This is a genomic window from Sphingomonas mollis, assembly GCF_016427505.1.
Taxonomy (GTDB): Bacteria; Pseudomonadota; Alphaproteobacteria; order Sphingomonadales; family Sphingomonadaceae; genus Sphingomonas; species Sphingomonas mollis.
Genome location: NZ_JAELXS010000001.1, coordinates 516,116 through 626,893 on the forward strand (window position 1 = coordinate 516,116; position 110,778 = coordinate 626,893).

The window sequence follows — 110,778 nt, forward strand, 5'->3', positions numbered from 1 at the left end:
CGCCCACGCAACGACGGCTGCAACTGCTGCTCGACACTGGCGAAATAGGAATTCAGGTCGAGGAACAGCCAGCGTAACGGTCGTGGTGGCAAGTTCATGATGTCGCGATCATCATCCCATGCCGACTGCTTGTCGGGAGGGGAGGCGAGGACAGCAGAAGAGTGAGTCGGTGCAACCACGATTGCAGAACAATACAGGAACAAATTGGTCGCGCCAGCGCATTTCCGCCGGCTCAGCGGATAGCGGCGATCACATCGGTATGCGCAAAATCGTCACCCTTGAAGAGTAGGGGCTCTCCGGTTTCTTTCGCCAGCGCATAGGCAAAGCAATCGCCAAAATTCAGGTCGGCCCGATGGCCGATGCCCCGGCCAAAACGGCGATAGGCTTCGCGCCCTATCCGCGCCTGTTCGCGGGAAACGGCCTCTATGGCGATATCAAATGTCTGAAATAGCATTTCAATTTCATAGGCTATGGCGGGCGTGCCGCGACTGATCGCCACGATCTCCAACTCGATCCATGAACCCGCCGACATCCTCGGATGCTCCGCCACGGCCAGTCGTGACAGGAAAAGGTCCTTCTCCGGCTCGCCAAAGACGATCGCGATGATGGCGGATGTGTCGACGATCATCGCGGCAAGCCATCCTCATCGTAAAGTTCGTCCATGATCTCCTTCGACGTCTTGCCGCGCCATCCTTCGGGAAGCTGTGCCTGAATGCGATCCACAATTTCGTTCGCCCGTCGAATTTTGTCAGCGACCAGATCCTCGCGCTCGCGCCATTCGCGATCGATCGCGGCGCGGATCACCTCGGTCATCGACCGGCCACTGCCGCTCGCCAGTTCCCGCGTCTTGCGAACGGTTTCCGCGTCCTTGATGTTGAACTGAACACCCATCTTCTACCTCTTGGCGCACCTGTTATACCGTCAGTCGGAGTTGCCCGCAACGAAGCCACTATCGCTTGCCGGGGGCGGGGGCGCGGGCCATCTAGCGGCGATGCATACAGCTCCCGACACGCTTTCCCTTATCGGCCATACGCCGCTCGTCCGTCTGAAAGGACCAAGCGAAGAGACGGGCTGCGACATCTTCGGCAAGTGCGAATTCGCCAACCCCGGCGCCTCGATCAAGGACCGCGCGGCGCTGTTCATCGTCGAGGATGCCGAGGCGCGGGGCACGTTGCAGGCCGGCGGCACCATCGTCGAGGGGACGGCGGGCAACACGGGCATCGGGCTGGCGCTGGTCGCCAATGCCAAGGGGTACAGGACGATCATCGTCATGCCCGAAACGCAAAGTCGGGAAAAGATGGACACGCTGCGCGCGCTAGGTGCCGAACTGGTCCTGGTGCCCGCTGCGCCCTATGCCAGCCCGTGCCATTTCGTGCACACCTCGCGCCGGATCGCCGAGGAGACCCCCGGCGCGATCTGGGCAAACCAGTTCGACAACATCGCCAACCGCCGCGCACATATCGTCGGCACTGCCGAGGAGATCTGGGCGCAGATGGACGGTCGCATCGACGGCTTCACCTGTGCGGCCGGCACCGGCGGCACCATCGCCGGCGTCGGCATGGGGCTGAAGGCGAAGGATGAAGGGGTCACGATCGCCCTGACCGACCCGCACGGCGCGGCGCTGTACGAATATTATGCCCATGGCGAGTTGAAGTCGGAGGGGTCGTCCGTCGCCGAGGGCATCGGTCAGGGCCGGATCACCGCCAATCTGGAAGGGGCGCCGATCGACACGCAATTCCGGGTCGGCGATCAGGAAGGATATGACTGGGTCCGCCGTCTGCTCGACGAAGAGGGACTGTGTCTCGGCCTGTCATCGGGCATCAACGTCGCTGGCGCGATACGGCTGGCGCGGTCGCTGGGGCCGGGCAAGCGGATCGCGACGATCCTGTGCGACACGGGTTTTCGCTATCTGTCGACGCTGCACGATCCGGCGTGGCGCGCGCAAAAGGGGCTGGCCTGAGGATCGGCTTGAGCAGCGCACGCTATGTTGTTACATTCCGACGACGAGATGAAAGGCAAGCCCGACCCCTCGCAATCGCTCCAGCGCATCAAGGTCGGTATGATCGGCCTCGCCGTGGTGGTAATGCTGATCGCCCTGGCGAGCACCGTGCTGCGTCTGGCGACGCATGAGCAGCCGGTGGGTGGCTCCGCTCAGGCCAATGTCGTGGCCGAAATGGCCGCCGGCAACGATATGTCGATGATGGGCTCCGGCGAACCGCTCGCGGAAATGGGGGCGGCGCCCAGCAGCGCCAACCCGGTGTCCGCGCCTGCCCCCGCGCCCACGGCCGAAGTGACCACCGCGCCCTGACGGGCTTCTCCTGAAGACATCCCGCGATATTTGAACGTCGGCACGGGTCGGCGATCTCTCCTCCATCGCTGCCTGTGTATCGATGCAGGCGTTTGGGGCTGTCGATGCATCCCCGCAGCGGTCGAATACATGACCGCCGCGTATCGGGGTTCCCGCAACGAATTGTATAAGCCCGGCTATCCCGTCCAGACCGTCAAATGAGGGGGATTATCCCCACAAATCCCCAAAAATCCCGTTGCTAGCCACGGGGGTCGCTGGTACACCCAGGTTACTTCAGGGGCAGACTCTCCGAATGCGTTGGGCATCCGGATCGTGGCGATGGTCGCGGTCCGAGGCCGGAGAGTCGTGTGTGCCGGGGTGGAGTTTGGCGTGTTGAACAGGGGGCGGTATCAGGGAGACGGCATTGGCCTTGTCGACGACAAGGGCCGGGTTGCTATCCCCTCCGCACTTCGCGCCACGCTCGCCGCCAATGCGCCCAAGGCGGATGGCAAGACCGGCGGCACGATCATCATCGGCGCCCACCAGAAGAACCGCTGCCTCGTCGCCTATGATTCGGGCTATCTCGACATCCTGGCCGAGCGGCTGGATCGTCGCGAGGCGGAAAATACCAGCGCGGACGGTGAGTACGACTACAATATCAAGCGTCGCGCCGCGGCGGGCGAAGCGGTGCCGTTCGACGGTTCCGGTCGCTTCATCATGCCGGCGTTCCCCCGTTTCTATGCCGGCATCGGCGAGCATGCGTTCTTCTATGGCGTGCTCGACTATATCGAAATCTGGGATCCCCAGACCCTGATCGCGACCGAGGATATGCCTGTCGTCGTCAAGGAAATGGCACGCTTCTATATGCAGTCGAAGGGAATCGCGCTGTGAGCGCCCCGCATGTCCCCGTGCTGATGACCGAAGTCGTCGCCGCGCTCGCTCCCGCTTCGGGTGAGGTGATGGTCGATGCGACCTTCGGTGCCGGCGGTTATACCCGTGCCATCCTGACCAGCGGCGCGCGGGTGATCGCGTTCGATCGCGATCCCGATGCGATCGCCGCCGGTGAAGCTGCCGCGATCGACGGGCTGACGCTGATCCATGCCGATTTCTCGGCGATGGAGTCGGCGCTGGACGGAATCGGCGCCGGGCCGGTCGATGGCGTAACGATGGATATCGGCGTGTCGTCGATGCAGCTGGATCAGGCGGATCGCGGCTTTTCGTTCCAGTCCGATGGACCACTCGACATGCGCATGGCGCAGGCCGGCATGAGCGCGGCCGAGTTCTGCAACGAGGCCGATGAAGCGCTGATCGCCGACGTCATCTATCGGTATGGCGACGAGCCCAAATCGCGGCGGATCGCCCGCGCCATCGTCGCGGCGCGACCGTTGACCCGGACCGGCGAACTGGCCTCGATCGTCCGTCGCGCGCTGGGCTACAAGCCGCACGACAAGAAGGACCCGGCGACGCGGACCTTCCAGGCGATCCGCATCCATGTGAACCGCGAACTGGGCGAACTGGCCGATGGTCTCGCCGCGGCGGAACGCGTGTTGAAACCGGGTGGCCGGCTGGCGGTGGTGACGTTCCACAGCCTGGAGGATCGCATGGTGAAGCGGTTTCTGCGCGATCGGTCGGGCGGTGCGCCTTCAGCATCGCGTCATCTGCCGCAGGCCATTCAGGGTCCGGCACCGAGTTTCGAACTGGTCGGCCGCGGTGTCCGCGCCGGCGAGGCGGAGGTGGCCGCGAACCCGCGCGCCCGCTCCGCGACATTGCGGACGGCACGGCGGACGGCGGCGCCGGCGTGGCAGGACGACCTTGGGCATGTGGAGGTGAGCGTATGACGGCGGCGTACAGACTAAGGGGGATCGGCTGGTTCGGCGGGTGCGTCGCGATCGTGCTCGGCTTCTACCTCGTCTCGCTGCAGGTCGCGGGCGAGCGCAAGAAGCTCGAACAGGTCAACCGCCGCATCACGGTCGCCGAGCGTGATATCCGCGCGCTGGAGACCGAGTTCGACACGCGCGCGAATCTGGCCCAGCTGGAAAAGTGGAACGGTGACACGCTGGCCCTGTCGGCGCCCACCGCCGGCCAGTTCGTCAGCGACGAGGCGCAGCTCGCCTCGCTCGACGTGACCGCGCCGATGGGCGGGGCCACGGTTCGGACCGCCGCGCTGGTCGTGCCCGCCGGTGCTGCCCCGGCACAGCCCGCCGCGATGACGCTCGTCGCCGCCAATACCCCGCCGCCCGTTGCCGCCCCCGCCGTCCAGCGGGCGATCGCCACGGTCGCGATCGCACCCACGCGCAGCACGGAGATGTCGGTCGCCCGCCGCGCCGCCGTCGCCGCGGTGGCGAAGGTGCGGCCGGAAGCGGTCGCGCTGCTCGATCGCAAGCTGCTGTCCGACACCACGCTCGGCGACATCCTGTCGGGCGCACGCGCCGAGGCGGGTCGCAAGCGTTGACCGCCCTCGTCGCCCGGCCGATCGCGCAACGCGGTAACGCCAAGCAGCGCCATCAACTGGTGGCGACCGCCCACACGCGGCTGATGATGCTGATGCTGCTGTTCGCCATGGCGGTGGTGCTGGTACTCGGGCGGCTGGCGGTGCTGGCGATGTTTTCGGGTGCGGAGGCGCAGGCCCGTGTCGCGACGCTGGCGGGGCGGGGCGACATCGTCGATCGCAATGGCGCGCCGCTCGCCCGGACGATCGATGCCTGGACGATCGCGGTGCATCCGCGCGACCTGATGGGCGACAAGATGGAGCTGGCATCGAAGCTGGCCGCGCTGATGCCCGATCGCGGCGATCAGGCCTGGTTCTATGGCCAGCTGACCAAGGACGTCTCGTTCACCTATCTGCAACGCCGCGCCTCGCCCGCCCTGGTCGAGCAGGTCAATGCGCTGGGCGAGCCGGCGATCGTCTTCGCGCGCGAAACGCAGCGCCTGTATCCGCAATCGTCGATGGCCGCGCATGCGCTCGGCTTCCTGTCGACCGATGGCCACGGCATGAGCGGTATGGAGCGCGTGCTCGACGAACGCCTGACCAACCCCGCCACCGCCGGCCAGCCGGTCGCCCTGTCGATCGATACTCGCGTGCAGGCGGCGATGGAGAGCGAACTCGGCCGCGCGATGACCACCTTCTCGGCGCGTGGCGCGGGTGGCATCGTCCTGGATGTCGCGACGGGCGAGGTGATCGCCATGGTGTCGCTGCCGACGTTCAATCCCAACCGCGTCGGCATGGCCGGCAGCGAGGAACTGCGCAACATCACCACCCAGAGCGTGTTCGAACTTGGCTCCACCTTCAAGCCGATCACGATGGCGACGGCGATGGATACCGGCGTCGTCACCTCCTTCGCACGCCGCTTCGACGCGACCCACCCGCTAAAGGTCGGCGGCTATACGATCCATGACGAGCGCGGCGACCCGAAGCGCTGGCTGAACATGGCGGAAACGCTGATCTATTCGTCCAACATCGCCACCGCCCGCGTCGCCGACGAGGTCGGGCCGCAGCGGATGCAGGCGATGTTCAGGAAGCTCGGTTTCGATACCAAGCCCGATATCGAACTGCGCGAAAAGGGCGGCCCGCTGTGGCCGAAATACTGGGCGCGTACCACGACGATGACCACCGCCTACGGCCACGGCATCGCGGTGACGCCGCTGCATCTCGCCAACGCCTATGCCACGCTCGTCAATGGCGGGATCTGGCGGCCGGCGACGTTGCTGAAGGTCGAACCGGGTCATGCCGCCGCCGGCCGCCGCGTCATCAGCGAACAGACGAGTGCTCGGATGCGGCAGATGCTGCGCCTGATCGTCCAGCGCGGCACCGGTCGCAAGGGCGAGGCGCCGGGATACCGCGTCGGCGGCAAGACCGGCACGGCCGAGGCGGCGGTGGCGGGTGGCTATGACCGTTCGCGCAACGTCGCGACCTTCGCGGCGGCATTCCCGATGGATGCGCCCCGTTACGTCGTGCTCGCCATGCTCGATTCGCCGCTGGGCACGAAGGAGACTTCCGGGTGGAAGACCGCCGCGTGGAACGCCGCCCCCGTCGTCGGGCGCACGATTTCGCGGGTCGGGGCGATCCTGGGCGTGGTTCCCGACGAGGCGCGCGATATCGACGTGTCGGATATCACGCCGACCCTGTGGGACGATCCCAGCCGCCGACCGGCGACCGGCCAATGAGCGGCGCGCGATGAGGCTCGGCCAGCTGACCGGTGGCAACGAGGACGCGGCTGTCACCGGCTTCGCGATCGATCATCGCAAGGTTGCGCCGGGCACCATCTTCGGCGCCTTTCGCGGGGCACGCGTGAACGGCGAGGACTTCATCGCCGATGCCATCCGCGCCGGGGCGATCGCGGTGGTCGCCCGGCCCGAAGCGGTGGTCAAGGGCGCTGTCCACATCGTGGATGACGAACCCCGCGCCGCCTTCGCCCGCGCCGCCGCCCGCTTCTTCGGTCCGTTTCCCGATACCGTGGTGGCGGTGACCGGCACCAACGGCAAGACATCGACGGTCGAGATGGTCCGCCAGCTATGGCGGATGACCGGTCATCACGCGGCGTCGATCGGTACGCTCGGCGTCACCACGGCCGACGAACGGGTGACGACCGGGCTGACGACGCCCGATGTCGTGACGTTCCTGTCCAACGTCGCCGGGCTGGCCCGCGAGGGCGTGACGCATCTGGCCTTCGAGGCATCCAGCCACGGTCTGACGCAATACCGGACCGAGGGGCTGACGGTCGGTGCGGCGGCGTTCACCAACCTCAGTCGCGATCACCTGGACTATCACGGCGACATGGCGGCGTATCTGACCGCCAAGATGCGCTTGTTCTCCGAAGTGCTGTCGCCGGACGGCACCGCCGTCGTCTGGGCCGACGATCCGGAATCGGCTCGCGTCGTCGATCTGGCGCGCGAACGCGGCAACCGCCTCATCACCGTCGGCACGCGCGGCAGCACGCTGCGCCTCGTCGGTCGGGAACCGAGCCTGTTGGGACAAGGGCTGACGATCGAGGCGGAAGGCGCCACGCACCGCATCGAACTGCCGCTGATCGGCGCGTATCAGGCCGCCAACGCGCTCGTCGCGGCCGGCCTGGTGATCGCGACCGGCGGACCGGTCGTACCGACCTTGCAGGCGCTGGCCCGGTTGCAACCGGTACGCGGGCGGCTGGAACGCGCCGCCATCGCGAAATCCGGGGCGCCGATCTATGTCGATTACGCCCATACCCCCGATGCGCTGGAAGCGGCCATCGCGGCGCTGAAGCCCCATGCCGCCGGGCAGTTGATCGTGGTATTCGGCGCCGGTGGCGACCGCGATACCGGCAAGCGCGAACCGATGGGGCAGGTGGCGGCGGCGCAGGCCGACCGGGTGATCGTCACCGACGATAATCCGCGTGGCGAGGACGCGTCGGTCATCCGGCGGGCGGTGCTGAAGGGCGCACCCGACGCGATCGAGATCGGCGACCGCCGCACCGCCATCGCCGCCGCGATCCGCGATGCGGGGCCGGCGGACATCGTTCTGATTGCCGGCAAGGGGCATGAACAGGGACAGATCGTCGGCGACATGGTGCTGCCGTTCGATGATGTCGCCGTAGCACGGGAGTGCGTTGGATGAGGGCAGGGTTGAATTGGTCCGCGATCGAGGCGGCCGATGAGTTTGAAGGTCTGTCGGTCACCGCCGACTGGTTCCGATCCCCCAAAGACCGCAAGCTGGTGATGCCGGCCAAGACAGTCTCACCGAAAACGCGCAACGTCCCCGCCCCCGAACGCCCCAAACTCGGCCTGCGGTACGGGGCGGACGGATGAGCTTGTGGACGTCGGCCGCGATCGCCGCTGCTACCGGCGGTCGCGCCTCCGTTGATTTCACGGCAACGGGTGTCGCGTTCGACAGTCGCGAAGTCGGACCGGGCGACCTGTTCATCGCGCTGACCGGCGAAGCGACAGACGGCCACCGGTTCCTGACGCAGGCCTTCGCGCAAGGGGCCACCGGCGCGATCGTATCGGATGTATGTGACGGACCGCATGTCCGCGTCGCCGATACCTTCGCCGCGCTGGAAGACCTGGCGCGCGCATCGCGCGCCCGCACGGCAGCCAGGGTGATCGGCGTCACCGGCTCGGTCGGCAAAACGAGCGCGAAGGAAGCGCTGTACGCCTGCCTCGATCGCATCTGGCGCGGGCAGGCGCATCGATCGGTCAAAAGCTACAACAACCACACCGGTGTACCGCTCAGTCTCGCCCGGATGCCGGCCGATACCCATGCGGCGGTGTTCGAGATGGGCATGAACCACCCGGGCGAACTGGCCCATCTGACGACGCTGGTCCGACCGCACGTCGCCGTCGTCACCGCCATCGCACCGGCGCATACCGCCTTCTTCCCCGACGAAAGCGCGATCGCGGATGCCAAGGGCGAGATTTTCCGTGGCCTCGAACCGGGCGGGGTGGCGATCATCCCGTACGACAGCCCGCATCGCGACCGGCTGATCGCCGCGGCGCGACCCCATGCGGAGCGGATCGTGACGTTCGGCAGCGATCCGGCCGCCGACGTCCGCGCGATCGAGGCAGTGCGTGTGAAAAGCGGCGGCAGCTTCGTGACCGCGCGGATCGGCGACCGCGAACTGAGCTTCACCCTGTCGCAGCCCGGCGCCCATTGGGTATCGAATGCGCTCGCCGTGCTGGCGGCGGTCGATGCGGTCGGCGGCGATCTGGCGATGGCGGGACTGGCGCTGGCGGAGCTGGGTGGCTTGCCCGGTCGGGGCGCCCGCTTCGTGACGGCCGGCGACGCGCTGGTGATCGACGAAAGCTACAACGCCAATCCCGCATCGATGCGAGCGACGCTGGCGGTGTTGGCGCATGAACCCGGTCGCCATGTCGCGGTGCTGGGCGAAATGCGCGAACTGGGCGAGGCGTCGGCCGACTATCACGCCGATCTCGCCGGCCCGGTCGAGGACGCCCGCGTCGAAACGGCCATCCTGGTCGGTGAAGCGATGCGGCCTCTCGCGGAAAGGCTTGAGGGCCGGGTCGCAATCGTCCATGTGCCCGACGCTTCGATGGCGCTCGATCGGTTGCGCGCCCTGATCGCCCCCGGTGACGCGGTGCTGGTCAAGGGTTCCAACGGGGTCGGGCTGGCGCGCGTGATCGCGGGTCTGAAGGGCGGATAATGTTGTACTGGATCGCCGAGCATCTGGGTTTCCAGGGGCTGCTCAACCTCATCCGCTATCAGTCGTTCCGCACCGGTGCGGCGGTGGCGACGGCGCTGTTCATCGGCCTCATCATCGGTCCGAAATTCATCGGCTGGCTGCGCGTACGCCAGGGCAAGGGTCAGCCGATCCGTGCCGACGGGCCGCAGACGCATCTGGCCAAGCGCGGCACACCGACCATGGGCGGGCTGATGATCCTGACCGCGATGTCGCTGGCGATCCTGTTGTGGATGGATATATCCAACCCCTATGTCTGGGCGTGCCTGTTCGTGACGCTGGGGTTCGGCGCGATCGGCTTCCTCGACGATTACGACAAGGTGCGCAAAGCCACCACCGCCGGCGTGCCGGGGCGGGTGCGCCTGTTACTGGAATTCATCATCGCCGGCATCGCGGCCTGGATCATCATGCGCCAGAACGGCACGGGCCTGTACCTGCCCTTCACCAACCGCATGTATATCGAACTCTGGTATTTCTACCCGCTGTTCGCCGCCTTCACCATCGTCGCGTTCGGCAATGCGGTGAACCTGACCGATGGACTGGACGGCCTCGCCACCATGCCGGTGATCATCGCCAGCGTCGCGTTCATGGTGATCGTGTATCTGGCCGGTAACGTGAAATTCGCCGAGTATCTGGGTATCCAGCATGTGCCGGGTGCCGGCGAACTCGCGATCTTCTGCGGCGCCGTCGTTGGCGCGGGCCTTGCCTTCCTGTGGTTCAACGCCCCGCCGGCTGCCGTCTTCATGGGCGACACCGGCAGCCTCGCGCTGGGCGGCGCGCTCGGCACCATCGCGGTGGTCGCGCATCACGAGATCGTGCTGGGCATCATCGGCGGCCTGTTCGTAGTCGAGGCGATGAGCGTCATCATCCAGGTCTTCTTCTACAAGCGCACCGGCCGCCGCGTGTTCAAGATGGCGCCGATCCACCATCATTTCGAACAGCTCGGCTGGAGCGAGCCGACCGTCGTCATCCGCTTCTGGATCATCGCGTTCGTGCTGGCGCTCGCCGGCCTTTCGACGTTGAAGCTGCGGTGATCGTCGCCTCCGCCTGGAGCGGCAAGCGCTATGCCGTGCTGGGGCTGGCACGTTCGGGGCTGGCGACGGTCGCGGCGCTGGCATCGGCCGGCGCGCATGTCGTGGCATGGGATACGGACCCCGCCGCGCGTGAGCGGGCAGCGGCGATCGACGGGGTCATCATTCACGATCTCGCCGACCTGCGTCTGGACGGTGCCGCCGGTCTGGTCGTCTCGCCCGGCGTCCCCCTCAACACCCACCCGCTCGTCGCCGCCGCCCGCGCCGCGGGCGTACCCGTCATCGGCGACATCGAACTGTTCGCCGAAGCGCGTGCCGACCTGCCGCCGCACAAGGTCGTCGGCATCACGGGCACCAACGGCAAGTCGACCACGACCGCGCTCATCAAGCATCTCTGCGACACCGCCGGCCTGCCGACGCTGATGGGCGGCAATATCGGCCTGCCGATCCTGGGTGCGGAGCCGCTGCCGGATGGTGGCGTCTATGTGCTGGAACTGTCGAGCTATCAGATCGACCTGACGCAAAGTCTCGATTGCGACGTTGCGGTGTTGTTGAACATCACGCCCGATCATCTCGATCGCTATGACGGGTTCGACGGCTATGCCGCCTCGAAGGCCCGGCTGTTCGCGATGCAGTCGGCGACGCACGACGCGGTGATCGGCATCGGCGACGCCCCCTCGGCAGCGATCGCGCGGTCGTTATCCGCTCGCGGCGAACATCTGACGAAGATTGCGCCGGGCGTCTGCATGGACCAGCGCGGCTGGCCGTCGCTGCAAGGGCCGCACAACGCCCAGAACGCGCTCGCCGCTATCGCCGTCGCACAGGCGCTGGGGATCGCGGAGGTCGATATCGACCGGGGTCTCGCCAGCTTCCGCGGCCTGCCGCACCGGATGGAACAGATCGGCAGCGTCGGCGGGGTCGCCTATGTCGATGATTCCAAGGCGACCAACCCCGAAAGCGCCGCCCCGGCGCTCGCCGCCTACCCCCGAGTCCACTGGATCGTCGGCGGACGCGCCAAGGGCGACGATCTCGACGCCTGCGCGCCCTCGTTCGGCCATGTCGTGAAGGTGTACACCATCGGCGAGGCGGGACCGCGTTTCGCCACCGTCCTCGCTCCCCACATGCCGGTCGAACAAGCTGGCACGCTCGCCGCCGCCGTCGCCAGCGCCGCGTCGCAGGCGAAACCGGGCGAGGTGGTTCTCCTGTCGCCAGCCTGTGCTAGCTTCGATCAGTTCCGCGATTATGAGGAGCGGGGGGCCGCGTTCCGCGCGGCGGTGGAGGCGCTGACATGACGGATATGCGGGCCGGCGACGGCAAGGGCGCGCGCTTGATGGCGCAGGTGAAGCGGCGCGGCGGGCGTGGCGATCGATCGCCGCTCGGCACGTGGTTCTGGGACATCGACCGGATGCTCCTGCTGCTGACGCTGTTCCTGATCGCGATCGGCCTGATCGCGGTGGCGGCCGCCAGCCCCGCCTCGGCGGTTCGCTATTCGGGCGACAAGCACAAGATCGCGCCGCTCTATTACTTCTGGCGTCAGCTGATGTGGGTCGGCGTGTCGCTGCCCGTGCTGTTCGGCGTGTCGATGCTGCCCGTCACGGTGGCGCGGCGGTTCGCGGTCATGGGGGCGGGGCTATTCACGCTCCTGCTCGCGCTCACACCGCTGATCGGGGTCGAGGTGAACGGGGCGAAACGCTGGATCGGCTATGGCTTCGCCCAGTTCCAGCCATCGGAATTTCTGAAGCCGCTGTTCATCGTCACGATCGCGTGGCTGCTGTCGCTGAAGGCCAAGGATCAGGAACTGCCGACCGTGCTGATGACCGGCACCATCACCGCCGGCATCGCCTTCGTCCTGATGATGCAGCCCGATTTCGGCCAGACGGTGGTCTTCTGTTCGGTCTGGATGGCGTTGTTGATGATCGCCGGCACGCCGACGAAGGTGCTGGTCGGTCTGGCCGCGATGGTCCCGGCCGGACTGGTGGCGGCGTATCTGTTCTATGGCACCGCTCGCCAGCGGATCGACGCGTTCCTGTTTCCGGGCATCGAAGGCGAAGGCGCGGCGGACCATTTTCAGGTCGACGCCGCGCATCGCACGCTGACGGCGGGCGGCTGGACCGGCACCGGGCCGGGCGGCGGCTCTGTGAAGTTCGGCCTGCCCGAGGCGCATACCGATTACATCTTCTCGGTGATCGGTGAGGAATTCGGCCTGATCGCCTGCGCCGTGATAGCGGTCATCTTCTTGGCGATCGTCGTTCGTGTATTCGTCAAGCTGCTGGACGAACAGGACGAATTCAAGCTGCTCGCCGCCTCCGGCCTCGCCACCCAGTTCGGGATGCAGGCGCTGGTGTCGATGGCGGTCAATACCGGCATGGCCCCGTCAAAGGGCATGACGTTGCCCTTCATCAGCTATGGCGGGTCGTCGATGATCGCGCTGTCGGTGGGCATGGGCTTGCTGCTGGCGTTCACCCGGCGCAATCCGTTCCTGACGCGGTCGCCTTATGTGGTCCGCTGGAGCGGCGAATGACGAAGCATTACGTATTGGCGGCCGGCGGCACCGGCGGTCACATGGTCCCGGCGGCGGCGCTGGCGGCCGAACTGATGAAGCGCGGGCATCACGTCGCGCTGGTATCCGACGCGCGCGGCGTGCGCTTTCCGGAACTGTTCGACGGTGTTCAGACCCATGTCCTGCCGGCCGGCCGGTTCGCCGGCGGTCCGCTCGGCTATGCCAGGGCGTTGCGCGAGATGTGGCGCGGCCGGGCGATGGCGCGCGAACTGTACAAGACGTTCCGGCCGGCCGCGGTGATCGGCTTCGGCGGCTATCCGGCGATGCCCGCATTGCTCGCGGCCTTTGCGCACAAGATTCCGACCGCAGTGCATGAGCAGAATGCGGTGCTGGGCCGCGTCAACCGCCTCGTCGCCCGCCGCGTCGATGCGATCGCGACGTCGTACGAACGCACCGAGCGCCTGCCCGAAAAGCTGATCGCCAAGACCCACCTCGTCGGTAATCCGGTGCGTGAGGCGGTACTGGCGCTGCGCACGCGCCCCTATCCGCTGCTGGAGGAGGACGGCATCTTCCGCGTGCTGGTGACCGGCGGCAGCCAGGGCGCCAGCGTCCTCAGCCAGGTGGTGCCCGATGGCCTCGCGATGCTGCCGCCGACCTTCCGCCGCCGCTTGCAGGTGACGCATCAGGCACGGATCGAGGATATCGACGCCGCCCGCGCGCAATATGCCGAACACCAGATCGCGGCCGAACTGGCGACATACCTGCCCGACATGCCCGAACAACTGGCCTGGGCGCATCTGGTCATCGGTCGCGCCGGCGCCTCGACCATCGCCGAACTGACCGCCGCGGGGCGGCCCGCGATCCTTGTGCCGCTGCCGTCCGCGACCGACGATCATCAAACTGTCAATGCGCGCGAGATGACCGATGTCGGCGGCGCCCGCACGATCCCGCAACAGAAATTCACCGCCGTGGAACTCGCCAAGCAGATGCAGAAACTGGGTCTCGACCCCGCCGCCCTCGAAAACGCCGCCGGCCGCGCGCGCAGCATCGGTCGCCCCTATGCGGTCAGCGACCTCGCCGATCTGGTCGAAAGCCTGGACGCCCCGCGCGCCCGTCTGCCGGTAACGACCCGCCAGCCAAAGGCCGCTTACGCATGAGGGGTGTCGCAACCGACATCGGCACGATCCACTTCGTCGGCATCGGCGGCATCGGCATGTCCGGCATCGCCGAGGTGATGAAGAATCTCGGTTATGCCGTGCAGGGTTCCGACGTGGCGGAGGGCTATGTCGTGCAGGGCCTGCGCGACAAGGGCATCCCCGTCGCGATCGGACACAATGCGGCCAATATCGGCGATGCCGCCGTCGTCGTCGTCTCGACCGCGATCGTGCGTTCGAATCCAGAGGTCGAGGCGGCGCTGGAACGCCGCGTGCCCGTCGTCCGCCGGGCAGAGATGCTGGCCGAACTGATGCGCCTGAAATCCACCGTCGCGGTAGCCGGCACGCATGGCAAGACCACGACGACGTCGATGGTCGCCGCGCTGCTCGATGCCGGTGGCGTCGATCCCACCGTCATCAACGGCGGCATCATCAACAGCTATGGCTCCAACGCCCGGCTCGGGGCCAGCGACTGGATGGTCGTGGAGGCGGACGAGAGCGACGGCAGCTTCCTGCGCCTCGACGGCACGATCGCGGTCGTGACCAACATCGATCCCGAACATCTCGATCATTACGGATCGTTCGATGCGGTGAAGGATGCGTTCGTCGAATTCGTCGAGAACGTGCCCTTCTATGGCGCCGCACTGTTGTGCCTCGACCATCCCGAGGTGCAGAACATCCTGCCACGTGTCCGCGATCGCCGGGTCGTGACCTATGGTTTCTCCGCGCAGGCGGACGTGCGCGGCGTCAACGTGACGCCGATACCGGGCGGCAACCGCTTCGAATGCATCGTGCGGGGCCGCGATGGCGCGACGCGTTCGATCGAGGGGATCGAGATGCCGATGCCCGGCCGTCACAATGTCCAGAACGCGCTGGCCGCGATCGGCGTCGCACTGGAAATGGGCATCGACGACGCGACCATCCAGAACGGTTTCGCCAAATTCGGCGGCGTGAAGCGGCGCTTCACCAAGGTGGGTGAGGTGGCCGGTGCCACCATCATCGACGATTATGGCCATCACCCCGTCGAAATCCGCGCCGTGCTCGCCGCCGCCCGCGAAGGCGCGCAGGGCCGCGTGATCGCGGTCGTGCAGCCGCATCGTTTCACGCGGCTCGGCAATCTGATGGAGGACTTTCAGACCGCGTTCAACGACGCCGATCGCGTGCTGGTGACGCCGGTCTACGCCGCGGGTGAGGAGCCGATCGACGGCGTCGATGCCGAGGCACTCGTCGCGGGCCTGAAACGACGCGGCCACCGCCATGCTGGCGTGGTGGCGGATGCCGATGCGCTGGCCGACGAACTCGCGACGACGATCGAGGCCCATGATATGATCGTCTGTCTGGGGGCCGGCGACATCACCAAATGGGCGGCGTCGCTCGCGCCGGCGATCGAGGCGAAAAGAGGATCGGGCCGATGAACGACTGGCTGAAAGCATCGATGGACCTGCAAAAGCAGATGCTCGACGCGCAGAAACAGGCGCTGAACATGGGCCAGCAGGCGGTCGACAATGGCGACGCGCTGGTGAAGGCGCAGGAGGCATCGCGCAAGGCGGCCGAAGCCAATCTGGCCGCGTGGCAGGCATGGACGCGACTATGGGGCGTCGGCCCATGGTGACGGCCGCCGCCGATCTGTCCCCGACGATGCCCCAGGTGCGCGGCCGGCTGACCCGGTCCGCGCCGCTGGCGCCGCTCGTCTGGTTCAAGACCGGCGGCCCGGCCGACTGGCTGTTCGAGCCGGCGGATGTCGATGACCTCTCCGCTTTCCTCGCCGCGCTCGATCCGGCGCTGCCGGTCTGGCCGCTGGGGCTGGGATCGAACCTGATCGTTCGCGATGGCGGGATGCCCGGCGTCACCGTACGGCTCGGCAAGCCCTTCGCCTTCGCCCGCACGGCGGATGACGGCGTCACCATGACCTGTGGCGGCGGCACGTCCGGCATCCTCGTCGCCTCCACCGCGCGTGACGCCGGCATCGCCGGGGTGGAGTTCCTGCGCTCGATCCCCGGCACCGTCGGCGGCTTCGTGCGGATGAACGGTGGCGCCTATGGTCGTGAGGTCGCCGACGTGCTGATCGCCTGCGTCGTGGTGCTGCGCGACGGCACCGTGAAGCCGATGACGGTGGATCAACTGGGCTACACCTACCGTCATTCCGACCTGCCCGATGGCGCGATCGTGATCGAGGCGACCTTCCGTGGCACCCCCGGCGATCCCGCCGCGATCGGTGCCGAGATGGATCGCATCGCCGCCGAGCGCGAGGCATCGCAGCCGCTGCGCAGCCGCACAGGCGGGTCGACCTTCAAGAACCCGCCCGGCCACAAGGCATGGGCGCTGATCGACGCCGCCGGCTGTCGCGGTCTGACCCGCGGCGATGCGCAGGTGTCGGAAAAACACTGTAATTTCCTGCTGAACCTCGGCAGTGCCTCTTCCGCCGAGATCGAGGCGCTGGGCGAGGAAGTCCGCGAACGCGTGAAGGCGCAATCGGGCGTGACACTGGAATGGGAAATCCAGCGGGTGGGATTGAAGTGATGAGCGATATTCAGACCCTTCACATCGCCGTCCTGATGGGCGGCTGGTCGGCCGAACGGTCCGTCTCGCTGCAATCGGGCGCGGGCGTCGCCGACGCGCTGGAATCGCTCGGCCACCGCGTCACCCGCATCGACATGGACCGCGACGTCGCCGCGCGCCTCGCCGACACGAAGCCCGATCTCGTCTTCAACGCGCTGCACGGCACCCCAGGCGAGGATGGCAGCGTGCAGGGCCTGATGGACCTGATGGGCGTCACCTATACGCATTCCGGCCTCGCCACCTCGGTCATCGCGATCGACAAGGTGCTGACGAAGCAGGCGCTGGTGCCGAACGGCGTGCCGATGCCCGGCGGCCGTATCGTGCAGTCCGCCGACCTGTTCGAACGCGACCCGCTGCCACGTCCCTATGTGCTGAAACCCGTCAACGAAGGTTCGTCGGTCGGCGTCGCGATCGTGACGGCGGACGGCAATTACGGCGATCCGATCGCTCCCGACGCGACGGGTCCGTGGCAGGAATTCGAGGAATTGCTCGCCGAGCCATACATTCGCGGTCGCGAACTGACGACGGCGGTGCTGGGCAACCGCGCGCTGGGCGTCACCGAACTGATCCCGAAGAACGGCTGGTATGATTTCGACGCGAAATACACCGACGGCCTGACCGAGCATGTCTGTCCGGCACACATCCCCGATGACATCGCCGATGCCTGCAAGGCACTGGCGCTGGAGGCGCACCGGCTGCTCGGTTGCAAGGGCGCCAGCCGCTCCGATTTCCGCTGGGACGACGAACGCGGCGTCGATGGCCTGTTCCTGCTCGAAGTGAATACCCAGCCCGGCATGACCCCGCTCAGCCTCGTCCCCGAACAGGCGCGGCACATCGGCATGAGCTATCCGCAACTGGTGCAGGCGATCGTCGACGAGGCGATGGCCGACCGGAAGGTCATATCGGGATGAGCCGGACGATCAAGCGCGGCACCCCGCCCAAGCGGCCCGCTCCCCGGCGCAAGCAGCCGGTGAAAAAGGTATCGATGATCGACCGGATCGTCGCGCGTCTGCCCGTCAGCGAGGAGACGCTTCGTCGCGCCGTGACATGGACGATCACCGGTATCGCGGGCGTGTCGGTCGTCGTGGCGGCGACGTGGATCGGCATCCCCGGCATGATCGGCGCGGCGCTGGCGGAGACTGCCGGGCAGGCGGGGTTCCGGGTCCAGCAGATCGAGATCACCGGGCTGAAACGGATGGACCGCATGTCCGTCTATGCCGTCGCGCTCGATCAGCAGAGCCGGGCGATGCCGCTCGTCGATCTGGAATCGGTGCGGCAGAATTTGTTGCGCTATGGCTGGATCGCCGATGCGCACGTGTCACGACGGCTGCCCGATACGTTGCTGATCGATATCGTCGAACGCACGCCGGCGGCGGTGTGGCAGGATCGCGGCGAACTGACGCTGATCGATGCGCAGGGCGTGCTGCTCGAACCGGTGCGGCCCGATGCGATCCCGGCGTTGCCGCTGGTGATCGGCCCCGGCGCCGATCGACAGGAAGCGAATTATCAGGCGCTGCTCGCCGCCGCACCCGCGCTCAAACCGCGGATCAAGGCGGCAACGTGGATCGGCAATCGCCGCTGGGACCTGACGTTCGAAAGCGGCGAAGTGCTCGCGCTCCCCGAAGAGGGCGCACCGCGGGCGCTGGTTCGGTTTGCGGAACTGGACGGTGCGCGGCCGCTGCTGGGGCGCGGCTGGCTGCGCTTCGATATGCGCGATCCGGCGAAGCTGGTTGCACGCAAGCCCGGTATCGACCAGAATCACGCATTGGCCGATCCGTCGGATGCGGGTGGTGTAGCGGAACCGGTGGGGGTGGACGCCGGGTGATGCACGTTGGGGGGACAGAGACATGGCCAAGGTAGCACCCGAGGGACTGATTACCGCGCTCGACATCGGCTCGTCCAAGGTGTCCGCGATGATCGCGACGCGCGGTGACGGCGGCGAATTGATCGTGCTCGGCACCGGCCAGCGCGAAAGCCGCGGCGTCAAGCGCGGCTACATCGCCGACATGGCCGCGACCGAGGCGGCGGTCCGCGAAGCGGTGGAGCAGGCCGAACGCATCGCTGGCCTCAATATCGAGAATGTCTGGGTCGGCTTCTCCGCCGGCGGGCTGGTGTCCGACGTCGCCGAGGTCGAATTCGAACTGGGCGGCCACCGCGTGGAGCAGGGCGATATCGACGCGCTGCTGGCCGCGGGTCGCCAGTCGATCGATCCGCAGGGCCGCATGGTGCTGCACGCACAGCCCGCGCTCTACACGCTCGATGGGCTGACCGGCGTGAAGAAGCCGCTGGGTCTCCACGCCGACCGGCTGGGCGTCCACATCCATGTCGTCGCGGCGGATGGATCGCCCGTGCGCAACCTCGACCTGTGCGTCCGTTCCGCGCATCTGGAAGTGAAGTCGATCATCGCCTCGCCCGTCGCCACCGGCCTTGCCTGCCTGAGCGAGGAGGAGCGCGAACTGGGCGTCGCCCTGGTCGAGATGGGGGCAGGGATCACCAACGTCTCGCTGTTCGCCGGCGGCATGCTGGTCGGCCTGTGCTCGCTGCCGATGGGCGCGGCGGATATCACCGACGATATCGCCTCCGCCTTCGGCACGCGCCGGCAGCAGGCGGAGCGGATGAAGTGCTTCCACGGTTCGGCCAACGCCTCGCCGCGCGACAATCACGACATGATCCCGGTCATGCCGATCGCCGCCGAGGATGACGAGCACGCCGGCATGCAGATCACCAAGGCGCAGCTGATCGGCGTGATCCGGCAGCGGCTGGAACACCAGATGGGCGAGGTGCGAAAGGCGCTGACCCAGTTGAAGTTCGAAGGGCCGGTGGGTCGTCAGGTGGTGCTGACCGGCGGCGGTGCCGAATTGAAGGGTGTGGCCGATTACGCGCAACAGGCGCTCGGCCGCTCGGTACGGCTCGGCCGGCCGCGTGGATTGACCGGCCTGCCGGAGGCCCATGGCGGTCCCGCCTTTGCAACACTGGCCGGCCTGGCCTTTTACGCGGCAACCGATCCGATCGATCTGCGGGCGGTGGCGCCGGCCGGGCAGACCGTGCATCGACCCAGCAAGGGCATGGGTCTGTTCCGCAAGTTGATCCAGGCGGCGCGCGCGAACTATTGACGACGCGCTTTTCGGCTGGCGGCGCGCGCCATGTCGGGTAAAAGAGTTCTTAAGGTCCCGGACAGGCGCATCATGATTTCGGGTACGGCGGAGACATATTGGCGATGAGCATCGAATTCCTGGCACCCGAGGTGGATGAGCTGACCCCGCGTATCGCGGTGATCGGCGTGGGCGGCGCCGGCGGCAACGCGATCGCCAACATGATGCGTGCCGATGTGCAGGGCGTCGACTTCCTGGTCACCAACACCGACGCGCAGGCGCTGAAGTCGTCCACCGCACCGCACCGCATTCAGTTGGGCGCCAAGATCACGCAGGGGCTGGGTGCGGGCAGCCGCCCCGAAATCGGCCGCGCCGCCGCCGAGGAGACGATCGACCAGCTCGCCAAGCTGCTCGAAGGCGCGCACATGTGCTTCATCGCCGCCGGCATGGGCGGCGGCACGGGCACCGGTGCCGCGCCGGTGATCGCCAAGGCGGCCCGCGACATGGGTATCCTGACCGTCGGCGTCGTCACCAAGCCGTTCGCGTTCGAGGGCAATCGCCGCGCCAAGTCCGCCGAGGGCGGGATCGAGGAGCTGCAGAAGTACGTCGATACGCTGATCGTCATCCCCAACCAGAACCTGTTCCTGATCGCCAACGCCAACACGACGTTCAAGGAAGCGTTCGAGATGGCCGACGAGGTCCTGCAACAGGGCGTTCGCGGCATCACCGACCTGATGGTCATGCCCGGCCTCATCAACCTCGACTTCGCCGACGTCCGCTCGGTGATGCAGGAGATGGGCAAGGCGATGATGGGCACCGGCGAGGCGTCCGGCGACAACCGCGCGCTGGAAGCCGCGCAGAAGGCGATCGCCAATCCGCTGCTCGACGGCGTGTCGATGCAGGGGGCCAAGGGTGTCATCATCTCGATCACCGGCGGCGACGACATGCGCCTGCTCGAAGTCGACGAAGCCGCCAACCACATTCGCGATCTGGTCGATCCCGATGCCAACATCATCTGGGGTTCGGCGTTCAATCCCGATCTGGAAGGCAAGATTCGCGTGTCCGTGGTCGCCACCGGTATAGAGGCGATCGAGCGGCCGATGGCCCCCGCCGCCCCGGCCGGCACGTCGACCAGCTTCAGCTTCGGTGGCCCGCGCCGTTCGGACGAAACGCCGTCCTTCCGTCCCAGCACCGAACCTGCCGCCGCTCTGCCGACGCCCGCACCCGCGCCGACGCCGGCCGCACCGCCCGCCGCCGCTGCCGCACCAGCCGACTCGGCGAGTGATGGCGACGAACTGGTCCTGGGTGCCGACACGATCGTGACGCCGCCGGCGCCGCCGCCCGCCGCACCCGTGGTTCCCCGCTATGCCGACGCCGTGCCGGTTCCAGCGCCGACCCCCGCGCCGGCGACGGCCGCCGCGCCGACGCTGGGCGTGCCGATGCCGGCCGCCGACGAGGGCGGCACACGCCGCCGCTGGATCGCACCGGGCAACGATGTGCCGGCTGCCGCCGAACCGGCCGCTGTCCCGCGCGTGAAGCTGGGCGGTACGCTGTTCGAGCGGATGTCCAACGCGGCGCGCGGTGCGGCACGTGAGGATGACGACAAGCCGGCCGAGCCGCTCGATATCCCACGTTTCCTGCACCGCCAGAACAATCAGTAACGGTTCCATCGCCGGAATCGACAAGCCCCACGCCGAACACCGATCGGCGTGGGGCTTGTCGATGGCGATCGATCCGTCCGTCGTCGCGTAACGTCATTCGCCGCCCGCACCCCCCGCTTCGTCGCGGGGCCGGATGCCGGACATTGCCGGTTCAGCTCCGTTCGGCTGTAGCGATCGAGGTCTCATGAAACTGCCGATCTCCTCCGCCCTTGCCGTCATCCTGGCGATGGCCGCCGCCGCCCCGCCGCTACTTGCGCAGGAAGTGGTCCAGCCGCTCGGCCTGACCGACGCTGACCTGCTCGCCACCCAGATGCGTCAGATCGCCGCCAATCCGCGCGATGTAGATGCGCTGGCGCAGGCGGGCGAACTGTCGATCAAGCTGGGCGATCTCAGCGCCGCCGCGTCGTTGTTCGCCCGTGCCGACAAGATCGATCCCCGCAACGCGCGGGTGAAGGCCGGCATGGGGTCTATTCTTGTCCGGTCGGAACGGCCGGGCGAAGCGCTGCGCTTCTTCGATCAGGCGGAGAAAGCTGGCCTGTCGCCCAGCCGCTTCGCCGCTGATCGTGGCCTAGCCTATGATCTGATCGGCCAGCAGGACCGGGCGCAGCGCGATTATCGCATCGCGCTGGCCAATGGCAGCGATGACGAGACGGTCCGCCGCTATGCGCTGTCGCTGGGCATTTCCGGTCGACAGGCGCAAGCGCTGCAACAGCTCGATCCGCTGGTCCGGAAACAGGATCGCGCCGGCTGGCGGGCACAGGCTTTCGTGCTGGCCATGAACGGCGACACTGCCGCCGCCGCCAAGATCGCCACGACGATGATGCCGGCCGGCATGGCGCAGGGCCTGACCGCCTTTTTCCAGCGGCTGCCGACGCTCTCGCCGATCGACCGCGCCTTCGCGGTGCATTTCGGTGAAATCTATCCCACCCCCGAGCGCCTGGCGGACGCGAAGCTGATCCCCGCGCTGCCGGCGTTCGTCCCCGATACCGTCGCGCCGCCGGTACAGGTGGCCGCGGTGACACCCGTGGTCGATCGCCGTCGGGATACCCGGTCGCGCGACACGCGCAGCACCCGACCCGCCGCCACGGCTGCCCCGGTCGTTACCGCGCAACCGGCGACGAACGTCACGCAGGTGGCGGCAGCGCCGGTAACGGTCGCGCCGGTCGTCGCCACTCCCACTCCAGTCCCCGCGACACCGGCCATCGTCATGGCCGCCCCGCGCGCCGTCGTGCAGCCGGTGCCGCAACAACCCGTGTCACGCCCCGTCGAGGTCGCCGCCGCGACGACGGTCACTCCTCGTACCGTCGATCGCGTCGCCCCCGTCCAGTCCAGCGCGGCAACCCAGCGCGCCGATTCGGTGCTCGCGCGGATCGTCGCCAGCCTGTCGATCCCCGCGTCCGAACTCGGCGTCGTCGAACCCCCGCGCGCCGTGACCAATGTGGCCGCGGCACCCACCTCCGACGCGGGTCGCCGCGTCGTCGCCGAGGCATCGGCCAAGGAGGCGCGTGATACGCAGGTCCGCCGCGTCGTCGCCGCCAAACTGACCGGCGATGCCAAGGCCGACGACGTCACACCAACCCGCGCTGGCCGTCGACCGGTCGTGGCCGAAGTGGAGCCCGTCCCGAAGACCGCCGCCGGCCGCCGTGCCGCCGCCCGCAAGGCTGCCGCTGCCGCCAGGGAAGAGGCCGCGCTCGCGGCCGTCGCCGACGTCGAAGCGGAGCCGAAGACCGCCGCCGGTCGCCGCGCCGCCGCGCGCAAGGCTGCCGCTGCCGCCAGGGAAGAGACGGTACTGGAAACGGCGGACGCCGAACCCGTGCCCAAGACGGCTGCCGGTCGCCGTGCCGCTGCCCGCAAGGCTGCCGCGGCGGCAAAGGAAGAAGCGGCGGCGCAGACGCCCGCCGAACGCCGCGCCGCCGCTCGCGTCGCGCTGGCCGAAAAGAAAAAGACCGCCGAGACCAAGGTGCTGGCCGATAAAGCTGCGGCCGAGAAGAAGGCCGCCCGCGCCAATCCCGCCCGCGTCTGGGTGCAGGTGGCCAGCGGTGCGAACGAAGGCGATCTCGCCAAGGCATGGACCGGTGCCAAGGCAAAGGCGCCGGCGGTGCTGGGCACGCGCGGTGGCTATACGCTGCCGTTCCGCGCCACCAATCGCGTCCTGACCGGTCCGTTCAAGACCGATGCCGAGGCCCGCGCCTTCGTCAATCAGCTCGCGAAAAAGGGCGTGGCGGGCTTCCCCGTCACGACCGAGGCGGGTCAGCAGGTCGCCCGTCTGCCGGGCAAGTGACGACGACGCCCGCCATGATCGTCCGCGCGCCCTACGCCGCAGACCCGGCATTCAGTCGCGGCCGATTGCACGCCGAGGAGGGGGACGGCGTGCGTGGTCCCCGCGACGCGTTCCAGCGCGATCGCGACCGGGTGATCCACTCGATCAGTTTCCGCCGTCTGCGCCACAAGACGCAGGTGTTCATGGCACCCGATGGCGACCATTTCCGCGTCCGGCTGACGCATAGCATCGAGGTCGCGCAGATCGGTCGCGCCATCGCTCGTGCGCTCGGCCTGAACGAGGACCTGACCGAGGCCCTGTGCCTCGCGCACGATATCGGCCATCCGCCGTTCGGCCATGCCGGCGAGGATGCGTTGAAGGCGGCGATGGCCACCGCGGGCGGCTTCGACCATAATGGCCATACGCTGCGCACCCTGACCGAGATCGAGCGGCCCTATCCATTATGGAACGGTCTGAACCTCAGCTGGGAGACGCTGGAGGGGCTGGCCAAGCATAACGGCCCGGTTCGCCACCCCGGCTGGGCACTGGTGGCGGCGGATACGGCGTTCCCGCTCGATCTGGCGGGCTGGTCCTCGCTGGAGGCACAGGTGGCGGCGATCGCCGACGACATCGCCTATGACAATCACGACATCGACGATGGCTTGCGCGCCGGCCTGCTGACGCTCGACCAGTTGATGGCGCAGCCGCTGGTAGCGCGGACCTGGGTCGCGGTCCGCGCGCGCTTTCCGACCGTCGATGAAACCCGGCTGGCCCGCGAGCTGATCCGCAGCCAGATAGGCGAGATGGTGACCGACCTGATTGCCGAAACGCAACGGCGGATCGCCGACAGCGGCGTGACGAGTGCCGATGATGTGCGGCAGGCGGGCAGGGCGCTGGTCGGCTTCTCCGATGCGCTCCGGATCGAGGAGCGTGACCTGAAGCGCTTCATGTACGCCAATCTCTATCACCACCCTCGCCAGCTGGAGGCGGCCGAGGCGGCGCATCGCATCGTCACCGGGTTGTTCGCCGTCTATGCCACGCAGGCCGACACCATTCCGATCGAATGGCGCGATCGCTTGCCCGATCAGGAGCCAGCGCGCAGCCGTCATATCGCGGATTTCGTCGCCGGCATGACTGATCGCTACGCCATCGCCCGCTATCGTGAACTGATCGGACCGATCGACCTGCCCGAAGGCTTCTGACCGCCTCCCTCCGGCGTGGGCCAGATACGAAAAGGGCCTCCCCGGCACGATGCCGGGAAGGCCCTTTTCGTCAGGATGTCGAACGCTTAGCGGCCGGTGGCAGCCATGCCGCCGGCAGCGCCGCGAGCTTCCGCCGTGCGGAATGCGACGTTGGTGTTGCCCGACGTGCCGGTGACGCGGCCGTCCTTCACCACCAGATGAAACGGTGCGTTGCCCGGCAGGCGGTGACCGCTGATGACCTTGCGGCCATGGTCGTCGGATGTCTTGTACACGTAGGTGTAACCCTCGTGCTGGAAGCTCTGCTCGCCCTCGGCGGCCGACACCGGCGTGGCGGCGGTGAAGATGATGGCGGAAGCGGTCAGGAAAATAGCAGTACGCATGATCGTGTTCCTCGCTGGAAGGGCGTGGCGCCCGATCAGGTCCTCTTTATGTCGTTGGACACACAAATATTGCGGTGCAGCATGGCTGACAATTGCAAAGGTCCGGGATCGCGATTGCACAGGATGCATCCGCATTTGAGCCGCGTCGCCTTTACCGCTAGATGCCCCGCTTTCGATCATCCGGAACAGCCATGACGCTTTATACCCGCTTCGCCGCGCATATCGATGCGGCGCTCGACACGTTGACGACGGCGGGCGTGCTGCCGGCCGGCCTGGACCGCCGCAACGTGACGGTGGAACCGCCGCGCGACGCCAGCCATGGCGATCTGGCGACGAACGCCGCGATGGTGCTGGCCAAGCCCGCCGGCGTGAAGCCGCGCGATCTGGCGGAGCGACTGGCCGCCGAACTGACGAAGCTGGACGATGTCGCCCGCGTCGATGTGGCCGGTCCCGGATTCATCAACATGATGCTGACCGACGACAGCTGGCGTGCCGAACTCGCCACCGTCCATGCCGCCGGCGCCGATTATGGCCGCTCGACGACGGGTGAGGGCATCACCGTCAACATCGAATATGTGTCGGCCAACCCGACCGGGCCGATGCACATGGGCCATTGCCGCGGCGCGGTGGTCGGCGACGCACTCGCCAACCTGCTCGAATTCGCCGGCAACAAGGTGATCCGCGAATATTACGTCAACGACGCCGGCGGTCAGGTCGACGTCCTCGGCCGCTCGGCGCATGTCCGCTATCGCGAGGCGCTGGGCGAGACCGTGACGATCCCTGAGGGGCTGTACCCCGGCGACTATCTGGTGCCGGTGGGTCAGGCGCTGGCGGCCGAATACGGCGATCGCTACGTCACCGCGCCCGAAGCTGAATGGCTGCCCCTGTTCCGCACGCGGGCAGTGGCGGCGATGCTCGTCCTCATCCGCGACGATCTCGCCCTGCTCGGCATCCACCACGACCTGTTCTCGTCCGAGGCCGAGTTGCAGGCGGCCGGCAAGCCCCAGGCGGCCGAGGCGGAACTGCGCGCCCGCGATCTGGTCTATGACGGCGTGCTGGAAGAGCCCAAGGGCGAAACGCCCGACGATTGGGAGCCGGTCGAGCTCCCCTTGTTCCGCTCGACGCAATATGGCGACGATCAGGATCGTCCGATCAGGAAGTCGAACGGCCAGTGGACCTATTTCGGCGCCGACCTCGCCTATCACTATCAAAAGGCGCAGGGCGCCGATCAGCTGATCGATATCTGGGGCGCCGACCATGCCGGCACCGTCAAGCGGATCGTCGCGGCCGTCGCGGCGCTGACCGGCGGCAAGACGCGCTTCGACGTGAAGCTGATCCAGATGGTTCGCCTGCTCCGCGCCGGCGAGCCGGTGAAGATGTCGAAGCGGTCGGGCAATTTCGTGACGCTCGCCGATGTCGTCCGCGAGGTCGGGCGCGACGTCGTCCGCTTCACCATGCTGACGCGCCGCGCCGACGCGCAGATGGATTTCGATTTCGCCAAGGTGGTCGAGGCATCCAAGGACAATCCCGTCTTCTACGTCCAGTATGCGCATGCCCGCATCGCCTCGCTCCACCGCCGCGCCGCAGAGGCGGGGATCGCGGCGGGCGAGGCCGACCTGTCCCGCCTCGGGACGGAGGAACTGGGGCTGGTCAAGCTGCTCGCCCAGTTCCCGCGCATGGTCGAAACCGCCGCATCGACGCGCGAACCGCATCGGATCGCTTTCTATCTCTATGACCTGGCCGGCGCCTTTCACGCGCTGTGGAACGTCGGCAACGATCGCCCCGATCGTCGCTTTCTGGTGGTCGAGGATGCGGATGCCACGCGGGCACGGCTTTTCTTGGCGGCCGGCGTAGGGCAGATTATCCGCAACGGTCTGGCGATCATGGGCGTCGAAGCCGTTTCGGAGATGAATTGATGGCCGACGACAGGCATATCCGCAACGAAGACCGGCTTCCCTGGCTGGAAACGGTGGATGCGGAGGACGAAGAATCCTCCGCGCCGATCATCCGCATCATCGCGCTGGTGCTGGTCGGTCTCGCCGTGTTGGCCGGCATCGTCCTCGCCGTCCTGACCTTTCGCGGGCGTGAGGCATCGGGCACCGGCCAGCTGATCCCCGCCGCCACCACCGCCTACAAGGTGCGGCCGGAGGAACCGGGCGGCCTGAAGGTGGAGGGTGAGGGCGACAGCGCCATCGCCACCAGTGCCGGCAAGGCGGCCGGCACCGGCGCGATCGATCTCGGCGCCGTACCGGAAGCACCGATCGACACCACCCGTGCGCAACCCGCCGCCAAGGCGACCGACGACGAGGGCAGCCGTAATGCGGTCGCCGATGTGCCGGCCCGCAGCGGCAAGCTGGTCGCCGCCGCCCCGCTGACATCCTCGCGCCCCGCTGGGCAAGGCCAGTCGACGGGGGGAACGATGGTGCAGTTGGGCGCCTATCCCAGCGAAGCGGTGGCCAACGAATCATGGGGCCGCTTCGCCAAGCGCTTCGGCTATCTCGCCGCACTACCCAAAGCGGTGCAGCCGGTCGCGCGCGGCGGCAAGACGCTCTATCGCCTCCGCGTCGATGCCGGCAACGCCAATCAGGCCGCCGACCTCTGCGGCCGCCTCCGGGTCGCGGGCGAGGCGTGTTTCGTCGCCGGCTGATCATGTTTGCGGAGCACGGCCCGATATGACCCCGATGATCGTCGGGCTGAACGGCCCGACGCTGTCGCCGGTCGAGCGCGCCGCCTTCGCCGCGTCGGCACCGGCAGGCTTCATCCTGTTCGCCCGCAACGTAATCGATCCGGTCCAGTTGCGGGCGCTGACCGACGATTTGCGGATGCTGACCGGACGGGACGACCTGCCGATCCTGATCGATCAGGAGGGCGGCGCCGTCGCCCGGTTGCGGCCACCGGAATGGCCGGCGTTCCCGGCCCCGGCGCGTTTTGCCGCGTTGTACGAACAGGCACCGATGTCGGCGATTCAGGCGATGCGCGCCAATGGCGAGGCGATCGGACTGACGCTGGCGGCGGCCGGCATCACGATGAACGCCGCGCCGATGCTCGACCTCGCCTATCCCGATGCCGACCCGGCATTGGCCGACCGTGCGTTGGGCGCCGGGCCGATGCAGGTGGCGGCGCTGGCGCGGGCGATGCTGGAGGGGTTGGCGATCGCCGGCGTGACCGGTATCGTCAAGCATATGCCGGGCCATGGCAGGGCGACCGTCGATCCCCATCATGCGCTACCGATCATCACCGCCACGGCGGCAGAACTGGATCACGATATGGCACCGTTCCGAACGCTGGCCCATGCCCGCGCGGGGATGACGGCGCATGCGGTCTTCACCGCCTGGGATGCGGCGCGACCGGCAACGCTGTCGCCGACCGTCATCGACGAGACGATTCGCGGCACGATCGGCTTCGATGGATTGCTGCTGTCCGACGATCTCCACATGAACGCGCTGACGGGCGATCTGGTCGATCGGGCAATGGCGGCGGTCGCGGCCGGCTGTGATCTGGCGCTATGCTGCCGGGCGACGCCCGATGAGGCCGTGACGCTGGCGGCGGCCCTGCCGCCCATGTCGGATCGATCCCGGCGGCGCCTGCACGACGCGATATCGACCCGGGCCACCGACCTTCCCGATCCCGCCGCGGCGATCGCGCGATGCAACGCATTGCTGGCGCTGGCATGACGCTGGAAATGCCCTTGAATAGCGCCTAGATGGATCATCAGCTTCAGGAGTACGCATCATGGGCAGCTTCAGCCCGATTCATCTGCTCGTTCTCGCCGTCGTCGCCATCCTGCTCCTGGGCGGCGGTCGATTCTCCAGCCTGATGGGTGACGTCGCCAAGGGCGTGAAGAACTTCAAGAAGGGCATGGCGGAGCAGGACGACGATGCTGCCGCGAAGCCGGCCAAGCGTATCGAGGCCCAGACCCGCGCCGAGCCCGCGTTCGATCGCGAGGCCGATCGCGCGCGCGACGACCGCTGATCTTCCTCTACTGCTGAGGCGCGGCCTGCATGTTCGATATCGCGCCGACCGAGTTGCTGCTCGTCGCCTTCGTGGCGCTGGTGGTGATCGGTCCTAAGGATTTGCCCAAGGCGATGCGGGTGGTTGGCTATTGGGTCGGCCGCGCGCGTGGTGTTGCGCGTCAGTTCCGCTCCGGCTTCGATGCCATGGTGCGCGAGGCTGAGCTGGAGGAAATGGAAAAGAAATGGGCGGCGGAGAACGAACGGATCATGCGTGAGCATCCGGCGCCGTCCGACGATCCCGACGCCATACCGGATCGCGGGTTACCTGCCGGTCATGTCCATGATGAACCGGCGCCCGACACGCATTCTACGGCGGCGGAACAGCCGATAATGGTCGAGAAGCCGGAAGTGTCGCCCGCCACGAAGGTCGAGCCCGGCCGCTCCGAAGGTGCCGCCTCGTGAGCGAGATCGACGAAAGCCGTGCGCCGCTGCTCGATCATCTGATCGAACTCCGCCGCCGCCTGCTGATGTGCATCGCCGCGCTGGTCGTCGCGTTCGCCATCGCCTTTTACTTCTCGGAATCGATCTTCGCGTTCCTCGTCCAGCCGCTGCTGGCGGCCGGGCAGGGGACGGTGATCTACACCGAGATTTTCGAGGCGTTCTTCGTCCAGGTGAAGGTTTCGTTCTTCGCGGCGATGATGATCGCGTTCCCGGTGATCGCCAACCAGCTTTGGCAATTCGTCGCGCCCGGCCTGTATCGCAAGGAAAAGCGGGCATTGCTGCCGTTCCTGCTGGCGACGCCGCTGCTGTTCATTCTCGGCGCCGCGATGGCCTATTACATCGCCATTCCGATGGCGCTGCACTTCCTGCTCGGCTTCGATGGCGTCGTCGGCGGTGTGAAGCGAGAGGCGTTGCCGGCGATCGGCAACTATCTCTCGTTCACCATGCAGTTCCTGTTCGGCTTCGGCCTGTCGTTCCTGCTGCCGGTGCTGTTGATGCTGCTGGAACGCGCCGGCATCGTGACCCGCAAGCAACTCGTCTCGGCACGGCGCTATGCGATCGTCGGTGCGTTTGCGATCGCGGCAGTACTGACGCCGCCGGATATCGGGTCGCAGCTGCTCCTCGCGATCCCGCTCTGCATCCTCTACGAGGCGGCCCTGATCGGCATCTGGTTCACCGAACGTCGCCGCGCCCGCGAAGTCGAGGAACTCGAAGCCGAATAGCAAACGGGCTCCGGTGTCGACGACACCGGAGCCCGCGATCCCGGACCGACCGGGCTCGGCCTCGATGGCTTACTTTACGTCGTTCGCGGTCTTGGCCACCGTATCCCCGGCCGAGCTGACATCCTTGCCAACGCCTTCGACCGTGTTGCAGGCCGACACCAGCAATGCGCCTGCGACCACCGCGAGACCAACCAACTTACGCATAAGAACCTCCTGAAGGCGAAACTGCCGAAGTGAGCAATGTTCGGCCCGGCCGATCGTTCCACCTGTGGATCGATGGCAAGGCCGATACCCAAAACGTTAAAGGCCCGAAAACTCGACCGGGGGGGAGGGTCGATGTTTCCGGGCCTATGTCGTGGACCGCGAGAGCGGGGGGGCATAAATTCGCGATCCGCAGTTAGAACGGCCGTGATAAAAACCGGTTCCGGCCGATGTCCAAAAATTTTTGGCGTCAGTCCCGGCCGATCACGGCAAAGGCGATTTCATACGCGCCCGTCAGCGGATCGTGATGCAACTTCGCCCGCAACTGGCGCGACAGACCCTCCATCACCCGGCCGTACCGGGTGCGTGCCAGATCCTGCAACAGGTCGCCGTCGACCAGCGCACGCGACACGACCCGCAGCGTCGCACGTTCTTCCTGATCGCTCGGCTTCACCGACACGCGTATCTGCGCCGACGGATCGCAGGACGAGGCCAGTTCGATCATCTCGGTAACCAGAAAGGCTAGCGCGACCGCCACGTCCTGATTGACCAGATAGGCGTCGACATCCAGCGTGATGCCGATCGCCTGCGCCCGCTCCGACGCGGTGGCGCGGATATTGGACGCCAGTTCGCCGATCATCGTTCGCAGGTTCAGGCCGCGATGCTCCTCCAGTTCGGCGAAATGGTGACGATGCACGACTGCCAGCGCATCGACGCGCCGCTGGATCGAGGCATAGGCGGCGGAAGCATCCGGGCTGCGCGCACCACGGGCATGGAACGCGATCAGGCTGGAGATCACCTGCAAATTATTCTTGACCCGGTGATGGACCTCCCGCGTCAGTTTCGTCTGGCGCCGCAGTCCCTCTTCCAGACCCGCTTCATGCGCCGCGACGGTTTCGCTGATCGCCCTGAACGTCTCGCCCAGTTCGCGAATCTCCTGTGCCGGCAGGCTCGTCGCCCGCGAATCGATCACCTGACCGGGCGTGAACGCCGCCACGCTGGCCCGCAGCTGGCGCAGCGGCCGCAGCAACAGGCGATCCACCACGAACCACGCGATCCCCGCCGCCGCAGCCCACATCAACAGCGGCAGCATCAGCGCGATCACCAGCGATGACGTGATCGGCGCACTCCGAACCTCGGTCGCCAGGACTAGACCGCCGATGCCCAATTCCGTCCGCAGCGTCTCCATGCGACGCAACGGGCCGTCGTTCGGCATCGTTTCCAGTTCCAGTACATTATCGCCGTCCACCAGCGTGCTGGCGAACGTGGTCGCGCGGCTGGTCGGCCGCCCGAGCCGACGCAGGAATTGTTGCGGGAAGAACGCGCGCGCCATGATGTCCGTCCGCGCTTCGCCGAACGACAGGACGACACCCTGATTGGGGACGATCGCCGCATCGATCGGCAGGTCGGAATCCTCCGCACGCACCGATGGCAACAATTCGCCGCACAACAGGCGCCCGCGCCGGTCGGTGATGGCGAACCGCGCGCCGGCCGAGGCCTGTTGCGCGAATACGCCCTGCGCCCGCGCGCAACTGGGCGCATCGGCGGGATCGGCGCCCAGCGCGTCGACCGCGACCCGCAGCGCGGTCATGTCGCCGATCAGTTCGATGGCGATCGACCGCGCGCTTTCCGTCGCCGCAATGCGCAGACGCGCCCGCGCTTCCGAATCGGCCAGGCGGGTCGTCTGCAAGGTAGCAACGACAGCGATCAGCGCGAGCGGCAGCAACGCCGCGCTCAGGATGAGGAAAAGTTTGGCGCCCGTCGGAATCCGGCCGAGACCGGATCGACGTTCGGCGGGTGCGACGGTGACGAGGTCGGGTGCATCTGACACGGGCATGCTGCCCGGTGTCAGGTCAATTTGCCGAGCAAGTCGAGCAGGTCGTCCGGCACGCTTTCCTCAACCGTCTTTTGATAGACGGAACGCAAGGCGGAGCCCATGACGCGGTCCTTTTCGGAGACGGCCGCTTTCCTGGAATCCGGCGTCTTTTTGATCTTATCCTGACCCAAGCTTCGCGACTTTCCCCCAGATACCGCCAGAACGCGACGGCCACGCAGTATGCCGCTTTGTAGCGCGACGTGAACAAGGGCATGAAACCAAAAATCGTCTCGATGGTTCCCACTCCAGTACGAAAAACCGGACGGATACCGGATTGTCGTATTCGATCATTTGCCGTTGCATCATTTTCGGGCTGACGCGTTAAGCCCGGCAGATACGTTTCAGGGAGTTTTCATCGAACATGTCGCTCGGACAGCAACTCGCACCGCACCTTCCCTTTTTGCGGCGTTACGGCCGGGCGCTCACGGGCAGCCAGAGCCATGGCGACAAGTACGTCCGCGCCACGCTGGAAGCGATCGTCGCCGCGCCGGACCAGTTTCCCCGCGACGTGGACCCGCGTCTGGGCCTGTACCGCATGTTTCAGGGCATCTGGTCGTCGGCCAATTACGACGAGATGGAAGATAACTTGGGCAGCGAACTGGCCGGCGCAGAGGCGGTGACGCGCGCGCGTCTTGCCCGCATGACGCCGCTGTCGCGTCAGGCGTTGCTGCTGACCGCGATGGAAGGTTTCTCGCCCGAAGACGCAGCCTATCTGATCGATGTCGATGCCGACGAGGTCGACCGGCTGGTCGCCGAGGCGCTGTCCGAGATCGAGAACCAGACCCGCGCCCGCGTGCTCATCATCGAGGACGAGCCGATCATCGCGATGGATATCGAGACGATCGTCCGCGATCTCGGCCACGACGTCACCGGCGTCGCGGTCACACGTGACGAGGCGGTCGGTCTCGCCATGGAGGATCGCCCCGGTCTGGTGCTGGCCGACATCCAACTGGCCGACGACAGCTCGGGCATTGATGCGGTGAAGGACATTCTGGCCGAATTCGAAGTGCCGGTCATCTTCATCACCGCCTTCCCGGAGCGCCTGCTGACCGGCGAGCGCCCCGAGCCGACCTTCCTCATCACCAAGCCGTTCCAGCGGTCGACGGTGAAGGCGGCGATCAGCCAGGCGTTGTTCTTCGACCAGACCACGGTGCCGGCCGAATAAATCATCCGCACGAAACCGTTGCGGAGCTAAAACGACATTGGGAGGTTAAGGCATCATGACTGATCCAGAACAGCCGGCCCATCTGACCGGCGAAGAGGCACGGGCGGGGGCAACCCCGCACATGACGCGCTATATCCTCCCGATCTCGTTGGGACTCATCATCGTGATTTTCGCGGTGCTGGTGTTTCGTTGACAGATCGCCGCCCCGCGAGACCTTTGTGAATGTTGCTTCATTCGAACGGGTTGGAAAGCGGGGCGGCAACGCCTACCTTGGCGCGACGCAATTCGTGCGCCGTGCCTCATGATCGGACAAGAATGACACAGCCCATGCTGCGTGACGATGACGCGGACGAGCAGGACATCGCACCGGTCGAACACGTTTCGTTGTCCGACCCCGAATTCAAGAAGCAACTGGCGCAGGTGATCCCGCACCTTCGCGCCTTTGGTCGTTCGCTCTCCGGCAGCCGCGATCTGGCTGACGATCTGGTGCAGGAAACGCTGTTGAAGGCATGGGCCGCCCGCCAGCGGTTTCAGGCCGGGACGAACATGCGCGCCTGGACCTTCATCATTCTGCGTAACCTGTATCTGTCCCAGATGCGCCGCGCCCGTTTCAAGGGCGAGTGGGACGATCTCGTCGCCGATCGCATCCTCGCGGCGCCGGCAAGCCAGGATCGCCATGTCGAACTGGGCGATATGCAGCGTGCCCTGATGCACCTGCCGCAGCCACAGCGCGAAGCGTTGATTCTGGTCGGCGCGGGCGGATTTGCCTATGAAGAAGCGGCGGAAATCTGCAACGTGGCCGTCGGCACGATCAAGAGCCGCGTCGCCCGTGGCCGCGTCGCACTGGAAGCATTGTTGACCAACGGTGCCCTGCCGTCACGTCGCGATCACGAAGTCGACAGCAGCAAGACGGCGCTCGATTCGATCATGGGCGATGTGGACCACCTCAGCCGCGGACGTTGAGGTGATGGATGTCGCGTCGTCAATGATGGCGCGACGCGGGTCCATCCATCCGACGCAGCAACTCGATCATGTCCGCCGGCAGATCGGCAGCGGTATAGGCATTGCGCAACGCGCCGCCGATCGCGTCATAATCGCGCGGGCGCCGAACGAATTGTTCGCCGCCGTCCCGTTCGATCACAAGGCTGGTTGACCATGACATGCCGCCTTAAACGTATGGGCGGCGCTTTCGTTTCGTTCGGCCTCGCATCCGTGACGATCGGATGACGATTGTGCCCGTCCATACCGGCCTGCCTGATGCGGTGGATCGCGCCGTCAGATGGTCGCCTTTTCTGGCCATGCTGGCAACGCGCGAGCCGCGGGTTGCCGATGCGGCGAGGGCAGGGCGGTTGCTGCTCGATACCGACGACCTGCCACACGACCTGCCCGTGGCGGTCCGCCTGCGCCGCCGCCGCCGCGCGCTTGCGTTGGGCATCGCGCTGGGCGATCTGGCCGGCATCCTCGATCTGACCGCCGTCACCGGCGCGCTGACCCGTTTTGCCGACGACGCGCTCGACACCGCCATCCGCGCCGCCCTTACCGAGCGATATCCCGACGAGGAGCCACGCGGTTTTGCCGCGATCGCGCTGGGCAAACAGGGATCGGGCGAACTCAATTACTCGTCCGACATCGATTCTATCCTGTTGTTCGATCCCGAAACGCTGCCCCGCCGCGCCCGCGAAGAACCGGAGGAGGCCGCCGTCCGTATCGCCCGGCGCGTGGTCGAACTGCTGCAGGCCCGCGACGGCGAAGGATATGTCCTGCGCGTCGACCTGCGTCTGCGCCCCTCGCCGGAGGTTACGCCGATTGCTTTGCCGGTGAACGGCGCCATCGCCTATTACGAAAGCCAGGCACTGGCATGGGAACGGGCCGCGTTCATCAGGGCGCGCGCCGCCGCCGGCGATCTGGACTTGGGCCGCCGTTTCCTCGCGGCGGTACGGCCCTTCGTCTGGCGGCGAACGCTCGATTTCGGCGCGGTCGGCGAGATCCGTGGCCTGTCCGCCCGCATCCGTGACCATCATGCGCAGGGGCAGGCGTTCGGTCCCGGCTACGATCTGAAACGCGGCCGGGGCGGTATCCGCGAGGTCGAATTCTTCGCGCAGATCCACCAGTTGATCCACGGCGGCCGCGACGCCGCCTTGCGTGCCCCGGCAACGCGCGACGCCCTGGAAGAACTGGCGATCGCCGGCTGGATCGACGTGGACGATGCCACCGCGCTATCATCCGCCTATACCCTGCTGCGCACGATCGAACACCGCGTGCAGATGATCGACGATCGCCAGACGCATCGTCTGCCGCTGGCCGGCGAACCGCTTGACCGGGTGGCGAAGCTGCACGGGCTGGCCGATGGCGCAGCCCTGCTCGATCTGCTGCGCCCGCATGTCGAGCGCGTCGGCCGGACCTATGACGCGCTCGACGACCGCCAGCGCCCGGCGCTGTCCCGCGATCCCGAAACGCTCGCCCCGGCCCTCGCGGCCGCCGGGTTCGATCCGGCCACCACGACCCAGCGGATCGCCGCCTGGCGCGCCGGCACCTATCCCGCCCTGCGCAGCCCGCCCGCCCGTGCCGCGCTGGAGGCGGTATTGCCGACGCTGGTAGAGGCGCTCGGCGGCGCACCCGACCCGGATCAGGCATTGCACCGGTTCGATACGATGCTGGAGCGAATGCCCAGCGCCATCAACATCTTCCGCCTGCTGGAGGCGCGACCGGGTCTCGCCGATCTCCTCGTCCGGTTGCTGTCGCACGCACCGCCGCTCGCCGACGAGCTGGCGCGGCGGCCGGCGCTGCTCGATGGTCTGATCGACGCGACCGCGCTCGACGGGGTGGGGGATGTCGCCGCCCTCGCCGAAACCATGCGCGGCGGCGATGTCGCCGATTACGGCGCGCGGCTCGACCATGTCCGCCGGATAGTCGGCGAGGCGCGGTTCGCCCTGGGCGCGCAGATCGTCGCCGGCACCGCCGATCCGCTCGTCGTCGGGGCAGGCTATGCCCGCGTCGCCGAGGCGGCGGTCACGGTGCTTGCCGAGGCGACGGTGGCCGAATTCGCCCGGACGCATGGCCGCGTGGCGGACAGCGAACTGGTAATCCTCGCGCTCGGCCGACTGGGGGGCGGCGTGCTGACGCACGCCTCCGATCTCGATCTCGTCTATCTGTTCACCGGCGATTTCGCCGCCGAATCCGATGGCGCGAAGCCGCTCGGCGCGACGCTCTATTACAACCGGCTCGCGAGCCGGGTGACGGCGGCACTGTCGGTCGCGACGGCGGCGGGGCCGCTCTATGCCGTCGATACGCGGCTGCGGCCATCGGGCACGCACGGCCCGCTCGCCGTGACGCTCGACAGCTTCGCCCGCTATCAGCGCGAGGACGCCTGGACGTGGGAGCACATGGCGCTGACCCGCGCCCGCGTCGTCTTCGGGTCGGCCGCTGCCCGCGCGGCGACCGACGCGATCGTCGCGGACGTGCTGGGCGGCAACCGGCCGCCGCGCGACATCGTCGCGGAGGCCAGAACGATGCGCGCCGACGTCGCCCGTCACAAGCCGCCCGCCGGCCCGATCGATGCGAAGCTGCTGCCCGGCGGTCTCGTCGATCTGGAGTTTACCGTCCACGCCCTGCAACTGGCGCATCACACCGCGCTGGTCCCCGATCTCGGCACCGCGATCGATCGGCTGATCGATCGACGACTGCTGCCGCCGACGATGCGAGCCGCGTATGATCTGCTCACCCGCCTGCTCGTCACGATGCGCCTCGTCGCGCCCGACGCCGCCCCGCCCGCCGATGCCACCCGCACGCTGGTCGCGACCGCGCTCGGCCTGCCCGACTGGTCGGCGGTGGTTGCCAGCCTCGATACGGCGCGGCAGGAGGTCGCGGCGGCGTGGTCCGCGCTGGAGGCATGATGAACATTGGCGATCCCGTTCCCCCGGTCCGCGTGACGAAACCGGACGGCGAACCGCTCGATCTGGCGACGATGCCGCTGCCGCTCGTCGTGTACTTCTATCCGAAGGACGATACGTCGGGCTGCACGCGCGAGGCGCAGGATTTCTCCGCGCTCGCCGCCGACTTCGCCGCCGCCGGCGTCACCGTACTCGGCCTGTCGAAGGACCCGCCCGCCGCCCACACGAAATTCACCGCGAAGCACGCGCTGACCGTCGCGCTCGCCAGCGACGAGGACGGCAGCGCCTGCGAGGCGTTCGGCGTCTGGGGCGAAAAGCAGATGTACGGCAAGACCTATATGGGCATCGAGCGCGCGACCTTCCTGTTCGGCATCGACGGCACGCTCGGTCAGGTCTGGCGCAAGGTGCGGGTGCCCGGCCATGCCGAAGCGGTGCTGGCGGCGGCGCGCGCGGCGTGATGCGGACGGTGGGAGAGGCGTGCCGGGCGGTCCTGCTCGCCGCCGACCCGCCATCGAAGGTTCGTACCGCGCGGGCGGTGGCGCGAGCGTGGCGGCGCGGCGACCTGCGTCATGATTTCGACGCGACCATGCCCGACCAGCCGACCCGTCCGGCCTCGCCCGAATTGCTGCCCCCCAACCGCATGCCCAAGCGCGGCGGCGGATCGGAACGCGGGCGGATCGCGTTGCTCCACGCGCTGGCGCATATCGAATTCTCCGCGATCGATCTCGCGTTCGACGTGGCAGGTCGCTTCGGCGCGCAGTTTCCCCGCAGTTTCATTGATGACTGGCTGTCGGTCGGCGCGGACGAGGCGATGCATTTCGCCATCCTCGACCGGCGGTTGCGCGCGCTGGGTTCGCGCTATGGCGCTCTGCCCGCGCATGCCGGCCTGTGGGATTCGGCGGCGGCGACCGCGCACGATGCCACCGCCCGGCTCGCGGTCGTCCCGATGGTGCTGGAGGCGCGCGGTCTCGACGTCACGCCCGACACCGTCACCCGCTTCCGTGTCGCCGGCGACGAACCGAGCGCCCGCATCCTCCATCGCATCTACACCGACGAGATCCGCCATGTCGGTTTCGGCGCCAAATGGTTCGGATTCTTGTGTGCCGAGGCCGATATCGCCCCCGCGCCGCACTGGCAGATGCTGGTCCGCCGCTACTTTCGCGGCGTCGTTAAGCCACCGTTCAACGATTCGGCGCGCGCCCGTGCCGGTCTGACGCGAGAGTTCTACGCGCCCCTTGCCGCCGACTGAACATTCCGGCCACACATCATCGTGTTGGAACGCGGTGGGGCTGCGAATCAGCTTGGATGGTCGGGCCGATCCCTAAACGGGAGATCGGCGATGTTGTGCGGGGTTCGATGAACAAGCATTTCCTTTCGGCCATGTTGGTCTTCTCGACGTTCGCCACGCCAGCGATGGCCGCTGACGAAACGGCCGCTGCCAAGCCCGCCACCGGCGGCGAGTACATCCCGATCCCCAGCGCCGAAGCGACCGCCGACCTGAAGGCGGACCGTCAGTTCAAGTCGCTGTTCCAGACCTGGAAGAGCTTCGACGGCGGCCTCGGCAAGGGCGCGATCGCGATCCCTTCTGTCCATCCCGTCGCCAAGCTTCAGTTCACCAGCAATTTCGGCATCCGTTCCGATCCCTTCCGCGGCACCGCCGCGATGCACGCCGGGGTAGATATTCCCGGTCCGGTCGGCACGCCGATCTATGCCACCGCGGACGGTATCGTCTCGCACGCCGATCGTCAGGGCGGCTACGGTAACCTCGTCGAGATCAACCATGGCAAGGGCATTGCGACCCGGTACGGCCATCTGTCGAAGATCCTCGTCACCGATGGCGCCCGCGTCACCCGTGGGCAGCTGATCGCATTGATGGGTTCGACCGGTCGTTCCACCGGCCCGCACCTTCATTACGAGGTGCGGATGGACGGCCACGCGGTCAATCCCGTGCCCTTCCTGACCAACGCCGATTACCTGCTCGCCGCACAGGATCACAGCGTCGGCCAGATCCCCGTCTCGACCACCGGCCCGGTTCCGCTGGACTAAGTCGCAGGATCGATTGCCGCCGCCCGCCGCCATCCGTAAGGGATGGTGATGAGCGCTGGAACAACGGCAGGAATGCGTGGACGAGACTGACGACCACGCCCCGTTGCCGGAGCGACCACCCCGCCGGAAACGCCGTCTCGCGCTGGCGGCCGCCCTGTCGCTCTCCACGGTGCTGGGCATATTGTGGATCGAGCGGCGGCCGATCCTCACCCATTTCGTCGATCGCGAACTGACCCGGCGGCAAGTACCGGCGCGCTATACCGTCGCCGATCTCGGCATCGGCCGCCAGCGATTGACCAATGTCTCGATCGGCGATCCCGCCAACCCCGATCTCACCGCCGACTGGGTGGAGACACGCGTCGCCCTGTCGCCATCGGGACCGTATCTGGTCGGCGTCGCCGCCGGCCGTGTCAGCCTGCGGGGCAAGCTGGTCGACGGCAAGGTGTCGCTCGGCGCGATCGATCGCCTCCTGCCGCCACCCTCCGGCAAGCCATTCGCGCTGCCGTCCCTGAATGTCGACGTTGAAGACGCGCAAATTCGCCTCGCCACACCGGCCGGCCCCGTCGCGCTGGCAATCACCGGCAGGGGCAAGCTCGACGACGGTTTCGCCGGCCGCATACGACTGGCCGCCCCCCGACTGGCGACCGGCCCTTGTATCGCGATCGGCACCGCCGCATCGATGCAGATTCGGATCACCCGCGCGCAACCTCATCTCGTCGGCCCCGTCAGCGCCACCCGTATCCAGTGCGACGCCACCACGGTCACCACTGCCCGCGCCGATCTGGATGTCGCGCTGAGCGCCGCCCTGGATCGCTGGCGGGGCGAGGCGCGCGTCGCCACCGCCGCCGGATCGACCACCGGCGCCCGTATCGCCGCCTCCCACGGGCAATTGACCTTCGCCGGCACCGCCCGACAGGTCGACGGCACGATCACCGCCACCGCCGATCGACCGCAACTGGCACAGGGCAATGCCGGCCGATTGACGATCGATGGCCGCTACCAGATCGGCGCCCATCCCCAATTCACCGGCCGTGCCGCCATCGTCGCCGGCGGCGTCGATCCCTTGCTGCTGCGACAGGCCACGTCATGGCGTGATGCGGCGGCAGGAACACCGCTGGCGCCGCTGGTCGCAAAGGCTGGCGCCGCCATCGCCGCCGCCGGTGGACGTTTCGACGCGGTGGCCGATCTTCGGGTTTCCTCCAGGTCGCTTGCCCTGTCCCGCATCGCGATCGACACGGCCAGCGGCGCGCGGCTGACGCAATGGGGGGCGACCGCGATCGACCGGACCGGCGTCCGCCTCGACGGACAGTTGATCGTCGGGGGCGGCGGCCTGCCCGGATTGCGCGTCTCTCTGTCGCAGGCGGCGGCCGGCGCGCCGATCCATGGTCGCGCCATCGTCGATCCCTATACTGCGGAGACCGCCCGCCTCGCGCTGTCGCCCGTCACGTTTTCGGCCACCCCCGGCGGTGCGACGCGAATCGCGACGCAGGCGACACTATCCGGCCCGATCGGTAACGGTCGCGTCGATGGTCTGACCGCACCGATCTCGCTGTTCTGGGACGGTCGCCGCCGCGTCGTCGTCAATCCCTCCTGCACGCCGGTGACGATCGACGTCTTGACGCTCGCCGGCCTGACGCTCGATCCCGCCCGATCGACCCTGTGCCCGACCGGTCCCGCCCTGGTGACGCTGGACGGCAACCGCCTCGCCGGTGGTGCACGGCTCGCCGCCACGACCCTCGCCGGTCGCCTCGGCGGCACGCCCCTGACGCTGACGATCGCCGGCGGGGAAGGACGGCTGGGTCGACCGGGCTTCACCCTCACCGATGTCGCCGCGCGGCTCGGCAGCCCCGATCGCCTTTCACGACTCGACATCGCCACGCTGGCCGGCACGATGGCAAGCGGTCGCGTGACCGGGCGATACGATGGTGCCGGCGGCCAGATCGGCAACGTTCCGCTGATCCTGTCCGCAGCGGCCGGCGACTGGACACTGGCCGGCGGCACCCTCGCATTGACCAGCGCGCTTACCGTATCGGATCAGGCGACCACCCCCCGTTTCCGCCCGCTGGCCGCCCGCGATGTCGCGCTCACGCTGGCGGGCGACCGCATCGACGTCACCGGCACCCTGCACGAACCGACGACCGGCACCCGCGTCGCGACCGTCGCCATCCTCCATCGTCTGTCTATCGGCACCGGCACCGCCGATCTCGCCGTCCCCGCGCTGGCATTCGGCGACGGCTTCCAGCCCGATCTGCTGACGCCGCTCACCTTCGGCGTCGTCGCCGACGTGCGCGGCACCGTCGACGGCACCGGCCATATCGCGTGGAGCCCGGCCGGCGTTACCAGCACCGGCGATTTCGGCACCGCCGCGCTCGATCTCGCCGCCGCGTTCGGCCCGGCGACGGGAATCGCGACGCGCGTGCGGTTCGACGATCTGCTCGGCCTGCATACCCCGCCGGGTCAGGTCGCGACGATCCGCACCGTCAATCCCGGCATCGCCGTGCAGGACGGCACCGTGAACTACCAGCTGCTCGGTCCGTCGCAGGTGCAGGTGGAGGGCGCGCGCTGGCCCTTCGCCGGCGGCGCCCTGACGCTCGATCCGTCGCGCCTGACCTTCGACGGCACCAGCGAGCGGCGCCTGACCTTCCGCGTCGATGGCGCCCGCGCCGACCAGTTCCTGCAACAGTTCGACTTCGAGAATCTGAACGCCACCGGCACCTTCGACGGCATCCTGCCGATGATCTTCGACGAATCCGGCGGCCGGATCGAAAACGGCCAGCTCGCCATGCGTGAGGGCGGCGGCACCATCGCCTATGTCGGCGCACTGGGGCAGGAGCAACTCGGCGTCTGGGGCGATCTGGCATTCCAGGCACTGAAATCGCTGCGCTATCGCAGTCTCGCGCTGACCCTCAACGGTCCGCTGGCGGGCGAGATGGTCACCGATGTCCGGTTCGCCGGGATCAGTCAGGGGCAGGGGGCGAAATCGAACTTCCTCGTCCGCCGCCTGCAGAAACTGCCCTTCGTCTTCAACGTGCGGATCAAGGCGCCGTTTCGCGGCCTGCTCGATTCGGCGCAGTCCTTTTACGACCCCCGCCGCCTGATCCAGCGCAACCTGCCGGCGCTTCTCGAACAGCAACGGCGTGCGGGTCAGGTGCAGCCGCCGACGATCTCGATCCCGACCCTGCCGACCCCCGCCATTCAGCCTTCAGCAAGCGAGACCATGCGATGAACCGTTTCAGGTTGACGACGATGCGAACAATGACGACCTTCATGCTGACAGGTGCGACCGTGACGACCGCCGGATGCGTGAACGTCACCGCGCCCGACAAGCCGATCGTGATAAACCTGAACATCAGTGTGACGCAGGAAGTGGTGTACCGGCTCGATAACGAGGCGAAGACATTGATCCAGCAGAACCCGGGGATTTTCTGATATGAAGACCAAGGCCATCCTGATCGCCGCCGCGGCCCTGACCATCGGCCTGTCCGCCGCCGCCTGGGCACAGCGCGATCCCGCCTATGCCGCCGCGCGCGCCGCGGGGCAGGTGGGCGAGCAGGCGGATGGCTATATCGGCCTCGTCGGCGCCGGCTCGGCCGATCTGCGCGCGGTGGTCGCCAACATCAACATCCAGCGCAAGTCGGCCTATACGCAAAAGGCGTCGGCCAGTGGTGCGACCGTCGAACAGATGGCCTTCACCAGCGGCTGCAACCTCATCGCGCAGACGGCGCCGGGGGAAAAATACCGCACGCCCGATGGCGTCTGGGCGACCCGGACGGGCGCCGCGCCGACCCGCGATCCGCGCTGCGTCTAAACCTCGGCCCGATCCCGCATGACGGCGGATCGCCGTCATGCGGTTGACTTGGCCGGTTACGCTTTCTAAACGGACGGCGCCTTGGCGGGGTCGCTCGCCGTTCTCGTGTTTCCCCCGGTATGGCCAGTGTTTCGGGCAGGGGATGATACGTGGCGGAAAACGACTCCGGACGGGACTTCCATGACGCGGAGGACCCGCGACTCTCCGCGCTCGACGAGCGTTTGCGAGAGGCGCGAGTTCAAGAAGCGGCACGGTCGGGGGTGAAGGTGGATACGGACCGGGGATATTCCCAGGGAAACCGCGTCATCTCGGCCCTGATCGGAAGTCTGGTCGGCAGCGCGCTGATCGGGTGGTGTATAGACCGCTGGTTCGGCACGACGCCATGGGGACTGATCGTATTGCTGTTCCTCGGGATAGCGGTCGCGTTCAGGCAGATCATTCGTATAGGCAACGAGCGCCCGGAGTGATCCGAGCGCTTTTTCGTAGTTTGGAGCTAGTTGGTGGCGGCGGCAGAAGGCAGCAAGATCGACCCGATGCACCAGTTCCTGATCGAACCCGTGCTGGGTTCGCACTGGATCGTGGGCGGTTACGACCTGTCGTTCACCAACTCCGCGTTGTGGATGGTGGTGACGCTCGCCTCGCTGGTGGTCTTCATGGTCGGCGGCATGAAGCGCGAGCTGGTTCCCGGCCGCTGGCAGGCCGCCGTGGAGGGTTTCACCGGCTTCGTCTCGGGCATGCTGACGTCGAACATCGGGCCTGAGGGCAAGCGGTTCATTCCCTACGTCTTCTCGCTGTTCATGTTCATCCTGTTCGCCAACATCCTGGGCTTGCTGCCCTTCGGTGTCGTGCCGGGTGTCCATCCCTTTACCGTGACCAGCCACCTGACCGTCACCGGCGTGCTCGCGATCATCTCGTTCGCGATCGTCCTGATCGTCGGCTTCGGCCGCCACGGCTTCCACTTCTTCTCGCTGTTCGTGCCGCACGGCACGCCGGTGGTGATGATCCCGCTGATCTTCGTCGTCGAGCTGATGAGCTTTCTGGTGCGCCCGTTCTCGCTGGGTCTGCGACTGTTCGTCGCGATGACCGCGGGGCATATCCTGCTGAAGGTGCTGGCCGCGTTCGTCATCAACGGCATCAACATGGGCCCGGGTTATGCGGCGATCGTGACGCTGCCCAGCTTCGTGCTGATGATCGGCATCACCCTTCTGGAACTGCTGGTCGCGGCGATCCAGGCCTATGTCTTCGCGTTGCTGACGAGCGTGTATCTGAACGACGCGGTGAACCTGCACTGACGCGCGTGCGCGTGCGCAGGTGTGACTTTCGAGACTTTCCATCCTTTTTTATCTGACCTGGAGTGATTGATATGGACGCAGAAGCCGCAAAGATGATCGGCGCCGGTCTGGCCGCGATCGGCATGGGCCTCGCCTCGCTCGGCGTGGGCAACGTGTTCGCCAAGTTCCTCGAAGGCGCGCTGCGCAATCCGGGCGCCGCGGACAGCCAGCAGGGCCGCCTGTTCATCGGTTTCGCCGGTGCGGAGCTTCTGGGCCTGCTCGCCTTCGTGACGATGATCATCCTGCTGTTCGTCGCCTGATTTAAAGAAGCCGTGTCGGCCGGGTGTCTCCTTTCGGGGGCGCCCGGCCGAACGCTGAAGGACGCGCATGCCCCAGATTTCCCAGATCGCCGCTACCTATGCCTCGCAGATCTTCTGGCTGCTCATTACGTTCGGCCTCCTCTACTTCGTAGTGGGTCGCGGGATGGTGACGAAGATCGTGGCCACCGTCGATGCGCGCGAATCGCGGATCGCCGGTGACCTTGCCGCTGCCGAAGCCGCCCGGCTTCAGGCGGACAGGACCGAAGAGGCATGGCGCGTCGAGATGGAGGCGGCACGCACCGCCGCCGCCGCCGACACCAACGCCGCCAAGGTTCAGGCGACGCAATCGGCCGAATTGCAGGTCAAGGCGGCCGATGCCGAACTGGCCGAGCGTCTGGGTCATCATGATCTGGCGATCGCCAATGCCAAGGCAGAGGCACTGGCCAATCTTGAAACCGTCGCCGCCGAAGTGGCCCAGCAGCTTGTCGCCAAGCTATCGGGCGTTCAGGTGAGCGTCGATCAGGCCGCACATGCGGTTCGGGAGGTACGGGCGCATGGCTAATCCCGGCATCAATGCCAGCACGGTCGTGGCCGACAACCTCGCCGATGCCGCTCACGAAACCGGCATGAATCCCACGCCGATCAAGGAAGGCGACGGCGTCCACGGCACCGTCGCCTCGACCGAGGAACACGCACCGTCGCCGACCGCGTTCGGCTTCGACTCCACCGGTTGGGTCGCCATCGCGGCGCTCGTCGTCGTGGCGATCATGCTGTGGAAGAAGGTGCCGACGCTGATCGGTGGCATGCTCGACACCCGCATCGCCGCGATCCGCACGCAGTTGGACGAGGCCGCCAAGCTGCGCGCCGACGCCGAGGCGCTCCGGGCGGAATATGAGGCCAAGGCCAAGTCGGCCCATGCCGACGCGGAAACCATGCGCGACCACGCCCGTGCCGAGGCACATGGCATCATCGTCAAGGCCAAGGCCGATGCCGAAGCGCTGATGGATCGCCGCGCCAGGATGGCCGAAGACAAGATCGCCGCCGCCGAGCGCGCTGCGATCGCCGAGGTCCGCGCCCGCGCCGCCGATGCTGCCGCCAAGGCGGCGGGTCTCCTGATTGCCGAGCACCACAATGCGACCGCCGACCACGCGATGGTCAGCCGCACGATCGCCGGTCTCGGTCGGCCCAACTAACACTTTCGAATAATATCGGGCCGCCTCTTCCGGGTTTCCGGCGGCCCGCTTTCCGACGAGCCCGTGGGAGAATCCCATGTATTGGTTCGTCCTCGCCGTCGCCGTCGGCACCGAAATCTGCTGGGCGCTCAGCCTGAAATGGGCGGCAACGCTCGCGACGTGGCAGGCATCGTCGGTGCCGGTCGTCCTCAGTTTCGTCAACATGGGCCTGCTGGCGGTGGCGATGCGCGGACTGCCCGCCGGCACCGCCTATGCGGTCTGGACCGGTCTCGGCGCGGTCGGCGTCATCATCGGCGGCGTGATCCTCTTCGGCGATCGGGTCGGGCCGGTGCAGATGGGCTTCATGGCGCTGACCGTCGTCGGTGCCGTCGGCACGAAGCTCTTCGCGCAAGTATAACGACACGGGGGTAGCCGTGGCAGGGTGGGCACCCTAGATTCCGGCAACGATGTCAGCCCCCACCTCCGATCGCTTCAACGAAGAACAACAGACCTACACCCTGCGCGGATCGGACACGCCCGATCTCGACGCCGGCGTCGCCGCGATCCGCAACGTGTTGCAAACCCTGCCACAACGGTCAGGTGTCTACCGGATGCAGGATGCCAAGGGGGACGTGCTGTACATCGGCAAGGCGCGTTCGCTGAAACAGCGGGTCGCCAACTACACGCAGATCAAGGCGCTGCCGAAGCGGCTCCAGCGGATGGTGTCGCAAACCCGGTCGATGACCATCGTCACGACGAACAACGAGGCGGAGGCGCTGCTGCTCGAAGCGCAACTCATCAAGCGCTATCGCCCCGCCTACAACGTCCTGCTGCGCGACGACAAAAGCTTCCCCTTCATCCTGCTGCGCGCCGACAGCGATTTCCCCCGCGTCCAGAAGCATCGTGGTGCCCGCCGCGCGGTCGGCAATTACTATGGCCCCTTCGCCAGTGCCGGCAGTGTCAACAACACGTTGAACGCCTTGCAGAAGCTGTTCCTGCTGCGCTCTTGCACCGATGGTTTCTTCAAGACCCGTGATCGGCCCTGCCTGCTCTACCAGATCAAGCGTTGCTCGGCGCCCTGTGTCGGCCGCATCGACAAGGCTGACTATGCCGAACTGGTCGGCGACGCGAAGGACTTCCTCGCCGGCAAATCGACGCAGGTGCAGGCCAAGCTGGGCGCGCAGATGCAGGCGGCTGCCGAGGCCATGGATTTCGAACTCGCCGCGCTGTTCCGCGATCGTCTCCGTGCGCTCACCTTCGTACAGGGAACGCAGGCGATCAATGCGGAGGGCGTCGGCGATGCCGACGTCTTCGCGCTCGCCTGTCAGGACGGTCTGATCGGTATCCAGGCGTTCTTCATCCGTGGCGGCCAGAACTGGGGCCATCGCAGCTTCTTCCCCACCCACACCGCCGAGGTGCCGGAGGACGAGGTGATGACCAGCTTCCTCACCCAATTCTACGAAGAGGTCCCGCCCGCCCGCACCATCTTGCTCGATCGCGAATTGGAGGAAGGCGAGTTGCTGGCACAGGCGCTGGGCGATGCCGCCGGCTACAAGGTCGCGCTGTCGGTGCCGCAACGCGGCGACCGCCGGCGCCTGATGGAACAGGCCAAGCGCAACGCCGTCGAGGCACTGGAACGCCGGCTCGCCGAAAGCACGACGCAGGCCAAACTGTTGCGCGAGATCGCCGAGCTGTTCGAGCTGGAAGGGCCGCCCGACCGCATCGAAATCTACGACAACAGCCACATCCAGGGCGCGAACGCGCTCGGCGCCATGGTCGTCGCCGGTCCGGAAGGGTTTCGCAAGGGCCAGTACCGCAAGTTCAACATCAAGGGGAACGAAGCGGCGACTGACGACGATTTCGGCATGATGCGCGAGGTGTTCCGCCGTCGCTTTACCCGGCAGATGGAGGAGAACCCCGATCGCGACGACGCCAGCTGGCCCGATCTGGTGCTGATCGACGGCGGCCGTGGTCAGTTGAACGCCGCCAAGACAGTCCTGGAGGATCTGGGCATCGAGGATGTCTGCTTGGTCGGCGTCGCCAAGGGGCCGAACCATGGTCGCGAGGGGCGGGAGGTGTTCCACCTGATGGACGGTCGCGAACTGACGCTGCCGGTCAACGCGCCCGTCCTGTTCTATCTTCAGCGGCTGCGGGACGAGGTTCACCGTTTCGTGATCGGTGCGCATCGTGACAAGCGGGCAAAGGCGATGGGTGCCTCTCCGCTGGACGAAGTGCCGGGCATCGGCCCGGCCCGCAAGAAGGCGCTGTTGATGCACTTCGGCACGGGCCGCGCCGTCCGTAACGCCAGCCTCGACGATCTGCAACGGGCACCGGGGGTCTCCGCGGCAGTCGCCCAGCAGGTCTATGATTTCTATCACGCGCGCTGATCCGATGCGGCCGCCTGCATGCATCTGACCACCCGCGCCATCCTGTTGTCCGCGCGGCCGCACGGTGAACATGGCAGCGTGGTACGGGCGCTGACGAGAGATGACGGCGTGCAGCCGGGATATGTCCGTTGCGGCAGGTCGCGGTCGCTTCGGCCGGTGCTTCAGCCGGGGAACATCGTGATGGGCGAATGGCGGGCGCGGACGGCCGAGCAGCTGCCGGCGCTGACGCTGGAACTCGTCGACAGCGCCGCGGCGCTCCATGGCGAGCCGCTGGCTGCAGCGGCGCTCGACTGGATCGCCGCGCTGACCGCAGCTACCTTGCCGGAGGCGCAGCCCTATCCGCGGCTGTATGATGGGCTGACCGGCGTTCTCGCCGCGCTGCTCGCCGCGCCCAGTGCGCGCGGATGGTCGGTGGCGCTTGTCCGTTATGAACTGCTGTTGCTCGGTCAATTGGGTTTCGGGCTCGACCTCGATCATTGTGTCGTGACCGGCACGAACGACGATCTTGGCTATGTCAGCCCGCGCACCGGTGGGGCGGTCAGCCGTGATGCGGCGACGGGATATGAGGAACGGTTGCTGCCGATCCCCGCCTTCCTGCCCGGCGGCACGGACACGCCGGACTGGTCCGATATTCTGGCCGGTCTGCGCCTGACCGGCCATTTTATCGCCCGCGATATCCTCACCGATCGCCGGGCTGCACCGCTCGCCGCGCGCGACCGGCTGGTCGACCGGATCAAGAGAGCGGTTGCGTAAGCCCGTCCCGGACGGCAGAGGCAGCCGCCATGACCCTCATCGCACTCCTCGCCGGCGACGGCATCGGCCCCGAAGTCACCGCCCAGGCCCGCCGCGTGCTGGAAGCGCTCGCCCCCGATCTGGTGTTCGAGGAGGGCGCGGTCGGCGGTGCCGCCTATCGCACGCAGGGGCACCCGCTGCCGCCGGAGACGCTGGCACTGGCCAAGCGGTCGGACGCAGTGCTGTTCGGCGCGGTCGGCGATCCCGCCTTCGATGCGCTGGAGCGCGCGATGCGGCCGGAGCAGGCGATCCTCGGCCTGCGCAAGGGTCTCGGTCTGTTCGCCAACCTGCGCCCCGCCAAGCTGTTCGCGGGTTTGGAAGACGCCTCCGCGCTCAAGCCCGAAATCGCACGCAAGATCGATCTCGTCATCGTTCGCGAGCTGACCGGTGATGTCTATTTCGGCGACAAGGGCAGGGGCCTGACCCGCACGGGCCTGCGCGAAGGCCATGACCTGATGCGCTATGACGAAGTCGAGGTCGCCCGCATCGCCCGCGTCGGGTTCGAGACCGCGCGTACCCGTCGTCACAAGCTGTTGTCGGTCGACAAGGCCAATGTCCTCGAGACCTCGCAGCTGTGGCGCGACGTGGTGAACGAGGTCGCGCGCGATTTCCCCGATGTGGCGCTCAGCCACATGTATGTCGATAACGCCGCGATGCAGCTGGTGCGCGATCCCGGCCAGTTCGACACGATCGTCACCGGCAATCTCTTCGGCGACATCCTGTCGGATCAGGCGTCGATGTGCGCCGGTTCGATCGGCATGCTCCCCTCCGCCGCGCTCGGCAGCAGTGCGCAGGGGATGTACGAACCGATCCACGGCTCCGCGCCGGACATCGCCGGGCAGGGCAAGGCGAACCCCTGCGCCGCGATCCTGTCCGCCGCGATGATGCTGCGCCATTCGCTGGACCGCGCCGATGTCGCCGACCGCATCGAAACCGCCGTTGCTGCCGCTATCCTGGCCGGGGCGCGCACCGCCGATCTCGGCGGCAGCATGAGTACCGACGCGATGGGCGACGCGATCATGGCGCAACTGGGATAGGTATGGGAGGGGCCGGGCGTGGCGCGTCGCAGGCGTCAGGGCCAGCTGGACAACCACATCCACCGCTCGAACGCCCGCGGCCCCGACAGCGGTGCGGCGGAGATGATCGGGTAGAAGTGCAGGAACAGCCCCGCCGCCACCACCAGATACGCCTCGTCCCACCCCGCCAGCCGAACCCGCCATCGGTCCAGCGCCACCGCGATGGCGATGCACAGCCAGATGCTCGGCAGATAATAATAATAGAAGAAACCCAGCGACTTGGGGATGACCGCCCACACCGCGAAACCAGCGATCCACACCGCCGCCGCCACCCCGAGCCGCACGTCGCGCGTCCGTAACCACCCGAGCGCACAGGCCACCACCGCGACCAATCCGCCCCAGATCACCGCCGGATTGCCGATCATCAGCACCCCGCGCTGCGCCCCGTCGACCGGCTCGTACAGATACCAGATCGGCCGCAGATCGACTGGCCAGGTCCACCATGATGACTGATAGGTATGCGGCGGCAGCACCTGCGTCTGCTGCGCATACATCTTCAGCTGGAACGGAATGAGCGTCGCCAGCGTCAGGGGATCGCGCGCGTAGAAAAAGGTCGGCGCGAAGGTCAAAAAGTAAGTCGCGACGCTGACCGTCCCCAGTACCGCCAGCCCGGCGATCACGTCCATGCCCGCCCATCGATCCGGTCGGCGATGCTTCAGCACCACCAGCGCCAGCCCCGCGAACGCCACGTACGGCGCGGCGGTCCACTTGCACCCCGTGGCCAGCCCCAGCAGCACCGCGCCCGCCACCCAGCGCCGCCACACTTGCGGCCGTGTGCCGTGCATCGCCCATAACAGGCATGCCGCTCCGGTCACGACGAACGCCGCCATGAACCCGTCGAGCATCGCGATCCTGGCCTGCACGAACACCGTGAACCCCAGCATCGCGCACACCGCGCCCGTCGCGGCCGGGCGTAGCCGCCGCGTCCCCAGCCACAACAATGCGAACACGCCTGCCACCACCGCCGTCCCCGCCAGCGTCGACAGCGCGCGCCATCCCAGCGAATTGTCGCCGAACAACGCGATTCCGGCGGCGATCAGCGTCTTGGCCATCAACGGATGTTCGATGTTGATCGGGCCATCCAGCGCCAGCAACTGGCGCGCGGCGGGCACATAATGCACCTCGTCGAACATCAATTTATGCGGCGTGGTGAGTCGCCACGCGAACAGAAGTTGTGCGACCAGCGCGATCAACAGGCCGAGCGGGATGGGGCGGCGGAGGAATTGTGGCACGGGCCGCCTTGTTCCCCGTCCGCCCTTCACTTGCAAGCGTCCGCCCATCGGGGCAAAGCGCGCGGATGAAGCGCAAGACCGGCCAGGACCGCACCATCACCTCCACCTGGAAGCCCGCGACGCAGGCGATCCGGGGCGGCACCGCGCGTTCCGAATATGGCGAGACGTCGGAAGCGCTCTTCCTCACCTCCGGCTATGCCTATGACTGCGCCGGCGACGCCGCGGCGCGGTTCGCGGGTGAGCAGGTGGGGATGACCTATTCCCGCCTCCAGAACCCCACCGTCGAGATGCTGGAACAGCGCATCGCCCTGCTGGAAGGGGCGGAGGCATGCCGCAGCATGGCGACCGGCATGGCGGCGATGACCGCGGCGCTGTTGTGTCAATTGCAACAGGGCGATCACCTCGTCGGCGGCCGCGCCGCGTTCGGATCGTGCCGCTGGCTGACGGATACGCTGTTGCCCAAATTCGGCATCGCCACCACCGTCGTCGATGCCCGCGATCCGCAGGCGTTTCTCGACGCGGTCAGGCCGGAGACGAAGGTCTTCTTCTTCGAAACGCCCGCCAACCCGACGATGGACGTGGTCGATCTCGCCGCCGTCTGCGCGATTGCGCGCGAGCGTGGGATCGTCACTGTAGTCGACAACGCTTTCGCCACGCCGGCCTTGCAACGGCCGATGGAATTCGGCGCGGATGTCGTCGCCTATTCAGCGACTAAGATGATGGACGGGCAGGGCCGGGTGCTGGCCGGTGCGGTCTGCGGAACGCAGGACTGGATCGACAACACGCTGCTGCCCTTCACGCGCAACACCGGCCCGACGCTATCGGCATTCAACGCCTGGGTGGTGTTGAAGGGGCTGGAGACGCTCGACCTGCGTATCCGCCGCCAGTCGGAAAATTCGGTAAAGGTCGGCACCTTCCTCGAAGGCCGCGTGCCGCGCGTGCTGCATCCGGGCCTCGCCAGCCATCCGCAGCATGAACTGGCGATGCGCCAGATGGCAGCGGCCGGCCCGATCTTTGCCTTCGAACTGGATGGCGGTCGCGAGCAGGCACATGGATTGCTCGACGCGCTGGCGCTGGTCGACATCTCGAACAACATCGGCGACTCCCGGTCGCTGATGACGCACCCGGCCTCCACCACCCATGCCAGCGTCTCGGTCGAAAAGCGCGACGAAATGGGTATCGACGAAGGCATGCTGCGGCTCAACGTCGGGCTGGAAGACGCCGACGACGTGATCGCCGATCTCGATCAGGCGCTACGGCAGGTCGGCCTGTGATGAAGGCGCTGTTCCCCCATGCGACGACGACGCTGGGGGTAACGGTGCGCGTGTCGGTCAGTTACCTGCCCGAACAATCCGAACCGGCGCGGGGGCGCTGGTTCTGGGCCTATCACATCCGGCTGGAGAACGAGGGCGATCAGACGGTGCAATTGCTCACCCGCCACTGGATCATCACCGACGGTCGCGGTGCGCGCCACACGGTGGAGGGCGAGGGCGTCGTCGGCGAGCAGCCGTTGATCGAACCCGGCGCCAGCTTCGATTATGTCTCCGGCTGCCCGCTGGCGACGCCGACCGGCGCCATGCAGGGTAGTTACCGCATGATCGGCGAGGACGGGGCGACCTTCGACGTCGATATTCCCCGCTTCGCCCTGATCGCGCCCACGGTGACGCCATGAAACGCACCCATCTTCCGCTGAACGGCCTGCGCGTCCTCGATGCCGCCGCCCGCCATCTGTCCTTCACCCGCGCCGCCGACGAACTCGCCGTCACCCCGGCGGCGGTCGGCCAGCAGATCAGGGCGTTGGAGGACACGCTGGGCGTCGTCCTCTTCCGTCGCACCACGCGGGGTCTGGAACTGACGCCGGAGGGTGAGGCGGGGCTCGCGCCGTTGCGCGATGGCTTCCTTCAGTTCGAAGAAGCCGTGCGAGCGATGCAGGCGGGTCAGTCCTCCAAGTCCCTCACCATCGCCGCTCCCCGCGACCTGACCGAAAAGTGGCTGATGCCACGCCTCGCCCGGATCGCCGCTACCGATCCCGACCTGCGGTTCGTGCTGTTGTCGGCCGAGGAGGGAATTGATTTCACCCAGGCCAATCTCGATCTCGCGATCCGCTGGGGCGACGGGCCGGGCGAGCATGAGGGGGAGGCGATCGAATCGGACGGCATGATAACCGTTACCGCCCCCACCGAAGCCGCGACGAGCATCATCACCTGGCCTGGCAGCCCCGATGGCGATGCGAGTGCGCCGATGCAGGTCGCCGACGCCGGGCTGGCGCTCGATGCCGCCGCCGCCGGCCTTGGCCGTGCGACGGTGCCGGAGTTGCTGGCGGCCAACGATCTGGCGACCGGCCGCGTGGTGGCGATTGGCGACACCGTGCCGTCGCGGGGCGGTTACTGGCTGGTCGCGCCATTGCCGCAGTGGCGGCAGAAGAAGGTGAAGGCGCTGGTGGAGGCGCTGGCGGTCTGACCCGGATTGACCGGTCGCCTTCCCGATTCGGCGGCCGATCCTTCAAGCGATAGGGAGCATTCCATGCCAGGACTGTTGCTCAACATCGACGTACCCGACATCGATCGCGGCATCGCTTTCTATACGATCGCTTTCGACCTGACGGTCGGGCGCCGCTTCGATGATGATTTCGTCGAACTGCTCGGCGCGCCGGCGCCGATCTATCTGATTGCCAATGCCGCCGGCACGACGATCGGTCCAGTCAGCGGCGATGTCCGGCGGTACGATCGTCACTGGACGCCGGTCCATCCCGATATCGTCGTGGAAGACCTCGACACCGCGATCGATCGGGCCATCGCCGCTGGTGCCGTGCAGGAGGGCGATACGCGGTCGGCGCCCTATGGCCGCATCGCGACCTTTGCCGATCCGTTCGGCCACGGCTTTTGCCTGATCGAGTTCAACGCGGCCGGATACGACGCGTTGTTACCGGACGGCGGCTAGTTCTTCAGCCGCCATCCGCGCTTTAGCAGCGTATAGCAGGTTAGCCCGAGCACCACGTCGATCCCCAGCACCACCAGCGCCCCGAACATCACCGGCGAATCGGCGATCCCCAGAAAGCCGTAACGGAAGCCCGAGATGATGTAGAAGAAGGGGTTGGCATGGCTGATCGCCCGCCAAGTCGGGTCCAGCGCATCGACCGAATAGAATGTCCCCGACAGCAGCGACAGTGGTGCCACGACGAAATTCGTGACCGCCGCGGCATGATCGAACTTCTCCGCCCAGACCGATGTCAGCACCCCGAGCAGCGCCAGGAAGATCGATCCGCCGATGCCGAACCACAGGATCGCCAGCGGCGCACGCGGCATCACATGCACGCTCGGCCACAGCGCCATCGCCAATCCCACCGCGCATCCGACGAAGATCGCCCGCGTCACCGCCCCGCCGACCAGCGCCGCCAGCAATTCCGCCGTCGACAGCGGCGGCATCAGGTAATCGACGATCGTCCCCTGGATCTTGCCGACCAGCAGCGAGAAACTGGCATTGGCGAATGCGTTTTGCAGCATCCCCATCACGATCAGGCCGGGAGCGATGAAATCGGCAAACGGCACCGCGATTCCAGCGACCTGCACCGCATGCCGGCTGCCCAGCGCGACGGTGAAGATGACCAGAAACAACAGCGTCGTGATCGCCGGCGCCCAGATGGTCTGGAGTTGCACCTTGAAGAAACGGCGCACCTCCTTGATATAGAGGGTGCGAAGGCCGCCCCAGTTGATGCTACGGATGACGGGCACGCCGGGGGCGTTGCGGACCGCTGACTGAATTTCGCCGATTGGGGGCTGGCTGCTCATCGTGCAAGCGCGTAGTCGCTGCCGCCGCCGCCCGCAACTGGCCGTATTGCTGAGGAACGACTAATGTCATGGACCGACGAGCGGATCGAAACGCTCAGGACGATGTGGGAAGGTGGCCAGACGGCCAGCCAGATCGCGGAAGCACTGGGCGAGGTTAGCCGCAATGCCGTGATCGGCAAGGCGCATCGCCTGGGTCTTCAGGCGCGCCCGTCGCCGGTGAAATCGTCATCGTCGAGCGAGCCGGCGCCCGTAGCGGTCGAGCCTGCGCCCGAGCCGGTCGTGGAGGCTGCGCCACCGCCGCCGCCGCCGCCTCCACCCCCGGCACCTGAACCCGAGCCGGAAGTCGAGGATGACGAGGTCGTTGCGGCGCCCGAAGCCGTGCGCGAAGCACCGCCGCAGCCCATCCTGCGTTCGGTCGGCCCCGGCGGCTTCCTGCGCCAGGCCCCCGGCGAACAGCAGCCGCCGATCGCGCCTGCGCCGCCGCGCCGGCTGGTGCCGGCCAAGCCGTCCGCCGAGATCGCCGGCAAGACGGGTCTCCTCGATTTGAACGATCGCATCTGCAAATGGCCGCTCGGTCATCCGGGTGAGCCGGACTTCCATTTTTGCGGCAAGGCGGTGAATCCGGGCTTCCCGTACTGCGTGGATCACTGCGGTCATGCCTATCAGGCGCAGTTGCCCCGCCGCGATCGCCGTCCTCCGCCGCCGCTGCCGTTTGGCGGACCAAGGGTTCGCTAGGCGCCTGCGCCGAGCGGCCCCTTGGTCCGCCCGGCCGACGCGGCTTACGCCGCGTTCGACGTCACGGGCTTTGCCCGCGACCGGGCCAAAGCCGGGGTACTGGATATGAAGATGCCCGCTGGTTGCGAAACCGGCGGGCTTTTTCGTATCGTCGGATAGGGCTTTTGATCCGATCCGTTACTGTCGGGCGACGTCGAGGCTCTTAACCTTCGACTGCGCGCAGGCCGAATGGTGTCGGCCCGAATTTCATACGGGTCGCATAAGGCACCGTCGTCGCTCATAAAAAGAGGCCGCCCCCGTCAGGAAGCGACCTCTTCTCGTGGCTCGCCGCGGCAAAGCCGCGTCGTCGGACAGCGCTGTGCGCTGCCGGCCGGGCTTGGAAGGCTGGCGGCCATGGTCGCCAGCCTTCCAAGCCTCAGAACCGGAACGCCGCCGTGGCGCGGATGCTGTGCCAGCGGAACTTGTCGTCGCTGCGCGCGATGTCCGTGCCGTTCACGGTGCCGCCATTGGTGGCATTCGTGAAGGGCGTACCGGCCGGACCGGTCACGCGGACGCGATAGTCGTTATCCTGATACTGGTGGTACATATACTCCATGCCCACCGAGAAGTTGCGGCCGAGCTTCTGCTCGATGCCGCCGCCGCCCAGGATACCCCACTGATTGCGATCGCCGCGACCGGTGAACGTGTTGGTACTCTGCGACGATGAGAATGACCGGTCGATGCGGGCATAGCCGGCGCCGAACGTGCCGTAGAACAGCGTCGTGTCGGCCGCGTAACCGGCGCGACCACGGATCGACGATTCCCACTTTACGCTGCGCGTCATCACATAGTTGGCGGGCGTGGACGAGAAGCCCGTAACGCTGTCGGTGATCTCGGACTTGCCGAACTCGCCAACCGCACCGATCACGATGTTGCTGCGCTGCACGTCCATACCGACGCGGCCATAATAGGCCCAGCCGTCCTTGTCGTTACGGCAGGCGACGTTAGCGGTTTGGGTCGCGCGACCGTTGCAGAAACCCGGGTTGAACGCGTTCCCGCCGGTGCCGGTCAGCACGGTGTTGTTGAAGTTGCCGTCCAGATTCCGATCGAACAGGATGCGTGAACCGACATCGTTCGGCTGTACGTCGTAACCGCCGGCCGCACCGACATAGATGCCCGAGAATGAACGATCCTCGGTGGTTTCCTGTGCGAAGGCGGGCGTCGCCAGCGCAGCGAAGGAGGCCAGACCGAGCAGGCCAGCAGTAAGCTTTTGCATGAAAATTCCGTCATCTTTTTGAATGGAGACCCAGAAACGGGCGAAAAGGCTGGAAATATCCTGATTGACCCAAGTTGTTTTCAGCTGTGGCAATCGCGCAACAGCCGCTGCGCTGGCGTCGCCCTGCGACACCGCCTATGTTCTTCCTATGTCCAAGGATCTGTTCGCGGCGCCTCCCGCTCAGGAAAGCTATGACGCCTCGTCGATCGAGGTGCTGGAGGGGCTGGAGCCGGTCCGCCGTCGCCCCGGCATGTATGTCGGCGGCACTGACGAACGCGCGCTGCATCATCTCGCCGCCGAGGTGCTCGACAATGCGATGGACGAGGCGGTCGCCGGCCACGCCACCCGGATCGAAGTGACGCTGGAACCCGGCAATCGTCTGACCATCACCGACAACGGCCGCGGTATCCCGGTCGATCCGCATCCGAAATTTCCCGACAAGTCGGCGCTTGAGGTGATTCTCTCGACACTTCACTCGGGCGGCAAGTTCGCCGGCAAGGCCTATGCCACCAGTGGTGGCCTGCACGGCGTCGGCATCTCCGTCGTCAACGCACTGTCGTCCGACACGGTGGTCGAGGTCGCCCGCGACCGGCAGCTATACCGCCAGCGTTTCGCCAAGGGCCAGACGCTCGGCCCCCTCGAACAGGTCGGCGCCGCCCCCAATCGACGTGGCACCTCGGTCGCCTTTACCCCCGATACCGAGATATTCGGCCCCGAACTCGCGTTCAAACCTGCGCGTCTCTACAAGCTGGCCCGGTCCAAGGCGTACCTGTTCGCGGGCGTCGAAATCCGTTGGCATTGCGCGGCTGGACTGGTCGAGACCAGCGATACGCCGGCCGAGGCGGTGTTCCAGTTCCCCGGCGGCCTCGCCGATCACCTGCGCGAACAGATCGGCGGTCGCGAATGCGCGACGGCGGATTTCTTTGCCGGGTCGCAGGACTTTCCCGGCGGGCAGGGACGTGTCGAATGGGCCGTCGCCTGGCCGCTATGGAGCGACGGCAGCTTCAGTTGGTACTGCAACACCATCCCGACCCCCGATGGCGGCACGCACGAACAGGGTCTGCGGCAGGCACTTGTTCGTGGCCTTCGGCATTTCGGCGAACTGGTGAACCAGAAAAAGGCAAAGGACATCACCGCCGACGATTTGATGGTCGGCAGCGAACTGATGCTCTCGGTCTTCATCCGCGAACCGCAATTTCAGAGCCAGACCAAGGATCGCCTGACCAGTCCGGAGGCCGCCGGTCTGGTCGAGCGTGCGATGCGTGACCATTTCGACCATTGGCTCGGCCACAACATGGACCGGGGCAAGGCGCTGCTCGGCTATGTCCTGGACCGAATGGACGAGCGCCTGCGCCGCAAGGCCGAACGCGACGTCAAGCGCAAGACCGCGACCTCGGCGCGCAAGCTGCGCCTGCCCGGCAAACTGACCGACTGTTCCGCCAACGACCCCGCCGGCACCGAGTTGTTCATTGTCGAGGGCGATTCGGCCGGCGGCTCCGCCAAACAGGCACGCGACCGCAAGACGCAGGCGATCCTGCCGATCCGCGGCAAGATTCTGAATGTGGCATCGGCCACCAGCGCGAAGATCTTCGCCAATCAGGAAATCGCCGACCTGATCCAGGCGCTCGGCTGCGGCACGCGCAAGGACTGCATCGCCGATAATCTTCGTTACGAACGCATCGTCATCATGACCGACGCCGATGTCGATGGCGCGCATATCGCGACGTTGCTGATGACGTTCTTTTTTCAGGAGATGCCCGATCTCGTCCGGCGCGGGCATCTGTATCTGGCCCAGCCGCCGCTCTATCGCCTGACCGCCGGCGCCAAGTCGCTCTACGCCCGTGACGATGCCCACCGCGCGGAGCTGGAACGCACCGCGTTCAGGAACAAGAAGGTCGAGGTCGCGCGCTTCAAGGGTCTCGGCGAGATGAACCCGATGCAGTTGCGCGAGACCACGATGGACCCCGCCAGCCGATCGATGATCCGCATCACCCTGCCACAGGAATATGAGGAGCGGGCGGGGGTGAAGGATCTGGTCGATCGCCTGATGGGCACCAACCCCGCCCACCGCTTCGCCTTCATCCAGGAAAACGCCGCCCGGCTGGATGAGGAAGCGCTGGATGCGTAAGGAATAGGAAGCGCGGTCATGGTGTTGACCGGCTGTGCCGTCTGCCCGTATCAGGCGCATCGGGCGGCCCCCTTGGCCGCCCTTTCTCGTTGGAGGGAGCCATCATGTCTACGCCCGCGCTCATGCCCGTCTATCCACGGTGCGGTGTGCGTCCGGTGCGAGGCGAAGGCGTCTACCTGATCGGCGAGGATGGCGAACGCTATCTCGATTTCGCCAGCGGCATCGCGGTCAACGCATTGGGTCATGGCCACCCGACGTTGGTGAAGGCGATCGCGGATCAGGCGGCGACCCTGATGCACGTATCGAACCTGTACGGCAGTCCGCAGGGCGAGCATCTGGCCCAGCGGCTGGTCGATGCGACCTTCGCCGACACGGTGTTCTTCACCAATTCGGGTGCAGAGGCGGTGGAATGCGCGATCAAGACCGCGCGCCGTTATCATTTCGCCAACGGCAACCCGCAGCGGCACGACCTGATCACGTTCAACAACGCGTTCCATGGTCGCACGCTCGGCACGATCTCGGCCACCAATCAGGCCAAGATGCGCGACGGATTCGAGCCGTTGTTGCCCGGCTTCAAATACGCGACGTTCAACGATCTGGCCGGCGCGCTGGCGCTGATCGACGACAACACCGCCGGCTTCCTGGTCGAACCAATCCAGGGTGAGGGCGGACTGACCGTCGGCACCGACGAATTCATCCACGGCCTGCGTGCCGCCTGCGACGAACACGGCCTGTTGCTGGTGCTGGATGAGGTGCAGTGCGGTTACAGCCGGACCGGCAAGTTCTTTGCGCACGAGCTATATGGCATCACGCCCGATATCATGGCGGTGGCCAAGGGCATCGGCGGCGGTTTCCCGCTCGGCGCCTGCCTTGCGACCGAGGAAGCGGCCAAGGGCATGGTCGCCGGCACGCATGGTTCCACCTATGGCGGCAACCCGCTGGCGATGGCGGCGGGAGAGGCGGTGCTGGACGTGATGCAGGCCGATGGCTTCCTCGATCACGTCACCGCGATGGGCGATCGGCTGCGGTCGTCGCTGGAACAGATGATCCCCAACCACGATCATCTGTTTCAGGAGGTGCGCGGACGCGGACTGATGATGGGGCTGAAGCTGAAGAGCGACAGCCGCCGCTTCGTTGCCCATTGCCGCGACAACCACGGGCTGCTGACGGTGGCGGCGGGCGAGAATGTCGTCCGCATCCTGCCGCCGCTGGTGATCGACGAAAGCCATATCGCCGAATTCACCCAGAAACTGAGCGACGCCGCGCGGGTCTACGTACCGGCAAGCGACGATTGACACGATCCTCCCCGGCACGGGGAGGGGGGACCATGCAAAGCATGGTGGAGGGGGATCGCCCCATAGTGCAGCGTGTGTGGATACTACTCTCCCCACGCTCTGCGAACGCGATCTCCTTCCCCTTGCGGGGGAGGACTTCCGATGCGCCATTTCCTGAATCTGTCCGATGCGGGTGCCGACGGCATTGCCGCGATGCTGGCTGACGCGCTCGATCGCAAGGCTGCCCGTGCTGGCTGGCCAAAGGGGCGCGCGGATACCGATGCGCCGCTCGCTGGCCACACGCTGGCGATGGTGTTCGAGAAGAACTCCACCCGCACGCGCGTCAGCTTCGACATGGCGATCCGCCAGCTCGGCGGCACCTCGATCGTCATGGATGCCGGCACCATGCAGCTCGGCCGGGGCGAGAGCGTGGCCGATACCGCGCGTGTCCTGTCGGGCTATTGCGACGCCATCATGATCCGCACCGACGACCATGCCAAGGTCGAGGAGATGGCGCATTACGCCTCCGTCCCCGTCATCAACGGCCTGACCGATGCCTCGCACCCTTGCCAGATCATGGCCGACCTGCTGACCATCATCGAATCGGGCAAGGCGCTGCCCGGCCTGAAGGTCGCGTGGCTGGGCGATGGCAATAACGTGCTGGCCTCGATCGTCGAGGCCGCCGGGCTGATGCAGTTCGATGTCGTCGCCGCCTGTCCGCAAGGGTTCGCCCCCGACGAGGAAGCGATCGTCGCGGCTTCCGGTCGCGCCCGCGTCGTCTCCGACCCGCGCGAGGCGGCGGAGGGAGCCGACATCATCGTCACCGACACCTGGATATCGATGGGTCAATCCCATGCCGACACCAAACTGAAGGCGCTCGGCCCCTATCAGGTCACGCCCGACCTGATGGCGCTGGCCAAGCCGGACGCCAAATTCCTCCACTGCCTCCCCGCGCATCGCGGCGAGGAAGTGGCAACGGCGGTGATCGACGGTCCGCAGTCGCTGATCTGGCCGGAGGCGGAAAACCGGTTGCATGCGCAGAAGTCCGTCCTCCGCTGGTGCTTCGGCCAGATCGGTTGATCGCCGCGCGGTCAGGGCCATATCCGTCAGGTCGGTAACCACCGGCACTTCCCTTTTCAGGCGCCTTCGCGGCAAGAGGTTCCGGTTCGCGCCGGAATGACGGATGACGATGATGACCGAGCAGATTCTTTCCGACACTGACCGGGCCCTGGGCTTCACCATCCCGTCGCGTCACGCGCGCGGCCGTGTCGTGCGTCTGGGGTCATCGCTCGACACGATCCTGTCCGCACACGCCTATCCACCGGCGATCGAGCGGCTGTTGACCGAGGCGCTGACGCTGTGTGCGCTGATGGGATCGACGCTGAAGGACGAAAGCGGTCAGCTGACCATGCAAACGCGCAGCGATGCCGGCGTCGTGCAATTGCTGGTCTGCGATTATCGCGGCGGAGAACTGCGCGGCTATATCCAGTACGACGCCGACCGCTTGGCAGAGGCGCCGGAGCAGCCGACACTGTTCGCGTTGTTCGGTCAGGGATATCTGGCGATCACCTTCGATCTCGCCACCTCGGGCGAACGATATCAGGGCATCGTCCCGCTCGACGGCGAAACGCTGGCCGAGGCGGCGCAAAGCTATTTTGTCCAGTCCGAGCAGATTCCGACCCTCGTCCGCCTCTGCATCGGACGCGATGCCACCGGCCGCACCATCGCTGGCGGCCTGCTGCTCCAGCATCTGCCGGAGGGGGAGGCCGGGCGCGAGCGACTTCATACCCGGCTCGATCATCCGGAATGGGAACATGTCGCCGCTCTCGGCAGTACGATGGGCGCCGATGAGCTGGCCGATCCGGCGATCCCGCTGGAGACGCTGATCTGGCGGCTGTTCAACGAGGAAAGCGAGATTCGCGTCCTGGCGTCGACGCCGATCGTGCGGGGGTGCCGCTGCACGCCCGACCATATCCTGGGTGTCCTCGCGAAGTTTCCGGTCGAGGATCGGCGCGAGATGGCGGATGCGGATGGCGTGATCGAGGTCGATTGCGCCTTTTGCGCGACGAAGTTTCCGGTGTCCGCCGAAGACCTGACACCGGTGCGTTAACGCGCTGTTTACCCCTTTGCGGATAGGAAGATCAGGTGCTTGTTCTTCAGCACGTGTTTCTCCCTCGATGGGTCGTTCCCATCACACCTCGGGGCCGTGCGATCCGCGCGGCCCTTTCTTTTTGTCGAAAGCTGGCCTAGCCCGCGGCGGATCATGACCACTCAGCCTCTTGCGGTCGTCCTTGTCTCGGGCGGCCTGGACTCGATGGTGTCCGCCGCGCTCGCGCGCGAAGCCGGATACCGCCTGCTCGCCCTGTCGATCGATTATAACCAGCGGCACCGCGTCGAACTGGCCGCCGCCCGCCGCGTCGCCACGGAGCTGGGTGCCGAACGCCATGTCGTCCTGCCGCTCGACCTGTCGGCCTTTGGCGGCTCCGCGCTGACCGACGATATCGATGTTCCCAAGGACGGCGTGGGCGCGGAGGGGGAGGGCGGCATTCCCGTCACCTATGTCCCGGCCCGCAACACCATCTTCCTCAGTCTCGCTCTCGGCTGGGCGGAGGCGGCGGGCGCGCGTGACCTGTTCATCGGCGTCAACGCGCTCGATTATTCGGGCTATCCCGATTGCCGGCCGGAATTCATCCATGCGTTCGAAGGGCTCGCCGAACTGGCCACCAAGGCCGGGGTAGAAGGCGCCCCATTCCGCATCCGCGCGCCGCTGCAACATATGACCAAGGCGGATATCGCGCGGGAGGGCGCGCGGCTGGGGCTCGACATGGGTCTCAGCTGGTCCTGTTACGATCCGGCGCCGGGTGGTCTCCACTGCGGCCTGTGCGACAGCTGCCGCCTGCGCGCCAGGGGGTTCGAGGAAGCGGGGATCGCCGATCCCACCCGCTACGCCGCCAAGCCATGAGGCGCGGGCGATGAGCTATGCCGTCAAGGAGATGTTCCGGACGTTGCAGGGCGAAGGCGTGCAGGCGGGTCGGCGCGCCGTGTTCGTCCGCTTCGCCGGCTGCAACCTGTGGTCGGGCCGCGAGCAGGACCGTGCGACGGCGGTCTGCCGGTTCTGCGATACCGATTTCGTCGGCACCGACGGGGTGGGGGGCGGCAAGTTCGTCGATGCCGCCGCGCTGGTGGCGGCGGTCGTCGGGTTCTGGGGGCCATCGCTCGATCGCCGCTTCGTCGTACTGACCGGTGGCGAGCCGATGCTGCAGGTCGACGATGCGATCGTCGATGCGTTGCACGACGCCGGGTTCATGATCGCGATCGAATCCAACGGCACGATCCCGGCGCACCCCGGCCTTGATTGGGTGTGCATCAGTCCCAAGGCTGGCAGCAACGTCGTCCAGCGCGCCGGCGACGAGTTGAAGCTGGTATGGCCACAGGCGGCGATCGATCCGGTCGCGTTGGAGGCGTGGGATTTCACCCACCGGCTGATCCAGCCGCTCGATGATGCGCACGCAGCGGCGCATCATCAGACGTGTATCGATCTCGTGATGGAGCGGCCGGCGTGGCGGCTGTCGCTCCAGACGCACAAGCTGTTGGGTTTGCGCTAATGGCGGATGCCGGTCCGCTCCCCGACGCAGGCCGGGGAGCGATACGATCTTACTGCACCGCGACCGCGCTGCTGGCCGGTTGAGCGGCCACGGCGCTGGCGGATGGCACGCCCGCAGGTGGCCATGAGTATACGCCGCACTTCTTGACCTGCCACTCGGCCTTCTTGTTCCAGCATGTTACGTCGAGGCGTGGCACGGGCATATAGCCATAGCCGATGTAACGGGGAAAACGCTGCTCGCCATAGGGTTTCAGGCTGTTGCGCAGCTCACGCATCCGCGACTGGGCGACATTGCCCAACTCGCCGCGTGGCGCGAACAGCGCGTCGCGGCCGATCGAATGCGCTGTCCGGCAGAATCCGTACTGCGAGGCGACGGTGGCAAAGCTGGAATAGGTGCGCGTACCGAACTGGTCGAGCGCGTTCTGGCCGTCGCGCTTGGTCTTGGTGGTGCGTTCGAAATACTTGTTCAGCGTATCCCACGTCGTCTTCAGCTCGTCCTTATGATCGAGCAGCACGGCGTTGTAATTGCCGACCGTCAGCAGCGTCGGTTCGAACTGGCATTGCAGCGCCGCGACGTTGAGCGCGGACCGCATGGTCCAGGTCAGGCCCGCGCGGACCTCTTCCGGCGTCGCGCCGGGCAATGGCTGCACCATGCCGGGTTCGGCGCCCTGTACCGGCAGTCCGGCATAATCGAAGCTCTGCAGGAAGAACTGCGCCGAGGCGGGACTGGCGGCCATGCCGGCCATTGCCACACCCATCGTCCCGATGCCTCGCATCCACGTCGATCGCCACACCCTTTTCACGTCACCAGCTCCCGGCTCAATCTTCTTCGCTGGAATCTAAAGCATTTCGCCGGCTTGCACAGCCGGTTTCGATAAATCTCGCAGTCGAGCCGTTCGTCGTATGCGGCCAACCGCTGGTCGCACATGGAACGATATTCGCAAGCTTTGATCCGGAAACGAGAAGGGGCCGCCCGGTCGCCCGGACGGCCCCTTCCGCAACACGTAATCCTGTGAAGGATTACATCATGTTGTTGGTCATCATGGTGTCGTTCGACATCATCGTGTCGTTCGCCATCATGGTGTCGTTGGCCATCATGCCACCGTTCATGGTGCCGTCGACGGCAGTCATGTTGTCGGTCATGGTGTCCATGCCCTCGGCGGTGTTCATGTCGGTGACCATCGTGTTGTCGGTCGTCGTCTCGGTCTTCGGGCCGCAGGCCGCAACCGCGAGCGCCGCGCCGGCGATCATCGAGCCGGTCAGAACCTTGGAGATGAGTGCACGCATTTTGGAAGCTCCCTAGATAGAGGATTTGGTTGGCTTGCTTGCCCGGTTAATACCCAAATCAACGTGGACATTAAACGGATTACGCAAACCCCTCAAGACTCGTTTTCTGCCGGACAAGAAAGAGTTTGCAGGAAGTCCGCTCTGGTCGCCGCCAGCGCGTCGTCAAATGCTCCCAACGTCGTCGATCTGCCCAGCGCCGCGAGGCTGGTGACGGGATAGTCGGGCAGTCCGCACGGCACGATCCCCCCGAAATGGGACAGGTCGGGGGACACGTTCACCGAAAAGCCGTGAAGCGTCACCCAGCGCCGCACCCGCACGCCGATTGCCCCGATCTTGGCCTCGCGCCCGTCGTGATCCAGTGTCCAGATGCCGACGCGCCCCGGCGCCCGGAACGCCTCCAGCCCCAATCTGGCCAGTGCCGCGATCACCCAGCCCTCGACGCCGTGGACGAAGCAGCGCACGTCCCGCCCACGCTCGTTCAGGTCGAGCATCAGATATCCCACCCGCTGCCCCGGCCCATGATAGGTATAGCGCCCACCGCGCCCTGCCGGCATGACCGGAAAGCGGGGATCGACCAATTCGGCGGGGTCGGCGCTGGTGCCGGCGGTGTAGACCGGCGGGTGTTCCAGCAGCCAGATCTGCTCGCGCGCTTCATGGGCCACGATCGCCGCGGCCCGCGCCTCCATCTCGGTCAGCGCCGCGTCATAAGGAATCAGGCCCGGCGATACGCGCCATTCGGGTTCGGGAAGTTCGTTCACCCTTGCGCATCTGGCGGCTGGCCTTCGCCCGCGCAACACTTTGCGATCCGGCGGTGCTCGGCTATCGGTTCGTTAAGCCCGGATGCGCGATGCGTATCGGGCAATGGACAGCATGGCGGGACATGGTTTGATGGTCAGAATGGGCACGGTCTGGGATCGGGCGGTCGAAGTGTTGCGGGGGCGGGCCAACATCCTCGCCCCGATCGCGATCGGGGCGATCTTTGTTCCTTCGGTCATCAACCGGGCGGTGGTGCTGTTCGCCGATCCGGCGTCGCGCACGACGGCGATCGTCGCCGCGTTGGTCGCGCTGCTGGTGCTGCTTGCCAACATCTGGGGTCAGCTCGCGATGCTGGCCGTGGCGACGCATCCGGCGACGACGCGCGACGATGCCGCCAGGCAGGCGACGGTACGACTGTTGCCGGCATTGGGTGTGATCATGATGCTGGGTGTGCTGTTCGCGCTGGCTCTGGTGCCACCGGTGATCGCCTTGATGCGCGCCGGCGTCGATTTCTCGCAGGCGTCGGCGATGCAGTCGGTGCCGGCGGGCGCGTCGGGCTTCATCGGCCTGTATTCGATCGCGTTCGTCATTCTGGCGCTGTTCGTCGGTGCGCGACTGTTGCTGCTCAACCCGGTGATCCTGAACGAGCGTCGCGGTGTCGGCGCCATCGCCCGTTCGTTCCGGCTGACCCGCGGCCTGACATGGCGGATCGCGGCGGTGATGGTCCTGTTCGCCATCGTCCTGCTCGTGCCGACGATGGCCGTGCAGGCGGTGGTCGGGCTGGTCGCGCGACTGATACTGGGGGGCGAATCGCTGCCCACCGTCACCTTTCTGGCTTCCGTGGCGGGCGCGGCGGTGACGACTGTGTTCTCGGTCGTCGCCGCCGCCTTCACCGCGCAGCTTTACGTCGCCACGGTCGCGGAAAACGACGAGGCGCCGCTGGGCAACTGAACCAGCAGCGGGATCTGCGGCGCGGTATTGGCGGGCAACACGCCGATACCGCGCGGATCGGGGAACGTCTCGACGGTCCGCCCGATCGCGACGAAACCATGTCGGCGATAGAAGGACAGGGCGGCGGGGTGGTCCAGCGTGCAGGTATGCACCCATACCCGCGACACGCCCTTCGCCCAGGCGCGCATCAGCGCCTCCGCCATCAGCCAGCCGCCATGGCCCTTGCCCGCCAGTTCCGGCACGAAGCCGACATAGCGCAGTTCGCAGGCGCCGGCCTCGCGATGATCCAGCTCCAGCATGCCCACTTCGATCCCCGCGGCATCGACGACCGCGAATACGGCGACGGCGGGATCGTGGATGATCGCCACCAGCGCATCGTCCGTCATTACCAGCCGCGAGAACCATAGCCACGGCGCCCCGACACGCGCGAACAGCGCCCGGTATCTGGCCGGTGTCGGCCGATCCCACCGCACCAGTCGCAACGGCGAGGGCGGCATCGGCCGCAGCGGTGGCCGTGTCCGCATCTCAAGCGTAGTGACGATCGTCGCCACCTGATCGTCGGCGACCGGCGTCAATCCCATGTCGCGACCGGCGGCAGGCTCATCAGGATCGCATCGACATTGCCGCCGGTCTTCAATCCGAACAGCGTGCCGCGATCATGGACCAGATTGAATTCGGCATAGCGCCCGCGCCATGCCCGCTGCACGGCGATATCCGCCTCCGTAAAGGCAGCATCCATCCGCCGCCGCACGATCCGCGGATAGACGTCCAGAAAAGCCTCGCCGACATCGCGGGTGAAGGCGAAATCGGCTTCGAAATCACCCTCCAGATGATCGTAGAAAATGCCGCCTACACCGCGATGCACACCGCGATGGGGAATGTAAAAATAGGTATCCGCCCATTCCCTGAACCGCGGATAATAGCCGGGGTCGTGGCGATCGCACGCCGCCTTCAGCACGGCATGGAATTCGTCGGTATCCCTGGCGACCGGCAGCGGCGGGTTCAGGTCGGCCCCGCCGCCGAACCAGCGCTTCGTCGTCGTCAGGAACCGGGTATTCATATGCACGGCGGGCACATGCGGATTGGCCATGTGTGCGACCAGGCTGATACCGGTCGCGGCAAAGCGCGGGTCGGCGTCGGCACCGTGGATCGACGTAGCGAAGCCGGGCTCGAACGTGCCCGCGACGGTCGATACGTTGACCCCCACCTTCTCGAACACGCGGCCCTTCATCACCCCGCGCACGCCACCGCCGCCCGGCTCGCCGGACGGATCGACGCGGTCCCAATCGATGTAATCGAACGCCGCATCGGACCCCGTCTCGCGCTCGATCGCCTCGAACGCGGCACAGATACGGTCGCGAAGGCTTTCGAACCAGCCGCGGGCAGCCTGGAGATCGGGATCGTGGTCGGTCATGAACGTCTTCCTAATCGAAGCGGCGGGCGCTGCCAGCGGTCAAAATGCCCATCCTGTCTGCCGACATGCTTCCGCCATCGCGATCCCGCCCGCCACCGCCACGTTCAACGATCGGAAACCGGGCCGCATCGGGATCAGGATACGCAGGTCGGCCCGCTCCTGAACGGCGGCCGGCACGCCAGCCCCCTCCGATCCCAGCAGGATGATGTCGTCTGCCCGGAATGCGGCACCGAACAGCGGCGTTGCCCCCGCCGTCGTCATCAGGACGATGCGGCCGCCGGCCTGCCGTTCGAACGCTGCCCAGTCGGCATGGCGCACCACGTCGGCCCGTGCGGCATAATCCATCCCGGCCCGTGCCATCGCCCGGTCGCCGAACGCGAATCCCATCGGTTCGATCAGGTCGATCCCGATTCCCCAGCAGGCCGCCGTCCGCAACAGCGTGCCGACATTGCCGGCGATATCGGGTTCGAACAGGGCAAGGCGCATGCAGAGTTCCATAGCGAGGGACCCGGCTTTTCAAAATGCTGTTGGCAAATCGGCGAAGCGGCGGCTAACACGTCGGGCGGCCCGCCATGGGGATGGATGGGCCGCGGGCGTTACGCCGCATACGGCGCCGGGCATCCGCGATCAGGTGAGGGTTTTACTGAATGGCGACTGTCGAAGACCAGCTTCCCCCGGGCGAGGACCCGGCGCTCCTCGACGAAGAGGTTCATGATCCGCGCCGTCGCGACTTCATCAATATCGCCGCGGTATCGTTCGCCGGCGTCGGTGCCGTTGCGATCGTGCTGCCGCTCATCAATCAGATGAACCCGTCGGCCGACGTGCTCGCGCAGTCGTCGACCGAGATCGACATTTCCAAGATCGCCCCCGGTCAGGCGATCAAGTCCTCGTTCCGCAAACAGCCGTTGTTCGTCCGCAACCTGACACCGGCGGAGATTGCCGCGGCCGATGCCGTGCCGGTCAACACCCTGCGCGATCCGCAGACGCTGGAAGAGCGGACGAAGGCGGGCAAGAAGAACTGGCTCATCACGCTCGGCGTCTGCACCCATCTGGGTTGCGTGCCGCTCGGCGCGGGCGAGGGTGAGAACAAGGGGCCGTTCGGCGGCTATTTCTGCCCATGCCATGGTTCGGCCTACGACACCGCCGGGCGTATCCGGCAGGGTCCGGCGCCGCTGAACCTGCACGTTCCCGAATATGCATTCAATTCCGACACCGTCGTGACGGTGGGTTGAGGTAGCCGCACATGAGCTTTCCCTGGGCCAAGCAATATGAACCGAAGCAGCCGCTGATGCGCTGGCTGGACGAGAAGCTGCCCGTGCCGCGTCTCGTCTACAACGCAGTCGGTGCCGGTTATCCCGTGCCGCGCAACCTCAACTATTTCTGGAACTTCGGCGTGCTCGCCGGGGCGGCGCTGGGTATCCAGATCATCACCGGCATCGTCCTCGCCATGCACTATGCCGCCAATGGCGGGGTGGCGTTCGGTTCGGTCGAAAGCATCATGCGCGACGTCAACGCCGGCTGGTTCCTGCGCTATGCGCACGCGAACGGCGCGTCGATGTTCCTGCTCGTCGTCTACATCCACATCGCCCGCGGCCTGTATTATGGGTCGTACAAGGCGCCGCGAGAGATGGTGTGGCTGCTTGGCGTCGTCATCTTCCTGCTGATGATGGCCACCGCCTTCATGGGCTATGTCCTTCCATGGGGTCAGATGAGCTTCTGGGGTGCGCAGGTCATCACCGGCTTCTTCTCGGCCATACCGCTGGTCGGCGAATCGATCCGAATCTGGCTGCTGGGCGGTTACGCGCCGGACAACGCCGCGCTGAACCGCTTCTTCTCGCTGCATTACCTGCTGCCGTTCGTCACGGCCGGCGTCATCATCCTGCACATCTGGGCCCTGCACATTCCCGGCTCGAACAACCCGACCGGCGTCGATGTGAAGGGCAAGCAGGATACGGTGCCGTTCCACCCCTATTACACCGCCAAGGATGCGGTCGGCCTCGGGGTATTCCTGCTGATCTTCGCGACGCTGATCTTTTTCAGCCCGAACCTGCTGGGTCACCCGGACAATTATATCGAGGCGAACCCGCTCTCGACGCCCGCCCACATCGTGCCGGAATGGTATTTCCTGCCGTTCTACGCGATCCTGAAGAGCTTCACGGCGGACTTCATCCTGCCGGCCAAGCTGTGGGGCGTGCTGGCGATGTTCGGCTCGATCCTGCTGCTGTTCTTCCTGCCCTGGCTGGACACGTCGCCGGTACGGTCGTCGAACTATCGGCCGAAGTACCGCGGTTTCCTGATCGTGCTGCTCGTCGATGTTCTGCTGCTCGGCTATGTCGGTGGTGCGGAGGCGAACGCCCGCAACGTGATCCTGGGGCAGTTGGCATCGGCCTATTACTTCCTGCACTTCCTTGTGATCCTGCCGCTGGTGTCCAGCTCGGAGCGGCCTCGCGCCCTGCCGAATTCGATCACGGAGGCCGTGCTGACGAAGCACGGGGGCACCAGCCCCGCCCAGACTGCGCTCGCGAACTGATAAGGACTGACACGCACCATGGTTCGCATCATCGCAATACTGGTCGGCGCCGCCTTCACCTTCGTGCTGGCGCTGGCGCTGTGGGGAACGGTATCGACCGCGATCACCGATCCGGCGCCCGAGACCGCCGAGCATGAATTCCACCTGCATCCGCGCGATGCCGGGCTGTCGTCGGCCGGGTTCTTCGGCAAGTACGACCGCCGTCAGGTCCAGCGCGGGTTCCAGGTGTTCAAGGAGGTTTGCGCCGCCTGCCACAGCCTGAAATATGTCTCCTTCCGCGATCTGGAAGAGATCGGTTATTCGGAGGCCGAGGTGAAGGCGATCGCCAATCAGTGGGTGATCGAAACGCCGTCGGTGAACCCGGATACCGGTGAAGCCGCCACCCGCAAGAACGTCGCCAGCGATCGTTTCCCGTCGCCCTTCGCGAACGAGGTCGCCGCCCGCGCCGCGAACAACAACGCGCTGCCGCCCGATCTGTCGCTGATCGCCAAGGCACGTCATGACGGCGCGAACTATGTCTTCTCGCTCGTCGGCAAGGACGGATACCGTCCGCAACCAGCCGAATTGCTGAAGAAGTTTCCGGAAACGAAAACGCCTGACGGTCTTCATTACAATCCGTACTTCGCCAACCTGAACATCGCGATGCCGCCGCCGCTGACGACGGACGGGCAGGTGACCTACACCGATGGCACGGTCGCCACGCATGACCAGATGGCCAAGGACGTCGCAGCGTTCCTGACATGGACCGCGGAGCCGAAGCTGGAGGCGCGGCACGCCGCCGGGTTCGCTTCGGTCGTGTTCATCCTGATCTTCTGCTTCCTGGCATGGGGCGCGTATCAGAACGTCTGGCGCGACGTGAAGCATTGATTGCCACCCGATAACGGGCGCCATCTGATCGACAAGGGGGCGGGGCCGATGGTCCCGCCCCTTTTTCATGACCATCGCCCCCAGCTTTCCAAGAGGAAAGTTGCGGCAGAATGTACGGCGGAACCAGCAATCGTTCAGCCACGTTCCCCCATGACTAGCGGTGCGTTTCTGCCGCTTGCCTCGCAGTAGTGGAGGTTGTCATGTCTGTTCGTCGTCTTGCGTTGACCGGTTTTCTTGTCGGACTGGGTTTTGCCACGTCCGCCTGTACCGATGGCTATGGCTATTCCGGCGTCAACGTCGGTTATGGGTCCGGCAGCTATTACGATCCGTACGATGCCGGTTATGGCTATGGTGGTTATGGAGCCGGCTATGGCGGTCTCGCCAGCTATTACGGCTGGTACGGTGATTACTATTACCCCGGCACCGGCGTGTATGTGTACGATCGCAACCGCGGTCGCCACCGTTGGAACGACGGCCAGCGCCGCTATTGGGAGGGTCGCCGCGGCAATATCCGTGGTGATGGCCCACGCGACAACTGGGCCGATTTCCGTCGCGATCGTTTCCGCGACGGCGGCCGGGATCGCCGCAACGATCGCGGAGTCGTTCGTGGCGATCGACCTGGGTACCGCGACGGCCCCATCGATCGCGGTCAGGTCAACAGAGAGCGTCGCCAAGCCCAGCGTGAACTCCGTGGCCAGATGCGTCAGGAACGGCGCGAGAGCCGCGGGTTCGGCAATTCCGGCCAGGGCCGTGGCCCCGGCAACCGGGGGGGCGGGCCACGCGGTGGGTCGATGCCGCGGGGTGGTGCGCCGCAGACCCAGATACCTTGACCAGCGACCGTAACGCGGGCGGACTCAGCCAGCCTCCCGCGTCCGGATCATCGCCTGTGAAATGAAGCTCATTACCGCCACATCATTCTGATTGAACACGGTCATGCGGCTGCGATACAGGCCCATCTCCGGTCGACTTTTGGACTGTCGCTTGTCGAGTATCTCTGTCTCGCAGCGCAAGGTATCGCCCGGATAGACGGGGCGGAGCCAGCGCAACTCGTCGATGCCGGGCGATCCCAGTCCCGCCTCGTCATGGCGCTTCAAATTCTCGACGATCATTGCCATCGTCATCGCGCAGGTATGCCAGCCACTGGCCGACAGGCGCCCGAAATGCGTACCGGCCGCCGCCTCGTCTGACAGATGAAAGGGCTGCGGATCATATCGCTCGGCGAAGGCCACGACCTCTTCACGTGTTACTACATACTTACCAAAGCTCGCCCGCTGGCCGACGGTTACATCCTCGAAATACCGCATCCACAATCTCCTGCGGCGAATGTGTCGCTTATTCCGCCAGATCGCCAGCGATCATGCGTCGCCACGGCCGATCATATCGATCCATTCCGGCAGTTCGGCCAGCGACTGCAGCTGCGCGAAACGAGTATGGATGACGGGGGCAGGGGCATGTTCATGATCCCAGGCCAGCGGCTGCGGGATATAGGCGCCCCAACCTCCCGCCTCGATCACAGGCAATACATCGGATCGCATCGAATCGCCCGCCATCACGGCGTGGGCCGGCCGGACATCATAGCGGGCGAAGATGCGCGCGAAGGTAGCCGGCGTCTTGTCGCTGACGATCTCGATCCCCGCGAAACGATCGCCCAGACCGGATGCCGCCAGCTTTACCTCCTGATGCAGCAGGTCGCCCTTGGTCACCAGCACCAGCCGCCCCCGCGTCGCCAGCGCATCCAGCGTCTCCTCGATCCCGTCCAGCAATTCGACTGGATGCCCCAACAGATCGCGCCCCGCCGTCAATATCTCGCGCACAACATTGGCCGGCAACGCATCGCCACCCAGTTCCAGCGCGGTTTCGATCATCGACAGGGTGAAGCCCTTGGCGCCATAGCCATAAAGGGGCAGGTTCCGCGTCTCACACGCGGTCAGCGTATCACGCGCGACGCCCGCATCGGTGAACGGGGCGAGCATCGCCAGCAATGCCTGCTCGGCGGCCACGAAATGCCGCATGTTATGCCACAGCGTATCATCGGCATCGAGACAGATCAGATCGATCGGCATAGCCGCGCTGCCTTTATACCGCGCGACGCCGCCCCGCCAGCGTCCGCCACGCGATCAACAGGAAAACAAGGAATGCCGCCTGGATCGGCACCGCGATGTCGAACCCGTCATAGCCCAATACTCGCCACGCATAGCTGTTGGCCACCACATCCAGCGTCATGACAGCGATTCCCATCGCCAGGCCCGCCCGCCGCCGTGTCAGCAACAGTAAGACCACGATAGCGTCCAGCAGCATCAGCGCATTCCAAAACAGCGTCAGGATCGCCGGCCCACATCGATACGGCCACCAGCCAAAGCGTACGAAATTCCACGCGTGAGTCGCGGTGCCGAACGTGAAGCCGGCGACCGCGATACTCGTCAGGAGGCGATCACGCACCCGTCAGACATTGAAGCGGAACAGCATCACATCGCCGTCATGGACGACATATTCCTTGCCTTCCTGACGCAGCTTGCCCGCATCGCGCGCGCCGCTTTCACCGCCCAGTGCGATATAGTCGTCGAACGCGATCGTCTCGGCCCGGATGAAGCCGCGCTCGAAATCGGTGTGAATCTCGCCAGCCGCCTGCGGTGCCTTCGCACCGACATGCACCGTCCAAGCCCGTGCTTCCTTCGGCCCCACGGTGAAGAAGGTCAGCAGGTGCAACAGCTTGTACCCCGCCTGAATCACTCGTGCGAGGCCGGTTTCCGACAGGCCCAGCTCGGCCAGGAATTCGCCGCGATCCTCGGTCGGCATCGTGGCGATCTCCGCCTCGATCGCCGCGGACACGACCACGGCCTCGGCACCCTCCGCCTTTGCTTTCTCGAATACGCGCGCGCTGAACGCATTGCCGTCGGCGGCATTCGCCTCGTCGACGTTGCAGACGTACAGCACCGGCTTGGCGGTCAGCAATTGAGCCTGTGCGAAGACGCGCGCCTCCTCCTCGTCCTTTGGCCTGGTCAGCCGCGCCGGCTTGCCCTCGCGCAGCAGGTCCAGCGCCTGACCCAGCACCGACGCGCCGATCTTCGCTTCCTTGTCGCCCTGCTGACCCTTCTTCGCCAGACTGGGAACGCGCTTTTCGAGGCTTTCGAGGTCGGACAGCATCAGCTCGGTCTCGACCGTTTCGGCATCGGCGATCGGATCGACCTTGCCTTCGACATGGGTGACGTCGCCGTCCTCGAAGCAGCGCAGGACATGGACGATCGCGTCCACCTCGCGGATGTTACCCAGAAACTGGTTGCCCAGTCCTTCCCCCTTGGATGCGCCGCGTACCAGCCCGGCGATGTCGACGAACGCCAGCTGCGTCTCGATGATCTTCGCGGAGCCAGCGATCGCAGCCAGCTTGTCCAGCCGCGCATCGGGCACGGCAACGTTGCCGACGTTCGGCTCTATCGTGCAGAACGGATAATTGGCCGCCTGGGCCGCCGCCGTCTCGGTCAGCGCATTGAAAAGGGTGGACTTGCCCACATTGGGCAGGCCCACGATGCCGCAGCGGAAACCCATGCGTCGTTCCTGTAGGTGAAGGGGAAAGCGTCGCTCTAGCGATCCCGGCCCCTTACCTCAATGGCACCCATATCTTAATGACTGCCGGATCAGCCGGCCAGCTGGTCCATCGCCGCATAGCCGAACAGGCTCACCGACAGGGCGACCGAGACGCCGCACAGCACCAGGCCGACGAATTCCAGAATTTTCGGATTGGGCCGCTGCGCCTTGCGATTGCGCGCGGCACCCGAGAGCACGAAGCTCATCAGCATCCCATAGGTGAAGACCACCGCTCCGAACATAATGCCTTCCCGCTGTCGATCCGGCGACCGGATGGCCACCATTCCCGATCCGGTCTTATCCATGCCCGAGAAGTGCTGAAAAATGGTTAACGGCGAAGCGCGCTTTTCCTGCGATAAGTCGGAAAAGCGCGCAGGAACAAAACGCTGTCGCGATCAACGATAATTGAAACTGATGCTGATCCGTTCGCCCTTGGCAGCATTGGTGACGACTTCGTGCCGCAGCCAGCTTTCCCACAATAACACGGTGCCGGGCAGGGGGCGGATCGTTTCGAACGTCCGCATGCCCTCCACCGCATCGGCGCGGCGAGTGGGGGCAGCCATCAGCATCGGCAGGCGCGGGTCCTCCAGCGTCAGGCCGCCGGCCCCCTCCGGCATCACGACGTACAGCGTACCGGAGACGACGCTGTGCGGATGCAGGTGCGCGCTGTGATGCCCGCCCGTCTTCAACAGATTCACCCACAGACTGTCGAGCTTAAGCCGCTTGCCGCCCAGATCGAACGCGCACGCCTCCGCAAAGCGGGCGACATGCTTGTCCAGCAACCGCTTCAGATCGGCAAAGACCGGATCGCGCCGCGGCAGGTCGTCCAACGACGCATAGGAGGTATAGCCGCGATAGCCATGATCGCGCGACCAGCGACGGCCGGCGGTGTCATCGACCGCCAGCGTCCGCACCGAATGCTCCAGTTCGGTCAGCAGGGCCTCGTCCCCCAACTGTTCGTCATAGAGAAGCGTGGGAAAGAACTGCCGTACCGCCATGGCGGATGCGGGTGCGCCGTAGGGGAGGGCCTGTCAACCGCGCGCCCGTCGTGACGACGGGATCAGCCCGCCATGTGATCCGCCGCGACCACCCGCGTCATCCCGGCGATCACTGCTCGCGCGGCCGTACCATCGACCAGCGTGGCAGCGGCGGCCTGAGCCGCGGCGATCCGATCCGCGCGTACCAGCCGCCAGATGCCGAGTACGACGGCTTCGGTCTCTTCCACATCGGAATGGCAGGGGCGCTGGAACACCAGCGTCTCCGCCGATCCCTCATCCATCGCACGCATGACCTGATCGAACGCCGCGCAGGCAGTCGCGCCGCCATGTTCCGCAAAACCGCCGGCGGTGGCCGCGGCGGGTACGCCCGCCAGCGTCAGTGCATGAACCCAGGTACGCGTCGCATCGAGAAGATACCGCTCGAATACAGGCAATTCGGCAACCGGCCGATCGATGAGGTCGTACAAGTAACGCACTCCACCCGCTAATGAGAATGCCTCTCACTAATAGATGGCTGCGGGGCGGTCAATGCGGATCATACGATCGACGGCACGTTCGGTCGCGTCGTGCATTGGTCATCATGTCGCCAACGATGGCGATCCGGGGAGGGCGTATAATTTGAGCAGATGGTCATGGATCGTCAGGCGGATCATCCGGCAGGTATGGTTTCGCGCCGCCCTCATCAGCCTGTTGAGCGTCGCACTGGCGGTACTGGCGGCCGTCGTGACGCCACATCTGCCCTATGATTTCGGCGGCGATCTGGGTCAGGAAGCGGTCGGTACGATCCTTCAGATCATGGCGTCGAGCATGCTGGCGGTGACGACTTTCTCCCTCACCGCCATGGTCAGCGCCTATTCGTCGGCGACGCAACTGGCGACGCCGCGCGCCACGCAACTGCTCATCAGCGATCCAACCTCGCAGAACGCACTGTCTACGTTCCTGGGTGCCTTCGTCTTTTCGATCGTCGGCATCATCGGATTGCAGACCAGTGTGTATGGTACAGAGGGTCGCATCATCCTGTTCGGCGCGACGATCCTCGTTATCATCTGGGTCGTCGCGACATTGCTGCGCTGGATCGCCCATATCACCGCATTCGGGCGTATGTCCGACGTCATCGACCGGGTCGAGGACGCCGCCGGGGAGGCGATGAAGGCGTTCGCCGACGATCCCTATCTCGGCGGCCGACCGGCCGTGTCGATTCCCGATGCCGCCGCGCCGATCCGCGGCGAAAAGACGGGATATGTCACTCATATCGATGTCGCCGATCTCGGCGCGATCGCAGAGCGATCCGGGCTCACCATTCATATCAGTGCGTTGCCAGGAACGATGCTGCATCCCCAACGCAACCTGATGTGCGTGGAAGGACATATCGATGACAAAACGCGCGCCGCGATGATCGCCGCGTTCACGATCGAGCGGCACCGAACGTTCGATCAGGACCCGCGCCTGGGCCTGATCGCCTTGTCCGAGATCGCGAGTCGCGCGCTCGCACCCGCGACCAACGATCCGGGTACCGCGGTCGAGGTCATGAACGCGCTGCTCCGCGTCCTGCTTCGGCTGCCGCCGGACGAGCCGGGACTGATGGAGCGGGCGGAACGGCCCCGCGTTCATCTGCCGCGACCGACCATCGAGGATATGTTGACCGACGCCTTCCGCCCGATCCTGCGTGAGGGGGGCAACGAGACGGAGGTCACCATCCGTCTTACCAGCACGCTGGCGGCCCTGCATGCGGCATTGCCGGCAGCGCGAGCCCCTATCCGGGCGTTGGCACTCCACTGCAAGGAACGAGCGCGGCGGCTGATGGACGATCCCGACGATCTGGCGGCGTTCGAGGAAGCGCATGACCGGGTGTGGCCGGCATAGGGGCAGCCGGATCATAGTTGATCAGCTGGTGGCAAGGCCAGCCATCTTGGGGAAGTCCGGCAGGTCGAACACGACAAAGCCGTCCCCGAATTCCGGAATCCGCGCGATGATGCTGCCATCCGGCGCGACAATCACGCTGCAACCATAGCTGATGCGGTCGTCGCAAGCGCCGGTCACGTCGGATGACGTCACGTAACAGCTGGTTTGGCGGGCATAGTCCACCAGATTGGCCAAGTTCCTCGCCACCAGCGGTTGGGACTTTCTGGTGGCAACATGTTGTTCAGCGGGTAAAGCATGATACCATATCGGAACTCTAATCCGACGAAGGTCGGAAAGTTTTCGCCGGCGCGACTTCCGTTTTATTAGGATGGACTTTGGCATAGTGTCCGATGATCCGGCCGCGTTCTATGACGCATGCGCTTGGATATCCGCCCGTCCATCAATCGAGCACACCCATTATCCAAGTAACGGGAAAAGCCGCCACTCGCCTGCACAGTTTAGCCAAGACGGCCTCGGATAGTGGCGCGTACGCAAGCGGATCGCTACCCCATCCACCTCTTGGATAATGTCGTCTTCCACTTCATCGCACATGAAAAAGCCGGCCGCGACCATCGTCGCGACCGGCTTTCCATATTCGATGAGGAATGCAGTGTCAGGCCGCAGCAGCCTCGAAGTGGCCGCACCAGTCATTGGCCTCGACCTTCGGCCACACACCGGCGGTATCGCCGCTGGGCTGACTGATCGGCGGGTTGTAACGGCACAGGCCCAGATCGGCCGATGCTTCGCTCTCGAAAAAGCGGCACTTGGCGCATGCGGCGGCGCCGGCGGTGGTGAGAGCCATGGGAAATCTCCGTTGCAAGTTGTTGTCTGTTGAACGCCAAGTAACCCCGCAAAGTTCCCGAAACAACAACAATCAACTATTGCGATAAACTCTCACTCAAGTTGCGAGTAAGTCTCATTCAAGTATTTAGTATTGCGATCAACTATCATTTACAGTTCAGGCGAGGCGCATGGCGACGTCATTCATGAACCGCACGGGATCATTGGCCGTCAACCACGCGGCTTCGCCCGCCACGGCGCCCAGCATATCGGCCAGCGGGTCCATCTCCGCCTTGGCGAAATTGCCGAGAACATAACCGCTTACCCGGTCCTTGTGCCCCGGATGACCGATGCCCAGCCGCACCCGGCGATATTCCTGCCCCAGATGCTGGTCGGTCGATCGCAGGCCGTTATGCCCCGCCGCGCCGCCGCCGGTCTTCACCTTCACCTTGAACGGCACGAGGTCGAGTTCGTCGTGGAACACCGTCAGCGCATCCACATCCAGCTTGTAGAAGCGCAGCGCCTCGCCGATCGACCGGCCGCTGTCGTTCATGAAGGTGGCCGGTTTCAGCAGCAGAACCTTCTCCGACCCGATTCGGCCCTCCTGCGTCCAGCCCTGGAACTGTTTCCGCACCGGGCCAAAGCCGTGCACCGCGGCAATCGCATCGACGGCCATGAAGCCGACATTGTGCCGGTGCAGCGCATATTGCGCACCCGGATTGCCCAGTCCTGCCCAGATCTGCACGGTCATCTCTCCCCAACGAAAAAGGGGCAGGGGAGCGTCGCCGCTTCCCTGCCCCCGATCGGTACGCCGCCTAGTGGGCGACGCAGCCGGCATCAGTCCTTCTTCTGGACCGACACCTTGTCGTCGTCGTTATCGTCGTCGTTCGGCTCGGCGGCGGCAGCTTCGGCCTCGGCCGACTGCGCTTCGGCCACTTCGGCCTCAAGCTGCTCGTCCTCGACGGTCGGGACGGTCGGCGGCACGATCGTGGCGATCGCGAAGTCGCGGTCGTCGATCGCGGCCGTCGCGCCCTTGGGCAGGTTCACGTCCGAGATGTGGATCGTGTCGCCGATCTCGCGACCCTTCAGCGAGATCGTGATCTCGGTGGGGATGTCGGCAGCATCGACCACCAGTTCGATCTCGTGACGCGTGATGTTGAGCACACCATTGCCGCGCTTGATGCCAGGGGCCTCTTCCTCGTCGGTGAACACCACCGGCACGGCGACCGTCACGGTCGTGTGCTCGCCGATGCGCAGGAAGTCGACGTGGATCGGGCGATCGGTGACGGGGTGGAACGCCACGTCCTTGGGCAGCGTACGCTCGCCGCCGACCATCACGACCGAGTTCATGAAGTGGCCGGTCATCAGCGCCTTCATCAGGACCTTCTCTTCCAGATGAACGGAAGTCGGCTCCTTGTTCTGTCCATAGATCACGGCAGGCACGCGGCCGTCACGACGCAGCGCCCGGGAGGCTCCCTTGCCAACCCGGTCACGCGTCTCGGCTGCGAGCGTAATGGTGTCGCTCATATCATATCTCCGAAACTTGTGCTTTCCCGCGCCACGCCTCCAGGGATGACCATGGCCGGAAGCGGGCGCGCATAGCGGGGAAGGGCGCAAAACGCAAATCGAGGTTGCGTCCGGCCGTCCCTCAATAAGCCACCCGCGTCGCCTTCACCCCCATCGTCGCCAGTTGCGCCTGCACCGAATCGGCCCCCGCCAGATGCCCCGCGCCGACCGCGATGAACACCGTGCCCGGCCGCGCCATGCGTTGCTTGATCCACGCCGCCCAGCGCTTGTTGCGATCGACCAGCAACACCTTGGCGACTTCCGGCGAGTCCTTCAGGCTATCGTTCATGTCCTCGGCCAGCGCCTCGGGCCGCCCGGCCGCCCAGTCGTCGACCATCTTCGACATCACCTTTTCGACCGTCGGCAATTCGTCGATGGTGCTGCCCAGGAATTCCAGCTGTGCCTTGTCCGACAGGCTGCTGAAATAGCCGAGTTGCTCTGCTGCCGTTTCCAGTCCCGTCACCGGCTTGCCCGCCGCCTTCGCCGCCGCGGTGATGACCTGTTCGGGGCCGTTGGACGTGTCGTAACCCAGCTTGCCGAGCGGCGCGATCGACAACTGCGTGGCCGCCAGCCACGGCTTGAACTTGTCGAGCGCATTGGCCGGCAATCCCGCATCCATCACCGCCTGCGCATAGGCTGCCCGGCGCCCCGCCGGCAGGCGCTCGACCAGCGGCGGCGTGCCGGCCGGGGCGAGGCCGGTCGCCTTCACCAGCCCCTGCATCGTCGCCGGGTCGGGCATCACCAGTTCCAGCTTCACCTCGTCCGACCGGTCGAACGCGGTCTTCACCGCCTCGTCGAACCATGTCAGGCCGGGCTTCAGCACATGGATCGTGCCGAACAGATAGATGGTGGTGTCGGCATCCTTCACCACCCACAAGGCCGGATCGGCATCGTTGGCGGGCTTCGCGGTTTGCGCACAGGCTGGCAGCGACAGGGTAAGGGCGAGGGCCGTGAACGCGGCGCGGAAGGAACGGGTCATCGCCGCCGCATGTAGGCAACGGCCGCCCTTCTTGCCAGAGCCCGCCCCATCGGCCAGAGACGCGCCCGTGACCAACCCGCTATCCTTCCAGCGCATGATCCTTACCCTCCATGACTATTGGAGCGATCATGGCTGCCTGATCCTGCAGCCCTACGACATGGAAATGGGCGCCGGCACCTTCCACCCGGCCACGACGCTGCGCGCGCTCGGCCCGGATACGTGGAACGCCGCCTTCGTCCAGCCCTGCCGCCGTCCCACCGACGGCCGCTATGGCGAGAACCCCAACCGGCTCCAGCATTACTACCAGTATCAGGTGATCCTGAAGCCCAGCCCGCCCGACCTGCAGGACCTGTATCTCGGCAGCCTCGCCGCGATCGGCGTCGACATGAACCTGCACGATATCCGCTTCGTCGAGGACGACTGGGAATCCCCCACGCTCGGCGCCTGGGGGCTCGGCTGGGAAGTCTGGTGCGACGGCATGGAGGTGACGCAGTTCACCTATTTCCAGCAGATGGGTGGTTTCGACATGAAGCCCGTCGCCGGCGAGCTGACCTATGGCCTCGAACGTCTCGCCATGTACATTCAGGACGTCGACAATGTGTACGACCTGAAGTTCAACGACGCCGGCGTATCCTATGGCGACGTCTTCCTCGAAAACGAGCGCCAGATGTCGACCTGGAATTTCGAGGTCGCCGACACCGACACGCTGTTCGACCAGTTTCGCAAATCCGCCGCCGAGTGCGAGAACTGCCTCTCGCGCGGCCTGCCGATCCCGGCGTACGAACAGGCGATCAAGGCCAGCCACACCTTCAACCTGCTCCAGGCCCGCGGCGTCATCTCCGTCGCCGAACGTCAGGCCTATATCGGCCGCGTTCGCGATCTGGCGAAGGGCGCCTGTGGTGCCTGGATGGAGAAGAACGGGTGGGCGGTGTGACGATGCTCGACCGGATGGAAGAAGGGTTGCTCGCGCGGAGGCGCGGAGACGCGGAGAAGAAGGGGATTGTTGCGCTCGCCTTTCGCCCGGCACGCCTGCCCCGCACGCCGATCCATAATAAGCGCCTGCGGCGTTCAGGAGAACATCGGCCCCACCCACGTCCGAACAACTCAGATCTTCTTCTCCGCGTCTCCGCGCCTCCGCGCGAACAAATCATTTCTTCCTTCTTCGGCCCTGAAACACGATGACCGACTTCCTCCTCGAACTCCGTTCCGAAGAAATTCCCGCGCGGATGCAGGACAAGGCGCGGGATGATCTCGCCCGCCTGTTCACCGCCGAACTGGCAAAGTCCGGCCTCTCCGCCGCCGCGATCGTCACCTACGCCACGCCCCGCCGCCTCGCGCTGATCGCCCGCGATCTGCCGCCTGAGACGCTGGCCGTGTCCGAAGAGGTGAAGGGACCGAAAACCTCCGCCCCGCCACAGGCGCTCGACGGCTTCCTCCGCAAGACCGGCCTGACCCGCGACCAGCTGGTCGAACGCGACGGCATCTTCTTTGCCGTTACTGAAAAGCCCGGCCGCGCCACCGCGTCCGTGCTGGCCGAGGCGATTCCCGCGATCATTCGCGCGTTCCCATGGCCGAAATCGATGCGCTGGGGCGCCGCCTCCACCTCGACCGAGTCACTTCGCTGGGTCCGCCCGTTGCACGGCATCGTCGCCCTGCTCGGTGAGACGATCGTTCCCATCGAAATCGCCGGCATCACCAGTTCGGCGACGACCTATGGCCATCGTTTCCACCACCCCGGTCCGATCACGATCGGATCGGCGGCGGATTATGTCGAGAAGCTGCGCGCCTGCCACGTCATCATCGATCAGGCCGAACGCCAGTCGATCATCGCGCTCGGCGCCACCATGGCCGCCGCGAAGGCCGGGCTGACGCTGGTTCGCGATGAGGGGCTGCTGATCGAGAATGCCGGCCTGGCCGAATGGCCGGTGCCGCTGCTCGGCCGCTTCGACGAACAATTCCTCGCCGTCCCGCCGGAGGTGATCCAGCTCACCGCGCGCGTGAACCAGAAATATTTCGTCTGTCGTGATGCGGCGGGCAATCTGGCGAACGCCTTTGTCTGCACCGCCAATATCGACGCGCATGACGACGGCGCCAAGATCGTCGAGGGCAACCGCAAGGTCCTCGCCGCCCGCCTCGCCGATGCTCGCTTTTTCTACGACACCGACCTGAAGGTGCCGCTCGACGACCTGCATCCGAAGCTGGAAAAGATCGTCTTCCACGAGCGGCTCGGCACCGTCGCCGACAAGGTCGATCGCGTCGCGAAGCTGGCCAGATGGCTGGTGGAAGAGGGCATCGTCACCCAGTCCCCCTCCCGCTCGCGGGAGGGGCTAGGGGAGGGCCTGTCCGCAAACGAAGCGCTGTCCGTGACAAGCCCTCCCCCGACCCCTCCCGCAAGCGGGAGGGGAGAATTGGCGGCACAGGCCGAACGCGCTGCCCGCCTCGCCAAGGCGGACCTCGTCACCGGCATGGTCGGCGAATTCCCCGAGCTACAGGGCCTGATGGGCGGCTACTACGCCGCCGCGCAGGGCGAAGACCCCGCCGTCGCCGCCGCGATCCGCGATCATTACAAGCCGGTCGGGCAGGGCGACGACGTGCCGACCGACCCGGTCACGGTCGCGGTGTCGCTGGCGGACAAGCTGGATACCGTCGCGTCGTTCTTCGCCATCGGCGAATTGCCGACGGGTTCGAAAGACCCGTTCGCATTGCGCCGCGCCGCACTCGGCATCCTGTTGCTGATCGAGCGGTCGTCGCTGCGCCTGCGACTTCATCAGGCGTTCGACTTCGCCGTGGGCGAGGTCGCCCAGTCCTTCGGCTATACCGTCGCCATGCGGATCGGCGGCGATCTCGCCGCCGTCTTCGACAAGACGGCGCGAGACTTCGCCAGCACGCGCGAACTCATTCAGAGCCTGCTGCACGACGAACGGGTCGGCGTTCACGAGGACAACCCCGTGGTGTCCGCCTTCCTCGAATCATCCAACCGCGCGACACCGGCGTTGCTGTCGTTCTTCGCCGACCGCCTCAAGGTTCAGCAGCGCGAGGCCGGCGTTCGCCACGACCTGATCGACGCGGTGTTCGCGCTTGGCGGCGAGGATGATCTCGTCCGCCTGCTCGCCCGCGTCCGCGCGTTGCAGGCGTTCGTCACGACCGAGGACGGCACCAACCTCCTCGCCGGCTACAAACGCGCCGCCAATATCCTGAAGAAGGAAAATGTCGCCCTCGCGGGGGAGGGTGCCGCTCCTTTGGCAGCCGCCGCGTCGACACCCTTCTACACGCCGGAACCTGCCGAGGCCGCGCTCCACGCCGCGCTCGACGCGGCCGAACCCGCCGCCGCCGATGCGGTGGCACAGGAGGATTTCGAGGCCGCGATGGCAGCGCTCGCCACCCTCCGCGCGCCGATCGATGCGTTCTTCGACGCCGTCACCGTGAACGACGTCGATCCCGACAAACGCATCGCCCGCCTCGCGCTCCTCGCCCGCGTTCGCGCCGCCGTCCACACGGTCGCCGACTTTTCGAAAATCGAGGGCTGACGACCGCGTTTAACTTGTTTAACAGGGCGCCATGATCGTCCCTTCAGGGACCAGCGAGGAACCGGCCATGACGCAGTATGTCTATCGATTCGGCGGCGGTGTTTCGGACGGCGGTTCGGGCGACCGGAACCTGCTCGGCGGCAAGGGTGCGAATCTGGCAGAAATGGCATCGATCGGCCTGCCGGTGCCGCCGGGCTTCACCATCTCGACCGAATTCTGCGCCGTCTATTATGACGAGGGCGGCAGCTTCCCGCAGAGCCTGCGTGACGAGGTCGCCACCGGCATCGCCCATATCGAGGGCGTCACCGGCAAGACATTCGGCAACGCCGCCGACCCCCTGCTCGTCTCGGTCCGCAGCGGCGCGCGCGCGTCGATGCCCGGCATGATGGACACCGTCCTCAACCTCGGGCTGAACGACGAGACGGTCGAGGGGCTCGCGGCGACATCGGGCGATGCGCGGTTCGCGTGGGACAGCTATCGCCGCTTCATCCAGATGTACGCCGATGTCGTCCTCGAACTCGATCACGGCGCGTTCGAGGAAGCATTGGAGATCGCCAAGGAAGACCAGGGCTTTACCCTCGACACCGAACTCAGCGCCGACGATCTCCGCACACTGGTCGCCGAATATAAGGCGCTCGTCGAGAAGCAGTGGAACAAGCCGTTCCCGCAGGACGTGCACGACCAGCTATGGGGCGCGGTCGGCGCGGTGTTCGGATCGTGGCAATCGGAACGTGCCAAGGTTTATCGCCGGCTGAACGACATCCCCGCCGCCTGGGGCACCGCCGTCAATATTCAGGCGATGGTCTTCGGCAATATGGGCGAGACGTCGGCCACCGGCGTCGCCTTCACCCGCGATCCGTCGAAGGGCGACCGCGCCTATTACGGCGAATTCCTCATCAACGCGCAGGGTGAGGACGTCGTCGCCGGCATCCGCACCCCGCAATATCTGACGAAGACCGCGCGCGAGGAAGCCGGCGCCAAGCCCGCCTCGATGGAAGAAGCCATGCCCGAGGTGTATGGCGAGCTGGCCGCCGTCTTCGACACGCTCGAAACCCACTACCGCGACATGCAGGACATCGAATTCACGGTGGAGCGTACCAAGCTCTGGATGCTCCAGACCCGCAGCGGCAAGCGCACCGCCAAGGCCGCGCTGAAGATCGCGGTCGACATGGCGAACGAGGGTCTCATCACGCATGAGGAAGCGATCCTGCGCGTCGAGCCGATGGCGCTCGACCAGCTGCTCCACCCCACGCTCGACCCGAACGCGCATCGCGATGTGATCGCCAAGGGCCTGCCCGCATCTCCCGGCGCCGCGTCCGGCGCGGCGGTATTCGATGCCGACACGGCCGAACGCTGGGCGGCGGACGGCAAGGCGGTGATCCTGATCCGCACGGAAACCAGCCCCGAAGACATCCACGGCATGCACGCGGCCAAGGGCATCCTGACCGCGCGCGGCGGCATGACCAGCCACGCCGCTGTCGTCGCTCGTGGCATGGGCCGCCCTTGCGTTTCCGGCGCCGGCGGCATCTCGATCTCCGCCAAGGACAAGGTGATGCGCGTTGCCGGTCGTGAGGTGCGCGAGGGCGATACGCTGACCCTCGACGGCACGACCGGCGAAGTCATGGCCGGTCTCGTCGCCACGGTGCAGCCTGAACTAGCCGGCGATTTCGGCACGCTGATGGTCTGGGCTGACGAGGTCCGCCGCCTGAAGGTGCGCGCCAACGCCGAAACCCCACTCGACTGCCGCACCGCGCGGGAATTCGGCGCGGAGGGCGTCGGCCTTTGCCGTACCGAGCATATGTTCTTCGATGCCGCCCGCATCACCGCGGTCCGCCAGATGATTCTGGCCACCGACGAGAAGGGCCGCCGCGTCGCGCTCGACAAGCTGCTGCCCGCTCAGCGCAGCGATTTCGCCGAGATCTTCGAGGTCATGGCGGGCCTGCCCGTTACCGTCCGCCTGCTCGATCCGCCGCTGCACGAATTCTTGCCGCACGAGGAAAACGAGTTCGAGGAGGTGGCGCAAGCCGCCGGCATCGATATCGACACGCTCAAGCGCCGCGCTGCGGAGTTGCACGAGTTCAACCCGATGCTCGGTCATCGCGGCTGCCGCCTGGGCGTTACCTACCCTGAAATCTACGAGATGCAGGCCCGCGCCATCTTCGAGGCCGCAATCGACGTCGCCGAAAAGAGCGGCACCGCGCCGATCCCCGAAGTCATGATCCCACTCGTCGCCACCAAGCGCGAACTCGATCTGATGAAAGCGGTCGTCGACAAGGCTGCCAAGGCCGTGTTCGAGGAACGCGGTCGGACGATCGAATATCTCGTCGGTACGATGATCGAACTGCCCCGCGCCGCATTGAAGGCTGGCGAGATCGCGGAGTCGGGCGAATTCTTCTCGTTCGGCACCAACGACCTGACCCAGACGACGCTCGGTGTCAGTCGGGACGACGCAGCCCGCTTCCTCGGCGCTTATGTCGAACAGGGCATCTACGCGAAGGACCCGTTCGTCAGCATCGACGTCGAGGGGGTCGGCGAACTGATCGAACTCGCCGCCGAACGCGGTCGTAAGACGCGCCCCGATATCAAGCTGGGCATCTGCGGTGAACATGGCGGCGATCCGGCGAGCATCGCTTTCTGTGAGAAGATCGGCCTCGATTACGTATCGGCCTCACCTTACCGCGTCCCGATCGCGCGACTGGCGGCGGCACAGGCAGCGTTGAACGCGCGATAATCAGACGATGCCGGTCATCCTTCCTGTTGAAGGATGACCGGCCTGTTTTTCAACGATCGACCGCCGTCCGCGGCTGCCAATCGAACCATCCGCGCCGCTCGCCGACCGGATAGGCTGGCCGTGCCCGATTGACCGCCACCGGCCGCGTCGCCACGGTTTCCGTTCGCGTACCGACCGCCAGATCGCGCTCGACGACAGGCGCCGTCCGCACCCGATTGGTCTCGGCCTGAGCTTCGGTCGCGCGCGCCTCGGCCGCTGCGATCCGCGCGTCTGCATCCTTGCGTGCCGCCGCATGCGCCTCGCGCTCGACGGAATAGCGGTCCTTCCACTTGCGCCCGCCGGGATGGCTGGCCAGGCCCAATAGCCAGCCGGCGATCAGGGCCAGCGCCAGCACCGCGAACTGCGTCGGGGTCGAAAACAACATCGCATCACTCCTGTTACGGAAGGTCAACGATCCGCCCCGGCGCTTGGTTTCAGCGGCTCAATTCCCGCTTAGCAGCGCATCCTTGATCGAACAGGCCGCCGGTCCCAGGATCACGACGAACAGCACCGGCAGGATGAAACAGATCAGCGGCACGGTCATGATCGCCGGCAGGCGCGCCGCCTTTTCCTCCGCCCGCATCATCCGTTCGTTGCGGAATTCCGACGACAGGACGCGCAGCGCGGAGGCGAGGGGGGTGCCGTATTTCTCGGTCTGCACCATCGTCGTCGTCACGCCCTTCACCGCCTCCAGCGCGACACGCATGGCGAGGTTTTCGAACGCCTGTCGACGGTCGGTCAGGAAACCCAGTTCGATCGCGGTCAGCGTAAATTCCTCACCCAGTTCGGGATAGGCGCGACCCAGTTCGCGGGCCACGCGGTGGAACGCCGCATCCACCGTCAACCCGGCCTCGGCGCAGATCACCAGCAGATCGAGCGCATCGGGTAACCCCTTGCGGATCGCGTCGGACCGTTTGGCGATCCGGTTCTTCAGAAAGATGTCGGGCGCCTTGTACGACAGGATCAGCGTACCTGCGACCAGCGCATATTTCTTCATCGGCGACCATTCGGCAAAGCCGTTGGTGGCATAGACCCAGAAGCCGATGATCCCGCCCAGCACAACCGGCATCGCCAGCCGGCCGAAGATCACCGCGACCGCCCATTCCTTCGACCGGATGCCCGCCTGCAACAGCTTCAGCTGCGCGTCCTTGATCTGGCTTTCCTGCAGCATCTTCATCGATCCCAGCAGCGACCGCAGCCGGTCGGTGGTCTCGTTTCGTTGCACCAGCTTCGCGCGCCGCTTGGTCGATGCGGTGATGCCCGCCTTCAACTGCTCGCGCCGGTCGTTCAGCGCCTTCACGCGCTTGGCCATCGGGTCACGCACGGTCGTGGCGGCATAGATCGCCACCATCACCGCAAATGCCGCGACGCCCGACAGGATCGTCGCAACCCAGATCACGTCGACGCCCAACAGCGTCGGTCCGGCGGTCTCGCCCATCAGCCGTGGTTCCTCAAATCTCGAAACTGATCATCTTGGCCATGATGAACGCGCCGATGCTCATCCACATCATGCCCCCCATGCCCGTCACCATCAGCCGTTCGTCGACGAAGAACTTGCCGATATACAACGGGTTGATGAACCAGATCAGGCCGAACACGATGAACGGCAGCGACCCGATGATATAGGCGGATGCCTTGGATTCGGACGACATCGCCCGGATCTTCAGCTTCATCTGCGCGCGCTTGCGCAGCACATCGGCCAGATTGGCCAGCGTCTCGGCCAGATTGCCGCCGGTCTCGCGCTGGATCGCGATGGTGATGACGAAGAACTGGAATTCGGGCGTGCCCAACCGGTCGGCGGTTTCCTGCAACGCCGCGTCCATCGTCCGGCCGATCTTCATCTTGTCGGCGATGGCGCGGAATTCCTCGCCGATCGCGCCGTCCACCTCGGCCCCGACGACGCCGATCGTCTCGCTGATCGGCAGGCCGGACCGCAGGCCACGGACCAGCAACTCGATCGCATCGGGGAACCGGGCGGTGAACTTGCCTACCCGCCGCCCGATGACCTTGGCCACCACCAGATGTGGCAGACCCGCCCCGATCGCGAGCGACATCATCAGCGCCATCAGCACCGGCAATCCCCGCAACAGCGTCACCAGCAGGATGACGACCGTCAAGCCGGCCGTCGTCATGCCGTATTGGCCGACCGTCCAGTCCTTGCCCGTCATCGCCAGCCGCTTTGCCAGCAGCGCGCGGTTGGGCAGGATGCGGCCGAACGCGATATCCATCTTGGTATCGCGCGTATTGGAGATACCGCGCGTCTGCCCCGTCACGATGACGTCGGCGGCATGACGGTTGCGCAGCCCGGCCAGCCGTCGCGCCTGGATGCGCGACGTGGACGGGCCGGAAAAGGCCATGACGCCGATGGCCAGCACCAGCGAACAACCCAGCATCAGCAGGAGGAGCGGCAGCATCTTGCGCCTACTTCTTCTGGGGCGAGCGCTTCGCCATCAGGCTTCTGAAATCGCCGATCTTGCCCAGCAGCGTCGTTGTCTTCGCAGCCCCCACGACGTCGCCACCGACACTCGTTCCCATACGTGACAGGGCGGTGACCAGATCGACCAGCGGCGTTACCGTTTTGGTCGTCTTGCCCGCCTCGGCCAGTGGCTTGCCCAGCTTGGCTGCCTGACACGCCAGTTTCTGGTCCATCGGCACGCTGAAATCGATCTTGCGCTCGATCGATGTCTCGAAATCCTTGCGCGTGATCTCCGGCGTGCCGGCGGTCAAAACCCGGTTCGCCAGCACCTGCACCTGACATTGCGGGGCGTTCGATTTCATCCAGGACAGCAGGCGGATCGTGTCGCGCGCCGCCGCCAGCGTCAGCTCGGTGACGATCACTGCGGTCTGCACGTCGCTCATCAGGTGCGGATGCTGGACCAGCATCGTGCGCGGGAGGTCGACGATCGTGCATTCGAAGCTGGCGCGCATTTCTTCCTGCAATTGGTAAAAGGCGGCACCATCGGTGACGAGCGGCGCGTTGATCGGCGCCTCGGCCGACAGGACCGCCAGCTTCTCCGATGCGCGGACCATCGCGCGTTCGATGAACAGGCCATCGATCCGGCTGGGATTCTCGATCGCGTCGGTCAGGCCGCGGCCCGGCTCCAGATCGAGCGACAGCGCAGCGGTACCGAAGTGGATGTCGAGATCGAGCAACGCGGTCGATTGCCCCTCGCGCTCCGCCAGCAACCACGCGACCGACGATGCGACTGTCGAAGCACCGACCCCGCCGCGCGCACCGATCACCGCGATCGCCGCATGCGGTCGGTCGACCGCGACATCGGCGGCCTTCGGGGCATGGAGCAACGCCTGCGCCTGCCCGAACGCGTCGCGCAGCATGTCGGGATGCAGCGGCTTCAGCAGGTAATCCTGAATGCCGCTGGCGACGAGATCGCGGTACAGGCGCACGTCGTTGACCTGTCCGGCGGCGATCACTACCGTTCCCGGCTCGCACACCTCGGCCAAGCCGTTGATGTCGTTCAGCGGATCACCCGATTCGGCCAGATCGACGAACAGGATCTGCGGGCTGGCCGACACCGACAGCGCCTGCACGCCGGCGCGCAGGCCGCCTTTGTGGATCTTTTCGACCGACCAGCCCAGTTCCGCGACGACGGGGCGCAGCGCATCGGCGGTGGTGTCGTCGCATACATAGGCGACGAAGGGTTCGCGAATGCCCGCGCCCGCCGGTTTCCAGGGTGCGTTCATCCTACTTCCCTCCCGCCGATTCGGCCTTCACGTTCGCGCCGCCGCCACCGCTGGGGGCCGCCTTGCGGAACAGATCGATCGATTTGTACACCGTCATCGGATCAGCCATGCCGGATGCGCCCGCGCCGCGGATCAGGTCCTGCGGATTGGCGATCATCGCCGCCAGATTGCTGTTGGTGGAACAGCCATAGCCCGACGACGTGTTCTGTTCGTAATCCACTGACGAATCGCGCGACCAGTCCGGGCATCCCGGCACATGCGCCCTCATCCGGCTGACCACGATACGGACGGTGCCGGGCGCGACCGTGCCCGCCGATACCGGCGCATCATCGGCCAGCAACAGGCCGAAACCGGAGACGATCTCCGCCACCGCGTCGCGCGACCCCGCCGCCGGATCGTCGATCGCGATCCGGTCGCCATAGCCAGTACGAAGCCCGGCCAGCCAGCCCTGCAACCGCTGCGCCTCGCCGGACGCCAGCGAACCGCCCGCTGTTTGCAGGTCGAGCACATAATCCGTCCGGGCGACCACCGGCTGGTGAACCGATTCCAGCCCGCGGTTGCGGGTGCCGGTGCACCCACTGACGGCCAGCGCCGGGATCAGGCAGGCGAGTAGGAGCGAACGCGTGGTCATCGAAGCGATTCCTCGGGAAGCGGCGATCATTGCGTGAAACCAGGGGCCGGCGCGCCGGCGCGTGCCTTGCGGGGGGACGCTGCCGGCATGGCGGCGCCGGGGGTGGGGGCGGCCTGCACCGGCGGCGCCATCATCGGCACCGGCCGCTGCCCGCCGGTCTGGCCATCGCTCAGCCTGCCCAGCAGGATACGCTCGGCATCGGTCGGCGCCTTGTAGCCATCGACCGGCAGGGCCACCTCCGCCGGGCTATCCATCGGTTTCACCAGATAGGGGGTGATGATGATGACCAGCTCGGTCTCGTTGCGCTGCCAGCTGTTCGATCGAAACAGCGATCCCAGGATGGGGATGTCACCCAGGAACGGCGCCTTGTCGATCGAGTTGTTGCGCGAATTCGACAGCAGACCGGCGATCATCAGGCTCTGCCCCGATCCCAGTTCCACCGTGGTTTCCGCTCTACGCGAACTGATCCCCGGCACGCGCGTACCGTTCAGCGCGACCGCGTTCGAATAATCGAGCTGCGACACTTCCGGCCGGACCCGAAGCGAGATGCGGCCGTCCGACAGCACCGTTGGTGTATAGGCCAGGCTGATGCCATATTGCTTGAACTCCACCGACACCGCGCCTAGCCCCTGAGCGATCGGGATAGGGATTTCGCCGCCGGCGAGGAAACTGCCCGTCTCGCCCGACAGCGCCGTCAGGTTCGGATTGGCGAGCGTCGTTACCTGCCCGATGGTCTCGCCCAGATCGATGGCCGACAACAGGTCGAGACCCAGTAGCGATCCGGCGGCATTCAGCGTCGTACCGATGCCGCTGGGGGCGGGAAACTTGAACAGCTTGTCGCCCGGCCGCGCGCCGTTGGTGTCGACGGGCGCATTCAGCTGACCGACCACGCCCGGCACGGTGCTGATCGTTCCCTGACGACCCTGTGCGATGCCGAACAGGAAATTGCTACCGCCCCGGCTCTGGCCTGTCAGGTTGACGCCGACGTTCTTGACGAAGCCGCGCGTCACCTCCGCAAAACGCACCTGCAGATTGACCTGCAACGGCGTCGCGGTGCGCAGGTGCGACAGCACCTTCATGCCGTCACCGACGAACGCCTGTACCAGCCGCTCCGCCTCGGCCGCATCGCCCGGCGTCGCGACCGTGCCGGTCAGCAGCATCATGCCGTTCATCGGCGTCGTCACGACCTTGGCATCCGGCATCGCCAGCGCCAGCATCGCGCCGACCGAATCGAGGTTGTTGCCCACCCGCACCGTTGTCGTGAACACCACCGCCCCGCCGCGCGCCGTGGCCGAGATCGTCGTCTCGCCGGTCTTCTTGCCGAAGATGTACAACTGGGTCGGCGAACGGACCTGCACGTCGGCGATCGAGTCGTCGGCGATGAACAGATCGCTCATCGGCCGGGCCAGCGTCACCAGCCGCCCGCGACCGGTATTGACCTGGACGACCGGCGCAGCGCTGGGAGCGGCGGTCGCGACCACCGGCATCGTCTGCGCGGTAACGGGCATCGTCGGCATGGCGAGGGCGAGGCACAGCGTGCCACCCAGCGGCTTCCCCAGCACCTTCATCGAAACGCGCATCTTACTTTCCCCCCACCGACACGGCGGACACGTTGTTGCCACGGGCGATCCGCACGACCGGGCCGCTCGGCACCGGTGCCTGCGCGGTGCCGCCGGGAATGGTCGCTGGTGCGCCGCCCGAGGCCATCATGCCGTTCGACGACATGCTGCTGACGCCCGAGTCCGGCGCCCGGCCGGGTACGGACCGGCGCTGAAAGCGGGAGACGTCGGCGCCGGTCGCATAGGTCGAGGCGCCGGTTTGCGGCTGGCTGGCCAGTTGCAGCATCATCGCCTTCTCGGCACGCGGGTCGCCATCCGGCACCTTCACCGCGCCCGATGCGATCGCCTCTTCCAGCTCGCTCGAATTGTCGGCGATCGACCGCAGCGACAGCGACAGCGAACCCAGCGTCTGGGCGACCGCGATCTGCTCCGCGATCTTCGGCGTCGCCTCGATCGTCACGTTCGAGAATGTGCGGACCACGGTCTTGCCGTCGTCGCCCGCGATATTGTCGGTGCGCTGGTCGGTGGCGAGCACGCGCAGGTTGCGCATGATCGTCTCCGAAACATGCAGCGGCGTCCCGTCACCACCACCGGCGACGGATTGCGTCAGCACCAGATCGATCCGGTCACCCGGAAACACGAAACCCGCGACCGCCGCCTGTGCCGATACCGGCACCGTCACCGCGCGCATCCCCGGCCCGAGTGCCGCGGCCAGAAAGCCACGATCGCCCGGCTTCACCAGCGCGCCCTGCGTCACCGGCTGCCCGGCGGTGATCGGGTTGCGGACCACGGTGCCCTGCAACTTGGCCAGATCGGTGCTGGCCTTCAGGTAATAGGCATTGTCGACCAGTTCGCGCGGCCAAGGCTGGAATTTCAGCGCGGTGGCATCCAGGATGGTGCCGATCGGCAGGGCGCGGGTCGCCACCAGCACTTCCGGGCCGTTGACCACCGGCGGCTGGTTGGCGGCGGCGGCCTGCGGCGCGGCGCTGCCGGCGATCAGCGACCGCGCGAACAGCGCGGTGACGACCGCCACTATCAGCGCGCCGACCAGCAGAATGACCTTGCGACTATCCATGTATCTCTCTCGCGCCTTTCGAAGGGCCGTCGGTTGATCCGACGTTAATCATCAGCCAAATTGGTTAAGGATGGGTTCGCGCAGGGTCAGAATGCCCGCGATGGCGATAGCCACCCCGTACGGCACCTCCACCGCACCCGCCGGATCGCCCCGCTTCAACCGCCGCTCGACGATCATCGCCAGCGTCACCGCGCCACCGGCCAGCGACATCACGACCAGCATCGTCACGAACAGGTGCAGCGGCAGCCACAGGCTCAGCGCCGCGATCAGCTTCACGTCGCCGCCGCCCATCGCCCCGATGTGGAATGCGAACGCGAATACGCCCAGCGCCGCCAGCGACAGCGCCAGTTGCAGCGGCACACCCGGCCACAGCGTCGCACCATTCGCCCACCACCATAAGGGCGCCAGCAGCACCAGCGCCGCGCTCTTGCGGTTGGCGATCTCGCGCGTGCGGGCATCTTCTATCCCCGCCGATAACAGCAGGGCGACGGCGACCAGCACCAGCGCGATCCGAACGAAATCCCATTCCATGGCCATGCGGTGTAGACGGCAGGGCTTGCGAAACCGTAACCGGACATTCGATGACCGATCACCCCGTCCTCAACCCTGGTAACGGCGGCCGATACGACGTCGCGATCGCCGGTGGCGGCATCGCCGGCGCCAGCCTCGCCGCCGCGCTCGCGCCGCATGCTCGCGTCGTGGTGCTGGAATCCGAATCGACCCCCGGTCTCCATGCGACCGGGCGATCGGCGGCGTTCTGGTCGGAAACCTATGGCGGCCCGGCGATCCAGCCGTTGACCACGGCATCGGGGGCGGCGTTGCGCGACGGCGGTTTTCTCGAGTCGCTGGGATCGCTGCATATCGGCCGTGCGAGCGACTCGGTGGCGGCGGCGGCGTTCCTCGACGAATTCCGCGACAGCCCCGTCGCGCTCGAACCGGTCGATCCGCACGCCCATGTTACCGGCCTGCGCGACGACTGGACGATCGGTATCTGGGAACCGAGCTGCGCCTATATCGACGTCGCCGGGCTCCACGCTCATTATCTGGCACAGGCACGCCGCGCCGGGACGGCGATCGTCACCGATGCCGGCGTGCAATCGGCGGCCCGTCAGGATGGACAATGGTCGATCGAGACGCCCGCCGGCCGCTTCATCGCCCCCGTGCTGGTCAACGCCGCTGGTGCCTGGGCGGACGTGGTGGCCATACGCTGCGGCGTCCGGCCGATCGGAATCCGGCCCTATCGCCGCACGATGGTGCAATTGCGCACCGATCCCGCACCGCCAGCCGGCCTGCCGCATGTCGCCGACATCGCCGGCGGCTTCTATTTCAAACCCGAATCGGGCGGCCGTCTATGGCTGTCGCCGCATGACGAAATCCCCACCGACCCGTGCGACGCCGCGCCGGAAGAAATCGACGTCGCCATCGCGATCGATCGGTTGCAGGGCGCGGTCGATTGGCGGATCGAGGGGGTGGAACATCGCTGGGCCGGCCTGCGCAGCTTCGCGCCCGATCGTCGCCCCGTCTATGGCTTTGCCGAACCCGGCTTTTTCTGGTGCGCGGGGCAGGGGGGCTTCGGTATCCAGACCGCGCCGGCCGCTGCGACGCTCGCGGCGGCGCTGATACTGGGGCGATCGCCTGACCTGCCCGGCGTCGATCCCGCCTGCTATGCGCCGGGCCGGTTCGTTGATAGCATCCGCTGATCCGGCAAGAGCAGGAGAGCAACGATGGCGCATAAATTCGTGATCGAGCAGAACAAGGCTGGCGAGTATGTCGCCAAGTTCAAATACAACAGCGAAACGATCTTCTGGACCGAAGGCTATACCAGCAAGGCCGGCGCCCGGAATGCCATCGCCTCCGTCCTGAAAAACGGTCCGGAGGCTCCGGTCGAAGAAGTATAGTCAGATGCCGGGCCAGTGATCCCCGGCGGAGGCCGGGGTCCAGTTGGGAGTTCCGTCGTAGTTTATCGCAACCCTTCACCCAACTGGACCCCGGCCTCCGCCGGGGAACAATGGGCAGTTTCCGGCCTGATCGACACCCCGATCGCTTACCCCCGCCCGGCCACCACCGCCGCATCGGACGCCAGCTTGTCGACCCGCTCGTTATCCGGGTGGCCGGCATGGCCCTTCACCCATTTCCAGTCGATCTTGTGCGGCTTGGCGGCATCCAGCAGCGCCTGCCACAGTTCGGCATTCTTCACCGGCTTCTTGTCCGCCGTCTTCCAGCCATTGCGCTGCCAGCCGTGGATCCACTTGGTCAGGCCGTCCATCACGTACCGGCTGTCGGTCGACAGCGTCACCGCACACGGCCGGGTCAGCGCCTTCAGTCCCTCGATCGCCGCAGTCAGTTCCATCCGGTTGTTGGTCGTGAGCTTCTCGCCGCCCGACAATTCCTTTTCCTGCCCACCGGCGCGGATCAGCGCACCCCAGCCGCCCGGACCCGGATTACCCTTGCACGCACCATCCGTCGCGATTTCAACCGGCATCAAATTCATTGTCCCGTTCATACCAATCAAGCCGCCGCGCATAGGCGAGGGGGTCCTTGCGTGTCACCAGCGCATCGGCCGGCGTATTCAGCCAGTCCCACGCCCGTGTCAGCAGGAACCGCAGGCAAGCCCCCCGCGCCAGCACCGGCAACGCCGCCCGCTCCGCTACCGACAGCCCGAACGCCTCGTCATAGCCCTCGACCAGCGCGCGGCCGACCGCCGGGTCCAGTGGCTCGCCCGCCGGATCGAACGCCCAGGCCGAATGCATCACCGCCAGATCGTACGCCCGCACGTCGGTGCAGGCGAAATAGAAATCGATCAGCCCCGTCACCCGATCGTTCAACATCAGGACGTTGTCGGGAAACAGATCGGCATGGATCACGCTGACGGGCAGGTCCCGCGGCCAGTCCTGCTCCACCGCCGCCAGCGCGCGATCGACCCGATCGTACAGCCCCGCCTGAATCGTATCGAGCGACCGTCCGCACCGCTCCAGCAGGGGCCGCCAGTCATCGATGCCCAGCGTATTGGGCCGTCCGCCGTCGAAGCTCGCCAGACTGCGATGCATCACCCCCATCGCCGCCGCCGCCGCCCGCGCCTGCGCTGCAGTCGGTCGCGTCACCGACACGCCCGACAGGAATTCGATCAGGCAGGCAGGCCGCCCCTCCAGTTCCTGGATCACCCGGCCGTCGCGATCGGGCAACCCGCGCGGCACCAGATTGCCGTCGCCCGCCAGATGGTCGAGCATCGCGAAGAAGAATGGCAGATCGTCCGCCGCCACCCGCTTCTCGTACAGCGTCAGGATGAAGCGCCCGGTCGTCGTATCGACCAGATAATTGGAATTCTCGACCCCCTCCGCGATCCCCTTTGCCGACGCCAGCGCGCCATGATCGTAGCGCGACAGAAATGCCGTCAGCGCCTCGGCCGACACCTGCGTATAAACAGCCATCGCTTAGTCTAAGCCTCTGATCGATGGTTCAGAACACCTACCCCCCCCGTCATTCCCGCGAAGGCGGGGATCCATAAACTCCGAACCCTGCAATTTTCATGGTCCCGGGATTATGGATTCCCGCCTTCGCGGGAATGACGGTAAATAAATTAGGCCGCCGCCGCTTCCAGCCCGCGCGGCAGCTTGAACGCGATCGTCTCACGCGTCGTCTCTTCCTCGCGCTCGGACACCACGAACCGCTCCGACAGCCGCTCCACCAGTTCGCGCACCAGCAGTTCGGGCGCGGAGGCTCCCGCGGTCAGGCCCAATGTCCCGACGCCGTCCAGAAACGCCCAGTCGAGATCGGCCGCCCGCTGGATCAGCTTGGCCCGAATCCCCTCGCGCTCGGCGACCTCGACCAGCCGCACGGAGTTCGACGAATTGGGCGCGCCGATCACCAGCATCGCATCGCACTGCGCCGCGATCGCCTTCACCGCCGCCTGCCGATTAGACGTGGCGTAACAGATGTCCTCGCCCCGCGGCGCCTGCATCAAGGGAAAGCGCCGCTGCAACGTCGCCACCACGGCGGCGGTGTCGTCGACCGACAGCGTCGTCTGCGTCAGGAACGCGAGGTTGGCGGGGTCGGGCGGGGAGAACGTCTCGGCATCCGCATCCGTCTCGATCAGCGTCATGGCACCTTCCGGCACCTGTCCGAACGTGCCGATCACCTCGGGATGGCCGGCATGGCCGATGAACACGATATGCCGCCCGGCCGCGACCAGCCGCTCCGCCTGCCGGTGGACCTTCGACACCAGCGGGCAGGTCGCGTCGAGATAATCAAGGCCCCGGTCCTGCGCCGCTGCCGGCACCGATTTCGGTACGCCATGCGCGGAGAAGACGACCGGCGCGCCGTCAGGCACCTCGTGCAGTTCCTCGACGAAAATCGCGCCCTGCGCCTTCAGCGTGTCGACCACGAACTTGTTGTGGACGATCTCGTGCCGGACATAGACGGGCGCGCCGTGCTTTTCGATCGCCAGCTCGACGATCCGGATCGCCCGGTCGACGCCGGCGCAAAAGCCGCGCGGCGCGGCGATCAGGAGGTCGAGCGGCGGCTTGGCGAAGGGCGTCTGCATGGTGCCGGCCTTACGCGATTGCTTGCGCCCGTCCAAGCCGGTTCCTATGGCTGCGGGCAAAGGGCCAGCCGATCCGCCGGCCGCTTGCAAAAGGTATGCGTCGCCCGTGAAAGCCCCCCTTCTGATCGCCGCCTCCACCGCCGTCCTGCTCGCCGGCTGTGCCAGCAAGGGTGAGATCGACGCGACCGGCGGCGTCTCCGCGGTCCGTTCCGCCTGCCCGGTCGTCGGCGTGCCCGCCGGCACCGGCGACGTCACGGTCTTCGATCCGCCGACCAGTCAGGCGCAGTCCGCGATCGATCTGGTCGCGACCATGACCAACGTGCGCGGCACCTGCGCCGATGCGACCGACGACATCGTCACCACCGTCAGCTTCGACGTGCAGGCCCGCCGCCTGCGCACCGACGGCGCCCGCGACGTGCAACTGCCCTATTACATCGCGGTCGTCCGCGGCGGCACCAACCCCGTCGCCAAGCGCGTTAGCACGATCCAGCTGCATTTCGACGCCGGTCAGGCCCGTGCGCAGGCCAGCGGCACCGCCACCACCACCGTCTCCCGCGCTGCCGCGACGCTGCCGCCCGAGGTGCGCGAGCGCCTGACCCGCCGGCGCAAGGCCGGCGACGACGATGCCGCCGTCGATCCGCTGACCCAGCCCGAGGTACGCAAGGCTGTCCTTTCCGCCAGTTTCGAGGCGCTGGTCGGCTTCCAGCTCAACGAAGCGCAACTGCGCTATAATGTGACGCGATAAGGCAAGTTACACGATCCCCGATTGACTAAACCGGCGGGGCTGGCCAGAGCCGGTCCCGTCGATGCCCCGCGCGGGAGAGACCCCGGACTTGATCCGGGGCGCCGAAGGAGCAACCGCCCCGGAATCTCTCAGGCACCAGGGACCGCGCGAGGATATACGACACTCTGGAAAGCGCCGCTGACCTTTCAGGTCGATGGCCACCGAAGGGGTAAGCCGCGCGTCCGTCAGACACGCCGGCGAAAGCTCTCAGGTCCCGTGACAGAGGGGGTTCGGATCGATCGCGGGCGTCCCGCCGTCGTCCGCCCTTTTTGGAGACGGTACCATGAGCGACCTACCAGCCGACACGCTCCTCAACGTCGAAGATGCACCCGAAGATCAGGAAGAGCCGCAGCTCCTCCCGCTCGACGCGTGGCACCGCGCCCATGGTGGCCGCATGGTCCCGTTCGCCGGCTATATCATGCCCGTCCAGTATGAGGGCATCATGGCCGAGCATCTTTGGTGCCGCGAGAATGCCGGCCTGTTCGACGTCAGCCATATGGGCCAGCTCGTCTTCACCGGCGACGGCGTCGATCCGGCGCAGGCGCTCGAAGCCGTTCTTCCCGGCGACATCACCGGTCTCGGCCAGAACCGCATGCGCTATTCGCTGCTGCTGAACGAAGAGGGCGGCGTGCTCGACGACCTGATGGTCACCCGCCGCGCCGGCGAGGAAGGCACCGACGAAATCTACGTCGTCGTCAACGGGGCGACCAAATACGACGATATCGGCCACTTCCTCGATTCGATGTCCGACGACATCACCATCAACCTGCGGGACGAACAGGCGCTGCTCGCGGTGCAGGGTCCCAAGGCGGTCGACGCCGTCTCGCGCCTGATCCCCGGCGTCGAAGCGCTGGTGTTCATGACCGCCGGCGCGTTCGAATGGAATGGCACGCCGCTGTGGATCAGCCGCTCGGGCTATACCGGCGAGGACGGCGTCGAAATTTCGATCCCCGCCGAACACGCCGCCGCCTTCGCCGACGCGATCTGTGCCGAACCCGAAGTGAAGCCGATCGGCCTCGGCGCCCGCGACTCGCTTCGGCTGGAGGCGGGCCTGCCGCTCTACGGTCACGATCTCGATCCCGAGACGACGCCGGTCATGGCCGATCTCGGTTTCGCCCTGTCGAAGCGCCGCCGCGAGGCCGGTGATTTCGCCGGTGCCGCCCGCATCCTCGCCGAGCGCGAATCCGGCCCCGCCGTGAAGCGCGTCGGCCTGATCGTCACCGGCCGCCAGCCGGTGCGTGAGGGCGCGTCCGTCGTCGCCGAGGACGGCTCGGTCATCGGCCGCGTCACCTCCGGCGGCTTCGCCCCGACGCTCGGCGCACCGATCGCCATGGCCTATGTCCCCGCCGCCCTCGCGATCGTCGGCACCGCCGTCCGCCTGATCCAGCGCGGCAAGGTCCACGATGCGACCGTGTCGGCGATGCCGTTCGTTCCCCATCGCTACGTCCGCCAATCCACCAAGACTGGAGCCTGAAGAATGCGCTATTTCACCGAGGATCATGAGTGGATCGACGTCGAGGGTGCGATCGGCACCGTCGGCATTTCGAACTATGCCCAGAGCCAGCTCGGCGACATCGTGTTCGTCGACGTGCCCGCCGATGGCCGCGAACTGGCCAAGGGCGACGAAGCCGCCGTCGTCGAATCGGTGAAGGCCGCGTCGGACGTCTATTCGCCCGTCTCCGGCGCCGTGATCGAAGGCAATCCGGCACTCGCCGACTCGCCCGATCTGGTGAACTCGGACGCCGAAGGCGAAGGCTGGTTCTTCCGCATCACGCTGTCGGACGAAGGCGAACTGGACAGCCTGATGGAAGAGGCCGCCTACGAAGCCTTCGTCGCCAAGCTCTAAACCTTCTTCCCCCCTCCCGCTCGCGGGAGGGGTCGGGGGTGGGCAGTGCTCGACGGCGAAAGCCGAAACGAGCGCGTCCCGTACCCCAAAAACGCCCACCCCCAGCCCCTCCCGTCAGCGGGAAGGGAGGAGCACGAAATGCGCTACCTGCCGCTCACCCAGCCCGACCGCGACGCGATGCTTGACGTCATCGGCGCCGACACGATCGACGCGCTGTTCGTCGATGTGCCCAAAGACGCCCGCCTCGACGGTCCCGTCCGCGACCTGCCGAACCACGCGTCCGAACTGGCGGTCGAACGGCACATGACCGCGCTCGCCCGCAAGAACACCGTGGCGGGCGAAGTGCCGTTCTTCCTAGGCTGCGGCGCGTATCGCCATCACGTGCCGGCCTCGGTCGATCACCTGATCCAGCGCGGCGAATTCCTGACCGCCTATACGCCGTACCAGCCGGAAATCGCGCAGGGCACGCTTCAGATGCTCTTCGAATTCCAGACCCAGGTCGCCCGCCTGCTCGGCACCGACGTGGCGAACGCCTCGATGTACGACGGCTCGACCGCCTGCTGGGAAGCGATCGGCATGGCCCGGCGCATCACCCGCAAGGGCAAGGCGATCCTGTCGTCGGGCCTGCATCCGCATTATGTGTCGGTCGCCAGGACGATGGCGAAATATACCGGCGACGTGCTCGACACGACCACGCCGTGGCTCGTCCCCGACATGGATATCGACCGGCTGATCGGCGCGATCGATGACGATACGTCGTGCGTCGTCGTCCAGTATCCCGACATCCTCGGCCGCATCGCCGACCTGAGGCCGCTGGCGGACGCCGCCCATGCGAAGAAGGCGCTGCTGATCGTCGTCGTCACCGAACCCGTCGCGCTTGGCGCGCTGAAGTCGCCCGGCGAGATGGACGCCGATATCGTGGTGGGCGAGGGGCAGTCGCTCGGCGTCGGCCTGCAATTCGGCGGGCCCTATGTCGGCCTGTTCGGCTGCAAGGACAAATATGTCCGTCAGATGCCCGGCCGCCTGTGCGGCGAAACGGTAGACGCGGACGGCCGCCGCGGCTTCGTGCTCACGCTGTCGACGCGTGAGCAGCATATCCGTCGCGAAAAGGCGACGTCGAACATCTGCACCAACTCCGGCCTTTGCGCGCTGGCCTTCTCGATCCACATGACACTGCTGGGTGAGGCTGGTCTCCGCCAACTGGCCGAGGTCAATCACGCCGGCGCGGTCGCTGCCGCGATACGCCTTTCGCAAATTCCCGGCGTCGAGCTGGTCAACACCGGTTTCTTCAACGAATTCACGCTGAAGCTGCCGGTCGAGGCACGCCCCGTCGTTCGCACGCTGGCCGATCGCGGTATCCTGGCCGGCGTCTCGCTCGGCCGGCTCTATCCGGGCGAAGGCGACCTCGCCAACGGCCTCGTCGTCGCCGTCACCGAGACGACCACCGCGGAGGATGTCGAAACCCTTGCCGCCGCGCTCCAGGAGATACTGGCATGAGCATCAATCAGAGCGGCTGGCGCCCGACCACGCCGACCAAGGGCAACGACGCCGCACCGACCTTCACCGGCAACAAGGCGCTGATGCTGGAGGAAGCGCTGATCTTTAAGATCGGCGATGCGACCACGACGGGTGTTGATTTCACCGGCTTCGGTGCGCCCACCGCGGCGGATGACAAGCTGTCCGGCCTCGCCCGCACCGCCCCGATCGGCCTCCCCGGCCTGTCGGAGCCGGAGACCGTCCGTCATTACACCCGCCTGTCGCGCCAGAACTACGCCATCGACCTCGGCCTGTTCCCGCTCGGCAGCTGCACGATGAAGCACAATCCGCGCCTCAACGAGAAGATGGCGCGACTGCCGGGCTTCAGCGACATCCACCCGCTCGCTCCCGTCGATACGGTGCAGGGGGCGCTGGAGGTCATCCATCAGCTCGCGCACTGGCTCGTCACGCTTACCGGCATGACTAGCGTCGCGATGAGCCCGAAGGCCGGTGCGCACGGCGAACTCTGCGGTATCCTCGCCATCAAGGCGGCACTGGCCAAGCGCGGGGAGGGCGCCCGCAAGGTCATCCTCGTGCCCGAATCGGCGCACGGCACCAATCCCGCCACTGCCGCCTTTGCCGGCTTCGCGGTGGAGGACATTCCTGCCACGCCCGATGGCCGCATCGATACCGCCGCGCTGATCGCCCGGCTCGGTCCCGATGTCGCCGGCGTGATGATTACCAATCCCAATACCTGCGGCCTGTTCGAATGCGACCTGAAGACGATCTCCGATGCGGTCCATGCCGCCGGCGGCTACGTCTATTGCGACGGCGCGAACTTCAACGCCATCGTCGGCCGCGTGCGCCCCGGCGATCTCGGCGTCGATGCGATGCACATCAACCTGCACAAGACCTTCTCCACTCCGCATGGCGGCGGCGGACCCGGCTCCGGCCCGGTGGTCTTCTCGGAAGCATTGACGCCCTTCGCGCCGCTCCCCTTCGTCGAAAAGCAGGGTGAGCATTTCGTCCTGATCGAGGAGGAAACCGCCGGCGAGCATCACGCCGACAGCTTTGGCCGCATGGTCGCCTTCCACGGCCAGATGGGCATGTTCACTCGCGCGCTGACCTACATCCTCAGCCACGGCGCCGATGGCCTGCGTCAGGTCGCCGAAGATGCCGTCCTCAACGCCAACTATGTGCTGCGCAGTCTGGAGGACGTGCTCCACGCGCCGTTCGCTGGCGCGGGGCCTTGCATGCACGAGGCGCTATTCTCCGATTCGAACCTTGCCGACGGCTTCTCGACGCTCGACGTGGCCAAGGGGCTGATCGACGAGGGCTATCACCCGATGACGGTGTATTTCCCCCTCGTGGTCCACGGCGCGATGCTGGTGGAACCGACCGAGACGGAATCGAAGGCCGCACTCGATCAGTTCATCGGTGCGCTTCGTTCGGTGGCGGAACGGGCCAAGGCCGGCGACGCCTCGCTGAAGACCGCCCCCCACTTCGCGCCCCGCAGCCGGCTCGACGAGACGCAGGCGGCGCGCAAGCCCATCCTCGTCTGGAAGGAACCCGCACCCATCGCGCAGGCCGCCGAATAAGGCATCGTCCGCCCCCAGTCCCGGACATGGGGGCGGCTGTCCTACAGGCGGCAGATCGGCTATGCTCCGTGGGCGGCGCCTCCACGCCCGCCGGCCATGCGGTTCGCCGAAAAACCCGTCTGGGTGCGAAGCAGTGTGAACTTCGATTCGCAACAAGCCGGCGGGCTGGGCCGGATCATGCCGGCCGCCGCTGCCCGCAACCGTCGCTGGACGCCGCCACCGGCGGGCGACATGATGTCCGCCATGCCGATCGAACCCAGCGCCGCCGCCAGCTATGCCATCCCGGCCATCGTACTGGCGGTGGTGCTCGCCATCCGATGGAAACGGCTGGGCCGGCCACAGCCACTGAAGCTGGAACGGCTGTGGATCATGCCCGCCATCTTCACCGCCCTGATGGCTTTTACCTTTGTCGAGATGCCGCCGCATGGATGGGGCTGGGCCTTCTGCTTGATCGCGCTGGCGCTGGGCGGCGCGCTGGGGTGGCAACGCGGGCGGATGATGCGGATCGAAGTCGATCCCGCCACCCACGCGCTCAGCCAGGCATCGTCGCCGGCGGCGTTGATCTTCGTCGTCGCCCTCGTCCTGCTCCGCCGCGCCGCTACCGCCGGCAGCGCTTATTGGCTGCACCTCGACACGATCGCGGCGACGGACATGCTGATGGCGTTCGCCTTGGGCCTGATCGCCGTGCAGCGGCTGGAGATGTTCCTGCGCGCCCGCCGCCTGCTGGCCGCGTCGCGCGCTATTCCTCGCTGATCGCCGCTATCGTCTCGGCCCGCCGCCGCCGATGCTCGCGCCAGACGATATAGATGCCGCTGGCCGCGATGATCGGCGCCCCGATCCACGTCGTCGCACCCGGCAACGCCCCGAACAACAGCCAGCCATAGGCCGTCGCCCATAGCAGCGACGTATAATCGAACGGCACCACCAGCGACACAGCACCCCGGCGGAGCGACGCCGTCATCGCCAGTTGCGCCCCACCACCGACAAGACCGACCGCGATCAGTACCAGCCACGTCTTCAACGGATGCGCCTGTGCCTGCGTCAGATACACAACGCCGAGCGGCAGCAACGACAGGACCGAGAACCACCAGACCGTCGTCTGCGCCCTCTCCGTCCGACCGATCTGGCGCAGCAGGATGAAGATCACCGCGGTCAGGACAGCGGCCGTGATGCCGCACGCCGCGCCGTACAACGGGATCGCATGCCCGCCCGGCTGCATCACGATCAGCACACCCGAAAAGCCAAGGGCTACCGCCGACCACCGCCGCCACCCGGTCGGCTCGCCCAGCACCAGCGCGCCCAGCACGGTCGCGAAGATCGGCGTCGTGAAGGCGATCGTCGTCGCCTCCGCCAGCGGCAGCGCCAGCAACGCGGCAAAGGTAAAGGCCATGCTGATAACGCCGACCGCACAGCGCGATACATGCGCCCCGATCCGCTTCGTCCGCACCGTCGCCAGTCCCGGTCCCGCGGCGATCACGCCGGTCACCAGGATCGCCGCCCCGAACTGCCGAAAGAACAGGATCTCGCCCAGCACCGCCCCGCTGGCCTCGGCCAGTTTGATGCAGGCGTTCATGGTGGCGAACAGGCCGACCGACAGCAAACGCAGACCGATGGCGGGAAAAAGACGATCGTTGATAGTACGTAGGCTCCGACGGACGGCAACGGCTATGCGCAAGACCCGCCCTGCGAACAAGCCGTTGCCTGCGTTATCTGCCGTCAGCTACGGGCGCAGCAATCCGCACGGTGCGAGCGGGGTGTGTCGGTGGCAGATCGCTCGGGCACCTCTACGCGCAACTGCAATTGAGTGGCCGCCGTGGATGATCCGGCGTCCATACGCTTGGCGGTAACGGTGATAATCATGAGGCAAGCCCTCTTCCAGATACCGCCGATCATTCGGCGGTGAATCAGCGAAATGAAGATTGTCTCAACAATACCGCCGTTCGACGCCCCCGATACGGACCCGCCATTTCTGGACTGAACGATCCCAATGGAACACATCGCGAAGCGGTTTGACCGCGCAAGCACCAGTGTTTTCAGGTCTTCGCGAATGTCCGTCACCGTCTCCATCGTTAAAAAACGCGCCAAGCGATCCGACGTTGGCGCGTTCTGGCCGAATGATCGATTTCGGCTGACTGATATACGATCTGAAAGGCAGGGGCAGTCAGGAACCCGATTTTTTAGAGCTTGCCTGATCGACGGTCGCGTAAACGTGCCTCTGCCAGGCGAGGCAGAATTAGCCATCTAGTTCACGTCAATGAATAAGGCTGATTTTCAAATAAAGGCTCTGATAAAAGATACGGGGTCCTCACTCTCAAGAGTCGGACCCCAAATCCTCCAGCAATATCGTTATCAGGCCTTTCGCATCTGCTTGACTGCATGGTCAGCCGCCCGCGCAGTCAACGCCATGAAGGTTAGCGATGGGTTTACGCATGACACGGACGCCATCTGTGCACCATCTGTAACGTACAGATTGGTCGCATCATGTGCCTGGCTCCAACTGTTCAGCACCGACCGGCGTGGATCGGTGCCCATGCGCGCCCCGCCCATTTCGTGGATGGCGTCACCGGGGACATGTTCCTTTTCGGAACTGGTGACGTTGGTCAGCCCTGCGCCCTTTAGCATGGCCTCGCCCTGAACACGGGCATCCGCCATCATCTTCAGTTCGTTATCGCGGAAACGCACGTCGAACCGCATCAGCGGCACACCGAACCGGTCGACCTTGGAAGCGTGCAGGGACACGCGATTGTCCTCATAGGGCAGGCATTCGCCGAATGCGCCCATGCTGAATTTCCATGGGCCATATTTGCGCATCGCGTGCTTCATCGAAGCGCCGAAGCCGACCGGTTTCGCCGGATCGCGATGGGCGCTGCCCTGATAGCCATAGCCGCGCTTGAACCCGACGCCCTCGTCACCGCCGATATTGCGGAAGCGCGGTACATAGACGCCGCCCGGCCGGCGGCCATATTCGATATATTCGTCCATACCGGGGATGTCGCCCTCGATCCCGACGCGGAAGATGTGGTCCATGACATATCGACCGAGCGTCCCGCTCGCGTCGAAATAGCTGCGATCGCTGCCCGGTGCGCGTGAGTTCATCATGATCTGCGTCGATGCCATCGCCGAGGCACACAGGAAGACGAGATCGGCCTTCACCACCTCCGCCTGTCCGGTCTTGGCATCGATATAGCGTACGCCGGTCACCCGCTTGCGGGCTGCATCATATTCCAGATTGGTGACGACGGCATCCGATTGCAGTGTCAGTCGTCCGGTCGCACGCGCCGCTGGCAGCGTCACCGCCTGCGTCGAGAAATAGGCGCCGAACGAGCAGCCATTGCTGCACTGGTTGCGGAACTGGCATTTCGTTCGGTTCTGGTCGGGCTTGTCCTCGGTCATGTTGGACAGGCGCGTGTTGATGAGCTTGCGGCCGGGAAACTGGGTTTCGAGCCGCTGCTTCAGCCACTTCTCCGCCACGTTCATCGGCATCGGCGGCTGGAATTCGCTGTCGGGCAGATAGGGCAGGTTCTCGCGTGAGCCCGATACGCCGATGTATTTCTCGACATAACTGTACCACGGCGCGACGTCGTCATACCCGATCGGCCATTCGCCATCGATACCGTCACGCTTGTTCGCTTCGAAGTCCGCTGGGCTCCACCGAAAAGTCCAGCGACCCCAGATCAGCGACTTGCCGCCGACCGCGCCGGGCCTGATCCAATAGAACTGGCTGCCTTCGTCAAAGGCATAGGGGTTCTGTCGATCATCGTTATAGAACCGCTGATTGCTGGGCGAGACATAACCATGCTTGGCAATGAAATAATCGCTGTCGATCAGCGGTTTCGGCATGATGTTGCGCGCCGGCACTTCATAGGCGGGCTTGCCATCGTACGTGTAACCCTCGCCGTGCTCGACCATCACGCCGCGATCGAGCATGAGCACGCGCAGACCTTTTTCGGTCAGTTCCTTTGCCGCGAAACCGCCGCTGACGCCCGATCCAATAACGATCGCGTCGAACCTGTTGGTCGATGCCATGATATTCCTCTCCGAATATTCGATCAGAAACGCAGCGAGCGCAGCGTGCGGAAACTGGTGGTGATGTCGGGAATGTAAGGGGCGGGCGCCTGGTCGTTCTCGACGTAGAAATGGCGTACTCCCGCACTGCCCTTTAGTTTGAAGAGCGCACCGAAATCGATTGCGCCATTACCCACCGCTGTCATGCTGCGATCGGCGCGCATGTCCTTGACGTGATAGGCATATAACCGGGTCGAAAGGCGATCGATCAGTGCCGCGGGATTTTCGCCGGCATGTGCCGCCCAATACAGATCGAGCTCGACCTTCACGAGCGCGGGGTCGGTCGCCTTCAGGAACCGGTCGTACAGGCTGACGCCGCCCGGCTTGGTCGTGAATTCGAAATCGTGGTTATGGTAAGCAAATCCCAGTCCGGCCTTTTTCAGGTCCCGGGCAAAGCGATTGAAGTTCGGCAGCGCGGCTTCCCAGCCCTGTTCATTCCGATATTGGTCGGTCATGTAGGGGAGAATGACGGTGTCGGCACCGAGCGTTTTCGCCATCGTCACCGACTTGTCGAATTGTTCGAGCAGCGCGTCATAACCGATATGAACCGACGGCGCGCGCAGGCCGAGCCGGTCCATCGTCTTGCGCAGCATCGCATGGTCCATGGCATCATAGCCACCACCGCCATATTCGACCTCGCGATATCCGATCCTTGCGACCGTCTCCAACGTGGCGACGGGGTCCTTTTGGAACAGTTCGCGGACGGTGTAGAGTTGCAGGCCGATCGCCTTGAGTTGAGCGGCGGAGGCCGGTGACATCGTCAGATCGGCGAGGGTGAGGGCGGCCACCGATCCGGCGCCGGCCAACAGGTTTCTGCGGTTGATGATCATGCCGAATATACCTTGTTGACCTGAGAATAGGGAAAGGCGCCGTTATACTCGCCGGGGACGGGCAGATACTCGCGCTCCTGCGTCATGCCGATCTCGGACGTGTAATATCCGGTCAGGACAAGCTGCCGAAAAGCCTCGAAGAAAACGCTGCCGGACGGCAACCCGTCGTTCATCGCCAGGGTAAGTAGCGCATCCTGCTGCACCGCCGTCGTTCGGGCAGACGGCACCTTGTAATCCTGCATACTGCGGGCCTCGATCGCATCCAGCCCGGC

At 66.1% G+C, this 110,778-nt stretch carries 121 protein-coding genes and 1 riboswitch (2 of these 122 only partly in view); of the genes, 76 read left to right on the forward strand and 45 right to left on the reverse strand.

Annotated elements, in window-relative coordinates:
• The 3 genes from JAO74_RS02320 to JAO74_RS02330 all read right to left on the reverse strand — a co-directional run.
• Positions 1-98: the start of a Y-family DNA polymerase gene (locus JAO74_RS02320; RefSeq protein ID WP_199035158.1), read on the reverse strand. The gene continues 1,189 nt to the left of window position 1, outside the view; the window shows 98 of its 1,287 coding nt (coding positions 1-98); the start codon lies at positions 96-98; its stop codon lies off the left edge, out of view.
• Between the two features lie 134 nt (positions 99-232).
• Positions 233-628, reverse strand: a complete 396-nt coding sequence (locus JAO74_RS02325) for a type II toxin-antitoxin system VapC family toxin (RefSeq protein ID WP_199034619.1) — start codon at positions 626-628, stop codon at positions 233-235.
• A complete protein-coding gene (locus JAO74_RS02330; protein ID WP_199034621.1) occupies positions 625-891 on the reverse strand; it encodes a type II toxin-antitoxin system VapB family antitoxin in 267 nt (88 codons plus the stop codon). The genes JAO74_RS02325 and JAO74_RS02330 overlap by 4 nt, the downstream gene beginning before the upstream one ends.
• A 100-nt stretch (positions 892-991) precedes the next feature.
• On the opposite strand from JAO74_RS02330, the gene JAO74_RS02335 reads away from it, so the two are divergent.
• From JAO74_RS02335 to JAO74_RS02440, 22 genes are all read left to right on the forward strand, one after another.
• Positions 992-1,960 carry a cysteine synthase A gene (locus tag JAO74_RS02335; protein WP_199034623.1) on the forward strand — a complete coding sequence of 323 codons (969 nt, stop codon included), beginning with the start codon at positions 992-994 and terminating at the stop codon, positions 1,958-1,960.
• Positions 1,961-2,008: 48 nt separating this feature from the next.
• Positions 2,009-2,308 carry a hypothetical protein gene (locus JAO74_RS02340; protein ID WP_199035160.1) on the forward strand — a complete coding sequence of 100 codons (300 nt, stop codon included), beginning with the start codon at positions 2,009-2,011 and terminating at the stop codon, positions 2,306-2,308.
• 369 nt (positions 2,309-2,677) lie between these two features.
• Positions 2,678-3,178, forward strand: a complete 501-nt coding sequence (locus JAO74_RS02345; RefSeq protein ID WP_199034624.1) for a division/cell wall cluster transcriptional repressor MraZ — start codon at positions 2,678-2,680, stop codon at positions 3,176-3,178.
• On the forward strand, positions 3,175-4,125 hold the full coding sequence (rsmH, locus tag JAO74_RS02350; RefSeq protein WP_416194270.1) for a 16S rRNA (cytosine(1402)-N(4))-methyltransferase RsmH: 951 nt from the start codon (positions 3,175-3,177) through the stop codon (positions 4,123-4,125). The genes JAO74_RS02345 and rsmH overlap by 4 nt, the downstream gene beginning before the upstream one ends.
• Positions 4,122-4,739, forward strand: coding sequence for a hypothetical protein (locus tag JAO74_RS02355; RefSeq protein WP_199034626.1), 618 nt, complete (start codon positions 4,122-4,124; stop codon positions 4,737-4,739). The genes rsmH and JAO74_RS02355 overlap by 4 nt, the downstream gene beginning before the upstream one ends.
• Positions 4,736-6,451, forward strand: a complete 1,716-nt coding sequence (locus JAO74_RS02360; RefSeq protein WP_199034628.1) for a peptidoglycan D,D-transpeptidase FtsI family protein — start codon at positions 4,736-4,738, stop codon at positions 6,449-6,451. Before JAO74_RS02355 ends, JAO74_RS02360 begins: the two co-directional genes overlap by 4 nt.
• Before the next feature lie 10 nt (positions 6,452-6,461).
• Positions 6,462-7,877 (forward strand): UDP-N-acetylmuramoyl-L-alanyl-D-glutamate--2,6-diaminopimelate ligase, encoded by a 1,416-nt coding sequence (locus JAO74_RS02365; protein WP_199034630.1) that lies wholly within the window; start codon positions 6,462-6,464, stop codon positions 7,875-7,877.
• Positions 7,874-8,068 (forward strand): hypothetical protein, encoded by a 195-nt coding sequence (locus JAO74_RS02370; RefSeq protein WP_199034632.1) that lies wholly within the window; start codon positions 7,874-7,876, stop codon positions 8,066-8,068. The genes JAO74_RS02365 and JAO74_RS02370 overlap by 4 nt, the downstream gene beginning before the upstream one ends.
• Positions 8,065-9,420, forward strand: a complete 1,356-nt coding sequence (locus JAO74_RS02375; protein WP_199034634.1) for a UDP-N-acetylmuramoyl-tripeptide--D-alanyl-D-alanine ligase — start codon at positions 8,065-8,067, stop codon at positions 9,418-9,420. The genes JAO74_RS02370 and JAO74_RS02375 overlap by 4 nt, the downstream gene beginning before the upstream one ends.
• Positions 9,420-10,490: a phospho-N-acetylmuramoyl-pentapeptide-transferase gene (gene mraY, locus JAO74_RS02380; protein WP_199034636.1), complete on the forward strand. Its 1,071-nt coding sequence runs from the start codon at positions 9,420-9,422 to the stop codon at positions 10,488-10,490. The genes JAO74_RS02375 and mraY overlap by 1 nt, the downstream gene beginning before the upstream one ends.
• Complete coding sequence (gene murD / locus JAO74_RS02385; protein ID WP_199034638.1) at positions 10,487-11,779, forward strand: UDP-N-acetylmuramoyl-L-alanine--D-glutamate ligase; 1,293 nt, start codon at positions 10,487-10,489, stop codon at positions 11,777-11,779. The genes mraY and murD overlap by 4 nt, the downstream gene beginning before the upstream one ends.
• Positions 11,776-13,008, forward strand: coding sequence for an FtsW/RodA/SpoVE family cell cycle protein (locus JAO74_RS02390; RefSeq protein WP_233150556.1), 1,233 nt, complete (start codon positions 11,776-11,778; stop codon positions 13,006-13,008). The genes murD and JAO74_RS02390 overlap by 4 nt, the downstream gene beginning before the upstream one ends.
• Positions 13,005-14,144 carry an undecaprenyldiphospho-muramoylpentapeptide beta-N-acetylglucosaminyltransferase gene (murG, locus tag JAO74_RS02395; protein WP_199034639.1) on the forward strand — a complete coding sequence of 380 codons (1,140 nt, stop codon included), beginning with the start codon at positions 13,005-13,007 and terminating at the stop codon, positions 14,142-14,144. Before JAO74_RS02390 ends, murG begins: the two co-directional genes overlap by 4 nt.
• On the forward strand, positions 14,141-15,556 hold the full coding sequence (gene murC, locus JAO74_RS02400; protein ID WP_199034640.1) for a UDP-N-acetylmuramate--L-alanine ligase: 1,416 nt from the start codon (positions 14,141-14,143) through the stop codon (positions 15,554-15,556). Before murG ends, murC begins: the two co-directional genes overlap by 4 nt.
• Positions 15,553-15,753 carry a hypothetical protein gene (locus JAO74_RS02405; protein ID WP_056525113.1) on the forward strand — a complete coding sequence of 67 codons (201 nt, stop codon included), beginning with the start codon at positions 15,553-15,555 and terminating at the stop codon, positions 15,751-15,753. The genes murC and JAO74_RS02405 overlap by 4 nt, the downstream gene beginning before the upstream one ends.
• Complete coding sequence (murB, locus tag JAO74_RS02410; protein WP_233150557.1) at positions 15,747-16,661, forward strand: UDP-N-acetylmuramate dehydrogenase; 915 nt, start codon at positions 15,747-15,749, stop codon at positions 16,659-16,661. Before JAO74_RS02405 ends, murB begins: the two co-directional genes overlap by 7 nt.
• Positions 16,661-17,611 (forward strand): D-alanine--D-alanine ligase, encoded by a 951-nt coding sequence (locus JAO74_RS02415; RefSeq protein ID WP_199034641.1) that lies wholly within the window; start codon positions 16,661-16,663, stop codon positions 17,609-17,611. Before murB ends, JAO74_RS02415 begins: the two co-directional genes overlap by 1 nt.
• Positions 17,608-18,525 carry a cell division protein FtsQ/DivIB gene (locus JAO74_RS02420; protein ID WP_199034642.1) on the forward strand — a complete coding sequence of 306 codons (918 nt, stop codon included), beginning with the start codon at positions 17,608-17,610 and terminating at the stop codon, positions 18,523-18,525. The genes JAO74_RS02415 and JAO74_RS02420 overlap by 4 nt, the downstream gene beginning before the upstream one ends.
• Positions 18,526-18,547: 22 nt before the next feature.
• Positions 18,548-19,813 (forward strand): cell division protein FtsA, encoded by a 1,266-nt coding sequence (gene ftsA / locus JAO74_RS02425; RefSeq protein WP_199034643.1) that lies wholly within the window; start codon positions 18,548-18,550, stop codon positions 19,811-19,813.
• Positions 19,814-19,917: 104 nt separating this feature from the next.
• Positions 19,918-21,453 carry a cell division protein FtsZ gene (gene ftsZ, locus JAO74_RS02430; RefSeq protein ID WP_199034644.1) on the forward strand — a complete coding sequence of 512 codons (1,536 nt, stop codon included), beginning with the start codon at positions 19,918-19,920 and terminating at the stop codon, positions 21,451-21,453.
• Between the two features lie 184 nt (positions 21,454-21,637).
• The gene (locus JAO74_RS02435; protein WP_199034645.1) at positions 21,638-23,734 is read left to right on the forward strand and encodes an SPOR domain-containing protein; all 2,097 of its coding nucleotides are present in this window, start codon (positions 21,638-21,640) and stop codon (positions 23,732-23,734) included.
• A 14-nt stretch (positions 23,735-23,748) separates the two neighbouring features.
• Positions 23,749-24,915, forward strand: coding sequence for a deoxyguanosinetriphosphate triphosphohydrolase (locus JAO74_RS02440; protein WP_199034647.1), 1,167 nt, complete (start codon positions 23,749-23,751; stop codon positions 24,913-24,915).
• An 86-nt stretch (positions 24,916-25,001) separates the two neighbouring features.
• On the opposite strand, the gene JAO74_RS02445 is transcribed toward JAO74_RS02440, so the two are convergent.
• On the reverse strand, positions 25,002-25,295 hold the full coding sequence (locus JAO74_RS02445; RefSeq protein WP_233150558.1) for a hypothetical protein: 294 nt from the start codon (positions 25,293-25,295) through the stop codon (positions 25,002-25,004).
• Positions 25,296-25,486: 191 nt separating this feature from the next.
• Here JAO74_RS02445 and argS point away from each other — a divergent pair, with 191 nt between their 5' ends.
• The 6 genes from argS to tatC are packed head-to-tail and all read left to right on the forward strand — an operon-like array spanning position 25,487 to position 30,471.
• The gene (gene argS, locus JAO74_RS02450) at positions 25,487-27,211 is read left to right on the forward strand and encodes an arginine--tRNA ligase (protein WP_199034649.1); all 1,725 of its coding nucleotides are present in this window, start codon (positions 25,487-25,489) and stop codon (positions 27,209-27,211) included.
• Complete coding sequence (locus JAO74_RS02455; protein WP_199034651.1) at positions 27,211-27,942, forward strand: SPOR domain-containing protein; 732 nt, start codon at positions 27,211-27,213, stop codon at positions 27,940-27,942. The genes argS and JAO74_RS02455 overlap by 1 nt, the downstream gene beginning before the upstream one ends.
• Before the next feature lie 25 nt (positions 27,943-27,967).
• Complete coding sequence (nagZ, locus tag JAO74_RS02460; RefSeq protein WP_199034652.1) at positions 27,968-28,969, forward strand: beta-N-acetylhexosaminidase; 1,002 nt, start codon at positions 27,968-27,970, stop codon at positions 28,967-28,969.
• A 58-nt stretch (positions 28,970-29,027) separates the two neighbouring features.
• On the forward strand, positions 29,028-29,267 hold the full coding sequence (locus JAO74_RS02465) for a twin-arginine translocase TatA/TatE family subunit (protein ID WP_056525143.1): 240 nt from the start codon (positions 29,028-29,030) through the stop codon (positions 29,265-29,267).
• A 29-nt stretch (positions 29,268-29,296) separates the two neighbouring features.
• The gene (tatB, locus tag JAO74_RS02470) at positions 29,297-29,710 is read left to right on the forward strand and encodes a Sec-independent protein translocase protein TatB (protein WP_199034653.1); all 414 of its coding nucleotides are present in this window, start codon (positions 29,297-29,299) and stop codon (positions 29,708-29,710) included.
• A complete protein-coding gene (gene tatC / locus JAO74_RS02475; protein WP_199034656.1) occupies positions 29,707-30,471 on the forward strand; it encodes a twin-arginine translocase subunit TatC in 765 nt (254 codons plus the stop codon). Before tatB ends, tatC begins: the two co-directional genes overlap by 4 nt.
• A 69-nt stretch (positions 30,472-30,540) precedes the next feature.
• Here tatC and JAO74_RS02480 read toward each other — a convergent pair whose 3' ends face one another.
• From JAO74_RS02480 to JAO74_RS18630, 3 genes are all read right to left on the reverse strand, one after another.
• Positions 30,541-30,675, reverse strand: a complete 135-nt coding sequence (locus tag JAO74_RS02480; protein WP_199034666.1) for an entericidin A/B family lipoprotein — start codon at positions 30,673-30,675, stop codon at positions 30,541-30,543.
• Between the two features lie 247 nt (positions 30,676-30,922).
• Complete coding sequence (locus JAO74_RS02485) at positions 30,923-32,509, reverse strand: sensor histidine kinase (RefSeq protein ID WP_199034668.1); 1,587 nt, start codon at positions 32,507-32,509, stop codon at positions 30,923-30,925.
• Positions 32,510-32,520: 11 nt separating this feature from the next.
• On the reverse strand, positions 32,521-32,679 hold the full coding sequence (locus JAO74_RS18630; RefSeq protein ID WP_233150559.1) for a NepR family anti-sigma factor: 159 nt from the start codon (positions 32,677-32,679) through the stop codon (positions 32,521-32,523).
• Between the two features lie 230 nt (positions 32,680-32,909).
• On the opposite strand from JAO74_RS18630, the gene JAO74_RS02495 reads away from it, so the two are divergent.
• The 3 genes from JAO74_RS02495 to JAO74_RS02505 all read left to right on the forward strand — a co-directional run bounded on the left by JAO74_RS02495 (position 32,910) and on the right by JAO74_RS02505 (position 34,676).
• Complete coding sequence (locus tag JAO74_RS02495) at positions 32,910-33,713, forward strand: response regulator (protein ID WP_199034670.1); 804 nt, start codon at positions 32,910-32,912, stop codon at positions 33,711-33,713.
• A 55-nt stretch (positions 33,714-33,768) separates the two neighbouring features.
• Positions 33,769-33,906: a hypothetical protein gene (locus tag JAO74_RS02500; RefSeq protein ID WP_199034678.1), complete on the forward strand. Its 138-nt coding sequence runs from the start codon at positions 33,769-33,771 to the stop codon at positions 33,904-33,906.
• A 122-nt stretch (positions 33,907-34,028) separates the two neighbouring features.
• Positions 34,029-34,676, forward strand: a complete 648-nt coding sequence (locus tag JAO74_RS02505; RefSeq protein ID WP_199034680.1) for a sigma-70 family RNA polymerase sigma factor — start codon at positions 34,029-34,031, stop codon at positions 34,674-34,676.
• A 19-nt stretch (positions 34,677-34,695) separates the two neighbouring features.
• On the opposite strand, the gene JAO74_RS02510 is transcribed toward JAO74_RS02505, so the two are convergent.
• The gene (locus JAO74_RS02510; protein ID WP_199034682.1) at positions 34,696-34,875 is read right to left on the reverse strand and encodes a hypothetical protein; all 180 of its coding nucleotides are present in this window, start codon (positions 34,873-34,875) and stop codon (positions 34,696-34,698) included.
• Positions 34,876-34,936: 61 nt separating this feature from the next.
• Here JAO74_RS02510 and JAO74_RS02515 point away from each other — a divergent pair, with 61 nt between their 5' ends.
• The 16 genes from JAO74_RS02515 (at position 34,937) to leuB (ending at position 50,436) form a co-directional block, all read left to right on the forward strand.
• Positions 34,937-37,606 (forward strand): bifunctional [glutamine synthetase] adenylyltransferase/[glutamine synthetase]-adenylyl-L-tyrosine phosphorylase, encoded by a 2,670-nt coding sequence (locus JAO74_RS02515; protein WP_199034684.1) that lies wholly within the window; start codon positions 34,937-34,939, stop codon positions 37,604-37,606.
• A complete protein-coding gene (locus JAO74_RS02520) occupies positions 37,606-38,061 on the forward strand; it encodes a peroxiredoxin (protein ID WP_199035183.1) in 456 nt (151 codons plus the stop codon). Before JAO74_RS02515 ends, JAO74_RS02520 begins: the two co-directional genes overlap by 1 nt.
• Positions 38,061-38,852 (forward strand): ferritin-like domain-containing protein, encoded by a 792-nt coding sequence (locus JAO74_RS02525; protein WP_199034686.1) that lies wholly within the window; start codon positions 38,061-38,063, stop codon positions 38,850-38,852. Before JAO74_RS02520 ends, JAO74_RS02525 begins: the two co-directional genes overlap by 1 nt.
• A 164-nt stretch (positions 38,853-39,016) precedes the next feature.
• A complete protein-coding gene (locus JAO74_RS02530) occupies positions 39,017-39,649 on the forward strand; it encodes a M23 family metallopeptidase (protein WP_233150561.1) in 633 nt (210 codons plus the stop codon).
• Between the two features lie 76 nt (positions 39,650-39,725).
• Complete coding sequence (locus JAO74_RS02535; protein WP_199034690.1) at positions 39,726-42,875, forward strand: intermembrane phospholipid transport YdbH family protein; 3,150 nt, start codon at positions 39,726-39,728, stop codon at positions 42,873-42,875.
• A gap of 29 nt (positions 42,876-42,904) precedes the next feature.
• Positions 42,905-43,078, forward strand: a complete 174-nt coding sequence (locus JAO74_RS02540; RefSeq protein ID WP_416194272.1) for a YnbE family lipoprotein — start codon at positions 42,905-42,907, stop codon at positions 43,076-43,078.
• A 1-nt stretch (position 43,079) separates the two neighbouring features.
• Positions 43,080-43,457, forward strand: a complete 378-nt coding sequence (locus tag JAO74_RS02545) for a YdbL family probable chaperone protein (protein WP_199034691.1) — start codon at positions 43,080-43,082, stop codon at positions 43,455-43,457.
• Between the two features lie 149 nt (positions 43,458-43,606).
• Positions 43,607-43,924, forward strand: a complete 318-nt coding sequence (locus JAO74_RS02550; RefSeq protein ID WP_056525182.1) for an AtpZ/AtpI family protein — start codon at positions 43,607-43,609, stop codon at positions 43,922-43,924.
• A gap of 33 nt (positions 43,925-43,957) precedes the next feature.
• Complete coding sequence (locus JAO74_RS02555) at positions 43,958-44,749, forward strand: F0F1 ATP synthase subunit A (protein ID WP_332908711.1); 792 nt, start codon at positions 43,958-43,960, stop codon at positions 44,747-44,749.
• Between the two features lie 71 nt (positions 44,750-44,820).
• On the forward strand, positions 44,821-45,048 hold the full coding sequence (locus JAO74_RS02560) for a F0F1 ATP synthase subunit C (RefSeq protein WP_038662560.1): 228 nt from the start codon (positions 44,821-44,823) through the stop codon (positions 45,046-45,048).
• Between the two features lie 67 nt (positions 45,049-45,115).
• Positions 45,116-45,610, forward strand: a complete 495-nt coding sequence (locus tag JAO74_RS02565) for a F0F1 ATP synthase subunit B family protein (protein WP_199034693.1) — start codon at positions 45,116-45,118, stop codon at positions 45,608-45,610.
• Positions 45,603-46,241 carry a F0F1 ATP synthase subunit B family protein gene (locus tag JAO74_RS02570; RefSeq protein WP_199034695.1) on the forward strand — a complete coding sequence of 213 codons (639 nt, stop codon included), beginning with the start codon at positions 45,603-45,605 and terminating at the stop codon, positions 46,239-46,241. The genes JAO74_RS02565 and JAO74_RS02570 overlap by 8 nt, the downstream gene beginning before the upstream one ends.
• Before the next feature lie 76 nt (positions 46,242-46,317).
• Complete coding sequence (locus JAO74_RS02575; protein WP_199034697.1) at positions 46,318-46,638, forward strand: DMT family transporter; 321 nt, start codon at positions 46,318-46,320, stop codon at positions 46,636-46,638.
• 49 nt (positions 46,639-46,687) lie between these two features.
• The gene (gene uvrC / locus JAO74_RS02580) at positions 46,688-48,607 is read left to right on the forward strand and encodes an excinuclease ABC subunit UvrC (RefSeq protein WP_199034698.1); all 1,920 of its coding nucleotides are present in this window, start codon (positions 46,688-46,690) and stop codon (positions 48,605-48,607) included.
• Positions 48,608-48,625: 18 nt separating this feature from the next.
• Complete coding sequence (gene recO / locus JAO74_RS02585; RefSeq protein WP_199034699.1) at positions 48,626-49,360, forward strand: DNA repair protein RecO; 735 nt, start codon at positions 48,626-48,628, stop codon at positions 49,358-49,360.
• Between the two features lie 29 nt (positions 49,361-49,389).
• Positions 49,390-50,436, forward strand: coding sequence for a 3-isopropylmalate dehydrogenase (leuB, locus tag JAO74_RS02590; protein WP_199034700.1), 1,047 nt, complete (start codon positions 49,390-49,392; stop codon positions 50,434-50,436).
• A gap of 35 nt (positions 50,437-50,471) precedes the next feature.
• On the opposite strand, the gene JAO74_RS02595 is transcribed toward leuB, so the two are convergent.
• Positions 50,472-51,707, reverse strand: a complete 1,236-nt coding sequence (locus JAO74_RS02595; protein WP_332908712.1) for a phospholipid carrier-dependent glycosyltransferase — start codon at positions 51,705-51,707, stop codon at positions 50,472-50,474.
• A gap of 65 nt (positions 51,708-51,772) precedes the next feature.
• On the opposite strand from JAO74_RS02595, the gene JAO74_RS02600 reads away from it, so the two are divergent.
• From JAO74_RS02600 to JAO74_RS02615, 4 genes are all read left to right on the forward strand, one after another.
• Positions 51,773-52,981: a trans-sulfuration enzyme family protein gene (locus tag JAO74_RS02600; RefSeq protein WP_199034704.1), complete on the forward strand. Its 1,209-nt coding sequence runs from the start codon at positions 51,773-51,775 to the stop codon at positions 52,979-52,981.
• Positions 52,981-53,379, forward strand: a complete 399-nt coding sequence (apaG, locus tag JAO74_RS02605; protein ID WP_199034707.1) for a Co2+/Mg2+ efflux protein ApaG — start codon at positions 52,981-52,983, stop codon at positions 53,377-53,379. The genes JAO74_RS02600 and apaG overlap by 1 nt, the downstream gene beginning before the upstream one ends.
• Positions 53,376-54,167, forward strand: a complete 792-nt coding sequence (locus tag JAO74_RS02610) for a LysR family transcriptional regulator (RefSeq protein WP_199034708.1) — start codon at positions 53,376-53,378, stop codon at positions 54,165-54,167. Before apaG ends, JAO74_RS02610 begins: the two co-directional genes overlap by 4 nt.
• Before the next feature lie 63 nt (positions 54,168-54,230).
• Positions 54,231-54,647 (forward strand): VOC family protein, encoded by a 417-nt coding sequence (locus tag JAO74_RS02615; protein WP_199034709.1) that lies wholly within the window; start codon positions 54,231-54,233, stop codon positions 54,645-54,647.
• Here the strand turns inward: JAO74_RS02615 and JAO74_RS02620 are convergent.
• The gene (locus JAO74_RS02620) at positions 54,644-55,495 is read right to left on the reverse strand and encodes an ABC transporter permease (RefSeq protein ID WP_199034711.1); all 852 of its coding nucleotides are present in this window, start codon (positions 55,493-55,495) and stop codon (positions 54,644-54,646) included. The two genes, JAO74_RS02615 and JAO74_RS02620, sit on opposite strands and share 4 nt — an antisense overlap.
• A gap of 63 nt (positions 55,496-55,558) precedes the next feature.
• Between JAO74_RS02620 and JAO74_RS02625 the strand changes: the two genes are divergently transcribed.
• Positions 55,559-56,230 carry a GcrA family cell cycle regulator gene (locus JAO74_RS02625; protein ID WP_199034712.1) on the forward strand — a complete coding sequence of 224 codons (672 nt, stop codon included), beginning with the start codon at positions 55,559-55,561 and terminating at the stop codon, positions 56,228-56,230.
• A gap of 415 nt (positions 56,231-56,645) precedes the next feature.
• On the opposite strand, the gene JAO74_RS02630 is transcribed toward JAO74_RS02625, so the two are convergent.
• Positions 56,646-57,485: an outer membrane protein gene (locus JAO74_RS02630; RefSeq protein WP_199034713.1), complete on the reverse strand. Its 840-nt coding sequence runs from the start codon at positions 57,483-57,485 to the stop codon at positions 56,646-56,648.
• A gap of 148 nt (positions 57,486-57,633) precedes the next feature.
• Between JAO74_RS02630 and parE the strand changes: the two genes are divergently transcribed.
• From parE to queE, 6 genes are all read left to right on the forward strand, one after another.
• Positions 57,634-59,613, forward strand: a complete 1,980-nt coding sequence (parE, locus tag JAO74_RS02635) for a DNA topoisomerase IV subunit B (protein WP_199034714.1) — start codon at positions 57,634-57,636, stop codon at positions 59,611-59,613.
• 104 nt (positions 59,614-59,717) lie between these two features.
• Entirely contained in the window at positions 59,718-60,908 is a 1,191-nt protein-coding gene (locus JAO74_RS02640; RefSeq protein WP_199034715.1) for an aspartate aminotransferase family protein, read from the forward strand.
• 141 nt (positions 60,909-61,049) lie between these two features.
• Positions 61,050-61,967 carry an ornithine carbamoyltransferase gene (argF, locus tag JAO74_RS02645; RefSeq protein ID WP_199034716.1) on the forward strand — a complete coding sequence of 306 codons (918 nt, stop codon included), beginning with the start codon at positions 61,050-61,052 and terminating at the stop codon, positions 61,965-61,967.
• A gap of 112 nt (positions 61,968-62,079) precedes the next feature.
• Positions 62,080-62,997 (forward strand): Hsp33 family molecular chaperone HslO, encoded by a 918-nt coding sequence (gene hslO / locus JAO74_RS02650; protein WP_199035191.1) that lies wholly within the window; start codon positions 62,080-62,082, stop codon positions 62,995-62,997.
• A gap of 153 nt (positions 62,998-63,150) precedes the next feature.
• Positions 63,151-63,849 carry a 7-cyano-7-deazaguanine synthase QueC gene (queC, locus tag JAO74_RS02655; RefSeq protein ID WP_199034723.1) on the forward strand — a complete coding sequence of 233 codons (699 nt, stop codon included), beginning with the start codon at positions 63,151-63,153 and terminating at the stop codon, positions 63,847-63,849.
• A gap of 10 nt (positions 63,850-63,859) precedes the next feature.
• Positions 63,860-64,492, forward strand: coding sequence for a 7-carboxy-7-deazaguanine synthase (gene queE, locus JAO74_RS02660; RefSeq protein ID WP_199034724.1), 633 nt, complete (start codon positions 63,860-63,862; stop codon positions 64,490-64,492).
• A gap of 49 nt (positions 64,493-64,541) precedes the next feature.
• Here queE and JAO74_RS02665 read toward each other — a convergent pair whose 3' ends face one another.
• The 3 genes from JAO74_RS02665 to lipB form a co-directional block, all read right to left on the reverse strand.
• Entirely contained in the window at positions 64,542-65,267 is a 726-nt protein-coding gene (locus JAO74_RS02665) for a hypothetical protein (RefSeq protein WP_199035192.1), read from the reverse strand.
• 244 nt (positions 65,268-65,511) lie between these two features.
• Entirely contained in the window at positions 65,512-65,778 is a 267-nt protein-coding gene (locus JAO74_RS02670) for a hypothetical protein (RefSeq protein WP_199034725.1), read from the reverse strand.
• A 92-nt stretch (positions 65,779-65,870) separates the two neighbouring features.
• Positions 65,871-66,536, reverse strand: a complete 666-nt coding sequence (gene lipB / locus JAO74_RS02675; protein WP_199034726.1) for a lipoyl(octanoyl) transferase LipB — start codon at positions 66,534-66,536, stop codon at positions 65,871-65,873.
• Between the two features lie 139 nt (positions 66,537-66,675).
• On the opposite strand from lipB, the gene JAO74_RS02680 reads away from it, so the two are divergent.
• The gene (locus tag JAO74_RS02680) at positions 66,676-67,485 is read left to right on the forward strand and encodes a hypothetical protein (RefSeq protein WP_233150562.1); all 810 of its coding nucleotides are present in this window, start codon (positions 66,676-66,678) and stop codon (positions 67,483-67,485) included.
• On the opposite strand, the gene JAO74_RS02685 is transcribed toward JAO74_RS02680, so the two are convergent.
• From JAO74_RS02685 to JAO74_RS02695, 3 genes are read right to left on the reverse strand one after another with little or no spacing between them, the layout of a single operon-like run.
• A complete protein-coding gene (locus JAO74_RS02685; RefSeq protein ID WP_199034728.1) occupies positions 67,437-68,066 on the reverse strand; it encodes a GNAT family N-acetyltransferase in 630 nt (209 codons plus the stop codon). The genes JAO74_RS02680 and JAO74_RS02685 overlap by 49 nt on opposite strands.
• Positions 68,057-68,899, reverse strand: coding sequence for an oxygen-dependent coproporphyrinogen oxidase (hemF, locus tag JAO74_RS02690; protein WP_199034729.1), 843 nt, complete (start codon positions 68,897-68,899; stop codon positions 68,057-68,059). Before hemF ends, JAO74_RS02685 begins: the two co-directional genes overlap by 10 nt.
• Before the next feature lie 39 nt (positions 68,900-68,938).
• Positions 68,939-69,385, reverse strand: a complete 447-nt coding sequence (locus JAO74_RS02695) for a tRNA (cytidine(34)-2'-O)-methyltransferase (RefSeq protein WP_199034731.1) — start codon at positions 69,383-69,385, stop codon at positions 68,939-68,941.
• A gap of 161 nt (positions 69,386-69,546) precedes the next feature.
• Between JAO74_RS02695 and petA the strand changes: the two genes are divergently transcribed.
• The 4 genes from petA to JAO74_RS18635 all read left to right on the forward strand — a co-directional run bounded on the left by petA (position 69,547) and on the right by JAO74_RS18635 (position 73,126).
• Positions 69,547-70,131 carry a ubiquinol-cytochrome c reductase iron-sulfur subunit gene (gene petA / locus JAO74_RS02700; protein ID WP_199034732.1) on the forward strand — a complete coding sequence of 195 codons (585 nt, stop codon included), beginning with the start codon at positions 69,547-69,549 and terminating at the stop codon, positions 70,129-70,131.
• Between the two features lie 11 nt (positions 70,132-70,142).
• Entirely contained in the window at positions 70,143-71,429 is a 1,287-nt protein-coding gene (locus JAO74_RS02705) for a cytochrome b (protein WP_199034734.1), read from the forward strand.
• A gap of 18 nt (positions 71,430-71,447) precedes the next feature.
• A complete protein-coding gene (locus JAO74_RS02710; RefSeq protein ID WP_199034736.1) occupies positions 71,448-72,296 on the forward strand; it encodes a cytochrome c1 in 849 nt (282 codons plus the stop codon).
• A gap of 200 nt (positions 72,297-72,496) precedes the next feature.
• The gene (locus tag JAO74_RS18635; protein ID WP_233150563.1) at positions 72,497-73,126 is read left to right on the forward strand and encodes a hypothetical protein; all 630 of its coding nucleotides are present in this window, start codon (positions 72,497-72,499) and stop codon (positions 73,124-73,126) included.
• 24 nt (positions 73,127-73,150) lie between these two features.
• Here the strand turns inward: JAO74_RS18635 and JAO74_RS02720 are convergent, their stop codons facing one another.
• From JAO74_RS02720 to JAO74_RS02750, 7 genes are all read right to left on the reverse strand, one after another.
• Positions 73,151-73,600: a MaoC family dehydratase gene (locus tag JAO74_RS02720; protein WP_199034738.1), complete on the reverse strand. Its 450-nt coding sequence runs from the start codon at positions 73,598-73,600 to the stop codon at positions 73,151-73,153.
• A gap of 51 nt (positions 73,601-73,651) precedes the next feature.
• Positions 73,652-74,359 carry an HAD family hydrolase gene (locus tag JAO74_RS02725; RefSeq protein ID WP_199034740.1) on the reverse strand — a complete coding sequence of 236 codons (708 nt, stop codon included), beginning with the start codon at positions 74,357-74,359 and terminating at the stop codon, positions 73,652-73,654.
• A 13-nt stretch (positions 74,360-74,372) separates the two neighbouring features.
• Entirely contained in the window at positions 74,373-74,735 is a 363-nt protein-coding gene (locus tag JAO74_RS02730; RefSeq protein WP_199034742.1) for a hypothetical protein, read from the reverse strand.
• Positions 74,736-74,738: 3 nt separating this feature from the next.
• Complete coding sequence (gene ychF, locus JAO74_RS02735; RefSeq protein ID WP_199034744.1) at positions 74,739-75,839, reverse strand: redox-regulated ATPase YchF; 1,101 nt, start codon at positions 75,837-75,839, stop codon at positions 74,739-74,741.
• A gap of 89 nt (positions 75,840-75,928) precedes the next feature.
• Positions 75,929-76,162 (reverse strand): hypothetical protein, encoded by a 234-nt coding sequence (locus tag JAO74_RS02740; protein ID WP_233150564.1) that lies wholly within the window; start codon positions 76,160-76,162, stop codon positions 75,929-75,931.
• 111 nt (positions 76,163-76,273) lie between these two features.
• The gene (locus JAO74_RS02745) at positions 76,274-76,876 is read right to left on the reverse strand and encodes a TIGR02466 family protein (protein WP_199034746.1); all 603 of its coding nucleotides are present in this window, start codon (positions 76,874-76,876) and stop codon (positions 76,274-76,276) included.
• A 62-nt stretch (positions 76,877-76,938) separates the two neighbouring features.
• The gene (locus tag JAO74_RS02750) at positions 76,939-77,343 is read right to left on the reverse strand and encodes a hypothetical protein (protein WP_199034748.1); all 405 of its coding nucleotides are present in this window, start codon (positions 77,341-77,343) and stop codon (positions 76,939-76,941) included.
• 151 nt (positions 77,344-77,494) lie between these two features.
• Between JAO74_RS02750 and JAO74_RS02755 the strand changes: the two genes are divergently transcribed.
• Positions 77,495-78,739, forward strand: a complete 1,245-nt coding sequence (locus tag JAO74_RS02755) for a DUF2254 domain-containing protein (protein ID WP_199034750.1) — start codon at positions 77,495-77,497, stop codon at positions 78,737-78,739.
• A gap of 21 nt (positions 78,740-78,760) precedes the next feature.
• Here the strand turns inward: JAO74_RS02755 and JAO74_RS02760 are convergent, their stop codons facing one another.
• The 5 genes from JAO74_RS02760 to JAO74_RS02780 form a co-directional block, all read right to left on the reverse strand.
• Positions 78,761-78,973 (reverse strand): nitrilase-related carbon-nitrogen hydrolase, encoded by a 213-nt coding sequence (locus JAO74_RS02760; protein ID WP_199034752.1) that lies wholly within the window; start codon positions 78,971-78,973, stop codon positions 78,761-78,763.
• A 418-nt stretch (positions 78,974-79,391) separates the two neighbouring features.
• The gene (locus JAO74_RS02765; RefSeq protein WP_199034754.1) at positions 79,392-79,580 is read right to left on the reverse strand and encodes a hypothetical protein; all 189 of its coding nucleotides are present in this window, start codon (positions 79,578-79,580) and stop codon (positions 79,392-79,394) included.
• A gap of 156 nt (positions 79,581-79,736) precedes the next feature.
• Positions 79,737-80,303 (reverse strand): aminoacyl-tRNA hydrolase, encoded by a 567-nt coding sequence (gene pth, locus JAO74_RS02770; RefSeq protein WP_199035195.1) that lies wholly within the window; start codon positions 80,301-80,303, stop codon positions 79,737-79,739.
• A gap of 92 nt (positions 80,304-80,395) precedes the next feature.
• Positions 80,396-81,085 (reverse strand): 50S ribosomal protein L25/general stress protein Ctc, encoded by a 690-nt coding sequence (locus JAO74_RS02775; protein ID WP_199034755.1) that lies wholly within the window; start codon positions 81,083-81,085, stop codon positions 80,396-80,398.
• Between the two features lie 121 nt (positions 81,086-81,206).
• Positions 81,207-82,103, reverse strand: a complete 897-nt coding sequence (locus JAO74_RS02780) for a TraB/GumN family protein (protein WP_199034756.1) — start codon at positions 82,101-82,103, stop codon at positions 81,207-81,209.
• Positions 82,104-82,197: 94 nt separating this feature from the next.
• Here JAO74_RS02780 and JAO74_RS02785 point away from each other — a divergent pair, with 94 nt between their 5' ends.
• The 4 genes from JAO74_RS02785 to ppdK all read left to right on the forward strand — a co-directional run bounded on the left by JAO74_RS02785 (position 82,198) and on the right by ppdK (position 88,361).
• Complete coding sequence (locus JAO74_RS02785; RefSeq protein WP_199035196.1) at positions 82,198-83,037, forward strand: glycine--tRNA ligase subunit alpha; 840 nt, start codon at positions 82,198-82,200, stop codon at positions 83,035-83,037.
• Entirely contained in the window at positions 83,034-83,285 is a 252-nt protein-coding gene (locus tag JAO74_RS02790) for a hypothetical protein (RefSeq protein WP_199034757.1), read from the forward strand. Before JAO74_RS02785 ends, JAO74_RS02790 begins: the two co-directional genes overlap by 4 nt.
• Positions 83,282-85,630 carry a glycine--tRNA ligase subunit beta gene (glyS, locus tag JAO74_RS02795; protein ID WP_199034758.1) on the forward strand — a complete coding sequence of 783 codons (2,349 nt, stop codon included), beginning with the start codon at positions 83,282-83,284 and terminating at the stop codon, positions 85,628-85,630. The genes JAO74_RS02790 and glyS overlap by 4 nt, the downstream gene beginning before the upstream one ends.
• A gap of 67 nt (positions 85,631-85,697) precedes the next feature.
• The gene (gene ppdK / locus JAO74_RS02800; protein ID WP_199034759.1) at positions 85,698-88,361 is read left to right on the forward strand and encodes a pyruvate, phosphate dikinase; all 2,664 of its coding nucleotides are present in this window, start codon (positions 85,698-85,700) and stop codon (positions 88,359-88,361) included.
• 49 nt (positions 88,362-88,410) lie between these two features.
• Here the strand turns inward: ppdK and JAO74_RS02805 are convergent, their stop codons facing one another.
• The 8 genes from JAO74_RS02805 to JAO74_RS02840 are packed head-to-tail and all read right to left on the reverse strand — an operon-like array spanning position 88,411 to position 95,904.
• On the reverse strand, positions 88,411-88,785 hold the full coding sequence (locus JAO74_RS02805; protein WP_199034760.1) for a hypothetical protein: 375 nt from the start codon (positions 88,783-88,785) through the stop codon (positions 88,411-88,413).
• A 57-nt stretch (positions 88,786-88,842) separates the two neighbouring features.
• Positions 88,843-89,838, reverse strand: a complete 996-nt coding sequence (locus JAO74_RS02810; RefSeq protein ID WP_199034762.1) for a type II secretion system F family protein — start codon at positions 89,836-89,838, stop codon at positions 88,843-88,845.
• Between the two features lie 13 nt (positions 89,839-89,851).
• The gene (locus JAO74_RS02815) at positions 89,852-90,814 is read right to left on the reverse strand and encodes a type II secretion system F family protein (protein WP_199034764.1); all 963 of its coding nucleotides are present in this window, start codon (positions 90,812-90,814) and stop codon (positions 89,852-89,854) included.
• Between the two features lie 7 nt (positions 90,815-90,821).
• Positions 90,822-92,102, reverse strand: coding sequence for an AAA family ATPase (locus JAO74_RS02820; protein WP_199034771.1), 1,281 nt, complete (start codon positions 92,100-92,102; stop codon positions 90,822-90,824).
• A 1-nt stretch (position 92,103) separates the two neighbouring features.
• The gene (locus tag JAO74_RS02825; protein WP_199034772.1) at positions 92,104-92,733 is read right to left on the reverse strand and encodes a CpaD family pilus assembly protein; all 630 of its coding nucleotides are present in this window, start codon (positions 92,731-92,733) and stop codon (positions 92,104-92,106) included.
• 26 nt (positions 92,734-92,759) lie between these two features.
• On the reverse strand, positions 92,760-94,313 hold the full coding sequence (locus JAO74_RS02830) for a type II and III secretion system protein family protein (protein ID WP_199034773.1): 1,554 nt from the start codon (positions 94,311-94,313) through the stop codon (positions 92,760-92,762).
• A 1-nt stretch (position 94,314) separates the two neighbouring features.
• The gene (gene cpaB, locus JAO74_RS02835) at positions 94,315-95,367 is read right to left on the reverse strand and encodes a Flp pilus assembly protein CpaB (protein ID WP_199034774.1); all 1,053 of its coding nucleotides are present in this window, start codon (positions 95,365-95,367) and stop codon (positions 94,315-94,317) included.
• Between the two features lie 51 nt (positions 95,368-95,418).
• Complete coding sequence (locus tag JAO74_RS02840) at positions 95,419-95,904, reverse strand: A24 family peptidase (RefSeq protein ID WP_332908713.1); 486 nt, start codon at positions 95,902-95,904, stop codon at positions 95,419-95,421.
• 44 nt (positions 95,905-95,948) lie between these two features.
• Between JAO74_RS02840 and JAO74_RS02845 the strand changes: the two genes are divergently transcribed.
• Positions 95,949-97,067 (forward strand): NAD(P)/FAD-dependent oxidoreductase, encoded by a 1,119-nt coding sequence (locus JAO74_RS02845; RefSeq protein WP_199034775.1) that lies wholly within the window; start codon positions 95,949-95,951, stop codon positions 97,065-97,067.
• A gap of 24 nt (positions 97,068-97,091) precedes the next feature.
• Entirely contained in the window at positions 97,092-97,265 is a 174-nt protein-coding gene (locus JAO74_RS02850) for a YegP family protein (RefSeq protein ID WP_199034776.1), read from the forward strand.
• Positions 97,266-97,411: 146 nt separating this feature from the next.
• Here the strand turns inward: JAO74_RS02850 and rnhA are convergent, their stop codons facing one another.
• The 3 genes from rnhA to ispH form a co-directional block, all read right to left on the reverse strand.
• Complete coding sequence (rnhA, locus tag JAO74_RS02855) at positions 97,412-97,858, reverse strand: ribonuclease HI (protein WP_199034787.1); 447 nt, start codon at positions 97,856-97,858, stop codon at positions 97,412-97,414.
• Positions 97,839-98,795 (reverse strand): homoserine kinase, encoded by a 957-nt coding sequence (gene thrB, locus JAO74_RS02860; RefSeq protein ID WP_199034789.1) that lies wholly within the window; start codon positions 98,793-98,795, stop codon positions 97,839-97,841. The genes rnhA and thrB overlap by 20 nt, the downstream gene beginning before the upstream one ends.
• Positions 98,796-98,944: 149 nt before the next feature.
• Positions 98,945-99,907, reverse strand: coding sequence for a 4-hydroxy-3-methylbut-2-enyl diphosphate reductase (gene ispH / locus JAO74_RS02865; protein ID WP_199034790.1), 963 nt, complete (start codon positions 99,905-99,907; stop codon positions 98,945-98,947).
• Positions 99,908-100,013: 106 nt separating this feature from the next.
• On the opposite strand from ispH, the gene JAO74_RS02870 reads away from it, so the two are divergent.
• The 6 genes from JAO74_RS02870 (at position 100,014) to JAO74_RS02895 (ending at position 106,364) form a co-directional block, all read left to right on the forward strand.
• On the forward strand, positions 100,014-100,652 hold the full coding sequence (locus JAO74_RS02870) for a hypothetical protein (RefSeq protein ID WP_332908714.1): 639 nt from the start codon (positions 100,014-100,016) through the stop codon (positions 100,650-100,652).
• A gap of 61 nt (positions 100,653-100,713) precedes the next feature.
• Positions 100,714-100,807, forward strand: a riboswitch (glycine riboswitch).
• A gap of 167 nt (positions 100,808-100,974) precedes the next feature.
• Entirely contained in the window at positions 100,975-102,165 is a 1,191-nt protein-coding gene (gcvT, locus tag JAO74_RS02875; RefSeq protein ID WP_199034791.1) for a glycine cleavage system aminomethyltransferase GcvT, read from the forward strand.
• 3 nt (positions 102,166-102,168) lie between these two features.
• Positions 102,169-102,537 carry a glycine cleavage system protein GcvH gene (gcvH, locus tag JAO74_RS02880; protein ID WP_199034792.1) on the forward strand — a complete coding sequence of 123 codons (369 nt, stop codon included), beginning with the start codon at positions 102,169-102,171 and terminating at the stop codon, positions 102,535-102,537.
• A 138-nt stretch (positions 102,538-102,675) separates the two neighbouring features.
• Entirely contained in the window at positions 102,676-104,034 is a 1,359-nt protein-coding gene (gene gcvPA / locus JAO74_RS02885; RefSeq protein ID WP_199034793.1) for an aminomethyl-transferring glycine dehydrogenase subunit GcvPA, read from the forward strand.
• Positions 104,031-105,611: an aminomethyl-transferring glycine dehydrogenase subunit GcvPB gene (gcvPB, locus tag JAO74_RS02890; protein WP_199034794.1), complete on the forward strand. Its 1,581-nt coding sequence runs from the start codon at positions 104,031-104,033 to the stop codon at positions 105,609-105,611. Before gcvPA ends, gcvPB begins: the two co-directional genes overlap by 4 nt.
• Positions 105,612-105,707: 96 nt before the next feature.
• Positions 105,708-106,364 carry a CcdC protein domain-containing protein gene (locus JAO74_RS02895; protein WP_233150567.1) on the forward strand — a complete coding sequence of 219 codons (657 nt, stop codon included), beginning with the start codon at positions 105,708-105,710 and terminating at the stop codon, positions 106,362-106,364.
• Here JAO74_RS02895 and JAO74_RS02900 read toward each other — a convergent pair.
• The 5 genes from JAO74_RS02900 to JAO74_RS02920 form a co-directional block, all read right to left on the reverse strand.
• Positions 106,351-107,211, reverse strand: a complete 861-nt coding sequence (locus JAO74_RS02900; protein WP_233150568.1) for a DMT family transporter — start codon at positions 107,209-107,211, stop codon at positions 106,351-106,353. The genes JAO74_RS02895 and JAO74_RS02900 overlap by 14 nt on opposite strands.
• A gap of 116 nt (positions 107,212-107,327) precedes the next feature.
• Positions 107,328-107,678 (reverse strand): hypothetical protein, encoded by a 351-nt coding sequence (locus JAO74_RS02905; protein ID WP_199034795.1) that lies wholly within the window; start codon positions 107,676-107,678, stop codon positions 107,328-107,330.
• Positions 107,679-107,960: 282 nt separating this feature from the next.
• Positions 107,961-109,637 carry a GMC family oxidoreductase gene (locus tag JAO74_RS02910; protein WP_199034796.1) on the reverse strand — a complete coding sequence of 559 codons (1,677 nt, stop codon included), beginning with the start codon at positions 109,635-109,637 and terminating at the stop codon, positions 107,961-107,963.
• 23 nt (positions 109,638-109,660) lie between these two features.
• Positions 109,661-110,506: a sugar phosphate isomerase/epimerase family protein gene (locus tag JAO74_RS02915; protein ID WP_199034798.1), complete on the reverse strand. Its 846-nt coding sequence runs from the start codon at positions 110,504-110,506 to the stop codon at positions 109,661-109,663.
• Positions 110,503-110,778: the final stretch of a gluconate 2-dehydrogenase subunit 3 family protein gene (locus tag JAO74_RS02920; protein ID WP_199034800.1), read on the reverse strand. The gene runs 294 nt beyond the window's last position; only the last 276 of its 570 coding nucleotides appear in the window; the start codon falls outside the window, past its right edge — the gene reads right to left on this strand; its stop codon occupies positions 110,503-110,505. The genes JAO74_RS02915 and JAO74_RS02920 overlap by 4 nt, the downstream gene beginning before the upstream one ends.

Bases quoted from the DNA above. Each gene is read 5' to 3' on its own strand.
- JAO74_RS02845 (WP_199034775.1), top strand. From the start codon at position 95,949: ATGACCGATCACCCCGTCCTCAACCCTGGTAACGGCGGCCGATACGAC.
- JAO74_RS02515 (WP_199034684.1), top strand. From the start codon at position 34,937: ATGACGATTGTGCCCGTCCATACCGGCCTGCCTGATGCGGTGGATCGC.
- JAO74_RS02540 (WP_416194272.1), top strand. From the start codon at position 42,905: ATGACGACCTTCATGCTGACAGGTGCGACCGTGACGACCGCCGGATGC.
- JAO74_RS02665 (WP_199035192.1), bottom strand. From the start codon at position 65,267: ATGCGAGGCATCGGGACGATGGGTGTGGCAATGGCCGGCATGGCCGCC.
- JAO74_RS02895 (WP_233150567.1), top strand. From the start codon at position 105,708: ATGCGGTTCGCCGAAAAACCCGTCTGGGTGCGAAGCAGTGTGAACTTC.
- JAO74_RS02775 (WP_199034755.1), bottom strand. From the start codon at position 81,085: ATGAGCGACACCATTACGCTCGCAGCCGAGACGCGTGACCGGGTTGGC.
- JAO74_RS02420 (WP_199034642.1), top strand. From the start codon at position 17,608: ATGAGCCGGACGATCAAGCGCGGCACCCCGCCCAAGCGGCCCGCTCCC.
- JAO74_RS02840 (WP_332908713.1), bottom strand. From the start codon at position 95,904: ATGGCCATGGAATGGGATTTCGTTCGGATCGCGCTGGTGCTGGTCGCC.
- JAO74_RS02600 (WP_199034704.1), top strand. From the start codon at position 51,773: ATGAAGCGCAAGACCGGCCAGGACCGCACCATCACCTCCACCTGGAAG.
- JAO74_RS02365 (WP_199034630.1), top strand. From the start codon at position 6,462: ATGAGGCTCGGCCAGCTGACCGGTGGCAACGAGGACGCGGCTGTCACC.
- JAO74_RS02520 (WP_199035183.1), top strand. From the start codon at position 37,606: ATGAACATTGGCGATCCCGTTCCCCCGGTCCGCGTGACGAAACCGGAC.
- JAO74_RS02785 (WP_199035196.1), top strand. From the start codon at position 82,198: ATGATCCTTACCCTCCATGACTATTGGAGCGATCATGGCTGCCTGATC.
- JAO74_RS02680 (WP_233150562.1), top strand. From the start codon at position 66,676: ATGGGCACGGTCTGGGATCGGGCGGTCGAAGTGTTGCGGGGGCGGGCC.
- glyS (WP_199034758.1), top strand. From the start codon at position 83,282: ATGACCGACTTCCTCCTCGAACTCCGTTCCGAAGAAATTCCCGCGCGG.
- gcvT (WP_199034791.1), top strand. From the start codon at position 100,975: ATGAGCGACCTACCAGCCGACACGCTCCTCAACGTCGAAGATGCACCC.
- JAO74_RS02765 (WP_199034754.1), bottom strand. From the start codon at position 79,580: ATGGCTCTCACCACCGCCGGCGCCGCCGCATGCGCCAAGTGCCGCTTT.
- queE (WP_199034724.1), top strand. From the start codon at position 63,860: ATGAGCTATGCCGTCAAGGAGATGTTCCGGACGTTGCAGGGCGAAGGC.
- JAO74_RS02525 (WP_199034686.1), top strand. From the start codon at position 38,061: ATGCGGACGGTGGGAGAGGCGTGCCGGGCGGTCCTGCTCGCCGCCGAC.
- JAO74_RS02780 (WP_199034756.1), bottom strand. From the start codon at position 82,103: ATGACCCGTTCCTTCCGCGCCGCGTTCACGGCCCTCGCCCTTACCCTG.
- JAO74_RS02500 (WP_199034678.1), top strand. From the start codon at position 33,769: ATGACTGATCCAGAACAGCCGGCCCATCTGACCGGCGAAGAGGCACGG.
- JAO74_RS02355 (WP_199034626.1), top strand. From the start codon at position 4,122: ATGACGGCGGCGTACAGACTAAGGGGGATCGGCTGGTTCGGCGGGTGC.
- nagZ (WP_199034652.1), top strand. From the start codon at position 27,968: ATGACCCCGATGATCGTCGGGCTGAACGGCCCGACGCTGTCGCCGGTC.
- leuB (WP_199034700.1), top strand. From the start codon at position 49,390: ATGACCCTCATCGCACTCCTCGCCGGCGACGGCATCGGCCCCGAAGTC.
- JAO74_RS02705 (WP_199034734.1), top strand. From the start codon at position 70,143: ATGAGCTTTCCCTGGGCCAAGCAATATGAACCGAAGCAGCCGCTGATG.
- JAO74_RS02905 (WP_199034795.1), bottom strand. From the start codon at position 107,678: ATGGAGACGGTGACGGACATTCGCGAAGACCTGAAAACACTGGTGCTT.
- JAO74_RS02825 (WP_199034772.1), bottom strand. From the start codon at position 92,733: ATGACCACGCGTTCGCTCCTACTCGCCTGCCTGATCCCGGCGCTGGCC.
- uvrC (WP_199034698.1), top strand. From the start codon at position 46,688: ATGTCAGCCCCCACCTCCGATCGCTTCAACGAAGAACAACAGACCTAC.
- apaG (WP_199034707.1), top strand. From the start codon at position 52,981: ATGAAGGCGCTGTTCCCCCATGCGACGACGACGCTGGGGGTAACGGTG.
- petA (WP_199034732.1), top strand. From the start codon at position 69,547: ATGGCGACTGTCGAAGACCAGCTTCCCCCGGGCGAGGACCCGGCGCTC.
- JAO74_RS02910 (WP_199034796.1), bottom strand. From the start codon at position 109,637: ATGGCATCGACCAACAGGTTCGACGCGATCGTTATTGGATCGGGCGTC.
- JAO74_RS02815 (WP_199034764.1), bottom strand. From the start codon at position 90,814: ATGCTGCCGCTCCTCCTGCTGATGCTGGGTTGTTCGCTGGTGCTGGCC.
- JAO74_RS02695 (WP_199034731.1), bottom strand. From the start codon at position 69,385: ATGCGCCTTGCCCTGTTCGAACCCGATATCGCCGGCAATGTCGGCACG.
- JAO74_RS02710 (WP_199034736.1), top strand. From the start codon at position 71,448: ATGGTTCGCATCATCGCAATACTGGTCGGCGCCGCCTTCACCTTCGTG.
- JAO74_RS02720 (WP_199034738.1), bottom strand. From the start codon at position 73,600: ATGCGGTATTTCGAGGATGTAACCGTCGGCCAGCGGGCGAGCTTTGGT.
- thrB (WP_199034789.1), bottom strand. From the start codon at position 98,795: ATGGCTGTTTATACGCAGGTGTCGGCCGAGGCGCTGACGGCATTTCTG.
- tatB (WP_199034653.1), top strand. From the start codon at position 29,297: ATGTTCGATATCGCGCCGACCGAGTTGCTGCTCGTCGCCTTCGTGGCG.
- JAO74_RS02670 (WP_199034725.1), bottom strand. From the start codon at position 65,778: ATGCGTGCACTCATCTCCAAGGTTCTGACCGGCTCGATGATCGCCGGC.
- JAO74_RS02405 (WP_056525113.1), top strand. From the start codon at position 15,553: ATGAACGACTGGCTGAAAGCATCGATGGACCTGCAAAAGCAGATGCTC.
- JAO74_RS02850 (WP_199034776.1), top strand. From the start codon at position 97,092: ATGGCGCATAAATTCGTGATCGAGCAGAACAAGGCTGGCGAGTATGTC.
- mraY (WP_199034636.1), top strand. From the start codon at position 9,420: ATGTTGTACTGGATCGCCGAGCATCTGGGTTTCCAGGGGCTGCTCAAC.
- JAO74_RS02495 (WP_199034670.1), top strand. From the start codon at position 32,910: ATGTCGCTCGGACAGCAACTCGCACCGCACCTTCCCTTTTTGCGGCGT.
- ftsZ (WP_199034644.1), top strand. From the start codon at position 19,918: ATGAGCATCGAATTCCTGGCACCCGAGGTGGATGAGCTGACCCCGCGT.
- ychF (WP_199034744.1), bottom strand. From the start codon at position 75,839: ATGGGTTTCCGCTGCGGCATCGTGGGCCTGCCCAATGTGGGCAAGTCC.
- JAO74_RS02480 (WP_199034666.1), bottom strand. From the start codon at position 30,675: ATGCGTAAGTTGGTTGGTCTCGCGGTGGTCGCAGGCGCATTGCTGGTG.
- argS (WP_199034649.1), top strand. From the start codon at position 25,487: ATGACGCTTTATACCCGCTTCGCCGCGCATATCGATGCGGCGCTCGAC.
- hemF (WP_199034729.1), bottom strand. From the start codon at position 68,899: ATGACCGACCACGATCCCGATCTCCAGGCTGCCCGCGGCTGGTTCGAA.
- JAO74_RS02530 (WP_233150561.1), top strand. From the start codon at position 39,017: ATGGCCGCTGACGAAACGGCCGCTGCCAAGCCCGCCACCGGCGGCGAG.
- JAO74_RS02565 (WP_199034693.1), top strand. From the start codon at position 45,116: ATGCCCCAGATTTCCCAGATCGCCGCTACCTATGCCTCGCAGATCTTC.
- JAO74_RS02620 (WP_199034711.1), bottom strand. From the start codon at position 55,495: ATGAGCAGCCAGCCCCCAATCGGCGAAATTCAGTCAGCGGTCCGCAAC.
- JAO74_RS02830 (WP_199034773.1), bottom strand. From the start codon at position 94,313: ATGCGCGTTTCGATGAAGGTGCTGGGGAAGCCGCTGGGTGGCACGCTG.
- JAO74_RS02745 (WP_199034746.1), bottom strand. From the start codon at position 76,876: ATGGCGGTACGGCAGTTCTTTCCCACGCTTCTCTATGACGAACAGTTG.
- gcvPB (WP_199034794.1), top strand. From the start codon at position 104,031: ATGAGCATCAATCAGAGCGGCTGGCGCCCGACCACGCCGACCAAGGGC.
- JAO74_RS02335 (WP_199034623.1), top strand. From the start codon at position 992: ATGCATACAGCTCCCGACACGCTTTCCCTTATCGGCCATACGCCGCTC.
- JAO74_RS02510 (WP_199034682.1), bottom strand. From the start codon at position 34,875: ATGTCATGGTCAACCAGCCTTGTGATCGAACGGGACGGCGGCGAACAA.
- JAO74_RS02505 (WP_199034680.1), top strand. From the start codon at position 34,029: ATGACACAGCCCATGCTGCGTGACGATGACGCGGACGAGCAGGACATC.
- JAO74_RS02685 (WP_199034728.1), bottom strand. From the start codon at position 68,066: ATGGGATTGACGCCGGTCGCCGACGATCAGGTGGCGACGATCGTCACT.
- JAO74_RS02615 (WP_199034709.1), top strand. From the start codon at position 54,231: ATGCCAGGACTGTTGCTCAACATCGACGTACCCGACATCGATCGCGGC.
- rnhA (WP_199034787.1), bottom strand. From the start codon at position 97,858: ATGAATTTGATGCCGGTTGAAATCGCGACGGATGGTGCGTGCAAGGGT.
- JAO74_RS02340 (WP_199035160.1), top strand. From the start codon at position 2,009: ATGAAAGGCAAGCCCGACCCCTCGCAATCGCTCCAGCGCATCAAGGTC.
- JAO74_RS02625 (WP_199034712.1), top strand. From the start codon at position 55,559: ATGTCATGGACCGACGAGCGGATCGAAACGCTCAGGACGATGTGGGAA.
- ispH (WP_199034790.1), bottom strand. From the start codon at position 99,907: ATGCAGACGCCCTTCGCCAAGCCGCCGCTCGACCTCCTGATCGCCGCG.
- JAO74_RS02805 (WP_199034760.1), bottom strand. From the start codon at position 88,785: ATGTTGTTTTCGACCCCGACGCAGTTCGCGGTGCTGGCGCTGGCCCTG.
- JAO74_RS02375 (WP_199034634.1), top strand. From the start codon at position 8,065: ATGAGCTTGTGGACGTCGGCCGCGATCGCCGCTGCTACCGGCGGTCGC.
- parE (WP_199034714.1), top strand. From the start codon at position 57,634: ATGTCCAAGGATCTGTTCGCGGCGCCTCCCGCTCAGGAAAGCTATGAC.
- JAO74_RS02640 (WP_199034715.1), top strand. From the start codon at position 59,718: ATGTCTACGCCCGCGCTCATGCCCGTCTATCCACGGTGCGGTGTGCGT.
- argF (WP_199034716.1), top strand. From the start codon at position 61,050: ATGCGCCATTTCCTGAATCTGTCCGATGCGGGTGCCGACGGCATTGCC.
- ftsA (WP_199034643.1), top strand. From the start codon at position 18,548: ATGGCCAAGGTAGCACCCGAGGGACTGATTACCGCGCTCGACATCGGC.
- JAO74_RS02325 (WP_199034619.1), bottom strand. From the start codon at position 628: ATGATCGTCGACACATCCGCCATCATCGCGATCGTCTTTGGCGAGCCG.
- gcvH (WP_199034792.1), top strand. From the start codon at position 102,169: ATGCGCTATTTCACCGAGGATCATGAGTGGATCGACGTCGAGGGTGCG.
- JAO74_RS02570 (WP_199034695.1), top strand. From the start codon at position 45,603: ATGGCTAATCCCGGCATCAATGCCAGCACGGTCGTGGCCGACAACCTC.
- JAO74_RS02545 (WP_199034691.1), top strand. From the start codon at position 43,080: ATGAAGACCAAGGCCATCCTGATCGCCGCCGCGGCCCTGACCATCGGC.
- JAO74_RS02725 (WP_199034740.1), bottom strand. From the start codon at position 74,359: ATGCCGATCGATCTGATCTGTCTCGATGCCGATGATACGCTGTGGCAT.
- JAO74_RS02390 (WP_233150556.1), top strand. From the start codon at position 11,776: ATGACGGATATGCGGGCCGGCGACGGCAAGGGCGCGCGCTTGATGGCG.
- JAO74_RS02810 (WP_199034762.1), bottom strand. From the start codon at position 89,838: ATGGGCGAGACCGCCGGACCGACGCTGTTGGGCGTCGACGTGATCTGG.
- cpaB (WP_199034774.1), bottom strand. From the start codon at position 95,367: ATGGATAGTCGCAAGGTCATTCTGCTGGTCGGCGCGCTGATAGTGGCG.
- JAO74_RS02630 (WP_199034713.1), bottom strand. From the start codon at position 57,485: ATGCAAAAGCTTACTGCTGGCCTGCTCGGTCTGGCCTCCTTCGCTGCG.
- gcvPA (WP_199034793.1), top strand. From the start codon at position 102,676: ATGCGCTACCTGCCGCTCACCCAGCCCGACCGCGACGCGATGCTTGAC.
- murC (WP_199034640.1), top strand. From the start codon at position 14,141: ATGAGGGGTGTCGCAACCGACATCGGCACGATCCACTTCGTCGGCATC.
- JAO74_RS02445 (WP_233150558.1), bottom strand. From the start codon at position 25,295: ATGCGTACTGCTATTTTCCTGACCGCTTCCGCCATCATCTTCACCGCC.
- JAO74_RS02370 (WP_199034632.1), top strand. From the start codon at position 7,874: ATGAGGGCAGGGTTGAATTGGTCCGCGATCGAGGCGGCCGATGAGTTT.
- JAO74_RS02575 (WP_199034697.1), top strand. From the start codon at position 46,318: ATGTATTGGTTCGTCCTCGCCGTCGCCGTCGGCACCGAAATCTGCTGG.
- JAO74_RS02740 (WP_233150564.1), bottom strand. From the start codon at position 76,162: ATGGTGGCCATCCGGTCGCCGGATCGACAGCGGGAAGGCATTATGTTC.
- murB (WP_233150557.1), top strand. From the start codon at position 15,747: ATGGTGACGGCCGCCGCCGATCTGTCCCCGACGATGCCCCAGGTGCGC.
- JAO74_RS02415 (WP_199034641.1), top strand. From the start codon at position 16,661: ATGAGCGATATTCAGACCCTTCACATCGCCGTCCTGATGGGCGGCTGG.
- recO (WP_199034699.1), top strand. From the start codon at position 48,626: ATGCATCTGACCACCCGCGCCATCCTGTTGTCCGCGCGGCCGCACGGT.
- murG (WP_199034639.1), top strand. From the start codon at position 13,005: ATGACGAAGCATTACGTATTGGCGGCCGGCGGCACCGGCGGTCACATG.
- JAO74_RS02455 (WP_199034651.1), top strand. From the start codon at position 27,211: ATGGCCGACGACAGGCATATCCGCAACGAAGACCGGCTTCCCTGGCTG.
- JAO74_RS02820 (WP_199034771.1), bottom strand. From the start codon at position 92,102: ATGAACGCACCCTGGAAACCGGCGGGCGCGGGCATTCGCGAACCCTTC.
- JAO74_RS02610 (WP_199034708.1), top strand. From the start codon at position 53,376: ATGAAACGCACCCATCTTCCGCTGAACGGCCTGCGCGTCCTCGATGCC.
- hslO (WP_199035191.1), top strand. From the start codon at position 62,080: ATGACCGAGCAGATTCTTTCCGACACTGACCGGGCCCTGGGCTTCACC.
- JAO74_RS02330 (WP_199034621.1), bottom strand. From the start codon at position 891: ATGGGTGTTCAGTTCAACATCAAGGACGCGGAAACCGTTCGCAAGACG.
- JAO74_RS02560 (WP_038662560.1), top strand. From the start codon at position 44,821: ATGGACGCAGAAGCCGCAAAGATGATCGGCGCCGGTCTGGCCGCGATC.
- JAO74_RS02465 (WP_056525143.1), top strand. From the start codon at position 29,028: ATGGGCAGCTTCAGCCCGATTCATCTGCTCGTTCTCGCCGTCGTCGCC.
- JAO74_RS02435 (WP_199034645.1), top strand. From the start codon at position 21,638: ATGAAACTGCCGATCTCCTCCGCCCTTGCCGTCATCCTGGCGATGGCC.
- ppdK (WP_199034759.1), top strand. From the start codon at position 85,698: ATGACGCAGTATGTCTATCGATTCGGCGGCGGTGTTTCGGACGGCGGT.
- JAO74_RS02915 (WP_199034798.1), bottom strand. From the start codon at position 110,506: ATGATCATCAACCGCAGAAACCTGTTGGCCGGCGCCGGATCGGTGGCC.
- JAO74_RS02440 (WP_199034647.1), top strand. From the start codon at position 23,749: ATGATCGTCCGCGCGCCCTACGCCGCAGACCCGGCATTCAGTCGCGGC.
- JAO74_RS18635 (WP_233150563.1), top strand. From the start codon at position 72,497: ATGTCTGTTCGTCGTCTTGCGTTGACCGGTTTTCTTGTCGGACTGGGT.
- queC (WP_199034723.1), top strand. From the start codon at position 63,151: ATGACCACTCAGCCTCTTGCGGTCGTCCTTGTCTCGGGCGGCCTGGAC.
- JAO74_RS02485 (WP_199034668.1), bottom strand. From the start codon at position 32,509: ATGCCCGTGTCAGATGCACCCGACCTCGTCACCGTCGCACCCGCCGAA.